This window comes from Mucilaginibacter sp., from assembly GCF_965277465.1.
Classification (GTDB): Bacteria; Bacteroidota; Bacteroidia; order Sphingobacteriales; family Sphingobacteriaceae; genus Mucilaginibacter.
In genome coordinates, this window is record NZ_CBDICW010000001.1 from 2072859 (window position 1) to 2188201 (window position 115343).

General features: G+C 40.7%; 109 protein-coding genes, 1 tRNA gene and 1 riboswitch (2 of these 111 cut by a window edge). Of the genes, 74 read left to right on the forward strand and 36 right to left on the reverse strand.

The features are described from left to right. Both ACQY4U_RS09430 and ACQY4U_RS09435 read left to right on the forward strand, forming a co-directional pair. Window positions 1-499 carry the final stretch of an oligosaccharide flippase family protein gene (locus tag ACQY4U_RS09430; RefSeq protein WP_428329139.1) on the forward strand. Its footprint begins 926 nt before the window's first position, so 499 of the gene's 1425 nt are visible here — the last part of the coding sequence; its start codon lies beyond the left edge, outside the window; it ends in the stop codon at window positions 497-499. Beyond that, window positions 496-1698 carry a glycosyltransferase family 4 protein gene (locus ACQY4U_RS09435; RefSeq protein WP_428329140.1) on the forward strand — a complete coding sequence of 401 codons (1203 nt, stop codon included), beginning with the start codon at window positions 496-498 and terminating at the stop codon, window positions 1696-1698. The genes ACQY4U_RS09430 and ACQY4U_RS09435 overlap by 4 nt, the downstream gene beginning before the upstream one ends. Window positions 1699-2087: 389 nt before the next feature. Here ACQY4U_RS09435 and ACQY4U_RS09440 read toward each other — a convergent pair whose 3' ends face one another. Together ACQY4U_RS09440 and ACQY4U_RS09445 are read right to left on the reverse strand one after the other, a co-directional pair. Continuing rightward, window positions 2088-3296: a DUF2252 domain-containing protein gene (locus tag ACQY4U_RS09440; protein WP_428329141.1), complete on the reverse strand. Its 1209-nt coding sequence runs from the start codon at window positions 3294-3296 to the stop codon at window positions 2088-2090. Window positions 3297-3457: 161 nt separating this feature from the next. Further along, window positions 3458-3865, reverse strand: a complete 408-nt coding sequence (locus tag ACQY4U_RS09445; RefSeq protein WP_428329142.1) for a response regulator — start codon at window positions 3863-3865, stop codon at window positions 3458-3460. A 246-nt stretch (window positions 3866-4111) separates the two neighbouring features. Between ACQY4U_RS09445 and ACQY4U_RS09450 the strand changes: the two genes are divergently transcribed. Beyond that, window positions 4112-5245, forward strand: a complete 1134-nt coding sequence (locus ACQY4U_RS09450) for an NHL repeat-containing protein (RefSeq protein WP_428329144.1) — start codon at window positions 4112-4114, stop codon at window positions 5243-5245. A 194-nt stretch (window positions 5246-5439) separates the two neighbouring features. Here the strand turns inward: ACQY4U_RS09450 and ACQY4U_RS09455 are convergent, their stop codons facing one another. Further along, entirely contained in the window at window positions 5440-5979 is a 540-nt protein-coding gene (locus tag ACQY4U_RS09455) for a hypothetical protein (protein WP_428329145.1), read from the reverse strand. A gap of 223 nt (window positions 5980-6202) precedes the next feature. Here ACQY4U_RS09455 and ACQY4U_RS09460 point away from each other — a divergent pair, with 223 nt between their 5' ends. Further along, complete coding sequence (locus ACQY4U_RS09460; protein WP_428329146.1) at window positions 6203-10156, forward strand: Pls/PosA family non-ribosomal peptide synthetase; 3954 nt, start codon at window positions 6203-6205, stop codon at window positions 10154-10156. Between the two features lie 263 nt (window positions 10157-10419). Next, window positions 10420-10522: riboswitch (SAM riboswitch) on the forward strand. A gap of 266 nt (window positions 10523-10788) precedes the next feature. Here ACQY4U_RS09460 and ACQY4U_RS09465 read toward each other — a convergent pair. The 3 genes from ACQY4U_RS09465 to ACQY4U_RS09475 all read right to left on the reverse strand — a co-directional run bounded on the left by ACQY4U_RS09465 (window position 10789) and on the right by ACQY4U_RS09475 (window position 13332). Continuing rightward, window positions 10789-11634 (reverse strand): transglutaminase-like domain-containing protein, encoded by an 846-nt coding sequence (locus tag ACQY4U_RS09465; protein WP_428329147.1) that lies wholly within the window; start codon window positions 11632-11634, stop codon window positions 10789-10791. 124 nt (window positions 11635-11758) lie between these two features. Then, window positions 11759-12478, reverse strand: coding sequence for a peptidase (locus ACQY4U_RS09470; RefSeq protein ID WP_428329148.1), 720 nt, complete (start codon window positions 12476-12478; stop codon window positions 11759-11761). Window positions 12479-12588: 110 nt separating this feature from the next. Beyond that, window positions 12589-13332 carry a YdcF family protein gene (locus ACQY4U_RS09475; RefSeq protein WP_428329149.1) on the reverse strand — a complete coding sequence of 248 codons (744 nt, stop codon included), beginning with the start codon at window positions 13330-13332 and terminating at the stop codon, window positions 12589-12591. Between the two features lie 110 nt (window positions 13333-13442). Here ACQY4U_RS09475 and ACQY4U_RS09480 point away from each other — a divergent pair, with 110 nt between their 5' ends. The 3 genes from ACQY4U_RS09480 (at window position 13443) to ACQY4U_RS09490 (ending at window position 14878) form a co-directional block, all read left to right on the forward strand. Further along, window positions 13443-13994, forward strand: a complete 552-nt coding sequence (locus ACQY4U_RS09480; RefSeq protein ID WP_428329150.1) for an RNA polymerase sigma factor — start codon at window positions 13443-13445, stop codon at window positions 13992-13994. Window positions 13995-14032: 38 nt separating this feature from the next. Continuing rightward, window positions 14033-14332, forward strand: coding sequence for a hypothetical protein (locus tag ACQY4U_RS09485; RefSeq protein WP_428329151.1), 300 nt, complete (start codon window positions 14033-14035; stop codon window positions 14330-14332). A 123-nt stretch (window positions 14333-14455) separates the two neighbouring features. Next, on the forward strand, window positions 14456-14878 hold the full coding sequence (locus tag ACQY4U_RS09490) for an Hsp20/alpha crystallin family protein (RefSeq protein WP_428329152.1): 423 nt from the start codon (window positions 14456-14458) through the stop codon (window positions 14876-14878). Window positions 14879-15182: 304 nt separating this feature from the next. Here the strand turns inward: ACQY4U_RS09490 and ACQY4U_RS09495 are convergent, their stop codons facing one another. Genes ACQY4U_RS09495 through ACQY4U_RS09505 form a run of 3 tightly spaced genes read right to left on the reverse strand, consistent with a single transcriptional unit; the run spans window position 15183 to window position 19064 of the window. Further along, window positions 15183-16244, reverse strand: coding sequence for a hypothetical protein (locus ACQY4U_RS09495; RefSeq protein ID WP_428329153.1), 1062 nt, complete (start codon window positions 16242-16244; stop codon window positions 15183-15185). A gap of 7 nt (window positions 16245-16251) precedes the next feature. After that, window positions 16252-18705 carry a M56 family metallopeptidase gene (locus ACQY4U_RS09500; protein ID WP_428329154.1) on the reverse strand — a complete coding sequence of 818 codons (2454 nt, stop codon included), beginning with the start codon at window positions 18703-18705 and terminating at the stop codon, window positions 16252-16254. After that, window positions 18702-19064: a BlaI/MecI/CopY family transcriptional regulator gene (locus ACQY4U_RS09505; protein WP_428329155.1), complete on the reverse strand. Its 363-nt coding sequence runs from the start codon at window positions 19062-19064 to the stop codon at window positions 18702-18704. Before ACQY4U_RS09505 ends, ACQY4U_RS09500 begins: the two co-directional genes overlap by 4 nt. A gap of 396 nt (window positions 19065-19460) precedes the next feature. Between ACQY4U_RS09505 and ACQY4U_RS09510 the strand changes: the two genes are divergently transcribed. The 5 genes from ACQY4U_RS09510 (at window position 19461) to ACQY4U_RS09530 (ending at window position 27458) form a co-directional block, all read left to right on the forward strand. Next, on the forward strand, window positions 19461-21818 hold the full coding sequence (locus ACQY4U_RS09510; protein WP_428329156.1) for an ABC transporter permease: 2358 nt from the start codon (window positions 19461-19463) through the stop codon (window positions 21816-21818). Between the two features lie 206 nt (window positions 21819-22024). Then, window positions 22025-23290, forward strand: coding sequence for a BamA/TamA family outer membrane protein (locus ACQY4U_RS09515; RefSeq protein ID WP_428329157.1), 1266 nt, complete (start codon window positions 22025-22027; stop codon window positions 23288-23290). Between the two features lie 308 nt (window positions 23291-23598). Next, window positions 23599-25188 carry a flavin monoamine oxidase family protein gene (locus ACQY4U_RS09520; protein WP_428329158.1) on the forward strand — a complete coding sequence of 530 codons (1590 nt, stop codon included), beginning with the start codon at window positions 23599-23601 and terminating at the stop codon, window positions 25186-25188. A gap of 28 nt (window positions 25189-25216) precedes the next feature. Next, window positions 25217-26389, forward strand: a complete 1173-nt coding sequence (locus tag ACQY4U_RS09525; RefSeq protein ID WP_428329159.1) for a pyridoxal phosphate-dependent aminotransferase — start codon at window positions 25217-25219, stop codon at window positions 26387-26389. Between the two features lie 70 nt (window positions 26390-26459). Continuing rightward, entirely contained in the window at window positions 26460-27458 is a 999-nt protein-coding gene (locus tag ACQY4U_RS09530) for a Hint domain-containing protein (RefSeq protein ID WP_428329160.1), read from the forward strand. Window positions 27459-27685: 227 nt separating this feature from the next. Here ACQY4U_RS09530 and ACQY4U_RS09535 read toward each other — a convergent pair whose 3' ends face one another. Then, on the reverse strand, window positions 27686-29158 hold the full coding sequence (locus ACQY4U_RS09535) for an alpha/beta hydrolase-fold protein (RefSeq protein ID WP_428329161.1): 1473 nt from the start codon (window positions 29156-29158) through the stop codon (window positions 27686-27688). A 171-nt stretch (window positions 29159-29329) separates the two neighbouring features. On the opposite strand from ACQY4U_RS09535, the gene ACQY4U_RS09540 reads away from it, so the two are divergent. Then, window positions 29330-29401: transfer RNA gene (locus ACQY4U_RS09540), tRNA-Arg, on the forward strand. 43 nt (window positions 29402-29444) lie between these two features. Here the strand turns inward: ACQY4U_RS09540 and ACQY4U_RS09545 are convergent. Next, entirely contained in the window at window positions 29445-30353 is a 909-nt protein-coding gene (locus ACQY4U_RS09545; RefSeq protein WP_428329162.1) for an AraC family transcriptional regulator, read from the reverse strand. A gap of 95 nt (window positions 30354-30448) precedes the next feature. Here ACQY4U_RS09545 and ACQY4U_RS09550 point away from each other — a divergent pair, with 95 nt between their 5' ends. Together ACQY4U_RS09550 and ACQY4U_RS09555 are read left to right on the forward strand one after the other, a co-directional pair. Next, window positions 30449-30814: a SnoaL-like domain-containing protein gene (locus ACQY4U_RS09550; RefSeq protein WP_428329163.1), complete on the forward strand. Its 366-nt coding sequence runs from the start codon at window positions 30449-30451 to the stop codon at window positions 30812-30814. Between the two features lie 372 nt (window positions 30815-31186). Further along, complete coding sequence (locus tag ACQY4U_RS09555) at window positions 31187-31894, forward strand: hypothetical protein (protein ID WP_428329164.1); 708 nt, start codon at window positions 31187-31189, stop codon at window positions 31892-31894. Between the two features lie 173 nt (window positions 31895-32067). Here the strand turns inward: ACQY4U_RS09555 and ACQY4U_RS09560 are convergent, their stop codons facing one another. From ACQY4U_RS09560 to ACQY4U_RS09570, 3 genes are all read right to left on the reverse strand, one after another. Then, window positions 32068-32754 carry a 3-keto-disaccharide hydrolase gene (locus tag ACQY4U_RS09560; RefSeq protein WP_428329165.1) on the reverse strand — a complete coding sequence of 229 codons (687 nt, stop codon included), beginning with the start codon at window positions 32752-32754 and terminating at the stop codon, window positions 32068-32070. Between the two features lie 232 nt (window positions 32755-32986). Next, a complete protein-coding gene (locus ACQY4U_RS09565; protein WP_428329166.1) occupies window positions 32987-35683 on the reverse strand; it encodes a glycoside hydrolase family 2 protein in 2697 nt (898 codons plus the stop codon). Between the two features lie 68 nt (window positions 35684-35751). Next, a complete protein-coding gene (locus tag ACQY4U_RS09570; RefSeq protein ID WP_428329167.1) occupies window positions 35752-36480 on the reverse strand; it encodes a GntR family transcriptional regulator in 729 nt (242 codons plus the stop codon). 264 nt (window positions 36481-36744) lie between these two features. Between ACQY4U_RS09570 and ACQY4U_RS09575 the strand changes: the two genes are divergently transcribed. The 5 genes from ACQY4U_RS09575 to ACQY4U_RS09595 are packed head-to-tail and all read left to right on the forward strand — an operon-like array spanning window position 36745 to window position 44837. Further along, a complete protein-coding gene (locus tag ACQY4U_RS09575) occupies window positions 36745-38562 on the forward strand; it encodes a class I mannose-6-phosphate isomerase (RefSeq protein ID WP_428329168.1) in 1818 nt (605 codons plus the stop codon). Window positions 38563-38566: 4 nt separating this feature from the next. Further along, window positions 38567-39991 carry a sugar porter family MFS transporter gene (locus ACQY4U_RS09580; RefSeq protein WP_428329169.1) on the forward strand — a complete coding sequence of 475 codons (1425 nt, stop codon included), beginning with the start codon at window positions 38567-38569 and terminating at the stop codon, window positions 39989-39991. 22 nt (window positions 39992-40013) lie between these two features. After that, the gene (locus ACQY4U_RS09585; RefSeq protein ID WP_428329170.1) at window positions 40014-41210 is read left to right on the forward strand and encodes a glycoside hydrolase family 76 protein; all 1197 of its coding nucleotides are present in this window, start codon (window positions 40014-40016) and stop codon (window positions 41208-41210) included. 45 nt (window positions 41211-41255) lie between these two features. Further along, window positions 41256-43610: a GH92 family glycosyl hydrolase gene (locus ACQY4U_RS09590; RefSeq protein ID WP_428329171.1), complete on the forward strand. Its 2355-nt coding sequence runs from the start codon at window positions 41256-41258 to the stop codon at window positions 43608-43610. A 24-nt stretch (window positions 43611-43634) separates the two neighbouring features. Then, window positions 43635-44837 (forward strand): glycoside hydrolase family 76 protein, encoded by a 1203-nt coding sequence (locus ACQY4U_RS09595; protein ID WP_428329172.1) that lies wholly within the window; start codon window positions 43635-43637, stop codon window positions 44835-44837. 107 nt (window positions 44838-44944) lie between these two features. Here ACQY4U_RS09595 and ychF read toward each other — a convergent pair whose 3' ends face one another. Further along, entirely contained in the window at window positions 44945-46048 is a 1104-nt protein-coding gene (gene ychF / locus ACQY4U_RS09600; protein ID WP_428329173.1) for a redox-regulated ATPase YchF, read from the reverse strand. 215 nt (window positions 46049-46263) lie between these two features. Here ychF and mgtE point away from each other — a divergent pair, with 215 nt between their 5' ends. Further along, complete coding sequence (mgtE, locus tag ACQY4U_RS09605; RefSeq protein WP_428329174.1) at window positions 46264-47706, forward strand: magnesium transporter; 1443 nt, start codon at window positions 46264-46266, stop codon at window positions 47704-47706. 95 nt (window positions 47707-47801) lie between these two features. Continuing rightward, entirely contained in the window at window positions 47802-48281 is a 480-nt protein-coding gene (locus tag ACQY4U_RS09610; protein WP_428329175.1) for a hypothetical protein, read from the forward strand. Window positions 48282-48372: 91 nt separating this feature from the next. On the opposite strand, the gene ACQY4U_RS09615 is transcribed toward ACQY4U_RS09610, so the two are convergent. Together ACQY4U_RS09615 and ACQY4U_RS09620 are read right to left on the reverse strand one after the other, a co-directional pair. Continuing rightward, entirely contained in the window at window positions 48373-48702 is a 330-nt protein-coding gene (locus tag ACQY4U_RS09615) for a DUF3276 family protein (protein ID WP_428329176.1), read from the reverse strand. Window positions 48703-48819: 117 nt separating this feature from the next. Then, window positions 48820-50607: an ABC transporter ATP-binding protein gene (locus ACQY4U_RS09620; protein WP_428329177.1), complete on the reverse strand. Its 1788-nt coding sequence runs from the start codon at window positions 50605-50607 to the stop codon at window positions 48820-48822. 288 nt (window positions 50608-50895) lie between these two features. Between ACQY4U_RS09620 and ACQY4U_RS09625 the strand changes: the two genes are divergently transcribed. The 9 genes from ACQY4U_RS09625 to ACQY4U_RS09665 all read left to right on the forward strand — a co-directional run bounded on the left by ACQY4U_RS09625 (window position 50896) and on the right by ACQY4U_RS09665 (window position 57056). Continuing rightward, window positions 50896-51981 (forward strand): Glu/Leu/Phe/Val family dehydrogenase, encoded by a 1086-nt coding sequence (locus ACQY4U_RS09625; RefSeq protein ID WP_428329178.1) that lies wholly within the window; start codon window positions 50896-50898, stop codon window positions 51979-51981. 36 nt (window positions 51982-52017) lie between these two features. After that, a complete protein-coding gene (gene nusB, locus ACQY4U_RS09630) occupies window positions 52018-52965 on the forward strand; it encodes a transcription antitermination factor NusB (RefSeq protein WP_428329179.1) in 948 nt (315 codons plus the stop codon). 5 nt (window positions 52966-52970) lie between these two features. Then, a complete protein-coding gene (locus ACQY4U_RS09635) occupies window positions 52971-53402 on the forward strand; it encodes a DUF1573 domain-containing protein (RefSeq protein ID WP_428329180.1) in 432 nt (143 codons plus the stop codon). 18 nt (window positions 53403-53420) lie between these two features. After that, window positions 53421-53744: a preprotein translocase subunit YajC gene (gene yajC, locus ACQY4U_RS09640; RefSeq protein WP_428329181.1), complete on the forward strand. Its 324-nt coding sequence runs from the start codon at window positions 53421-53423 to the stop codon at window positions 53742-53744. 86 nt (window positions 53745-53830) lie between these two features. Further along, on the forward strand, window positions 53831-54778 hold the full coding sequence (locus ACQY4U_RS09645) for a CdaR family protein (protein ID WP_428329182.1): 948 nt from the start codon (window positions 53831-53833) through the stop codon (window positions 54776-54778). Continuing rightward, on the forward strand, window positions 54778-55371 hold the full coding sequence (coaE, locus tag ACQY4U_RS09650) for a dephospho-CoA kinase (RefSeq protein ID WP_428329183.1): 594 nt from the start codon (window positions 54778-54780) through the stop codon (window positions 55369-55371). Before ACQY4U_RS09645 ends, coaE begins: the two co-directional genes overlap by 1 nt. 103 nt (window positions 55372-55474) lie before the next feature. Next, window positions 55475-56416, forward strand: a complete 942-nt coding sequence (locus ACQY4U_RS09655) for an exonuclease (RefSeq protein WP_428329184.1) — start codon at window positions 55475-55477, stop codon at window positions 56414-56416. Next, entirely contained in the window at window positions 56416-56574 is a 159-nt protein-coding gene (locus tag ACQY4U_RS09660; RefSeq protein WP_428329185.1) for a DUF5522 domain-containing protein, read from the forward strand. The genes ACQY4U_RS09655 and ACQY4U_RS09660 overlap by 1 nt, the downstream gene beginning before the upstream one ends. Before the next feature lie 32 nt (window positions 56575-56606). Then, window positions 56607-57056 (forward strand): MarR family winged helix-turn-helix transcriptional regulator, encoded by a 450-nt coding sequence (locus tag ACQY4U_RS09665; RefSeq protein ID WP_428329186.1) that lies wholly within the window; start codon window positions 56607-56609, stop codon window positions 57054-57056. Between the two features lie 29 nt (window positions 57057-57085). Here the strand turns inward: ACQY4U_RS09665 and ACQY4U_RS09670 are convergent, their stop codons facing one another. Together ACQY4U_RS09670 and ACQY4U_RS09675 are read right to left on the reverse strand one after the other, a co-directional pair. Beyond that, window positions 57086-57613, reverse strand: coding sequence for a phosphatase PAP2 family protein (locus ACQY4U_RS09670; protein ID WP_428329187.1), 528 nt, complete (start codon window positions 57611-57613; stop codon window positions 57086-57088). 49 nt (window positions 57614-57662) lie between these two features. Then, window positions 57663-58400, reverse strand: a complete 738-nt coding sequence (locus tag ACQY4U_RS09675; protein WP_428329188.1) for an SAM-dependent methyltransferase — start codon at window positions 58398-58400, stop codon at window positions 57663-57665. 112 nt (window positions 58401-58512) lie between these two features. Between ACQY4U_RS09675 and glmM the strand changes: the two genes are divergently transcribed. The 4 genes from glmM to ACQY4U_RS09695 all read left to right on the forward strand — a co-directional run bounded on the left by glmM (window position 58513) and on the right by ACQY4U_RS09695 (window position 62349). Further along, window positions 58513-59901, forward strand: coding sequence for a phosphoglucosamine mutase (glmM, locus tag ACQY4U_RS09680; protein WP_428329189.1), 1389 nt, complete (start codon window positions 58513-58515; stop codon window positions 59899-59901). Window positions 59902-59958: 57 nt separating this feature from the next. After that, entirely contained in the window at window positions 59959-61095 is a 1137-nt protein-coding gene (locus ACQY4U_RS09685) for a cysteine desulfurase family protein (RefSeq protein ID WP_428329190.1), read from the forward strand. Between the two features lie 625 nt (window positions 61096-61720). After that, window positions 61721-62020, forward strand: a complete 300-nt coding sequence (locus ACQY4U_RS09690; protein WP_428329191.1) for a hypothetical protein — start codon at window positions 61721-61723, stop codon at window positions 62018-62020. A gap of 98 nt (window positions 62021-62118) precedes the next feature. Further along, on the forward strand, window positions 62119-62349 hold the full coding sequence (locus ACQY4U_RS09695; protein WP_428329192.1) for a hypothetical protein: 231 nt from the start codon (window positions 62119-62121) through the stop codon (window positions 62347-62349). Window positions 62350-62411: 62 nt separating this feature from the next. Here the strand turns inward: ACQY4U_RS09695 and accD are convergent, their stop codons facing one another. Then, on the reverse strand, window positions 62412-63257 hold the full coding sequence (gene accD, locus ACQY4U_RS09700; protein ID WP_428329193.1) for an acetyl-CoA carboxylase, carboxyltransferase subunit beta: 846 nt from the start codon (window positions 63255-63257) through the stop codon (window positions 62412-62414). A gap of 322 nt (window positions 63258-63579) precedes the next feature. Between accD and fbaA the strand changes: the two genes are divergently transcribed. The 5 genes from fbaA (at window position 63580) to ACQY4U_RS09725 (ending at window position 67424) form a co-directional block, all read left to right on the forward strand. Further along, window positions 63580-64659 carry a class II fructose-bisphosphate aldolase gene (gene fbaA / locus ACQY4U_RS09705; protein WP_428329194.1) on the forward strand — a complete coding sequence of 360 codons (1080 nt, stop codon included), beginning with the start codon at window positions 63580-63582 and terminating at the stop codon, window positions 64657-64659. Between the two features lie 103 nt (window positions 64660-64762). After that, window positions 64763-65230, forward strand: coding sequence for a low affinity iron permease family protein (locus ACQY4U_RS09710; RefSeq protein ID WP_428329195.1), 468 nt, complete (start codon window positions 64763-64765; stop codon window positions 65228-65230). Further along, the gene (locus ACQY4U_RS09715) at window positions 65227-65655 is read left to right on the forward strand and encodes a GNAT family N-acetyltransferase (protein WP_428329196.1); all 429 of its coding nucleotides are present in this window, start codon (window positions 65227-65229) and stop codon (window positions 65653-65655) included. The genes ACQY4U_RS09710 and ACQY4U_RS09715 overlap by 4 nt, the downstream gene beginning before the upstream one ends. 184 nt (window positions 65656-65839) lie before the next feature. Next, the gene (locus ACQY4U_RS09720) at window positions 65840-66892 is read left to right on the forward strand and encodes a type III polyketide synthase (RefSeq protein WP_428329197.1); all 1053 of its coding nucleotides are present in this window, start codon (window positions 65840-65842) and stop codon (window positions 66890-66892) included. Window positions 66893-66923: 31 nt separating this feature from the next. Beyond that, on the forward strand, window positions 66924-67424 hold the full coding sequence (locus ACQY4U_RS09725; RefSeq protein WP_428329198.1) for an isoprenylcysteine carboxyl methyltransferase family protein: 501 nt from the start codon (window positions 66924-66926) through the stop codon (window positions 67422-67424). A 55-nt stretch (window positions 67425-67479) separates the two neighbouring features. Here the strand turns inward: ACQY4U_RS09725 and ACQY4U_RS09730 are convergent, their stop codons facing one another. Next, the gene (locus ACQY4U_RS09730) at window positions 67480-68883 is read right to left on the reverse strand and encodes an alpha-L-fucosidase (RefSeq protein ID WP_428329199.1); all 1404 of its coding nucleotides are present in this window, start codon (window positions 68881-68883) and stop codon (window positions 67480-67482) included. Window positions 68884-68988: 105 nt separating this feature from the next. Here ACQY4U_RS09730 and ACQY4U_RS09735 point away from each other — a divergent pair, with 105 nt between their 5' ends. The 6 genes from ACQY4U_RS09735 to araD all read left to right on the forward strand — a co-directional run bounded on the left by ACQY4U_RS09735 (window position 68989) and on the right by araD (window position 75719). Next, window positions 68989-69510, forward strand: coding sequence for a hypothetical protein (locus ACQY4U_RS09735; protein WP_428329200.1), 522 nt, complete (start codon window positions 68989-68991; stop codon window positions 69508-69510). A gap of 339 nt (window positions 69511-69849) precedes the next feature. Next, window positions 69850-71160: an aspartate kinase gene (locus tag ACQY4U_RS09740; protein WP_428329201.1), complete on the forward strand. Its 1311-nt coding sequence runs from the start codon at window positions 69850-69852 to the stop codon at window positions 71158-71160. A gap of 195 nt (window positions 71161-71355) precedes the next feature. Then, window positions 71356-72510, forward strand: coding sequence for a diaminopimelate decarboxylase (gene lysA / locus ACQY4U_RS09745; RefSeq protein WP_428329202.1), 1155 nt, complete (start codon window positions 71356-71358; stop codon window positions 72508-72510). Window positions 72511-72519: 9 nt separating this feature from the next. Further along, window positions 72520-73236: an SDR family NAD(P)-dependent oxidoreductase gene (locus ACQY4U_RS09750; RefSeq protein ID WP_428329203.1), complete on the forward strand. Its 717-nt coding sequence runs from the start codon at window positions 72520-72522 to the stop codon at window positions 73234-73236. Between the two features lie 99 nt (window positions 73237-73335). Beyond that, the gene (locus ACQY4U_RS09755; RefSeq protein WP_428329204.1) at window positions 73336-75018 is read left to right on the forward strand and encodes a ribulokinase; all 1683 of its coding nucleotides are present in this window, start codon (window positions 73336-73338) and stop codon (window positions 75016-75018) included. Between the two features lie 2 nt (window positions 75019-75020). After that, on the forward strand, window positions 75021-75719 hold the full coding sequence (gene araD / locus ACQY4U_RS09760) for an L-ribulose-5-phosphate 4-epimerase AraD (protein ID WP_428329205.1): 699 nt from the start codon (window positions 75021-75023) through the stop codon (window positions 75717-75719). A 14-nt stretch (window positions 75720-75733) separates the two neighbouring features. Here araD and ACQY4U_RS09765 read toward each other — a convergent pair whose 3' ends face one another. Continuing rightward, on the reverse strand, window positions 75734-76387 hold the full coding sequence (locus ACQY4U_RS09765; RefSeq protein WP_428329206.1) for an HAD family hydrolase: 654 nt from the start codon (window positions 76385-76387) through the stop codon (window positions 75734-75736). 597 nt (window positions 76388-76984) lie between these two features. On the opposite strand from ACQY4U_RS09765, the gene ACQY4U_RS09770 reads away from it, so the two are divergent. The 3 genes from ACQY4U_RS09770 to ACQY4U_RS09780 all read left to right on the forward strand — a co-directional run bounded on the left by ACQY4U_RS09770 (window position 76985) and on the right by ACQY4U_RS09780 (window position 79016). Next, window positions 76985-78121: a GAF domain-containing protein gene (locus ACQY4U_RS09770; RefSeq protein ID WP_428329207.1), complete on the forward strand. Its 1137-nt coding sequence runs from the start codon at window positions 76985-76987 to the stop codon at window positions 78119-78121. Between the two features lie 162 nt (window positions 78122-78283). After that, on the forward strand, window positions 78284-78478 hold the full coding sequence (locus tag ACQY4U_RS09775; protein WP_091380246.1) for a cold-shock protein: 195 nt from the start codon (window positions 78284-78286) through the stop codon (window positions 78476-78478). 151 nt (window positions 78479-78629) lie between these two features. Then, complete coding sequence (locus ACQY4U_RS09780; RefSeq protein WP_428329208.1) at window positions 78630-79016, forward strand: YtxH domain-containing protein; 387 nt, start codon at window positions 78630-78632, stop codon at window positions 79014-79016. A gap of 106 nt (window positions 79017-79122) precedes the next feature. On the opposite strand, the gene ACQY4U_RS09785 is transcribed toward ACQY4U_RS09780, so the two are convergent. Continuing rightward, on the reverse strand, window positions 79123-81000 hold the full coding sequence (locus ACQY4U_RS09785; protein WP_428329209.1) for a M1 family metallopeptidase: 1878 nt from the start codon (window positions 80998-81000) through the stop codon (window positions 79123-79125). 303 nt (window positions 81001-81303) lie between these two features. On the opposite strand from ACQY4U_RS09785, the gene ACQY4U_RS09790 reads away from it, so the two are divergent. Further along, the gene (locus ACQY4U_RS09790; RefSeq protein ID WP_428329210.1) at window positions 81304-82251 is read left to right on the forward strand and encodes a Smr/MutS family protein; all 948 of its coding nucleotides are present in this window, start codon (window positions 81304-81306) and stop codon (window positions 82249-82251) included. A 296-nt stretch (window positions 82252-82547) separates the two neighbouring features. Here ACQY4U_RS09790 and ACQY4U_RS09795 read toward each other — a convergent pair whose 3' ends face one another. From ACQY4U_RS09795 to ACQY4U_RS09805, 3 genes are all read right to left on the reverse strand, one after another. Beyond that, the gene (locus ACQY4U_RS09795) at window positions 82548-83876 is read right to left on the reverse strand and encodes a DUF3472 domain-containing protein (RefSeq protein ID WP_428329211.1); all 1329 of its coding nucleotides are present in this window, start codon (window positions 83874-83876) and stop codon (window positions 82548-82550) included. Further along, window positions 83863-84969, reverse strand: a complete 1107-nt coding sequence (locus ACQY4U_RS09800; protein WP_428329212.1) for a phosphotransferase enzyme family protein — start codon at window positions 84967-84969, stop codon at window positions 83863-83865. Before ACQY4U_RS09800 ends, ACQY4U_RS09795 begins: the two co-directional genes overlap by 14 nt. A gap of 103 nt (window positions 84970-85072) precedes the next feature. Further along, a complete protein-coding gene (locus ACQY4U_RS09805; protein ID WP_428329213.1) occupies window positions 85073-85258 on the reverse strand; it encodes a hypothetical protein in 186 nt (61 codons plus the stop codon). Window positions 85259-85444: 186 nt separating this feature from the next. Here ACQY4U_RS09805 and ACQY4U_RS09810 point away from each other — a divergent pair, with 186 nt between their 5' ends. From ACQY4U_RS09810 to ACQY4U_RS09855, 10 genes are all read left to right on the forward strand, one after another. Next, complete coding sequence (locus tag ACQY4U_RS09810; protein WP_428329214.1) at window positions 85445-85984, forward strand: carboxymuconolactone decarboxylase family protein; 540 nt, start codon at window positions 85445-85447, stop codon at window positions 85982-85984. Window positions 85985-86169: 185 nt separating this feature from the next. Continuing rightward, entirely contained in the window at window positions 86170-86586 is a 417-nt protein-coding gene (locus ACQY4U_RS09815; RefSeq protein WP_428329215.1) for a DUF1348 family protein, read from the forward strand. A 30-nt stretch (window positions 86587-86616) separates the two neighbouring features. Beyond that, window positions 86617-87501 (forward strand): helix-turn-helix domain-containing protein, encoded by an 885-nt coding sequence (locus ACQY4U_RS09820; protein ID WP_428329216.1) that lies wholly within the window; start codon window positions 86617-86619, stop codon window positions 87499-87501. A 78-nt stretch (window positions 87502-87579) separates the two neighbouring features. Then, window positions 87580-90177, forward strand: a complete 2598-nt coding sequence (locus tag ACQY4U_RS09825; RefSeq protein WP_428329217.1) for a DUF3857 domain-containing protein — start codon at window positions 87580-87582, stop codon at window positions 90175-90177. An 89-nt stretch (window positions 90178-90266) separates the two neighbouring features. Continuing rightward, window positions 90267-91070, forward strand: coding sequence for a polysaccharide deacetylase family protein (locus ACQY4U_RS09830; RefSeq protein ID WP_428329218.1), 804 nt, complete (start codon window positions 90267-90269; stop codon window positions 91068-91070). Between the two features lie 4 nt (window positions 91071-91074). Beyond that, complete coding sequence (locus ACQY4U_RS09835; RefSeq protein ID WP_428329219.1) at window positions 91075-91614, forward strand: dual specificity protein phosphatase family protein; 540 nt, start codon at window positions 91075-91077, stop codon at window positions 91612-91614. A 44-nt stretch (window positions 91615-91658) separates the two neighbouring features. After that, on the forward strand, window positions 91659-92711 hold the full coding sequence (locus ACQY4U_RS09840) for an acyltransferase (RefSeq protein ID WP_428329220.1): 1053 nt from the start codon (window positions 91659-91661) through the stop codon (window positions 92709-92711). Between the two features lie 146 nt (window positions 92712-92857). After that, window positions 92858-94483: an ArnT family glycosyltransferase gene (locus ACQY4U_RS09845; RefSeq protein WP_428329221.1), complete on the forward strand. Its 1626-nt coding sequence runs from the start codon at window positions 92858-92860 to the stop codon at window positions 94481-94483. A 104-nt stretch (window positions 94484-94587) separates the two neighbouring features. Then, window positions 94588-96309, forward strand: a complete 1722-nt coding sequence (locus ACQY4U_RS09850) for a beta-N-acetylhexosaminidase (protein WP_428329222.1) — start codon at window positions 94588-94590, stop codon at window positions 96307-96309. Between the two features lie 43 nt (window positions 96310-96352). Then, entirely contained in the window at window positions 96353-96580 is a 228-nt protein-coding gene (locus ACQY4U_RS09855; protein ID WP_428329223.1) for a hypothetical protein, read from the forward strand. An 8-nt stretch (window positions 96581-96588) separates the two neighbouring features. Here the strand turns inward: ACQY4U_RS09855 and ACQY4U_RS09860 are convergent, their stop codons facing one another. Both ACQY4U_RS09860 and ACQY4U_RS09865 read right to left on the reverse strand, forming a co-directional pair. Continuing rightward, the gene (locus ACQY4U_RS09860) at window positions 96589-97140 is read right to left on the reverse strand and encodes a ferritin (RefSeq protein WP_428329224.1); all 552 of its coding nucleotides are present in this window, start codon (window positions 97138-97140) and stop codon (window positions 96589-96591) included. Between the two features lie 178 nt (window positions 97141-97318). Then, complete coding sequence (locus ACQY4U_RS09865; protein WP_428329225.1) at window positions 97319-97660, reverse strand: hypothetical protein; 342 nt, start codon at window positions 97658-97660, stop codon at window positions 97319-97321. Window positions 97661-97895: 235 nt separating this feature from the next. Between ACQY4U_RS09865 and ACQY4U_RS09870 the strand changes: the two genes are divergently transcribed. Beyond that, on the forward strand, window positions 97896-98279 hold the full coding sequence (locus tag ACQY4U_RS09870) for a VOC family protein (protein WP_428329226.1): 384 nt from the start codon (window positions 97896-97898) through the stop codon (window positions 98277-98279). Window positions 98280-98283: 4 nt separating this feature from the next. Here ACQY4U_RS09870 and ACQY4U_RS09875 read toward each other — a convergent pair whose 3' ends face one another. Then, window positions 98284-98589, reverse strand: a complete 306-nt coding sequence (locus ACQY4U_RS09875; protein WP_428329227.1) for a hypothetical protein — start codon at window positions 98587-98589, stop codon at window positions 98284-98286. Window positions 98590-98762: 173 nt separating this feature from the next. On the opposite strand from ACQY4U_RS09875, the gene ACQY4U_RS09880 reads away from it, so the two are divergent. From ACQY4U_RS09880 to ACQY4U_RS09890, 3 genes are all read left to right on the forward strand, one after another. After that, complete coding sequence (locus ACQY4U_RS09880) at window positions 98763-99506, forward strand: class I SAM-dependent methyltransferase (RefSeq protein ID WP_428329739.1); 744 nt, start codon at window positions 98763-98765, stop codon at window positions 99504-99506. A gap of 64 nt (window positions 99507-99570) precedes the next feature. Next, window positions 99571-100449: a helix-turn-helix domain-containing protein gene (locus ACQY4U_RS09885; protein WP_428329228.1), complete on the forward strand. Its 879-nt coding sequence runs from the start codon at window positions 99571-99573 to the stop codon at window positions 100447-100449. A gap of 107 nt (window positions 100450-100556) precedes the next feature. Next, window positions 100557-101600 (forward strand): NAD(P)-dependent alcohol dehydrogenase, encoded by a 1044-nt coding sequence (locus ACQY4U_RS09890; protein WP_428329229.1) that lies wholly within the window; start codon window positions 100557-100559, stop codon window positions 101598-101600. A 37-nt stretch (window positions 101601-101637) separates the two neighbouring features. Here the strand turns inward: ACQY4U_RS09890 and ACQY4U_RS09895 are convergent, their stop codons facing one another. The 5 genes from ACQY4U_RS09895 to ACQY4U_RS09915 all read right to left on the reverse strand — a co-directional run bounded on the left by ACQY4U_RS09895 (window position 101638) and on the right by ACQY4U_RS09915 (window position 105072). Then, window positions 101638-102396 carry a copper homeostasis protein CutC gene (locus ACQY4U_RS09895; protein ID WP_428329230.1) on the reverse strand — a complete coding sequence of 253 codons (759 nt, stop codon included), beginning with the start codon at window positions 102394-102396 and terminating at the stop codon, window positions 101638-101640. Between the two features lie 112 nt (window positions 102397-102508). Beyond that, window positions 102509-103516 carry a N(4)-(beta-N-acetylglucosaminyl)-L-asparaginase gene (locus ACQY4U_RS09900; protein ID WP_428329231.1) on the reverse strand — a complete coding sequence of 336 codons (1008 nt, stop codon included), beginning with the start codon at window positions 103514-103516 and terminating at the stop codon, window positions 102509-102511. 85 nt (window positions 103517-103601) lie between these two features. Further along, window positions 103602-104120 (reverse strand): DUF4199 domain-containing protein, encoded by a 519-nt coding sequence (locus ACQY4U_RS09905; RefSeq protein WP_428329232.1) that lies wholly within the window; start codon window positions 104118-104120, stop codon window positions 103602-103604. A gap of 97 nt (window positions 104121-104217) precedes the next feature. Beyond that, window positions 104218-104640, reverse strand: coding sequence for a response regulator transcription factor (locus ACQY4U_RS09910; protein WP_428329233.1), 423 nt, complete (start codon window positions 104638-104640; stop codon window positions 104218-104220). A gap of 9 nt (window positions 104641-104649) precedes the next feature. Continuing rightward, window positions 104650-105072, reverse strand: a complete 423-nt coding sequence (locus tag ACQY4U_RS09915) for a DUF2007 domain-containing protein (protein WP_428329234.1) — start codon at window positions 105070-105072, stop codon at window positions 104650-104652. 58 nt (window positions 105073-105130) lie between these two features. On the opposite strand from ACQY4U_RS09915, the gene ACQY4U_RS09920 reads away from it, so the two are divergent. From ACQY4U_RS09920 to ACQY4U_RS09935, 4 genes are all read left to right on the forward strand, one after another. After that, a complete protein-coding gene (locus ACQY4U_RS09920; protein ID WP_428329235.1) occupies window positions 105131-106093 on the forward strand; it encodes a helix-turn-helix transcriptional regulator in 963 nt (320 codons plus the stop codon). 55 nt (window positions 106094-106148) lie between these two features. Next, a complete protein-coding gene (locus ACQY4U_RS09925; protein WP_428329236.1) occupies window positions 106149-106565 on the forward strand; it encodes an EVE domain-containing protein in 417 nt (138 codons plus the stop codon). A gap of 101 nt (window positions 106566-106666) precedes the next feature. Then, window positions 106667-107092, forward strand: coding sequence for an SRPBCC family protein (locus ACQY4U_RS09930; protein WP_428329237.1), 426 nt, complete (start codon window positions 106667-106669; stop codon window positions 107090-107092). Between the two features lie 78 nt (window positions 107093-107170). Beyond that, window positions 107171-107638 (forward strand): GyrI-like domain-containing protein, encoded by a 468-nt coding sequence (locus ACQY4U_RS09935; protein WP_428329238.1) that lies wholly within the window; start codon window positions 107171-107173, stop codon window positions 107636-107638. A 79-nt stretch (window positions 107639-107717) separates the two neighbouring features. Here the strand turns inward: ACQY4U_RS09935 and ACQY4U_RS09940 are convergent, their stop codons facing one another. Next, a complete protein-coding gene (locus ACQY4U_RS09940; protein ID WP_428329239.1) occupies window positions 107718-109052 on the reverse strand; it encodes a dihydroorotase in 1335 nt (444 codons plus the stop codon). 292 nt (window positions 109053-109344) lie between these two features. Here ACQY4U_RS09940 and ACQY4U_RS09945 point away from each other — a divergent pair, with 292 nt between their 5' ends. The 3 genes from ACQY4U_RS09945 (at window position 109345) to ACQY4U_RS09955 (ending at window position 111931) form a co-directional block, all read left to right on the forward strand. Then, entirely contained in the window at window positions 109345-109947 is a 603-nt protein-coding gene (locus ACQY4U_RS09945) for a GIN domain-containing protein (RefSeq protein ID WP_428329240.1), read from the forward strand. 213 nt (window positions 109948-110160) lie between these two features. Then, complete coding sequence (locus tag ACQY4U_RS09950; protein WP_428329241.1) at window positions 110161-111069, forward strand: helix-turn-helix domain-containing protein; 909 nt, start codon at window positions 110161-110163, stop codon at window positions 111067-111069. A 97-nt stretch (window positions 111070-111166) separates the two neighbouring features. Beyond that, window positions 111167-111931 (forward strand): SDR family oxidoreductase, encoded by a 765-nt coding sequence (locus ACQY4U_RS09955; protein ID WP_428329242.1) that lies wholly within the window; start codon window positions 111167-111169, stop codon window positions 111929-111931. A gap of 113 nt (window positions 111932-112044) precedes the next feature. Here ACQY4U_RS09955 and ACQY4U_RS09960 read toward each other — a convergent pair whose 3' ends face one another. Then, entirely contained in the window at window positions 112045-112563 is a 519-nt protein-coding gene (locus ACQY4U_RS09960) for a DUF892 family protein (protein WP_428329243.1), read from the reverse strand. Between the two features lie 312 nt (window positions 112564-112875). On the opposite strand from ACQY4U_RS09960, the gene ACQY4U_RS09965 reads away from it, so the two are divergent. From ACQY4U_RS09965 to tig, 3 genes are all read left to right on the forward strand, one after another. Continuing rightward, a complete protein-coding gene (locus ACQY4U_RS09965) occupies window positions 112876-113493 on the forward strand; it encodes a GIN domain-containing protein (protein WP_428329244.1) in 618 nt (205 codons plus the stop codon). A gap of 119 nt (window positions 113494-113612) precedes the next feature. After that, window positions 113613-114338: a head GIN domain-containing protein gene (locus ACQY4U_RS09970; protein ID WP_428329245.1), complete on the forward strand. Its 726-nt coding sequence runs from the start codon at window positions 113613-113615 to the stop codon at window positions 114336-114338. Between the two features lie 201 nt (window positions 114339-114539). Further along, window positions 114540-115343, forward strand: the 5' portion of a protein-coding gene (tig, locus tag ACQY4U_RS09975; RefSeq protein ID WP_428329246.1) for a trigger factor. Its footprint extends 546 nt past the window's final position; 804 of the gene's 1350 nt are visible here — the first part of the coding sequence; the start codon lies at window positions 114540-114542; its stop codon lies off the right edge, out of view.

Consider the following 115343-nt stretch of genomic DNA (forward strand, 5'->3'; position numbering starts at 1 on the left):
TTTATGGGTACCACTTATAAGTATGATCACCAAAGGCAAATATGGTGATTCAAACGCTGTGCAGTTTTTAATCTTATCCTTATGTATCCCTTTGCAGTTTTTTATAAACCTGCTGTGGACGCTTAGTTTCGGCGGTAAAAAGTACAAGCAGGTAACTTCCATAACTATTATTTGCGCCGCCACTAATATTGTTTTAAACCTGTTACTGATCCACCAATTTAAAGGTTTAGGTGCTGCGGCTGCATTTTTTATCACTACCGTGTTGCAGGGCGGTTTATATTACAGGCTGGTTAATAAACAGGTCATGAACATAGCTTTAAAGCCGATAGTGATCTTTATGTTATCGGCAATAGTTATATATGTGAGTGCTACGAATATTCCGGTTAATTTCCTGTTACAGCTGCTGATTGCTGTTGCCTTATATGTTGGTTTTGCCTTTGCCTCCAAACAGATGACCAGACAGCATCTTTTAAACTTTAAGCATTTTTTAAGCCGATGAATATTTTATACCTGTGCGATGAATATCCGCCCGGCGAGCATGGCGGCATAGGTACTGCCGTGCAATTGCTTGCCCGCGAAATGGTTAAACAGGGGCACAAGGTAATAGTAGCGGGTTTATACATACCCGGGTACGGCGGCGAAGATGAGTTTGACGACGAAGGGGTGAAAGTTTACCGTTTCCGCATGGGAATGAATGCCAAATGGTTCGGAAATAAACGATCAGTAATAAGGCGGATAGGCAGCCGGATTTTAAAAGATACCGGTATAATACAGCGTAACATTACACACAGCCTTGCCATTTATAAAACAGCGCTTAAAAAACTGATTGATGGACACAACATTGCTGTTGTTGAAATGCCCGACTATAATGATTATATCAGGTTTTGCAATTCATTCGTCCCATTTCCTGAACTGCCAGTGCCTGTGATAGTGAAAATGAACGGAACGCTTACCTATTTTGCGCAGGAAGCTAATAAACATGTACCTGCTACTGTTTTAAAAATGGAGCAGGCTATTTTAAACCAGGCTTCGGCAGTTGCGGCTGCCAGCAGGTACTCGGCAGATAAAAGTGCAGCCTGCCTGTCATACACAAAACCAATTGAGATTTTATATAATGGTATCGATACAGCTATAAGAGATCCTGATATTCACCGAAACCCGGAACAAGTAATTTTTACCGGGTCGCTTGTTGCTAAAAAAGGCGTTTACCAATTAGCAAAAGCCTGGAATTTAGTTAATGCGCAAATACCTAATGCCCGTTTACTGATATTAGGTAAAGGCCCGCAGCAAAAAGTGGCAGACCTGTTAAATGAGCATGCTAAAGGCACCGTAACGTTTATGGGGCATGTTGATAAAACTACGTTATACAGCTATTTATTTGCTTCGGCAATAAGTGTGTTCCCATCCTATGCCGAAGCCTTTGCACTGGCGCCTTTGGAGGCCATGGCTTGCGGAACAGCAGTTATTAATTCTAACCGCACATCTGGTCCGGAATTGATTGATGATAATATTAACGGGCTGCTTATTGATCCGGATAATATAGAACAGATTGCAGCTGCTATTTTATCACTGCTTAATGATAACGCAACTTTTAACCGGTTGGCTAAAGCTGGGAATAATAGTGTAAAGGAGCGTTTTGAGATCAGTAAAATTGCAAAGCAGCATTTAGATTTTTATAAAAAGGTTATTGATATTTAAAATGTATTGTTTTTCAAAAGCACGGCCCCGTGCGATTCCTTCCCTAGGGAAGGGGAGGTAGGGGTTCTATTGAATATAATTTGTGGTAAATGAAAGGCACCGTCCCGCTCATAGCCGCGGAGGCTTAGTTACTTTCCCTTAGATGGAAAGTAACCAAAAATCAAGTCAGAAAAAAGCTTCCCCGCTGCAGGCCATGCTCCCAGGCCCGCTTTTCTGACAGGCCTTTGCCCGCTTTTGATTTGTATTTTTTTAAGGGGACGGCCTGAGCGATTCCTTCCCTGGGGAAGGAGAGGTAGGGGTTTATTAAACATGCTCTTCATGTCCTCTCCTTTGGAGAGGATTTAGGTGAGGCTTTTTGGTTACTTTTGAAGCCCCAAAATAACAATCCATTACTTCTCTTTAAATACTCCTTTTTTATAATCCTTTAAAAACTGTGCATAATCGCGTTTTACTTTTTGCGCATATTTTTGGGTATAATCTAATAAGGGTGCCTGCCATTCGGTCGATTCGCCAAAAGCTATCAGGTCATCAATTATGGATGAACCCTGCATACCGCCGCTTCGCAATTCAGACGATGCTGTTAGCGCTGCCATATCATCAATTACCTGGTAAATATCCCGGTAGTCATCTTTCAATAATTTGAATTTGATGGTATCTTTTACCGGTTGCAGCTCCTGGATCACATACGATTCTTCACGGAAAACAGTAGTACTTAACAAGGATGCCGATACATTTTGCATACGCTGCTGTACTTTAATAATCCGCTCGGCCTCAGTTGGCCAATCTAACTGCTGCACGTTTACATAAGGCAGTACAGACGATGCTCTCGACTGCTTCATATCTACAAACAGGTATTTATTTTTGGTATTGGTGCTCTTCAGCAAAAACAGGTAACGCTTTACACCTATACTGCCCGTACCTGCTAAGCGGAATATTACACCTTTAACTTTATAATTATAAGGGCCATCATTACTGGTAGCTATCCATTCGTTTACGTGAGCTTTTAACTCTTGCCTCAATTTTTTATTCAGCTTAAAGTGCCGCTCATTTTCTAACGAGAGCATGATCTTATGCTTTTTGCTTACGGTGCGTTTTTTAATCACATCCTTTTCAGTGCTTTTATCGGCAGAAGTTAAAAAAGCACAAACAATACCCTTCGCAGTACGCGGTTCAATGCTGATGGCCTTACCTTTTGCCAGCGTTGCCGCATAAGTTTTTAAATAAAGCTGCGCCATTTTAAAAGCTTTTACGGGCTCAATTTCAAGCGCATCAAAAGCAATAAAAATACTGGTAAGCATACGCGTTAGCTCGTAACTTGCCGGGGCGAGTATGCTTTCGTCAAAATCGTTCAGGTCAAAATAAACCAGCTTATTATCGCCTTTGTAGCTACCAAAATTTTCAATATGCAGATCGCCGCAGATCCAGGCGAGTGGCGATTGCGGCAACGTTTTTACACTGGCAAGGTCTTCATAAAATAAATGACAGGTGCCCCGGTAAAATCGGAAAGCATTTTCGGTCATTGCCTCATATTTTAGCTGCACCATTTCGGGCAGCAGGGGTTTATTAAAGGCTTTTAACCTATCTGAAAGTTTTGACATGTAATAAAGGTTGAATAAAGTTGCAGATTATTAACAAATATAATGGTATTTGTTTGCAGCGAATTCATATGAAAAGAAGAGTATTGCCAATAGAAAAATAAACGCTTTTATATCAGCATTCGGCAGCCATGATTAACATGCGTTGTAATTGAGTTCGGGAGCTACCCTTCATATAAGTTTTCGGCCATGTCTGATATGGCCATGTAATTTTCTTTATATAAAGGCTTTGAGAAAAATTCTTTCACAAAGCTGTATTCCCTGGCTCTTATTTTATCGCTTGTAAAAACAGATGCAGTTACTATATATACCACAATGTCTTTGCATAGTGTACTGTTAATATCGTTCATAACCTCCAAAACCTTCCAGCCATTAATAATTGGCATAGTCAGATCTAAAAATATAACATCAGGTAAAGCAGGATGATCATTTTTATTCTCCTGTAAAAAATCAAGAAGAAGCTTGCCATTTTTAAAGTAAGATGTTTTTTTAAAAACAGGATAATTTACCAGATTGAGTTTTATAATAAATTGATCTAACAGGTCGTCGTCAACAACAAAAAGGTTACACATACACAAGGTAATTTAGCCCTTACTACAAACGAAAAGTATTTTTGTTTCATTTTAGGATTATTACGTAACTTATGGTTAAGTAACGGGGCTAATATTGCTTATTGTTTTCGGTATGGATGACAATTAGTATTTACTGATGTTAAATACTAATTTTAAAACTTCAATAATTGCTTGCTGCCGCTAATGAAAATATCCCCCTTTAAAAATATATTTAATATCTTTTTGTTGGTACTGATTACCGGCTTAATGGCTGCTTGCAACAAAGCGCATATAAAACCCAATACTTTATCTGATAGTACCATTGCCAAAAACGATAGTATTGCAAAGGCTGATACACTGCCATCTTTTAACAGCCCTACGGGCCTGGCTATTGATGCTGCGGGCAACCTGTACGTGGCCGACTATGGCAATAACCTGATCCGCAAGATTGCGGCTGGTGGTGTGGTAAGTACTTTTGCAGGCAGTGGCACAGAGGGTTCTATAAATGCTTTGGGTGTTTTAGCGTCGTTTACCAGGCCAATGGGTATTGCTGTTGATGCATCAGGTAATTTATACGTGGCTGATTCGGGAAATGAGCTGATCCGTAAAATTAATTCGGCGGGCTTGGTGAGCACCCTCGCCGGGAGCGATTCCACAGGCTCTGCAAACGGGGCATCGCTGGCTGCTACTTTCTTTTCACCGTCGGGTGTTGCTGTTGATGCTTCTGGGAATGTTTATGTGGCAGATGCCGGGAATAACCAGATCCGTAAAATAACAACAGGCGGTACGGTAAGCACCTTAGCCGGGCTTGATACCTTAGGTATGCCTGCCATTATTAACCCAACAGGCGTAGCAGTTGATAATAGCGGCAATATTTTAGTAGCAAATTATTTAAATAACAATATATTATTGGTGAACAGCGCAGGTTCTGTAAGCCTGTTTGCCGGTACGGGACAAGGCTCTGCCAATGGGCCAGCAGCTTCGGCTTCGTTTTATTTACCTAACAGCGTGGCTGTTGATGCTGCCGGGAATGTTTATGTTGCCGATGGCGTAAATAACCTGATCCGCAAGATCAGTACTCCCCGCAATGTTACCACACTGGCTGGTAACGGCAGCGCAGGCGCGGTTGACAGTACCGGCGTAGCAGCCTCATTTAATGGCCCTGCCGGGTTAGCTGTTGATGTCGCAGGTAATGTATATGTAGCCGACTCCAACAATAACCTGATCCGCAAGATAACGCCAGCCGGGGTAGTTACCACCATTGCCGGAAGCGGGCAACAGGGGGCAAAAAATGGAATAGCAATCGCGCATAGTAATACTAAAGGACTAAAAGCTTTACCGAAAAACAGGGTGCAGGTTATTTATAAGACAGTAAGGAGGGGATCAGCCATTAGTCATTAGTTGGGGGTATAATTCGCCACACGGAAAATGCCTGGCAAACTAGTTTATCTGGCCGAACGCACCGTAGGTGTACAATATCGGTAGAAAAATATTATCCAATAGATCCTGCATGCAGTAGGTATACTACCTATCTGAGCGACATTCACCTTTATAAATATTGTTTCTTTTAAAATTCAAATTAAAAAAAACTTCGCCTAAAAAATATTTTTCAATCCGTCAATTATGCTTTCAAAAAACGTTGGGATGCTTAAGCCGTTGTGATAATTGAAATACATAAAAATGCCAAATATAATGATCGCAACAATTATAAACCGCTTAAACATATAGGCCAGTAAAAACAAGCCGCAGGGAATAGCCAGCAACAAGATCCAACTTATATGGAAGGGCGAAAGCTTCTCGTCGTGCTTATAAATATAATAGAGTATACCGTGGGAGCCGCTGTCGTTCTGGTGCTTGGCGTATAAAAAGGTCGATTTATTAATTTTATGCCTGTAAAATGCGGTGCCTTTATCAAAGTTCAGCGCTTCCTCAAAACCATTCATGGTAAAGGTAAAAACCCCGCTAACGTTTTCCTGTATATTACCCAGGGTATCGGTAGCAACTATGGCCACTTCGTTTTTGGCAAAGGGGTTTTCTTTAACAACAAAATGATTTATGGCCATTGCAGGCCCATCTGCCATTGCAAAGTTTGCTGAAACAAATACAAGGCAAAGTATTAATAATATTTTTTTCATTTGGTATAATGATGCTTTAAGCCCGGTTAAAAATAGACATTAAAGTTGATTGGCTAAACTGTTGCTGCTGTTTTAACAAAAAATCAGGTTGAAAATTAATATCTGCAGCAACTAAACTAATTTGGAATTATATATCTAACATCACAAAACAATTTGTACCATTGGGTGTAATATTCCCGGCTACTACAACGGCCTGAAACCTGCACTAAAGTGTATTTTTTTTATGAATGAATTAAGTATCGTTTTGGGCGATGTGCGCCCGGATTTGATAAAAGACGAAACCTTGCCGGATTTATTCCGGAGATCAGCGCAGGAACATGCAGGTAAAACGGCCCTCATTTTTCACGACGAATCATTAACCTACGCAGAGCTTGATCAATGGAGCGATGCTGTGGCAGCCTATCTTACAAAAAAGGGTATCGGCCGCAATGATAATGTAGGCGTTTGGTGGCAGCGTGGCCTTGAACTGCATACCATAATATTAGGCATAGTAAAAGCCGGTGCCGCTTATGTACCGGTTGACCGCGAGATCCCCGCCGAACGTGTTGAAGTTATTTTGCAGGAAGTTGGCGCCGCAGCATGTTTCAGTATGCAGCCATTGAATGTTGAGTGCCCAATGCTGGTAGCCCCACCAAGGCCATCTATAAATGGGTTTAAATTATCTGCTTCTGAAAATATAGGATCATATGGTCCTTTACCGGCTGACCGGGCTTATGTTTTATATACATCGGGCAGTACGGGCAAGCCAAAAGGCATACCTATAAGCCATGCACAGATTTGCCATTTGGTACGATCAGAGCAGAGTGTGATCGGTATTAAAGCCAGCGATAAGGTTTACCAGGGGTTCTCCGTATCGTTTGATATGTGGTGTGAAGAAACCTGGATCAGCTATTTTGTGGGGGCTACCTTATGGGTTGCAGATAATACCACCTCAAAAGCGATAGACGAACTTTCAGATACCCTGCGTAAAGAAAATATAACCATCCTGCATGCTGTGCCCAGCCTGTTGGCGGTTATGGAAGATAGCCTGCCGGCCATAAGATTGGTAAATGCCGGGGGCGAGGCCTGTACCCCACAGGTATTGGCCAAATGGTCAAAATCGGGCATGCAGTTTTTTAACAGCTACGGCCCTACCGAAACTACGGTTACCGCTACTATGGCCTCATTAGGCCCAACTGATCATATTGTAATAGGGCAGCCATTGCCTAACTATAATTTAGCAGTTGTTGACGATGCTCTGAACCTGGTACCCATTGGTGAAGCAGGCGAGCTGGTGATAACCGGCCCTGGCGTATCCAATGGTTATGTTAAACTGCCACAGCTTACCAAAGAGAAATTTGTAGCCAAACCGGCCTCATTAAATATTTTACCCGGTGATACCGTTTACCGCACCGGCGACATTGCCATTATTAATAAAGATGGCAGTGTGGATATGCAGGGCCGTATTGACGACCAGATTAAGCTGCGCGGTTACCGCATTGAGTTAGGAGAGATAGAAGTAAAAATAAATGAAATAGCAGGTGTACGCTCAGCCGCGGTTGCTGTGAAAAAAGATAACAGCGGGCAGGAGCATTTGGTAGGCTATGTAGTAACCGAAGGTTTGGCCTGTATTGATGAAGGTGTATTCAGGGTGGAGCTTTCAAAAACTTTACCATCGTACATGGTGCCATCAACCATTATGGTGCTGCCCGAGATGCCGAGGATGCCCAGCGGAAAAATAAACCGTAAAGCATTGCCAGTACCACCCATATTAATGGCTGATACAGGCGGCTCCATAACACTTGATTTGAATGCCCCGGTGGCCGACAGGATCCTTTCGGTATTGAACAGGATCTTTCCTAATAGAAATATCGATCCCTCGATGGATTTCTTTACTGATCTGGGGGGGCATTCACTATTAGCCGCTGGCTTTGTATCGCAACTAAGGCGCGATGCGGGTTTGCCAAATGCATCCTTAAAAGATGTTTACATCAACAGGCCGGTAAGTAAGCTGATTGATGTTTGGAGCACACAGCAGGAAGCCAAAGTAAAACCGAAACGCATCTTTAATAAAATTCCAGCTGTAAGGCATATAACCTGTTGGGCAGCGCAAACTGTTGCCTTATTAATTATTTATGGCTTGTTTGCTTTCCAGATATTTATCCCTTATCTGGGCTATTATTATGTAGACCAGGTTACCAGTAGTATAGCCTATTCTATACTTACTTCCTTATTGCTGTTCTCACTCATTCCGCCAATATTTACAGCTATTTGTATCGGCACAAAATGGATGGTGATAGGTAAAATGAAGGAGGGTGATTACCCGCTTTGGGGCACGTACTATTTCAGGTGGTGGTTTGTAAAAACCATGCAGCGCCTTTTACCTGCACAGTTTCTAAACGGTACGCCACTATACCCCGTTTACCTGCGCTGGTTAGGGATGAAAATATCCCCGGATGCACAGATGAGCGATTTCGCTTTTGGTGCCGAAGATCTGATCACCATTGGCAGCGATGTAAGCATCAGCTCACAAACCAATTTAAACAATGCTTTTGTTGAAGATGGGATGCTTAAGCTGCGAAAAATAACCCTTGGCGAACATGCTTATATCGGGAGCAGTGCCATTATTTCTGGCGATGCACACATGGAGGCCTGGGCCGAACTGCAGGATCTGAGCTTTTTACAACCCGGCAAAATTATTAAAGAGGGCGAAGTTTGGCAGGGTAGCCCCGCTCAGTTTAAAGAGAAAAAGAATATCGAGGATTTGCCGCAGCCGCTTGTAATATCTACCTACACCAGGCGCAAGTATAAAATCATATTTTCGCTTTCAATAGCCATATTCCCTTTTATAATCCTGTTGCCATTGCTGCCAACTATTATTGCTATCAACAAATTGGATAATGCTGCCGACGATTATGACTTTTCGTACATGATCATCGCCCCGGTATTGGCATTGATCTATATATTGCTTTTTGCAGGCGAAACCATTGTTTTAACCAGGTTGTTACAACGCAAGGTGGCACCGGGTAAATATTCGGTTTATTCTATGTTTTATGTGCGTAAGTGGTTTGCCGATCAGCTGATGTCATTAAGCCTCATTGTTTTACACCCCATTTATGCTACGGTATATGTAGCCAGCTTTTTCAGGGCCTTGGGGGCAAAAATTGGCAAGGATACCGAGATATCTACCGCCAGCAGTGTAACGCATCCGCTATTGGAAATTGGCGATGGTGCGTTTGTTGCCGATGCAGTTACCTTGGGCGAAGCCGATGTACGCGGCCAGCAGCTGATACTGAGTAAAACCATTATTGAAAGCAATAGCTTTGTGGGCAATAGCGCCCTTATCCCGCAGGGGTATCACCTAAAGGGTAATATGCTGATAGGGGTACTATCTACCCCGCCTGATGAGGCGCAATTAGCTGCAAATGATGCACGGGATTGGTTTGGTTCGCCGGCTATACCATTGCCGCGCAGGCAGGAGAGTAACCCTTTCCCGGCTGAGTTGACCATCCATCCTAAAACATCGCGTAAAATAGCCCGTGGTTTTGTGGAGTTTATCCGGATCATTTTGCCCGAAAGTGCCATTATCTGTTGCTCAATCCTGTTTATTGCCTATGGGCACGACCTGGTAACGCAGGAACCTTTATGGAAGATCATCCTGTATTTCCCATTTTATTACCTGTTTTATATGGGGATCCCTGCATTTTTGCTTACCGTATTTTTAAAATGGGTATTTATTGGCAAGTACAAACCCAAACAAAGGCCAATGTGGAGCTGGAATGTTTGGCGCAGCGAGGCCATCACTTCAACTTATGAGGCCTTATCTATCCCGTTTTTACTGGAGTATTTACAAGGTACACCCTGGCTGCCGCTAATGATGCGCCTGCTTGGCGTAAAAATTGGCAAACGTGTATTTATGAATACCACCGATATTACCGAATTTGATATGGTTACCATCTGTGATGATGCCGCCCTCAACGCGGATTGCGGCCCGCAGACCCACTTATTTGAGGATAGGGTAATGAAGGTTGGCTCGGTTAAAATAGGGGCAAGGACAAGCATTGGCGCTGGTACCATTATTTTATATGACAGCGAATTAGGTGATGATACCAATATTGAAGCATTATCATTAGTAATGAAAGGTGAACGCCTTTCTCCCGGAACCGACTGGACTGGTAGCCCGGTTAAACCGGCTTAGGGCAGTCATCAGTGATTCGTCAATTTATTTTTTGTGAGAGGTGCAATATTTGCGCCTCTCATTTTTTGTGGCGTGATGAAACATAGGTGCGAAGGCCTCTGTGCTCATCTTTTGAGGGCCTTTGGGTGGCAGTCATTTAACTATTTTAATTTTATTTCTCTAATTAACAGCTAATTACAAAAGTCCGGTAATATATTCTACTAAATCTATAGGATTTATATAATTAATCTATATCTTTGTATCAACAAATCGTTCTTTATACGCTCTTATCAAGAAAGACCGAGGGAAAAGGCCCTTTGACGTCTTAGCAACCTATACAACGTATAAGGTGCTAACTCCTTCTCCATTTATGGAGATAGATAGGTTATCCCGCCCCTCCGGTTCATCGATAAGTGATTAAGTAGTTTTTATTATAAAGTCGCGTGACCGAGAGGATAGGCTGGAGTCTGCAAAACCCCATACGGCAGTTCGAATCTGCCCGCGACGTCTATTATTTGACTGACCTCGAATATATTTTAGCTTTAAGTCCTGAGTCTGTAATCCTAAGCCTTCATTTTTATGAATGAAACTTTTGATTTAATACTTTGGGCTTTTGGCGCTTGTATTAAAGCCTATTTTATTAACGCCGATCCTTACAAATAGGATAATCCCTGCAAATGCGATTGCTCATAGTAAAAAGGTACAAATCCCTCATCGGCTAACTCACAACTTACCTGCATTGAGGTAAAGCTCACATTACCGAAAATATTGGCAATAGCTGTATCGGCAGCGTCGCGGCCTGAAGCTATTTTTACAAGCCCGTTTAGCGGTACTAGCCTTGTGGCATCAAACAAAACCCAGTCGTTACCAATATAAGCCTCAAAGCAGGCATGAAAATCGGCAGGTACTAAGTGATAGGCATAGCCCGTAAAGTAGCGTGCAGGTATAGTTAAGGCGCGGCAAAGTGCTATCCCTAAGTGTGCAAAATCCCGGCAAACACCTGCCTGCTCGGTAACGGTATCAAATGCCGAAGTTTGCGAATTGGTTGATCCGCTCAGGTACTGTACGTTTGTATGGATCCAGTTGGTTAGGGTTGATACCTTTTCAAAAGGATTTTCGATGTGGCCAAAAAGATTATTAGCTAAGCGGTAAAGCTTGTCCGACTGGCAATAACGGCTGGGGTAGAGGTACGGGAAAACCGAATGATCCATCAGTGCTACCGGAATTTCATCTATTTTAGTGAAATCCTTTATCGCACAAAAATTATCAATAGTGGCTTTATATACCACTTTTATTGAAGTCCCGTTTTCAACCTCAAACCTTACTACCCGGTTCTCATTTTGGGCCGATACCAGTTCTTCTACTTTTATATAGGGTTCTATATTGAATGATTCGCTGATAACTGCCTGGTGTGGTGTCCGTAGTGCATGGATGTTTAATATAATAGTACCAGCCGACCGGGCAGTATATTCCATCTCTGTAAAGACATCAAATTTCATGAGTATGCAGTGTTTTTAATAAATGTGCGACCAAAATCTTTATAAATATGCTATGGTCAGCAGCATATTAATTGTTATTTGGAATGGTAGAAAGATTGAGTAAAACCTTCAATATATTGTAGTCTTAATCCATCTTGTCAAAGGCAGAATCCATCCAATCTTCTGATATATGCCCCAATGCGGCCTTTAATTCTTCGGCCCATTGGGTCGATATATATTCCAGATCCTTTTTTTCGTACCGTTTTTCAATAATATGAAAGCTATCCTTACGGTATAGGGCTACATCAATAGGGAAATCAACATTGTTTGAACTTACCCTGGTTGAATCAAAGGATAAAAAACCCGTTTTTAGGGATAGCTTTAAACTTGAATTTTCATCCAATATACGGTTCAAAATAGCCTTCCCATGCCCCGAGTTACCAATAATTACATACGGTGCGCCTGAGCCAAGCTCAACCCAGTTACCTTCGGGATATAGCAGGAATAATTTATGTTCCTCATCATCCTTAAGCTGCCCGCCAATAATGGTGTTAAGGTCAAATTTAAAACCGGCCTTTTCCAAAGCTGTTTTATCTTCAAGTGCAACTCTTTTCACCTGCTCGCCAAAGGCATTAACTGCCTTGTATAATTTATTGAACTCGGTAGTTTCCATCAGCTCAGTAAAATAAACAAGTGCCTTATCACGTACACTCCTTAATCCACTGGTCATAATAAAAAGAGAAAACTTATCTTTTTGTTCTATAGTTATTTTCTTTTTTATGGTGGTATCAGTTCCGGATGTTATACGGGTATCGGCAATGGCTAACAAGCCCTCTTTAACCTTTATTCCTAAGCAATAAGTCATTTTATAATGGTGAGTATGTTATAAATTTTGGAGCAGCCAAAATACCTAAATAAAGCAGAAGTTGAAATATAGTTGAAAACAAGGAGCCTGCTGCTATTAAAATAAACTTGTTATCTAAGATGATTAACTATTTCGCCAACAATTTCTTTTGTATACATGTTCCAAAGTTCAAGCGGCGCAGCATCAGGAATAAATTGGGTAATGGCAAATTTACCGTTCCCGGCAAAATAGTTGCAGGGGTAGGGTGTAACGTCCATTTGGGCCCGTTTAAAAATACCAAGCGAACGGCGCATGTGAAAGCCCGATGTAACCAGCAGATAAGGGCCGGCAAGATGTTTTTTCTCTAATATCACTTTTGAAAATGCGGCGTTTTCGAGTGTGTTACGGCTTTTGTTTTCAACCACAATACAGCTATCTGGTATATGCATTGCTCTTAGCTGGCCATAAACCCAATCGCTTTCGGCAAAATTATCAGGGTAAAAGGTGCCATTGCCACCTGATATTAATAAATGCGATACTTTACCTGTTTGCAACAATTTAAGCCCTTGTATAAACCTATCGGCCGATGTATTAAAAAAGCCTTTGCCGTTGGCATCCTCGCCTGCAAACCCGCCTAATACAATAGCGCAGCTATACTGGCTGGCTTTTAATGGCACAGGGTAAATGTCCCAGTTGCGGGCAAATACATTTAATATAAAAGGGTTGGAGAATATGAGCAGCAATATTGCAGAAATAATTAAACAGCGATGTTTCAACCGTGTGTTTTTGATCACCAGTCCGGCTATAAAAAAAGCTACTATCCACGTAAATGGCAATATAAAGATGAGCAGCACCTTTGAAAAGATAAAAAACATACCAGTTAACTATTTGCAATAAAAATAGCTTTTTTAACGCTTTGTTAGCCTACTTAAAGTAAAATCAGTTCTCAATCGTCTTTATTAGTAAATAAGGAAGTGTATAACGAATGACTGATAAGTCTGATAAAAATATAATAAAAGCAATAAGCGACTATGGGAAGAGCCTTTTTAACTTTATACGTGGAAGGGTAACTACCGAAGCCGACGCAGAAGATATTTTGCAGGATGTTTGGTACCAGCTAAGCAATATAAATGATACTGATGATATTGACCAGTTGCGTGGCTGGTTGTTTAAGGTGGCCCGCAATAAAATTATAGATAAAAGCCGTAAAAAAAAGGAAGACCTGATTGATGACCTGGTTTACCAGGATGATGAGGACGAATATAATTTTGCCGAGCTGTTAATACTTGACGACAGTGACCCAGAATCCGAGTATATAAAGGATCTGTTTTGGCAGGAACTTTTTACCGCTCTTGATGAACTGCCCGAAAACCAGAAGCAGGTATTTATTTGGAACGAGTTGGAAGATAAAACCCTGCAGCAAATTGCTGATGAAACCGGCGAAAAGCTAAAGACCATTATATCAAGAAAGGGTTATGCTGTAAAATATTTGCGCCGCCGCCTTGAATATTTATATAATGAGTTTTTAGATTATTAATATCAATAGATTTGTACAGGATCATATAACCCTGTACAATGAAACGCAAGCTGTTATTTGCAATATTTTTTATAATGGCCATACTGTTGCTCAGCGCTGCATTAATGCTGTTGTGGAATTACCTGCTGCCACAGATAGCGCATTTACCACGCATTACCTACTGGCAGGCGCTTGGGTTGCTGGTATTGTGCCGCATCCTTTTCGGGCGATTTCGTTTCGGTAATTTATTTGGTGGCCGGCCGGGAGGTGAGCCTAATCTTTTGGGAACTAACGAGCGCAATAAATCTGCCTTTAAAGAAGAGTGGCGTAAAAGATGCGAAATGCGTAAACAGCATTAAGCATATAGTTTTTCTGGTTGAGATCTCTATCTTAAAAAAATTAAATTCTTTTAAAGTAATTTTCTTAGGCATCCGTCTTCATCAGTAGAAAGGCATTAAAGCCCGACTTTAAAAAAAGACAAAATGTTTAGAGAACATAATTCAGCAAGAGGCGCACGAGGTTGCGGCCCTGCACACGGAAAACACGGCCATTTCAGAGGAGAGCACTTTCACAGGCCAAAATACAGTTTGCCAATAAATATTGCAGACAATGAAACCAATTTTGAGGTTTATGTATATGCACTTGGTTACGTTAAGGAAAATATCAAGATCTCGGTTCAGGATGATGTGTTGTACATAAGTGGTACCCGCACCGTTGATGAAGAGAACCTGCCAAACTTCAGCAAGCAGGAATACCCGATCCGCTCATTTGAAAGAATGCTGAGCCTTAACGGCCAGGTTGATGCTGCCAATATCACAGCAAAACAGAACGATGGTGTATTGATCATCACCCTGCCAAAAAATGCCGATGCAACAAAACCATCGCAGGAAATTAAGGTAAATTAATAATCCTATTATCCCCTCGTCATTACGAGGCACGAAGCAATCACTAACTACACAGAGCCGCTTTGCAGGTTTGAGCCTTTCAATTCGCTCTGATTTTAGTAGGGGATTGCTTCGTCGTTCCTTCTCGCAAGGAAGAGGTTGGGCAATAATCCTATCTCTCCACGCGTCATTGCGACGAAGGAAGCAATCACTAACTATACAGAGGCGCTTTGCAGGTTTGAGCCTTTCAATTCACTCTGATTAGTAGGGGATTGCTTTGTCGTTCCTCCTTGCAAGGACGAGGTGGATTAGGATATAGTCAACATTAAAACCCGGTATCCCTCAGTTTAATATAATCGTCAAGCGTACGGATATTGCTTAGGTTTTTGCTTTTTACCTTTTGGATATAGGCAACACTAACACCATGATCTTTTAACTCCTGTGCTTCATCGAGCGATAAGTTTTTAAAGCCCAGCGCCTGTATCCCCTTTATAAAATCGGGGTTAACACCATGATCGCGCAGATCCTGCGCACGGTCAAGGCTCACATCTTTATATCCCATTTGCTGTAAACTGTTAATATATGCAGGGCTTACGCCATGATCGCGAAGCTCTGTTGCTTTATCAAGCGGGATATTCTTATAACCTATTTTAATAAATGCATTAATAAAATCCGGGCTCACCCCATGATCGCGCAGCTCCAGTACGTTATCCAGCGGGATCTTCGTATAACCTACCTGTTGAAAGCTATTTACAAATGCTGCATTTACACCATGCTCGTGCAGTTCAATAATTTTAGCTAAAGGCTGATGCCCGTAACCTTGGGCCTTAAAAAGGTCAAAATATTCAGCCAATGTTTTGTGGCTCAGATCCTGCCGGGCAAGATCCATAAATTCATCATTAGTGATGCTGGCGTAACCATTGTTTTTCAGGTAGTCGAAATAGCCATGGTTAATGTCGGTAAGAATAACATCCACTATTAACTCCTCATCAAGCCCTTTAAAGCCTTTATCTGCCAGGTAGTTTTTAAACGCTGCATTTACCTCAACCTTATATGTTCCATGGCCCCAATGGTTATCAAAAATTCCGTTTAGTGATAGCTTCCCTGCTTCACGGTTAATGGTAACTGTTCCGGCTTTGCCAACGGGGGGCAGGGTGCCTAATTCTGCCAGCATGAAAGTTCTGCCGGTATTCCAATCCCCGCCTGCAAAGTTAATATGTACCTGGGTGCCATTAATAACGGCATCCCATGAACCGGGCCTTCGGCTGTTGCCCCAATCATCATTTTCCCTAATTTCTTTTGCCGCTTTCTGCTGCGAAAATGTGCTGCCTGCAAATACTATGGTGAGCACAACAAGGGCTAAACTGCCTATAAATATCTTTTTCATATTGGTATTAGTTGAAAGCATTTTTTAGCTGGATGTATTTGCGTAATTCTTTTGAGTTAAAGCCTTTGCCGCGCATTTCGGTAACGTAGGCCGGCGTAACACCTGTTGCCTTTAAGGATGATAGCTCACTCAGTGGTATGTCATCAAAACCAAGGTCTTTAAATCCTTTTACATAGCCTGAAGTTATCCCTAATGCTTTTAATGATGTTAATGAACTAACCGGGATGTTTTTGTAGCCAACCGCTTCAAAGCTTTTAACATACTCGTCGTTAACGCCTAATGCTTTTAACGAGCTCAGCTGGTTAACGCTCAAATCTTTATAGCCAATGGCATCAAAGCCTTTTATATAATCGGGGGTAATACTTAATGCTTTAAGAGTTGTAAGGTTATTGACGCTCAGGTTTTTGTAGCCAATATCTTCAAAGCCCTTTATAAAGCCGGCATTAATATCCAATGATTTTAGGGAGGTAAGGTTGTTGGCCGTAAGGTCATGATAGCCAAGCGACTGGTAGCCTTTTATAAACTCGGGCGTAACGTTGAGAGATTTAAAGGTTACCAGGTTGCGCATCGTAAGATCATTATAGCCAATGCTTTTAAAACCCTTCACAAAATCGGGAGTTATGCCCATTGATTTCATGGTGGTTAATTCGCGGTAAGGAATGTTCTTATAACCAATGGCCGCGAATGATTGTACATAAGCCGAATCAATATCCATTGCCTTAAAGCTTGATAGCTCATTAGCCGATGGTAATTTATTACTTTCGGAACCGTAATCATCCTTTAGTTTGGCTTTTTTAATGCCGTTTATATAATCGCCGGTTATGTGCTGCGCCTTAAAGCTGATGAGTTGGTTAAAGGTAAGATCGGTGTACCCAGCCTTGCGGATGTCGCTTACATAAGCACCATCAATATGCAATGCCTTGCCCGATACCAATTGATTTGGGGTTAGATCATTAAAGCCGTTCTTTTTCCACATTTGTATATAGGGTTCATCCACCTTAAGTGCTGCCATTGAGATCAGTTGATTGCGGGTAAGTCCGTTAAAACCATTCCTTTTCAACATAGCTACATAGTCTTTTTTTATGTCGATCATAAAGAAAGAGAACTGATCACGATCCCTTAGGTCGGTTATCCCTTCTTTGCTTAAAAAGGCAGCAAAATCTTTATCAGGTGTAAATTTATAATGACCGTAGCCTTCATCACCATCAAATTTGCCGTTAAATACAACTGTTCCGGCTTCTCTTTTCAACGAAAACTCTCCTTTTTGATCTTTGGGCAAGGATGGGAAATCACTTAACGGAAAGGTTGAACTGCTTGACCAGTTGTGCTCATTATTATCATCGCTGCTTTTAAATTCAATATCTACTTTATCAGCTTTTATGGTAGCAAACCAGTCACCTTCGGTACGGTCATCATCGCTCCATTTAGCTTGCTGATCAACATTTGTTTTGGTTTTAACCTTTGCTTTCGCGGTGGTTTGTGCCAGTGCTGCAGGGTCATTGAGTGCGCATGCCAGTACGCCTAATAGTGGCACCAGGAAAAAATACTTCCACATAATGTGGATGTTTGATTTTTTAGCGTTCATCATAACAATTCGTTTTTTTAAGAGTGATTGGTTGTAGTTTGTAGTAATCCCTAATGATAAATGAGGAGCCGATACCTTTAAAAGGCTCATTTGGTAGCTTTGCTTTTCAACTTCTTTATGCTCCAATACGGCATCGTCGGTTAAAAACTCTAAGTTGTTTTCCAGCTCGGTACGGTAAAGCCAGGCAAAGGGGTTAAACCATTGCAGTACCAAAACAAGCTCGGCAATTAAAATATCAAGGCTGTGGCCCTGTTGTATATGTACCTTTTCGTGCAGTAATATTTGGCTGTAGGTTTCCCAGTCGTATTTTTCAGGGTTAATAAAAATATTATTGCCAAAAGAGCATGGGGCCTTATCGCCGGTAAGTTCAATAATGCGGAAACGGCCATCCTTAATAACAGGCTTGGTATAGGCCTGGTAAAGCAGTACAACAAGTTGTAACAACAGGTTTAAGCCAAACGCAGCAACCCCCATCCAGTATAAATAAAACCCCCATTTAATAGCTTGCTGCATTACGGGTACATTTTGCACAGTTGCCGCAACCTTATCTTTTAATATTGATGAGGGGGCAATTATAACTGTTTTTGCTTCGGGCTTTACGGCTTTAATATTACTTAAAGCCTCATTTTGCTGTTGTGCTGCAATGGTATTATCAATAGCTATGGGCTGCTGTATAACGGCTTCAACTGATTTGGGGCTGTCCCTGAAAGTCCACTTCTGGGGTATGCGGATAAGTGGCAGCGCAAATGAAAGCGCCAGGCAAAAAACCAATACTACCCGGTTAAGGCGGTAAAAGGTTTCCCTTTGCAAAAGCACTTTATAAAACAATAAACAAACTGAAATTAGCAAGGCAACATGTAAAATGTAGGGTATCATTTTTTTTGTGATTTAATGAGGTTTACTATTTCGTTTAATTCCTCGTCTGATATTTTTTGCTCTTTGGCGAAAAATGCCAGCATGCTTGGATAGGAGTTATCAAAGTATTGGCTCACAATATCCTTCATGGCATGCTTTTGATATTCGTCTTTTGATATGACTGCCGAATAGCGGAAAATGTTGCCAATTATTTCATGTCCTAAAAATCCTTTATCCTCTAATATCTTTACCAAAGTAGCAATGGTATTATAGTGCGGCTTCGGATCGGGCATTTCCTGGATGATCTCCTTTATAAAAGCATTTTCCAACTGCCATACAGCCTGCATTATTTGTTCTTCCCTTTTAGCCAGTTTTTGCATCTCGATTTAATTTTTTATAAAAGTGATACTAATTTTTTAGTATTGCAACTAATTGATTAGTAGTGCTACTAATTTATTAGTAATAATTATTTAAGTTGTTGATTTACAGACATAAAAAATAATACATCAGATCCAAATAATACATAGCTAATGATGGCTTAATTGCTCATCAGCTTTATTGGTGAAATATCACGTAAGGGTAATAACCGTCCGCAAGCGGACAATAACTATAATGTATCCGAACGTAAATAAAATTGTTATTGATCTTAAATAATTAATAATCAACTTGTTATAAAAACGGCATAATCTTGGTTAAGGTAGGTTGAAGCCAAAGGTATAAAGCACGAATCCCCAATAGGCAATACCAAATGACTACACAGTATCAATAATTAAGATATGTTAAGAAACTATATAAAAACAGCGTGGCGTAATTTGTTAAAGAACAAGTTTTACTCCATCATTAACATTGCAGGTTTAACAGCCGGGTTGGCTATTGGCATCCTGATATTGCTTTGGGTACAGGACGAGCTGAGTTTTGATAGCTTCCACAAAAAGGCAGCAGATATTTACCGGGTCGAAATTTTTGGAGGAACAGGAGCAAGCCGCCAGATCTGGTCAGAAGAAGTAGCCCCCATCGGGCCGTTGGCCAAACAGCAGTTGCCTGCGGTTAAAGAGCAGGTACGCCTAACCTTTAATTATTTTTATTCGCAGTATAAGTATAACGATAAGGTTTTTGCCGGTCAGAATGTGTTTTTTGCCGATCCTTCGTTTTTTACGATGTTTGATTTCCCCGTGGTTGAGGGTAATGTTTCACATCCTTTTACGGATGATAATTCGGTAGTAATCACCAAAAAAACAGCTAAAAAATACTTTGGCGATGATAACCCGATAGGCAAGGTGATAGTTGCCGATAACAGGGCAAACTTTACCGTAAGTGGTGTTATAAATGATTTCCCGGCAAACTCCAACTTTAATATGGATATGATAATGCCAATGAGTTATCATATCAAAAAAATGCTTACCGATAATGTAGATCTGAACAGCGATTTCTCAAATTTTAGTTATGAAACATATTTCTTATTAAAACCGGGTACATCCTTAATTACCCTTAAAACACAGCTCTTCAATATCCACATCAGCCATAAAAAAGATGATACCGATGTTGAGTACTTGTTGCTCCCGCTTGCAAAACAGCACCTTTACAATGCAGATGGCAGTAATAAAGGCATAGAAACAGTAAGGATATTTATAGTGATTGCAGTGCTGATATTAGTAATTGCCTGTATTAACTATGTAAACTTGTCAACAGCACGTTCCATGCTGCGCTCAAAAGAGATCAGCATGCGTAAAATTGTGGGGGCGGCCAAAATACAGCTGTTTATGCAGTTTATTGTGGAAACTGCCCTGCTGTTTTTAATAGCAACCTTATTTGCTATGGGGCTTATTTACTTTTTGGTGCCGGTGTTTAACCAATTATCGGGCAAGCAATTGGTGCTCGATTTTGCTAATTACCACATGTGGTGGGTAATATTATTGGCTATTACCGGTACTTTGGCTGCATCAAGCATTTACCCGGCCATGTTGTTATCATCATTTGAGCCACTAAAGGCTTTAAAAGGCAAAATATCAGCAGGTATTGGCGATGTTGCTTTCCGTAAAATATTGGTTGTTATACAATTTACCTTTTCGGTAGTGCTGATTATCGGTACCATGGTTATTACCAGCCAGCTAAATTTCATCAGATCGAAACAGTTGGGGTATGATAAGAGCCATGTATTTGCATTCTGGATGCGCGATATGAGCAAGCAATATGATGCTGTAAAAGCCGAATTATTAAAACAGCCAGGTGTAGTGGCCGTAACACGATCGAACGCAAACATTGTTAGGATAGGCGGCCTGTCTGGCGATAATGAATGGGATGGCAAAGGCGCACACCAAACCTTTATTGTGCACCCAATGAATATTGATAAGGATTTTATGCCCTTCTTTAAAATGAAGTTGGTACAGGGTGCCGGCTTTACGGGTGCCGTATCAGACACTGCGCATTATATTTTAAATGAGGCAGCAATAAAAGAGATCGGCATAAAAAACCCGATAGGGAAGTGGTTCAGGATGTGGAAAATTAAGGGGACTATTATTGGTGTGGTAAAAGATTTTCATTTTGCATCGATGAAAGAAAAAATTGGTCCGGCAGTTTTTTATTATAACCCAGCCCGCATGGAATCAATGTATATAAAAACCGATGGCCGCAATGCTCCTAAAGCCATCAGTGCAGCACATGATCAATTTAAACAATACAATGGTCAGTATCCGTTTGATTATGCTTTTTTGGATGATGTATTTAACAAACTTTACATGGGCGAGCAAAGGGAAGGCACATTGTTCAATTACTTTGCAGGCATAGCCATCTTTATTTCATGCCTGGGTTTGTTAGGACTTGCCGCCTTTACCGCGCAGGTACGTACCCGCGAGATTGGGGTACGTAAAGTATTAGGCGCCAGTATTGGCCGTATTATAGGTTTACTTGCGCAGGATTTTATAAAGTTAGTGTTGATTGCCATTGTTATAGCTGTACCGTTAGCTTGGTATGCCATGAATAAATGGCTGCAGGCTTTTGCTTACCGTATTGATATTAGTGTTTGGATATTTGTTTTGGCTGGTTTAATGGCTATAGTGGTTGCCTTTGTTACCATTAGCTTTCAATCAGTTAAAGCAGCGCTGGCAAACCCGGTAAAAAGTTTACGAAGCGAATAAGTTTACAGTTAATGGCGGGCATCCGGTATTTTTAGTTTTGCCGTTTGCCCGCAAATAACTGACATAGCCCCGTCATAACTCGTCACAATAAAAAAATCTATGCTTCATTTGTAACAGATTGATTACTTTCGGCCCAGTTAAAAGTCGTGGTAAAGAAACCCGGTTTATCTGCCTGAATTTTATTCCTGGTTGTTTTGATTGATTAAATGAGGTTATTTTTAAAAACAAGTATATTTTTTGTTACCCAATTATTTGCAACGCAGCTTTTTGCGCAGCAAAATAATTCTGTTCCATTAAGAAGGATTCCCGTAAAAATTAACGGTATCACGCAGGATTCTGTTAAAAGGGATACTATTGTTAATAATCCCAATCAAAAGGATATTTCGGATGTAATAGCAAGCGTGCTTCATCACCGTACCGTAAGCACCAAAGTAGACTCAATTACCTCAAAACCTATTATTTCAATTGCCCCGGCTATTGGCTATACGCTGGTATCAAAATTAGCCATCGTACTATCGGGCAATGCAGCATTCAGAACCGGGCCCAACTCACGAATTTCGACCATTATTGCCAGTACATCCTATACGCAGAACAAACAGTTTACCCTGCCCATACAAACAAGCATCTGGAGTAAAGACAATCGTTACAACTTTGTTGGCGAATACCAGTTTTATAAATATCCTCAAAATACTTATGGCTTAGGCAGTAACTCCAATATCAAGGATCTTGATCCGATGGATTACTCTTATTTTAAATTTTATCAAACCGTTTTAAGGCATATTACAGGTAATTTATACGCTGGTATCGGTTATATTATTGATACCCACTGGAACGTATCAGACAATGGGGATGAAGATGGCACCCAGTCTGATTATTCACGTTATGGCAAACAAACGCACTCGGTAGCATCGGGCCTAACTTTTAATACTTTGTTTGATGCGCGCGATAACAACATCAACCCATCAAAAGGAAGTTATGCTGCCTTACAATACCGCGATAACTATTCGTTTTTAGGAAGTACCAACCCATCGCGCACGTTGATAGTGGATGTTCGTAAATACCTTAAGTTTCCGGAGGGCAGCGATAACGTACTGGCTTTGTGGAGCTACAACTGGTTTGTTTTAAGCGGGCGACCGGCTTATCTTGATTTGCCGAGTACGCAGTGGGATTCCAATTCGGCAACAGGGCGTGGCTACATCCAGGGGCGTTTCCGTGGCGCGCAAATGGTATATCTTGAAGGCGAATACAGGTTTCATCTTACCGAAAATGGCTTGTTAGGCGGTGTTGTTTTCCTTAACGGCGAATCATTTTCATCTGCACCAGGTTCGCCGCTTCAACGTATTCAGCCAGGTTATGGTCCGGGTTTGCGTATCAAGCTAAATAAAACTTCAAATACCAATATAACTGTTGATTATGGCTTTGGCAATCAAGGCTCAAACGGGCTGTTTATTGATGTTGGCGAAGCTTTTTAAGCATGTCGTTTATAAATGTAGCGTGGGCTTTGCGCATTTACCAATTGATCTTTTTCAAAAAAACTTCTATTAAAAAAGCAGAAACAGCGTTTTTTACCTGCTGCAATCTTTGCCATAACCGGTAAAAATTTTTGATTCTGTAAATACCTCATCAATATTGCCCATATTTTATCGAAACAGTAAAAATTAAGGCGTTATATTATCTAATATTACAATTAGTTTAAACTTTTGTTAAAAAATATATAAATTAGGCTATTGATAATTGCAAGTTATCAATAGCTATTAACTGATCTTATTTTTTACCATAATTGGAAACTATTACACGCAGAAACTTTTTAAGTAAAGGGGCTATGCTTGCAGGTGGGGCTTACCCTGCAATGATGGCTTTAGGCATGCTTCGTGCTGCCCCGGCCCATGCCTTTAATTTAAACGGTAGCGGCAATGGTAAGCAGGTAATTATTTTGGGCGGTGGTTTAGCCGGTATGACCTGTGCTTATGAGCTTGCCAAACTGGGCTACAAGTGTACCATACTCGAAGCCCGCGAGCGTGCAGGCGGCCGATGCTGGAGCGTGCGCAACGGCAGTACCAATACCGAAATTGATAAGCCAACCTTAACCGCAAAGTTTGACGAAGGGCAATATTTTAATGCCGGTCCGTCGCGCATCCCGCATCATCACGAATTAACCCTGCATTACTGTAAAGAATTAGGCGTGCCCCTGCAGGTTTACAATAACGTTAACGAAGGCGCTTATTATTATGCCGAAGGTAATGGCCCTTTATCAAACAAAAAGATAAAAGCCCGCGAAATACATAACGATGTGCGCGGTTATATGACCGAACTGCTTGCCAAAAGTATTGACCACTCGGCACTGGATACTACGCTTACCAAAGAAGATAACGAAAAGATAATTGAATACCTGATGGCCGAAGGTGGCCTTGACCCTGATAAGCTTTATAAGGCATCGGCGCGAAGGGGATATACCGAATCGCCGGGGGCGGGGGATAAGCCGGGTAAAATAGCCGATCCGCATAAACTGGCTGATATTATTAACTCGGGCCTGATGGACCCCGATTTTTATAATGTGGCCGAATATACTTACGAGTTGCAGATGACTATGTTCCAGGCTATTGGCGGCATGGATCAGATTGCTAAGGCACTGCAAAAAAAGGTTGAGCCCATGTTAAAGTTAGGTGCCGAAGTAACCAACATTACTAACCTGCCCGAAGGCGTAAAAATTACTTATAAAGATATACAGGGCGAGCATATACTTACCGGCGACCTTTGCATCTGTACGCTACCGCTGCCGGTGCTAAGCAATGTAAGCAATAATTTTTCGGGCGATGTAAGCCGGGCTATCGACTATATCAGCTATATGCAAACGGGTAAGATAGGTTTGCAGTTTAAACGCAGGTTTTGGGAAGAGGATGACCATATTTATGGAGGTATTACCCACACTAACAATGATTTAACGCAAATTTTTTATCCATCTTATGATTATTTAGGAAAAAAAGGTATATTGTTGGGGTATTACAATTTTAATGAAAAAGCACTGCGTACCGGCGAGTTAAGTTATGCCGACCGCGAAAAGCTGGCACTGCAAAAAGGCAGGCTGATACACCCGCAATACGATACTGAATTTGAAGGATCGTTTTCGGTAAGCTGGCACAAAACAAAATATAATTTAGGCGGATGGGGGCTATACACCAGCGAAACCCGCAAAAACCAGTACCCCATATTGCTTAAGCCCGATAAGAACATATACTTTGCGGGGGAGCATTTAACCTACTTAAATGCATGGATGGCCGGAGCGTTCGAATCGGCAAGGAGCGTGGTAACAGCTATACATGGCCGGGTAACAGACCAACGGATCAGTTACCCCGCTACAACTAAAGGATAAACTACTTAACACTAAAAAATTAACCGATATGGCAAATTCAATTAACCGCAGAAACTGGATAAAATCCAGCGCTATGATGGCCGGGGGACTGGCTTTTTTTACGGGTAACATCAGCAAGCTTGCTGCAATGCCCGTTTTAAAAACTTTAAAAGCTACTACCAAACGCATCACCGACGAAACCGTTATTATGGATGCACTCCCGGTGATGAAGGCACGACTGCTGGCTAATGAAAATCCATTCGGTCCATCGCCGGCGGCAAAAAAAGCAATGGCTGATGCTTTGGATACCAGTTTCCAGTATCCTTTTATGCTAACCTCGCAGCTTTCGGGTAAAATTGCTGCTTACGAGGGCATCCACCAAAGCAATATCATGATGAATGCCGGGTCGTCGCCCTTGTTACAGGCTGCTGCTATCCATTACAGCAAAGGCGGTAAAAGTATCATCACCGGTGATCCATCCTACGATGACCTGCCAACACATGCCACAATGAATGGTGCTGTGTGGGTAAAAGTACCGCTTACAAAAGATTATAAGCTGGACTTAGACGCTATGGAAGCCAAGGTTGATGACAATACTGGCCTGGTATATATCTGTAACCCTAATAACCCAACCGGTACCATATTAGATACCGAAAAATTAAAAGGTTTTTGTGAGCGCGTATCAAAAAAGACAATGGTTTTTGTTGATGAAGCTTATATTGATTATCTGCCCGATCCGCAGGCTTCAACTATGATAGGTTGTGTAAAAGCCGGGCAAAATATTATTGTGGCGCGTACCTTCTCTAAACTATATGGTTTTGCTGGCTTACGCTGCGGTTATATTGTAGCCCAGCCTGCAACTATAGGCATCTTCTCAAAATATACCGAAGGCTCGTTCAATATGTCGGCGGTTACGGTTGCTGCCGCTATTGCAGGTTACCGCGAAACCGACTTTTTACAGGAAGCACTTAAAAAGACCGTGGCATCGCGCGATTTTCTTTATGCTACGCTGAAAAAGGAAGGGTATGATTATATCCCGTCATCAGCAAACTTTGTAATGTTTCCGCTAAAAATGGACGGACAGCAGTTTGTGAGCGAGATGATGAAGCGCGGCGTAGGGATCCGTAACTGGAAATTTAACGGGCAGGACTGGTGCCGTGTAAGCATAGGCCGCATGGACGAAATGCAAGCCTTTGCCGATGCCTTTAAACAACTATCGTAAATAAAATAAATACAGCACAACCCGGTATGCGCAACATACCGGGTTGTTTTTTACCCAAATAAATTATACCATGCGCAACTTACTATTTACTATTTGCATACTTTTTATTGCCATTACCTCAAAGGCCCAGCAGGCAACGGTTAACCCGCGCCCGCTTACTTTGGATGAATATAATAAAGCCTTAACCTATACCATTGCCGATTTGGATAAGGATACCTACGTTAAGTTTGATAACGCCTACGTGCTTGACCGGTACGAGAGCCGTAAACCCTATTTTATTACAGGCGGCGATGGCTTAAAAAAACGCATCGATCTTTACAAACTGATAGCCAAGGCCGGGATGCAGGAAATTGGCCTGATGGTATTTTACACCAGCGAAACCGGTAAAAAATACCAGGCCTTAGTACCCGATTTTACGGCTGATGCTAAAGTATGGGCAAAGTATTTTCAGGATATTGATGATATAAATAAGGTTGAAAAGAACTTTGTGCTGAAATTATCTTACATCCTGTCGAAAGAAATGAGCTTTCAGCAATATAAAGTATTGAATAATGGTAAGGACATGAAGGAAGAAGCGGCCACTTATGGCAACGACATCTGTTTTCCAGGTGATGAAGAGGTGACTATGAGCAACGGCGCCAAAAAGCTTTTAAAAGATGTAAAAACCGGCGATGAAGTGATCACCATTAATCCTGCTACCAACAAAGCATCGGCAATTAAAGTAAAGGAGCTTACCGTACATGCTGCTAAAAACTATGCAATAACCGAATTGGTGCTGGTATCAGCAATTGAAAAAAATACAGCTAACGGCCTAAACATTGATTTAAGTACTAAAATATTAAAGGCCACACCAAACCACCCTATGCTTACCAAACAAGGCAGCTTTAAAATGGGCCAAATTGCAGTAGGCCAGCAGGTATTATGTTTAAATGATGCCAATGGCAAATACGAGGCCTACACCGTACTGAAAAAGACAGAGCATGGCCAAGGTGTACAAAACGTTTATAACATTGTAGCCGACAGCGGAAGCACCCTCTTGCTTAACGGTGTAATGGTGATGCAGAAATAAAAATAGTATTAAAGTATAAAATCAAAAAGAGTAACACAGAACAATATTTTTCAACCGACAATCTCCGTGTTTCTTCGTGCCTTTCTTAGTGTGCTCTGTGGTTGATTTTACCACGGAGCTCACTAAGACTAAGACGCAGAGATCTCAAAGACAATATTATTTGGCCAACTCTTACTGCAATCGACTTTTGATATAGCCTCTTTTTATCGGATGAATTTTTTAAACTGCTACTTCTTATTGTTTTTGGCTAACCACTCAGCATACTTTTGTTTCAGGAAGTTGTTGCCATCTTTCTGGTATTCGGGGCTTGAAACCGTGAAATGATCGCCAATGTAATAAGCAAACTGAAAGGTTGAGTTTAATTTCTTCATTTCGCCATCTAATAAAACCACTGCATAGTTGAGCAGGAAATTATCCTGGTTACCAACCGAGATCCGCAGCTTGCCATCTAAATCAGGTTTTATCTGTTCCCAGTTGGTCCTTAAATATAGCGAAATATCATAGTTTTTCCAGTGAACAAAAACGGCGGGGTCAATATCGCCGGTGGTTCTGCTGCAAATGTTTTGCGGTAAGCCATCACTTCCTTTGGCACTAAAAACAGCATTGAACGAATGCATTTGCTCACCGCGGTAAACGGCTGCCTCCATACCGTAAATGGTTTTCATGCTGATAACCGGAAAAAAGCCGGCAATTGTTGCAACGGCGTTTAAAGTGCTGTCTTTAGCATAAAACATATTTTTGGCAGTATACAGATCAATCTTTTGGAAACTCCTGAAATCAACCGGATCCGGCGAACTCGACCAGCAGCCATCAAATACTTTTGGATAATGTGTTTGCAGCCAGGCAACTGTCCAGCCGCCGCTGCTGTGGCCGGTCAATAATTTGGCGCCGTTACAGCGGTATTGTTTTTCCAGTTGGGGGATAAATTCTGTTGTTAAGGCATCACCCCAGGGGCCGTTATTATCGCTGTTGGCATAAACGCAATGGCCTAAAGGGCAGTTACCATCCAGATAAACAGTTATAGCAGGGATAGTATCAATAGGACTGCCCGGTTTATTTGAACCCGAGTAACGGTGATAATCGCCGCCATACCCCGAAACTTTGAACAACACCGGGAACTTTCTGTTGGGCTCGGTATAATACTCTTTTGGAAGTATCACCGCGGCATCAACAGTCACTGCTTTGTTGTTAAACTTGCTGAGCAGGGCCGATGGTACTTTTAATTCTTTTACAAAATCGGTTTCTTTAAACCCAGGCAGGGCGGGAATAACCTGGTCTGCCAATATGTGGTAAGTAGTTTTTGTATCCTTGGTAATATTAACTATAGCAGGCTCGCTGTACATATTGCCCGGGCTTTCGGCAATGGAACGGCCGCCCATATTTTTATCCCAAACAATTTGGGCGTAGTACTGGCCGCGTTCAATGTCTGATAGCGCAGTTGGGTAACTGGTGGCCTTATCATCTATTTTAATAATGGTTGAAGGTTTTACGTTTTTTACGTAGACAGAAAAGCATGGAAAGTTTTCAAAACCTACCATCCCCTTTTTTGGTATTTTATTATCTTTTGACAGGTAAAGTACAACGTATCCTGTAAAGTTTTCGTTAGAGGCAGCAGGGGCGTAGCTTACCTGGAACTGCTGGGCAAATCCAGTAAAAACAATTGATGAGACCAGTAAAATGCTGAGTATTATTTTTTTCATTGGGGCATTTGATTTGGATAAAGTTAGGAGAAAAAAATTAAATCATTATTCATAAAAAGCAGTGATATGGTAAAGGCTTCATTTGCTTGCGGCTGCAATTTTACCATTCGTATTGCTAATTAGAATTACAAAGGATAGGTAAAGGCATTTTTATATATTTGCATCAATATTGCTCCCGTAGTTCAACGGATAGAATTATGGTTTCCGGTACCATCGATATGAGTTCGAATCTCGTCGGGAGCACAAAGCGGGACATGGCCAATTTAAGGCAGGTTGTTCCGCTTTTTTATTTTTTACTTCTTCTATACGCTGCAGGAGTAAGCCCTGTTTTTGATTTAAAGATCCGGTTAAAAGCCGCTTCCGACTGATAACCCACATTTGCTGCAATTTGGGATATATTGAAGTTATCCATTATTAACAACTTCTCGGCCTGCCTGATGCGCCAGTTAGTGAGATAACTCAGCGGTGTTTCGTGTACTAATTTTTTAAAGTGATTAAAAAATACAGAGCGTGACATGCCAGCCGCCGATGCCAGCGATTCCAAAGTCCAGTTGGTTTGTGGTGCTTCCTGCATTAGCTTTAGCGCCTTGCTGATCCTTGGGTCGTTTAATGCGGAAAGAAAACCACTTTCGGGATCAGCCTGTTCTAAATAAGCCCTGATGATATTAACAAACATAATTTCCGACAAACACTTAAGCATTACGCTGCTTCCTGGTCTTTCGTTATTAAGCTCTTCCAGCATTAATTGTGTAACCTGCTTTAGTAATAGCTGGTTTTCTGTTACGTATTGCCTGATATGAATAATGGATGGCAAATCTTTTAAAAAAGGGTGTAGAGATTGGTAATCAAATTCAAAATGGCCCGCTATCAGCGTAGTTACAGCGCCGTCGCTATTAAAAACAGGGATGCCTTCCCTGCGGGCCTTAACAAATTCGGGTGAAGGTATGCGTAAACTTGTGGATCTATCTGCTATCCAATGTGCGCTGCCATGAGGCACAAATACCAAATCGCCTTCCGCCATTTCTATGATACGGCCATCGGGTGAGCCAACAGTACAGCTTCCGCTCACCAACCGCCAAAATTGCGAATTTTCGTCTTTAACAATATCCAATCCCCATGGGGCTGCAAGTGGGAATTTACTGTAAACCACACACTTAAGCCTAGTTGCCTCTAATACTGTACTTAATGCATCCATTTATAAATTTGATACGATTAAGCAAATATATGATACTTTTTAATGCTTTAAGTGTTAATTCGAAAGATAATTTTGTATTATTAAATATTAAAAATATGACAACTCAGGAATTAGCTAATCGTTATTATGATCTTTTTGAAAAAAGGCAAGTGGCCGAAATTTATCAGCAGCTTTATAGTGCCGACATTGTTTGTACCGAACCAGAGCATGCTTTGGCAATGGGTGTGCCTACCGTAACCAAGGGCATTGAAGCAGTTTTAGCAAAATCAAAAGCCAGGCAGGAAATTATAGCAGAAGTACATAGTTTTTTTAGCAGTGAACCGGTGGTTGGCGGCAGTTATTTTAGCGTAGCCATGGGCAGGGATATGACCTTAAAAAATGGACAACGATTGCAATTAGCAGAAATTGCAGTTTTTGGCGTAAAGGACGACAAGATCATATCCGAAACCTTTTTTTATTGATACCAGTTGACAATTTTACGGATAACAGGTTAAGAAATCAGCCAGCTTATTAAGTTCCTCTTAAAAAAGAGTACGAAAAGTATTGTCGGAAGCACTGCAAGGGATTCGCAAGTAGCGAATCCCTTGCAGTGCTTCCTATCTTATAAAACTAAATGAGCTTAGAAATGGATTGTATTAAAGCTTTTGCAAAAGCTATTACATTTTGTACTTTTAAGTAATATGCGCATTTTCATAAAGTTGATATTTACTGTATCATTTTTTATTCTAACTTTCATAAATGCAAAGGCCAGTCCCCAAGCACCAGACTATTTGATCACGGGTAAAGACACCATATCAATTTTCTTTTTACCACTAAATCATTTAGACTCATTAATGCAAAAGGAGTTTTGTAAAAATCTAAACATCGATGGTTCTGATTCACGGTTATCCTTTAATTTATGGAGGGGTTACCAGGCATACTGGCAGATTATTGATAAACAACTTTACCTTGTGGGCATTAAGGGCTATGCAAATAGCAATGAGATACTAAAAAGGACATTTCCAAATCATTATTACAATGGAAAGGTTTTGGCATATTGGTTTTCCTCATATCTTGCCTTAGCGAAAGACAAAATGTTAAAATGGGATGGGGTTTTCAGCAGGACATATTTTAAAGAAGAAATTTTTAATTTCAAAAATGGAAATCTGGTGGGAAAAAGAATTGTAAATAATTATATACCTGTTAAAAATGGAATTTCTCGTTTAGATAGTAATCGAAAACATATAACAGATACATTATTTAAATTAGTCAAAAAATTTAATTGGAAAAAACTATCTGACTGCGGTTGTGATGATAAATATTTAATTTCTATAAATGAAAAAGGTAAAGTCAGCAATGTTGAATTAATGCCTAACACAAATAATAAAGATACCGCTCAAATAGAGATTGATGATCATAAAAAGTGCATAGAAAAGTTCAAAAGAAAATTTAAAAAATTGCAATTTGATATTATAAGATGGCACGGTCAACCTTACGTAGAAAAATATTACTTAGAACTTTTTTACAATGTTGAAGGCAAACTAGAAAATTGGACGCGCTAAAAAAAGGATGAGTTATATTATTTCCCCCATTGACCAATTTCTTTAATCATACATAAATTGGTTCAAAAAGTGTATTGTCGCAAGCAAAAAGCGGGACTACGCCAACTGAAGGCAATTATCCCGCTTTTTTATTTTTTAACTAACCAAGTAAAAGGTTATTGACCTATCATCAATTACAACTGCTTGATCCTAATGTTTTTTAACCAAACCTTTTGTCCGTGATGCTGGAACATAATATGTCCGCTGGTTGATTTTGCGAAATTAGGGTTGGTTCTGTATTTACTTTTGGCTATCAGATCATTCAATTCTGTAGAGCCAATTTCATATTCAACCACCTTTTTACCGTTCAGCCATTGTTCTACATGGCCATGATTAACTAATAAACGTGCAGTATTAAACTCACCAACCGGCTTAAGCTGTTTATTAACCGGGGTGATCAGGTCATACAATGACCCTGCTGAACGCCGGGGCTCATGATCATTAAAATCAATATCATCCAATAGCTGGAACTCGAAATTATCCAGCCAGTTGGGGCTATTGCCGTTACCCGACTCGTGACTTGAATTTTCCTGCACGTTATAAAATATACCGCTGTTTCCCGCTTTTGAAACGGCCCACTCCAAAGTAAGGTCGAAATTGGTGTAGGTGCCCTTACTCACAAGGTCAACGTTTGGTACATCTGTTTGAGCTACCAGGGCACCATCTTCAATTTTCCAGGCATTTGGAAAAGTATCCATTTTATAGCCCCGTAATTGGTTTATTGATTTACCATCAAACAAATAATGCCATTTATGGTCGTTTTGGGCATATAAATTCACGCTGATGGTAATTAGCGTTATTAAAAGCAGATTTTTTTTCATTGCCGGAAGTTTAAGATTATAAAACGGTTTATTTTCAAATCTAAAGAAAAAAACAAAAGCATAAGGTTTGCAACTGAAAAGCGCTGTGCTTCTTTGCGCTCTTTGTGGTAAAATTAACCGCAAAAAGCGCAAAGTTTAAGACACGGAGCGCATAGACAAGTATTATTTGGCAACTTTTTAATGAAATTGACTTTTGATACAGCCTCTTCCTTTTTAATATTTTGCGCAACAACTATTTAATAGCTATCGTCCGTTCCTTTAAATTCCAGCCACTGATGCTTACTGCGGGTGTTTGTTTGTATTTTTCAGGATCGTAATTTAAGGTGATTGTTTTTTGTGTGCCAGGTAATATTGATACATAGTTATCACTGTAAAAAACAGGGAGAAGGCGTTCGCCCCCCTGCTGGTTAACTAACGATAAACGGTTAAAAAATGCAAGCGGCGCATTAGCCGGGTTAGTTAGGGTAACCTCAACTTTTCCGGGTGATACCTGCCTGGCCTCAATATCAACCTGCGCTTGTGCCATTTTCTGTAAGCCGGAGTATTCGCCTTTTTCATCGGGCAGCCAATACAGGTTATTGCTCAGTATGTTCTTTTGCAGATCAAGCAGTTGCATGGATAAAAACACGCCTTCTTTTTTTGCCAGCCGGCTAACATCATCTTTTAAGGGTACAAAACCCTTTACCGATGTGGGCAGCATCTCTTCAAAAACCTGGGTTAGCACGGTTTCTTTGCCTTGCATATCGTAAGTTTTCACAATCAGCATCATATCGCGTTTGGTTTCAAAGGTGTTGTTAACAATGGTAACCATACCGTTAAGCGGATTGTACATTACGTGTAAAGGCTCGCTGCCGCTGTGCAAGCCATATAAACATGCATTGGGGTCAAGGTAATAATCATACATCTGTCCGCGCATGGCTGTCCAGGGGTTTTGTGTTTTCCAGATGATCACACCTGTGTACCAATCCCACATGTGGGCGCTAAAGCCTTCCATCAAGGCGCGGTACTGGTTGTAATTTACTAACTGTGCTTTGTCGGCAAAGTCTTTAACACTGCTTGCTTTTCCGTAAGGCTCAATGGCGGCATCATAGCCAATGTATTTATGATAATCCCAAACCGAATCAGCCTTTGTTTTATTTTTTTCTTTAGAAAACTCCGGCACTACCAGATTTTTTGTAGGGATAAAACGCTTTAAAGATTCAATATCATTTATACCAACCGATCCAATCTCAGAATTAAACGGAAAAGTACGCTGCTTCCAGAACAAGGAATCGGGCTGAATGCCGTAGGGCCCGTCGCCATTGCCGCCAAGCGTATTGAGCGACATTTTATCAGAGTTGGAATACTCCACAAACCAGCGGGTACCATCTAATTTAGGCAGGATAGAATCCCTTACAGGTAACAGAATATCCTGTGGCGGGGTTATCTCATTACCCCCGCACCATATAGCCAGCGAGGGGTGGTTACGTACCATCTTTACCTGGTCGGCCAATGATTCAAGGTATAATTTATGATCGTCCGGATACTTGCGGCGGGTCCATTGGTCGTCTTTTTTCATGGGGTCTTCCCAGCGGCCATTTGCATCGCCCGATACCCAGAAGTCCTGGAAAACCAGCAGGCCATATTTGTCGCAGGCGTTATAAAACTCGGGCCGCTCCACCAATGCACCGCCCCAAACCCTTATCAGGTTCAAATTCATGTTCCGGTGAAAACGCACTTCGGCATCATACCGCGCATCCAAAAAACGAAGCATGGCATCAGATATGATCCAGTTGCCGCCCTTAATAAATATCTTTTGGCCGTTAACTGCAATCTGCCTGCTATGGGTTTGTTCGTTCCAGCTGGTTTCAATCTGCCTTACACCAACATTAACATCCTGCTGGTCTGATAGCTTACCGGCTGTTGTAAACTGAATACTGCTTTTATAAAGGTACTGCCCTCCATAACCATTAGGCCACCAAAGTTTTGGATTAGTGAGTAAAAGATCTTTTAACGCAACTTCTGTATTTGACCGTGGGGCAATAATTACACTTTTAACCACCTTTTGGCCGCCAATAGTAAATTGTAAAACCCCGCTAACTGCTTTATCTGTGGGGTTTGATAGCGTGGTTGATGCCTTAATAGTAGCAGGCTGCTGTACGCCGTTTACCTGCCTAATGCCCGGCACCAGTGTAATTACATGCGGATCAGTAATGGCAATGGCCCCGGTGGTTTCAAGGGTTACTTTATCCCAGATGCCGGTGTTCCTGTCGCGCATAGGTTGTATCCAGTCCCAGCCAGCGGTGTATTGCAAGCCTACATTTTTTGCTATCTGCCCATCGCCGCCCTGTCCGCCATTAGGGTTACCAACCGGGTTGGGCGGGTAAACCAAAACAGCCAGCCTGTTATTGCCATTTTTGCTGAGTAAAGCGGTAATGTTATATCGCTGCCTTAAAAACATGCCATAGTGTGTTTGGGCATTTACTTTTTTACCGTTAAGATAAAGCTCGCAGCTGTAGTTTACGCCTCTTAAATTTAGATATACCTGCTTGCCGGTTTGTATGGGCTGGTTAAAATCTTTAACAAACCAATAGGTATAATAATCGCGGCCGGTATCATAAATATCTTTAATATGGGCATTGTTCATCCCCCAAAAAGGATCAGGGATCTGTTTGTTATTGAGTAAAGTAGTTAAAACAGTACCCGGAACGGTAGCATTTAACCAGTTAATAACAGGGAAGTTTATTTTGGAAACCTGTATGCCATCAGCATGAACATCCGCTAACTTTTCGCATTTCCAGCCCTCGTTCAGCTCAATTGTGCTTTGAGCTTTTGTGCTGATATTCAGCAATAAAAGAAGAAGGAGGAAAGCCGTAGCTGATAAATAAATTCTTTTTGCGGATAACCTTTTATAGGTTATGGTTTTGTTAAATGGAGCATTAGCAAACATATCCCTAAGGTATAACAAATATAAATTTACCTATAATGCTATCTTATTTTTTATACAAAAACTGGTTATTACCTTGAACTTTCAACGGTATAAACAAAGCTATCGGCCTTGTAATAGCCAATATTGTATTCAATGGGCCGCTCGCCCTGGTCAAAAACAAAACGCTTGCGAAACAATACCGGGTTGCCCACTGCAATTTTAAGTTTACCAGCAATAAAGGCATCGGCAGCTTTGGCACTTATTTCTTCTTTCGATAGCGTGGCAACTATGGAGTGTTCAGTTTCAAGCAGTTCGTATAGCGGTTTTTTAAAATCTTCCTCGCCGGTTAAGCCAACGCGGGGGTGAAAGTAGGAGGCGAAATAAACAAAGGGCTCATCCGGTTTACCTCTAACCCTTTCCATTTTTAATATTTTACGGTCTGTTTTTATCTCGAAAAAGTTAGCAAGGGTTTCATCAGGAAATACCCAGGTAACGTGCAGTTCAAAGTTTTTAATGGGGATGCCGCGCAGTTTCATTTCCTGCGAGAAGCTGAGCCAGTTATTTGATTTGGAGCTAACGGCTTGCGGGGCAACCTTAGTGCCGGTTCTTTTTTTGCGGACTAACAAGCCCTCAAAAACTAATTTATTAATAGCCTGCCTTAACGTGGTGCGTGATATGGCTAATTGTTTGGCAAGCTCAACCTCGTTTGGAAATATTTTGCCATTCTGATATTCTTCCTCTTCAATCAGTTTTCTTAAAAGCGATTCGGCCTGTGCATGGAGTGGGATAGGGCTTTTATGATCGATAGAATACTTCATAGCAATTGTTAATATACAATAGTAAGCATTTTGATTATTAGTTATATTGTTTGTACATAGTTTAGGCTTTAAAATCAATTAAAAGCCTTGTTTAGCTATCAGCGATAATTATTTCGATAAATAAATTGGAATTTTGAAATTATTTATATGTTTGTACATAATAACATATAAACCGTTATACATCAAACTTCCTGAAAAAATTAATTACTGAAAAGGCATTTTTATGTATCAATTAATATGTATGTACATTACTACAATTAAAATATGAGTTTAAATAATACTTCTGATCCAATCATTGTAAAAAAAAACGAAGAGGAAATACTTCGTAAAACATCGCAGTACCTGATGCCTGTTCGCCTGGATAATTATGTAGTGAAGGAGGGTGAATATGATATTTACCCCGTTTGCACATTAGGAAACGATCAGATTTTTAACGGTTACAGTTCGCTTGCCGAATGGATCATCCAACAAAAAACGGTAGTTATTGATGGTTATGGCGGTGTTTTCTGGAACTCGATACAACAGGCCCTAACTACGGAGATAAGCAAAGCAGGCCTTAGCATTAACTGGGTAAATGCCGCTACTTACTTAAAAACCGAAACCGAAATTAATGCACTGGTTAAACCTTTTTTAGGCGAACCAGACGCCGTTTGGGGAACACGCTGTACTTTACAGCTGAAAGATCTGTTTAATAATGATGCCTTTGCGGCGCAATTGCCAAAGGCTGATTATGATATAAATATTGTTATAGGTACAGGCGCGGCACTTGCCAGCTGGTATGCCCCGCTGATCTATATCGATCTGCCAAAAAACGAGATCCAGTTCAGGATGCGGGCAGGTTCAATTGGTAATTTGGGCAGTACTGCCATTACTGAGCCATTCGCTATGTATAAAAGATTTTATTTTGTGGATTGGGTGCTGCTTAATCAGCATAAAAAAGCAATCCTTAATAAAATAAAAGTATTAGCTGATGGCCAGTGGATAAATGATATTAACTGGATGCATGGCAGTGATTTTATAGCAGCACTTAATCAATTAAGCCATTCAACTATCCGTGTTCGGCCCTGGTTTGAGCCGGGTGCATGGGGCGGGCAGTGGATAAAGCAGCACATCCCTAACGTAAACCCCGATGTGGTGAACTACGCATGGTCGTTTGAGCTGATAGTGCCCGAGAATGGATTGATCTTTCAAAGTAACGGTTACCTGCTCGAAGCATCATTTGATTTTTTGATGTTCAGTAACAGGCAGCAAGTATTGGGCGAACATGCTGATAAATTTGGCGATGAATTTCCAATCCGGTTTGATTTTTTAGATACTTTCGCCGGCGGCAACCTGTCTATCCAATGCCACCCGCGGCTAAAATATATCCAGCAAAATTTTGGAGAAACCATTACGCAGGACGAAACCTATTATATACTTGACTGTGCCGAAGGGGCAAACGTATACCTCGGTTTTCAGGAAAATATTAACCCTGCTGAGTTTAAAGATGCTTTACTGAAAAGCCAGCGTGAGGGTACTGAAATTGAGATTGAAGATTATGTACAATCGCACACCGCAAAAAAGCACGATCTGTTCCTGATCCCTAACGGCACGGTACATAGCGCCGGCGCAAATAATATGGTGCTTGAAATTAGCGCCACGCCCTACATTTTTACCTTTAAAATGTACGATTGGGTACGGCTTGACCTGGAAGGCAAACCACGCCCAATAAATATTGAACATGCCTTTAATAACCTTGATTTTGAGCGCAAGGGTAAGCTGGTACAGGAAACCCTTATTTCAAAACCCTTAGTAATTGAAAAAGGCAGTGATTATGAATTGATCCATCTGCCTACCCATGCCGATCATTTTTACGATGTGCACCGCATTGATTTTGAAACAGATATTACAATTGATAATAACAACCGTTGCCATATACTGATGCTGGTGGAAGGTGAATCCGTATGGGTTGAAACAACCGGCGGTACTAAACAAAAATATGCCTATGCCGAAACATTTGTAATCCCGGCGGCGGCAAAAGGTTACAAGCTTAGCAATTTGGGTGGGGGTAAAGCAAGGGTTATCAAAGCATTTTTAAAATAACAAAATGAAGATTGTAACAACAGATACACAACAACATAGCAGTACTTACCTTTACTTAGTATGCCTTGTGGCAGCATTAGGCGGGTTTTTATTTGGGTTTGATACCGCCGTTATATCGGGCACGGTAAGCCTGGTAAAACACGATTTTAACCTTGATGCCCTGCACGAAGGCTGGTTTGTGAGCTGTGCATTGCTGGGTTGTATAATTGGTGTAAGCATTTCGGGCAAACTGAGCGATAAATATGGCCGTAAGCTGGTGCTCATCCTTTCCGCAGTGTTGTTCCTGATATCAGCATTGGGTTGTATGTATTCGGGTTCATTTACAGCGCTTATAATCTTCAGGCTTATTGGTGGTTTGGGTATCGGGGTGGCTTCAATGGTATCTCCGCTTTATATTTCTGAGTTTTCGCCCTCACGTTTCAGGGGGATGATGGTTTCATTATACCAATTAGCATTAACTGTTGGTATTGTACTGGCCTACTTTACAAATGCCTATTTAGCTAACCATGCCGGCGATACCTTTAGCAGTGAAGCAACCCATAAGATTTTTTCGGCAGAAGTATGGCGCGCCATGCTTGGTTTAGGTGCTTTACCTGCAGCCATTTTCCTGGTATCTTTATTTATGGTTCCCGAATCGCCGAGGTGGCTGCTTTTAAAAGGGCAGGAAAAAAAAGCAACCGATATATTGGTTAAGATTGATGGCCTTGATGCCGCCCAAAATGAGATCGCCTCTTTCAAATCATCGGCTAACGAGGCTGGTTCCGACTCATTAAAAGAATTATTTAAACCCGTGTACCGCAAGGCCCTATGGATAGGTTTACTATTACCTTTTCTGTCGCAGGTATGCGGTATCAATGCCGTTATCTATTATGGCCCCCGTATATTAGAACAGGCAGGCTTTACGCTAAACAATGCTCTCGGTGGGCAGGTAACCATTGGTTTGGTAAATGTAGTATTTACCTTTGTGGCCATTTTTACTATTGACAGGTGGGGGCGCCGGCCGCTTTTATTTGTCGGCATAGGTGGCGCAGTATTTTCGCTGATCATCATCGGCGCTTTGTTTGCCGCAGGCTTAACCTCCGGCCCCTGGATCCTGATCTTTATTTTAGCTTTTATTGCCTGTTTTGCTTTTTCGTTCGGCCCGGTTTGCTGGGTGGTAATAGGCGAAATATTCCCTAATGCCATTCGTGGTAAAGCAATGGCGCTGGCCACGCTCTCGTTATGGATAGGTAACTTTTTAGTTGGGCAGCTAACCCCTGCAATGTTAGAAGGCTTAGGCTCGTCATACACCTTCTGGATCTTTGCCATCTGCTGCTCACCCGCACTGTGGCTCACCTGGAAGCTGATTCCCGAAACCAAAGGCCGGTCGCTCGAAAACATTGAAGCGTACTGGAAACAAAGCTTTAACAAAACATTAAAAAGGCAGTAATAACATCATCAAACCAATTATTATGAAAAATATTTTATACGGATGGCTGGCTGTTTTAATAGTTTTAGCAACATCGTGCAGTAAACAAAAAGTATCGCCGCAGGGCAGTGGCGGCACTACCAAAGCTGATACTTCGCCAATAGTTTCGGCCTACCTGACAAAAGCGGTGCAAACCTATACTTTTAGCACGAACAACCTGCTAACCTCTTACAATAGCTATCGGGCAAATACTACCAATAATGCCAATACGGCTTACGAATGGTATAACGCCAGTCAGATCTATGCCGATGCAGCAATGGTAGCAGCAGGCAATGCATCCTACACCACCCGGATGAACAATACCTATAACTGGCTAGGCAACCTTTGGGATAAAAACGATGTTAACGGCGGCTATTTTGCCTTTGCCAATTTAGATGGCAGCGGTTCATCGGGCACAAAATATGTTGATGATAACTCCTTAACCGGTATTGCTTACCTTGAGGCTTATGATGTAACCACCGGGTCAACACAGGCAGCATACCTTGCCTCAGCCCAGGCTTGCGCAAACTGGCTTATAAAAAGTGGCCTGTGGGATACCACCTTCGGTGGTGGTTTTTGGTGGAACACCGATAAACCCAATAAGCCTACCCAATCAAACGGGTTAGCCTTGCAGTTGTTTCTGCGTTTGTATAAAATTACGGGTCAGGCTATTTATCACGATTGGGCCGTTAATATCAATACCTGGTTAAATACCAAAATGTACAGCAATACCAATGGCCTTTATATTTGGCAAATTGAAAGCAGCGGCAAAGTTGACACCCAAAACTTTACCTATGATAATGCCATTATGGTAGAGGCCGACTTGTTATACAGTACCATTATGGGCGATAACAGTTACTTGGCAAAAGCGCAGGCATTGGGTACGGCAATGATAACCACCTTGTGGAACCCATCGCACAATGTATTTATTTTTAACACGACTGATATTAGGGTAAACCCCTGTTATTGTGGTTGGGCATCGCAGGCAATGATCAGGCTTTATGAGGCTGATAAAAATTCAAGCTGGCTTACTTATGCCAAGGGGAATATTGATGCTATAAATGTGGTGCTGCGCGATGCCAATAGTAACGGCTATTACCAATATGCAGGCTTGGATGGTGCCGGGCGCTATACTAATTTAGAGGGTGTTGACCAGGCCTGGATGCAAAGGGTACAGGTGCTGCTCGCAAAGTATAAGTAATATAGTTAACCGTAATTGATAATACTTTTGTTTAAAATTAGCTTAATGAAAATAAAATTTAGTCTAAAGGTTATAACGGCTGCTTTACTGTTGTCATCAACAGTATCACAGGCACAAAACCTGTTAAAATACGTCGACCCTAATATAGGCACGGCTCATAGCCGGTGGTTTTTCTATACACCTGCCGCAGTGCCGGGTGGTATGGCCAAGCTGGCACCATCAACCAACGGGCATTACGGCAATGCCCAGGGATGGGAAGCCGTAGGGTACGATACCCGCCAAAACTCTATCGAAGGGTTTGTACATTTCCACGAGTGGCAGGTAGGGGGCGTTAGCTTTATGCCTACAACAGGCCCGCTGCTGGTTAAACCCGGCGCTTTGGATACACCTAACAGTGGCTACCGCTCAGCGTTTGATCGTAAAAATCAAATAGCCCAGCCGGGTTATTATAAAGTACTGCTTGATAAATATAACATTACAGCCGAGCTTACCGCTACCAAGCGGGTTGGTTTCCATAGGTATACTTTTCCGCAAAATGAGCACGCGCATATTATTCTGGATATTGGCAATGTACAGGGCGAAAGTGGCGCCGTTACCGATGCCGGTATTAAGATGTTAGATGATACACATTTTGAAGGCTTTGTGATCACTTATCCCAAATATGTTGCCCAGTACGATCCACAAGGAAAGGTAGCCATGTATTTTTATGGCGAGATCAGCAAAAAACCTGAAACTGTGGGTTCGTTTAACGCGGCAGGCATCACCCCAAACTCAGCATCGGCAAATGGAAAAGGTGCAGGGTTGTTTTTAAACTACAAAACTACAAAGGATGAATCTATCGAGATAAAAGTAGGGCTTTCTTACACCTCAACAGCCAATGCCAAAGCAAACCTCGTTGCCGAAGCAAACGGGCTTACCTTTAACCAGGCAAAAATAAATGCCCAAAAAACATGGCAGCAGGAATTGGGTAAACTTACCGTGCATGGTAAGGACGATACCGCCAAAATTAAGTTTTATACAGGATTGTTCCATGCCTTGTTAGGCCGGGGAGTAGCGAGTGATGTTAATGGCGCATATCCTATACATGGCGGCAAAATTGGGCAGTTACCGCTGGATGCCAAGGGTAAGCTAAGCTATAATTTTATTAATACCGATGCCATTTGGGGAGCATACTGGGATTTAACCCAGCTATGGTCATTATCATATCCTGAATGGTACGAAGATTTTGTACACACCCAATTACAGATCTATAAAGATAAAGGCTGGTTTGGCGATGGCATTGCCAATAGCGAATATGTATCGGGCGTGGGTACAAACTTTGTGGGCCTTACTGTGGCTGCTGCATACCAGTCGGGTATCCGTAATTACGATATTAACCTGGCTTACCAGGCAGTGAAAGGTAATGAACTGGGTTTTAAGAACCGGAAACCCGGATCAGGTAAAATGGATACCAAGGCATTTTTGCAATATGGTTATTCGCCATTTATTGAGGCCGATAAAACAGATTCCACAGGTGCGCATTTCTCAGCTTCGCATACACTCGAATACAGTTTCAGCGCCTTTGCCGCAGCGCAGATGGCAAAGAATTTAGGTAAAACTGCCGATTATAAAAAATTCATTAAATACTCAAACGGCTGGCGTTACTTATATAACCCGGCTAATAAACTGCTGCAGCCCAAACGTGCCGACGGTACTTTTATTGATAAGTTTGATCCTTATGCCCCATGGCGTGGTTACCAGGAAGGTAATGCCATGCAGTACACTTTTTACGTGCCGCAAAACCCCAATGCGCTGATCTCAACCTTAGGTAAGGATTACTTTAACACCAACCTGAACGATATTTTTGAAAAATCAGAGAAAGACGGCTTTGGTGGCGGGAAAACGATCAATGCCTTTGCGGGTATCACCTCTATTTATAATCACGGGAACGAGCCAAGTTTACACATCAGTTGGTTGTTTAATTTTTCGGGCAAGCCATGGTTAACCCAAAAGTGGACGAGGCTGATCTGCGATGAATTTTATGGAATAGAACCTATTCACGGTTATGGCTACGGGCAGGATGAGGATCAGGGGCAGTTAGGTTCATGGTATGTGATGACGGCTTTGGGCATATTTGATGTAAAGGGCTTTACCGATGCCAAACCAATTGTAGAATTGAGCAGCCCCGTATTTGATAAGGCCACCATTACTTTGGGCGATGGTAAAAAGCTGGTTATCGAGGCTAAGAACAATTCAAAAACCAATCTTTATATCCAGTCGGTAGTATTTAATGGCAAACCATTGGCTAACTGCTGGCTTTATCGGTCTGAACTAATGAAAGGTGGTAAAATTGTATTTATAATGGGTAGTAAACCCAATAAAGCCTGGGGTATACAAACACCGCCGCCATCGGTACAGTAATAATTAATATAAATATTAACACTTATGTACTTTGGTTCAGTCAACATAAAAACTGTCTTATTAATTGCCGTTTGGCTATTAATCGGTACTGTGGTATCGGCACAAAAAAAATCGGTAATATACCTGCAACGGGCCGAAAAAATGTATAGCCTTATATGGAAAAATTATAGGGTGCCAGCATACAGCTGCCTGTTTGCTGAGAACTATCCAACTGATAAAAAAGATTCGCTCGATTATTTTCAGGGTGCAAAAGTAAAACCAAAGGCCATTAGTTTTTTATGGCCGTTCTCGGGTGTTTTTTCGGCTACTAATGTATTGCTACAATTACCAGCTACCCGCAAAAAATACCTGCCCTATCTGGATAGCATGGTAACCGGGATAGAAAAATATCGCGATACCATCCGCAAGCCAACAGGTTACCAGGCGTACCCATCCATGTTTGAAAAAGACGACAGGTATTATGACGATAACGGCCTTGTAGGTATTGAATACATGGAAGCTTATTTTAACACTAAAAACCCGGTATACCTTACAAGAGCCAAAACGGTATTTAAATTTATCATCAGCGGATGGGATGAGCAATTAGGCGGAGGCATTTTTTGGCTCGAAGGACATAAAGATCAAAAGCCGGCATGCAGCAACGGGATGGCTTTGTTAGTGGCGCTTAAGCTGTATAAAGCAACCAAAGACCCATATTACCTTAAATGGGGCACCCGGTTTTACAACTGGATGCAAGCCAACTTAAGCAACCCCGATGGTGTTTTTTATAACGATAAAAAAACAGCTGATGGCAGTGTTAACAAAACCTATTGGACCTATAACTCGGGCTCCATATTAGAAGCCTCGGTACTTTTATACCAGTTTACAAAAGATGTTAAATATTTAGCGGAGGCAAAGCATATTGCAAATGGTACGTACCAGCATTTTAAAAACGAAAAGCACGATGCGCATCTAAATATGCGTATTGATGAGCCATGGTTTGTTGCCGTATTGGTAAGGGGATATGCAGCTTTATATGCTGTAGACGGCAATTACAATTACATAGAGGCCATTAGTAAAGACCTGGACTATGCCTGGGATAATACGCGCGACCAGTATGGCTTTGTAACCAAAAGCTTTACGCCAAACCCGGCCGAAATGCAAAAACCAAAATGGTTATTAGTAGAAGCCTCCATTGCCGAAATGTACGCAAGGCTGAGCCAGTTAGAGCGGAGCAGGAATAATTAGGAAACTTTTAATAAGCTACAGGGGTATAGTTGAGCCAGTATAAATTGGGCTGGTTTTAGTATCTGCGTTCCGGGATGAGATCCGGAACGCAGTTTTTTTTGGTTAACTTATACGTTAAACCTGAAGTGCATAATGTCGCCATCCTGCACTATATATGTTTTACCTTCAACGCTCATCTTACCGTTTTCTTTAATCACAGTTTCTGATCCGTTGAACTTTACAAAATCATCATACTTAATAACTTCGGCACGGATAAACCCTTTCTCAAAATCAGTATGGATAACACCGGCTGCCTGTGGCGCTGTAAAGCCTTTGGTAATGGTCCAGGCACGTACTTCCTGTACACCGGCGGTAAAGTAGGTAGCCAGGTTAAGCAGGGTATAAGCAGCTTTAATTAGTTTATTAACGCCCGATTCTGTTAAGCCCAGATCATCTAAAAACATCTGGCGCTCCTCGTAAGTTTCCAACTGTGAAATTTCCGATTCAATCTGTGCCGATATGATCAGCACCTCGGCATTTTCTTCCTTAACGGCAGCTTTTACCTGATCAACATAAGCATTTCCTTTATTTACAGAAGCTTCATCAACGTTACAAACATACATTACTGGTTTAGCAGTAAGCAGCCATATATCGGCAATGTATTCTTTATCTTCCTCTTCAACCGGTGCCGTACGGGCGGATTTGCCTGCAAGCAAGTGGTTTTTATAAACAGTAAGTACATCAAAAGCTTTTTTAGCTTCTTTGTCGCCACCTGTTTTAGCCATTTTTTCAATTTTCGAGATCTTTTTTTCTATCGAATCCAGATCCTTTAACTGCAGCTCGGTATCAATGATCTCTTTATCACGGATCGGGTCAACCGAACCATCAACGTGGATCACGTTATCATCATCAAAACAACGTAAAACGTGTATAATAGCATTGGTAGACCGTATATTGGCTAAAAACTGGTTACCCAAACCTTCGCCCTTGCTGGCGCCTTTAACCAAACCTGCTATATCAACAATTTCAATAACGTTTGGCACCACATTTTTTGGCACCACTATTTCGGTAAGTTTTGTTAAGCGCTCATCGGGCACAGTTATTACGCCCACATTAGGCTCTATTGTACAGAACGGAAAGTTAGCAGCCTGTGCCTTAGCATTTGATAAGCAATTAAAAAGTGTTGATTTCCCTACGTTTGGCAAACCCACAATACCACATTGTAAACCCATTTTATAAGTTAATTAAGTTGAATGGTTGACGGCCCTCCGGGTTGCAAAAGAGAGTAAGCTTTAAAACTTAACCTAATATGCCAACCCAATTAACCAGCCCCCAAAAAGTCAGCAAAGATAACAGAAAAAATTGCCTATAATTTGAAAAAATAAACGACTTTTGCCCGCGTTACCAGTTAGGCAAACAGAAGGTTAAATATGTAAAAACGGAATTTATGGAAGAGATGGTTGAGCAAGTAGAACTGCTGATTGAGCAGAAAGATTATATAAAGCTACAGGAATATTTGAACAGCCTAAATATATCAGACGTTGAGGAGCTGATAGATGATCTTCCGGAACATGGCCCTTTATTTATTGAAACCTTATCGCTTAACCGTGCGGTAAATGTATTCCGTATCCTTGATTTCCCTACGCAGGAGCGGATCATCAAAAAACTTTCGGGACAAAGAGTGGCCGGTTTGATAAACGAACTGCCACCGGATGACCGTACCTCGCTGTTTAGCGAACTGCATGGCGATGCCGTACAGAAACTGATCCAGCACCTCTCGCCCGAAGATCGTAAAGAAGCCTTGCAACTGCTTGGCTACGAAGAGGATAGCATAGGCCGCTTAATGACCCCTGATTATATTGCCGTTAAAAAAAACTGGGATGTTAAACGTGTGCTTGCCCACATCCGTGAGTATGGTAAAAACTCCGAAACTATTGACGTTATATATGTTTTGGGTGATAAGGGTGTTTTATTGGATGATATCAGGATCCGCGAGATCTTGCTGGTTGACCCGGAAACCAAAATAAGCCAGCTGATGGATGGCCGCCTGATTGCATTAAAGGCATCAGACCCGCAGCAGGAAGCGATCAACATTTTCAGGATGAATAACAGGGTAGCCCTGCCGGTTACCGATGATGCCGATATTTTATTAGGTATTGTTACTGTTGATGATATTTTGTGGATAGCCAACGAGGAGTATACCGAAGATATTCAAAAAATTGGTGGTACCGAAGCTTTGGACGAGCCTTACCTTGACATTAACCTGTTTAAATTAGTAAAAAAACGTGTTGGCTGGCTTATCGTTTTGTTTTTGGGCGAAATGCTTACCGCCACGGCTATGGGTTATTTTGGCGATGAGATTGGTGTTGTGGTAGCACTTGCCTTCTTCTTGCCGCTCATTATATCAAGCGGTGGCAACAGCGGTTCGCAGGCATCAACGTTAATTATACAGGCTATGGCCCTGGGCGAAGTTACCGTTGCCGATTGGTGGCGTGTTATGCGCCGCGAATTACTTTCAGGCTTAATGCTTGGCCTAATTTTAGGAGTAATTGGCTTTTTCAGGATAACTATATGGAGCGCATTCAGCACCGTTTACGGGCCACATTGGCTGCAAATAGCATTTACGGTAGGCTTCGCGCTGATAGGAGTGGTACTTTGGGGTTCACTGGCAGGTTCAATGCTGCCGCTGGTGCTTAAAAAATTAGGGGCCGATCCTGCAACATCATCCGCGCCATTTGTGGCTACTTTGGTTGATGTAACCGGGCTGATCATCTACTTCAGCATTGCATCGCTGGTTATGCACGATATTCTGCATCCACCAGCTGCAACAGCGCATCATGCCGTTTTAATACAGCATATTTGGCCCCGGCTGATAAATTATAGTTGTTAAAAGCGCTTTGGCCGGTACCGAAAATATTTTTCCATTTTAATTGGATAGTTTTTAAGATTTTATAAATTTAGGGAAACTAAATCTTAAAAATTATAATGGAAACAACAGACACGCTTGATGTACAACCCAGTGCCGAACCAGGCATCGTTTTAACTTTTGAAGCACAAACCTACTTGCGCGAATCGGGCAAATGGGCAACATTTTTAGGCATATTGGGCTTTATATTTTGCGGCCTTATTTTAATCGGTGCACTTTTTGCAGGGGCAATTTTTTCAAAACTTGCCGCAATATCTCCAAATCCAAGTGCAGTAATGCTGCAAGGCATGGGTGGCTTTATTTCAGTTTTTTATATCCTGCTTGATTTGGTGTATTTCTTTTTTGCGCTTTACCTATACCAGTTTGGGATTAAGATAAAACAAGGGATAGTGTTTGCCGATCAGTTTCATTTAACGGCTGCGCTGGGTAAACTTAAATCATTTTTTAAATATTGGGGTATCCTTACAATAATTATACTGTCGCTATATGCATTAATATTAGTTGTATTTTTTGGAGTAATAGCAGCTATGCACAGATAATTGGAAGATATAAAACGTTATATAAACAGAAAACCCTGCTTCATTAAAGCAGGGTTTTCTGTTTATATATGAGTTTAGTTTTGTTTCTGAATTATATTTCGAAAGAGAAGTCTTCGTCAGCGGTTTTAGCAACTTCGGTTGATTCGCTGTACTCGTAGCGTTTTTCAACAACGTCCTGGTTTGATTTTATGTAGTCAATGGTGTCTTTTAAACCTTCGGCGAATTTTTCAAAATCCTCCTTATATAAAAAGATCTTGTGTTTAATAAAAACTCCGTCTTCCAAGCGCTTTTTGCTTTCGGTAATCGTAACATAATAATCGTTTGACCGTGTTGCTTTTACATCAAAAAAATATGTTCTCTTCCCGGCTCTCACCTTCTTCGAAAATACCTCTTCACGCTCTCTGTTTTCAAAATCTCCCATAATTTATTTTATTGTAATTGTTTTGGCTGGCATAAATATAAATAATTTTTCAAACAGCAAGTATTAATTCAGATATTATTGAATTTTTAGCCGTTTATTTCATTATTTTATCACTCATTAGGCACTTTCTTCTTCTTCAAGCAGTTGTTTTTCGTATAATTCAAAGTAGGTGCCTTTTTGCTGCATCAGGTTGGTATGATTTCCCTGCTCAATAATTTCGCCATTATCCATCACTAAAATCTTATCGGCATTTTTTATGGTTGATATGCGGTGCGCAATAATAATGCTGGTTTTACCCTGCATATTTTTACCCAGGTTATTCAATATTTCTTCCTCGGTACGGGTGTCAACTGCCGAAAGGCAATCATCAAAAATAAGGATTTGCGGATGCTTAACAATTGCCCGTGCAATGGATACCCGCTGCTTTTGCCCGCCCGATAAGGTTATTCCACGTTCACCAATCAGGGTTTCAAAGCCCTTATCAAGCTCCATTATATTTTGATAAACAGCGGCATCCTTTGCAGCCTGGCTTACTTTTTCCATATCCAGCACATCGGCACTAAAGGCAATATTATTGGCAATAGTATCTGAAAATAAAAACACCTCCTGCGGTACAAAACCAATTTGTGCACGGTAGCTTTCAAGGTTAAGCTGCTCAATATTAGTATCATCAATTAATAAGCGGCCGCCGGTACTATCGTACATGCGCATTATTAAATTGGCTATGGTTGATTTTCCCGACCCTGTACGGCCAATAATGGCAACCATTTCACCTGGTTTTATATCAAAGGATACATTTTTTAAAGCCTGGATGCCGGTATCCGGATAAATAAATGATACATTATTGAAGGCTATATGGCCCTGTATAGCTTTTGGCGCTGTTTTGGGTGATATAATTTCGGGCTGCTGGTGTAAAAACTCATTGATCCTTTTTTGTGATGCCGCGGCCCGCTGCACCAGCGAGGTTACCCAACCCAATGATATAACCGGGAAGGTGAGCATGTTAAGGTATACAATAAACTCCGCAATGTTGCCGGCTGTAATATTGCCTTTCATTACCTCAATACCACCAACATACATGGTAATAACGTTGCTAAGGCCAACCAATAAAAGCATTAAAGGATAAAACATAGCCTGCACTTTAACTAATTCCATCGAGTGCATTTTGTAGTTTTCACTCTCGGCAGCAAAGCTGTCAGTCACATGTTTTTCACGCACGTATGATTTGATGACCCTGATACCCGAAAAGTTTTCCTGCACAAAGCTGGATAGGGCCGAAAGGCGCTGCTGTATTTTTTCGCTGCGGTAGTTTATTATATTATTTACATAATATATAATAATAGCTAATATGGGTAACGGTAATACCGAAAATATAGCCAGCCTAACGTTAACGGTAACCATAACATATATTACCATAATAAAAAGCACCACCGTATTTATGGTATACATAATGCCTGGGCCAAGGTACATGCGCACGCGGCTAACATCTTCGGTTACGCGGTTCATCAGGTCGCCAGTGTTATGTCGGCGGTAAAAGGCAAGTGATAAAAGCTGGTAATGGTTATAGATCTCGTTCTTTAGATCGTACTCAATATGGCGCGACATTAAAATAATGGTTTGCCGCATAAAAAACAGGAACAAACCCCTTAATAAGGATAATACCAACACCAATATGCCAAACAGCAGCAGGCTCGACCCGAATATTTCATAAACAACGGCCTGCCTGTTGAAACTTGAAAATAGCTGATAAACGCCAATATTCTCGGTAACCAGATCAAATGCATAGCGGATAACCTGTGCCGGCAGCACGCCAAAAATGTTTGATATAATAACAAACAGCACACCGGGGATAAGCCGCCAGCGATATTTATAGAAAAATTTATTGAGGTATGCGAGGTCTTTCATATAGCGGGAGTCCGAAAGTCCGGATGTCGGAAAGTCCGAAAGCTCAAAAGTAAGTTAATGAAATTGATTTTTCAATAGTGGTATTAAAGTGGACATGCGTATAGCTTTAACAGGTGTTATCCTTTTAAAATAATGGCTTATTTATGACGCTAATCCTCATTTTTGATGCCCTGGATGGTTATTCCAACCATTTTTATACTATTTTACAGTCAATAAAAACTTTGTGGCTATAAAAAAAACATCTACTTTTGTCGAAGCCGAAAAACACAGTTTATATTAACAACCCCGATGCCTAATCCACAGCCCAACGAATCGATATTTAGCCATTTAGAGGCTTTTGGGCATAAGAAAGTTGTTTTTTGCAGCGACCCCGATACCGGATTAAAAGCAATCATCGCAATTCATGATACTACATTAGGCCCTGCTTTAGGTGGTACCCGTATGTGGGCTTATAAAACGGAAACCGATGCTTTGAATGATGTGTTGCGCTTATCAAAAAGCATGACCTATAAGGCTGCCATTACCGGTTTAAATTTAGGTGGGGGCAAGGCTGTGATCATAGGTGATTCGCGCAAGGATAAAACAGAGGCATTGCTGCGCAAATTTGGCCGTTTTATAAAAAACCTGAATGGCGAATTTATTACTGCCGAAGATGTAGGTACCAATCCGCGCGATATGGAATACATCAGGATGGAAACGCAGCATGTTACCGGCGTGCCCGAAAGTATAGGCGGCAGCGGCGATCCGGGACCTATTGCTGCCCTTGGTGTTTTTATGGGAATAAAGGCATCCGTAAAAGAACTTTATGGTAACGATAGCCTTACCGGTAAAACAATAATAGTACAGGGCATAGGACACGTAGGCGAGCATTTGGTGAAATTGCTGCGCGACGAAAATGCAAAGGTTTACGCCAGCGATATTAATGAGGAACGCTTGGGCCAGGTATCAAAAAAATACGGAGCCGAAGCTATATCAAATAACAGCATTTTTGATATTCATGCTGATATTTATGCACCGTGTGCATTAGGTGCTACCATAAATACGCAAACTATAAAAAAATTAAAGTGTGCTATAATTGCAGGCTCGGCAAATAATCAGTTAGAAGATGAGGTACTGCACGGCCAAATGCTGTTAGATAAAGGCATCTTGTTTGCGCCTGATTACGTAATAAACGCAGGTGGCATTATAAATTGCTATTCGGAACTGATGGGTTTCAGTAAAAAACGCAGCATGCAGTTAACCGAAAATATTTACGAGGCCACACGCACAGTTTTAAAACTTTCGAAAGCCGAAAGCATATCAACCATTGAGGCGGCCAATAAAATAGCCGAAAAACGAATTTCAGATATCAAAAAAGTTAAATCATCATATTAAATTAATCGGGAGTAATCCCAAAATCGTTCTTATTTAATGTTAAATCGCAGACACCTAAGGGTAAAAGTTTTACAGTCGTTATACGCTTATCACCAATCAAACAGCGGCGACATCAGGCAGCATGAAAAACACCTGTTGCACAGTATTGACCAGGTTTACGAGATGTATATCTGGATGCTGTCATTAATCTCAGAGATTTCGAGCTACGCTGAAATTGACGCGCTTGAAAGAGCCAACAAACATTTACCCACTGCTGATGACCTGAATGCCAATGTTAAAATATTAAGCAACAGGTTTATCCTCTCTCTCCACGACAATAAAGAATTTTTAGTAGGATTAAAAAAATATAAGATAGCCTGGGATTTTGAACCCGAACTTATAAAATCTTTATTCACTCTTCTTAAAAATGCTCCTGAATACTTAGAGTATATTCAAAAAACGGATGATACGATCCAGACTGATAAAGACATTATCAAATTCATTTTCAAAAAGGTGATCCTGAAATCATCATTAGCCGAGCAGGTTTTTGAAGATAAGTTTATTTACTGGCCGGTGGATAAGGACGTTTTGCAGGCTTTGATAGCCAAAACATTCAAGAACTTTGCCAGCGATAACTACCAGGAAAACAAACTGGCAGAAATAACCGGCAACTGGGAAGAAGACAGGGAATTTATTGTGAACCTGTTTGAAAAATGCATCCGTTATGATAGTGATTACCAGGAACTGATTACCCAAAAAACACAGAACTGGGAGCCGGATCGTATTGCAATGATGGATACCTTACTGATGAAAATGGCTATTGCTGAGTTTTTAAACTTCAATTCAATACCTGTTAAAGTAACCATTAATGAGTACTTAGAGATCTCGAAGGAGTTTAGTACGCCAAAAAGTAATTCGTTTATAAACGGTATATTAGACAAGATTTTGATAGACCTGAAAGGGCAGAATAAAATTAAAAAAATAGGCAGAGGATTAATAGAATAGTAACAATGAAGAAACTGTTTTTAAGCTTAATAGCAGCAGGTATGTTATTTACGGCCTGCAAACAATCAACCCAAAGCGGCGCTGATGCAACCGCCAGTACCACTACAGCCACGGCAGAAAATGCACCTGTAATGAAGTTTGAAAAAGACACGCACGATTTTGGGAAGATCAAGGCCGGTGATAAAGTTATCTATGATTTTAAATTTACAAATACAGGTAAATCACCATTAATTATTACTGATGCAATAGCTACTTGCGGCTGTACCAAGCCCGAATGGCCAAAAACACCCATTAAACCCGGCGAAAGCGGCGCTATACACGTTACTTTTAACAGTGCCGCTAAAATGGGTTTGCAGGATAAACAAATTACCGTTACCGCCAATACCAATCCGGCTCAAAACAGGGTACACTTAATTGGTGAGGTAGCATTGAAATAAAAATTATATAAATTAGAAATGATAACAGCAATTTTATTACAAGCCGCTTCAGGTTTTGGAACACAGCAAATAATTACTTTCGGTTTAATAGCCGTTGTGTTTTATTTCTTTATGATCAGGCCGCAGGTTAAAAAACAAAAAGACCAGAAAAAATACGTTACCGAACTAAAGAAAGGTGATAGAGTAGTTACTACAGCAGGTATCCACGGCAGGATAATTGACGTAAACGACGCTACTTTTTTAGTAGAAGTTGATAACGGAAAAATACGTTTTGATAAATCAGCAATATCGTTAGAAGCATCAAAAGCTTTAAATACACCGGCTCCGGCTGCTAAAGTATAATTAAGGCCTAAAGGCGAAAGGTAAAAGGCAAAAGGTTGTAAATTCTTACCTTTATCTTTTTACCTTTTGCCTTTTACCTTTTTAATATGGCAATAATAAAATTATCTGCTACTGAACGAAGACGACTATCAGCATTTTTTACATGCCTGGTGCTTGCCGTTGGTGCGTGGGTATTTACCGTATTGTCAAATTCTTACAACTACACGGTAAAAGAGGTGCTTAATTTCAGAAACACGCCTCAAAAAAGAGCTTTCCATTCCCTGCAATCAGATACGGTTAATGCTACGGTTAGCGGCAATGGCTGGCAAATGCTTTTCTCAAAAGTAAACAGGGATGTAAACGTAGTTTCGGTAGACCTGCGTTCGCTCGAGTACAAAAGCTATGTAGTGCTCAGTTCACAGCTGGAGCAAATCAACACTAAAAAGGAGATAGGTCAGCAAATTACCGCCTTTAATCCCGATACCCTTTACTTTGATTTTTCGAACCGGAAGGTTAAAAGGATCCCTATTCAGCTAAATACCGATATAAGATATAAGCAGCAGTTTGCCCAGGCAAATAATATAATGCTTAACCCGGCTTATGTAATTGTGAACGGCCCGGCAAGCGTTATTGATAGCATAAAATCGTGGCCATCAGATACGCTTAAGTTAGATAGTGTTGGTGAGCCTGTAAGCACCCGCCTTAATTTACAGGCTGTAAAAGAAGGTAACCTGAGCGTGTTCCCTAAAAATGTGCAGGTATCCATCCCGGTTGATGAGTTTACCGAAAAGGTGCTGGAGATCCCGGTAAAGCTGATCAATAACCATAACTACGATGATGTAAAAATTTTCCCGCAAAAGGTTAAGGTTACTTTTACGATATCATTAAGCAGGTATGCGCAAACAGACGAAGACTTTTTTGAGGCTACAGCCGACCTTGACCTATGGCGGAAAAAGGGATATAAGGTATTGCCGGTAATTATTTCCAAACAGCCCGCTTACAGCAAAATAGTAAAGATTGAGCCACAGAATATTGATTTTATCGTAAAAAAATAATGTTAAAAATAGGCTTAACCGGTAATATAGGCAGTGGTAAAACTACCGTTAGCAAGGTGTTTGAAATATTAGGCATCCCGGTTTTTTATGCCGATGATGCTGCAAAACAGGTAATGGTGACCGATCCGATCCTCATCAGCGATATAAAAGCAACCTTTGGCAATATCGCTTATTTTGAAGATGGTACTTTAAACCGCAAACATATTGCAGCCATTGTTTTTAATGATAAGGAGCAATTAAGCAAATTGAACGCTATAGTGCACCCGGCTACCTTCAGGGCGTTTGATGATTGGCTTAAGCATATTAAGGATGCACCGTATGTAATAAAGGAAGCTGCCATTTTATTTGAGAGCGATTCTTATAAATTATGCGATTACTCGGTAATGATACATGCGGCTAAAGAAACCCGTTTTAAGCGTGTGGCACAAAGGGACATGCTATCGCGGGAAGAATTTGAAAGCCGGGATTCCAAACAATTCTCCGAAGAAAAAAAATCGGCCCTGGCTGATTATATAATCAAAAATGACGATGTGCAATTAGTAATACCACAGGTATTGAAATTGCATAAGGTGTTTTTGTCATTAGGTCATTAATCGTCTTTAAATCATTTGGTTCTGGGAGGTTACGTTTTAAAAATCTAAACCCCTGTAAATAATTATGATAATGACGGATGACCAATGGCTCAATGACTAAAAAATGAACATAAAAGAAGATTTTATCTGTTTTGATGCCAATGGCCTCTATTGTAAATACGGCAATTTTTATTTAGACCCTAAATTGCCGGTGCCGCTATCGGTTGTAACCCATGCCCATGCAGACCATGCGATAAGCGGCAATAACGAGATTTTTTGTACCGAGGCAACCCATGCCTTTATGAAGTTGCGCTATGGCAAAAATGCGGGTAAGGTATTTAATATAATTACCTATAATGCGCCGTTTACCATTGGTGATGTGTTAATAACCTTCGTTTCTGCAGGTCACATGCTGGGCTCAGCACAAATATTAATGGAGTACGAGGGTGTTAAATACCTTTACACCGGCGATTATAAAATACAGGCCGATGGCACCTGCGAGCCGATTGAATGGGTAAAGGCGGATGTGTTGATAACCGAAAGTACGTTTGCCGACCCTGCCGTTCAGCACCCCGACCCGGTTGCCGAAATAAAAAAGCTGAACGATATAAAATCAAATATCCTGCTTGGTGCTTACGGTTTAGGGAAAAGCCAGCGGCTTATTCGGATGATCAATGAATATGCGCCGCAAAAAAAGATCCTGGTACATCACCGGATAATGCCCATTAATGTTATTTACGAAAAAATGGGTTATCCGCCAGGTAAGTACCAGATGTACGGGCGCAAATTAATGAAGGAGCAGGACGAGTTTGTATACATAGTGCCGCCATTTACGTTTGATAGTTATATTAAGGCAACAGGCGTTAAACGCTTATTTGCATCGGGGTGGAAAAATTTGCAGGTAAATAACCAGGATACCCTTTTTATATCCGATCATGTAGATTGGCATGATATTTTACAGGCGGTAGCAGCAGTTGAACCCAGGCAAATCTGGACACTGCATGGCAATGGTACCCATTTGAAAAAACACTTTGGGAATGATATTTTTGTAAAAATTTTGAATTAATGGAGCAGGAGCATATTGATTATTACATTAATGCCGATGGTAACCTTGTTTTTACAAAAGAATATCACCTTAAAAGAGGATATTGCTGTAAAAATAAGTGCCTTAACTGCCCCTGGGACTATGGAAAACCCAAAGAGGGTAAGGATGTTAAGAAATAATTAAGGATATTTGCATTTTAGGGGTAACAACTATGCGCATAGACGAAGAAATACAAAGCAGCAATTTTGAGGACAATTATCATAAAGCGGTTATTAATATTTCCTATACCTATAGCTGGATAAACAATGCTTCGCGCTCACACTTTGAAAAGCATAACATTACACTGCAGCAGTTTAATATTTTAAGAATTTTACGGGGGCAGTATCCTAAACCTGCTACTGTAAACTTATTAAAGGAGCGGATGATTGATAAAATGTCTGATGCATCACGAATTGTTGACCGCCTGGTGCAAAAGGGACTGGTATCGCGCTGTACCAATAATAAAGACCGCCGTGCTGTTGATATCCGCATCAGCGAAGAGGGGATCAATATCCTATCCATAATGGATGAAGAATTTAAAACCCGCGATTTTTTAAAGGATAACCTTACCGAAGAAGAAGCCGGCCAGCTAAGTGATCTGTTAGATAAGTTACGGGGTTAAGATCCTGATTATTTATTTGACTGGGTTTTCTATTTAGAAACAGGTATGCCGCCAAACCCAGCCGGCAGTTTTGAAAATATCCAGGCAAACAACCAGCCTACCAACATCCCGTAAATAGCACCGCAAAAAACATCAATAGGGTAGTGTACACCCACATATACCTGTGCAAAGCAAATGGTGCCTGCCCATACTATACCCCAAAGCCATATCCAGCGCCATTTTTTATAAAATAACATGATCATAAAAAATGCCATCGCGAAATGATCGGTAGCATGGGTAGATGGAAAGCTATAACCGGTTCCGCAGCCAACCCGGGCAATATCTGTTTGCGAAACCATAGCATCACGACAGGGCCTAACGCGTTTAACTAAAGGTTTTATAATGCTTGCACTGGTAAAATCGGCAAAGCCTGCAGCAAGCGCCATCATTAAAATAATAATTAATCCCTGTTTTTTAAACTTATAAACACAGAAAGCTATAATGAACAGGTATAACGGGATCCAGAATTTTGGGTTACGCAGGTAAGGCATTATCCAGTCAAAAAAAGGATTAGCCATATCATGGTTAATGAAATAGAATAAATGCCGGTCGAGTTGTAAAAGTTGGTCAGGCATTGTTTTTTTTACAGATAAAAATTAATCGGTCGCTATTATTGATGTCAAACTGCTCCAGGCTATAACTTCCAAAAGTGTCAGTTATTTCAAAATCGCTTGCATAAAAAAAACGTTCAAAATCAGTCATGGTAAAAGCACTTACCATTTCATTAAAAGTATAGTTTTCGCCTTTATCTTCAAAAGCGATGGTCTTAATTATTTTTTGTTTCTTAATCTCCTTGTGAATATTAAAATCAATCCCATTAACCGTTTTTATACTATCGGGCACTAATGTATCAATTACTTTGCGGCTGTTAAAAAAATCAAGCACCAACAGGCCACCGGGTTTTAATGCTTTATTGAAGGCCTTTAAAGCATCAATATGCTCGTAGTCGGTTTCAAAATAACCAAAGCTGGTAAACAGGTTAAAGGCAACATCAAAGTAATTGCGGTAAAAAAGCTGGCGCATATCGTGCACATAAAAATGTAACGACTCGCTTTCAAATTGCCTGGCATACTGAATATTAGCTATTGAAAGGTCAATGCCGGTAACATTATACCCGTTTTTATTAAGGTATATGGCATGCCTTCCGCGGCCGCAGGCAATATCTAATAGTTTGGAGCCAGATTGTTGCGGCAGATAGGAGCACAGGTTGTTGATAAAATGCCGGGCTTCCTCATCGTTGCGTTTATTGTAAAGCAAATGATAGTAAGGAGAATTAAACCAGGTATGAAACCACTGTAGGGGCATAGCATTTTTATAGCGGAGCAAATATAGCTAATAAATGCAGCCTTAAAACAATACGATTTATCTGCTGCTTCGGTTAAATATTTTTATTTTTGCAACTCAAAACGTTTACACTTTGACATTAATAAAATCTATCTCAGGAATAAGGGGTACCATCGGCGGTACAGTGGGCGAGGGCTTAACCCCTTTGGATATTGTGAAATTTACCGCGGCTTACGGCACCTGGGCTGTTAACAAAAGCGGTATTAAAAAAATTGTTTTAGGGCGCGATGCCCGCATTTCAGGCAGTATGGTAAATAGCCTGGTTATTGGTACGCTGCAAGGCCTGGGTATTGATGTGGTTGATTTAGGCTTATCAACCACCCCAACAGTTGAAATTGCCGTGCCGCTTGAAAAAGCAGCCGGAGGTATTATTTTAACTGCCAGCCATAATCCAAAACAGTGGAATGCGCTTAAACTACTCAATGCCGATGGCGAATTTATTAACGATGCCGATGGTAAAGAGGTATTGGAGATTGCCGAAAACAGTGATTTTAAATTTGCCGATGTAAATGACCTGGGCAAGGTAAGCAGTGATAATAATTACCTGCAACAACATATTGACCAGATACTGGCCCTGCCATTGGTTGATGTTGATGCCATTACCAAGGCTGATTTTAAAGTAGTTATTGATTGCGTTAACTCAACAGGGGGCATATTTGTGCCGGCTTTGTTAAGAGCCCTGGGGGTTAATACCGTGCACGAATTATATTGCGAGCCTGATGGTAACTTTCCGCATAACCCGGAGCCGTTGCCTGAAAACCTTACCGCACTTTCAAAAGAAGTATTGAGCAAAAGGGCCGATTTAGGTATTGCCGTTGACCCGGATGTTGACCGCCTTTGCTTTGTTTGTGAGGATGGTAATATGTTTGGTGAAGAATATACGCTGGTAGCCGTTGCCGATTATGTTTTAAAGAACACTAAAGGTAACACGGTATCAAACCTGTCATCAACCCGCGCCCTGCGCGATGTTACCGAAAAAGCAGGTGGCGAATATCATGCTGCTGCGGTAGGTGAGGTAAACGTGGTAAATAAAATGAAAGCTGTAAATGCCGTAATTGGCGGCGAAGGTAATGGTGGGGTAATTTACCCTGAATTACATTATGGCCGTGATGCTTTGGTGGGCATTGCCTTGTTTTTAACACATTTAGCTAAGTATGGCAAATCGGTTTCAACTTTACGCAGCTCATACCCAAGTTATTTTATCTCAAAAAATAAAATAACCCTAACACCCGAAATGGACATTGATGCCTTATTACTTAAGGTTGAAGAGAAATACCAAAAACAGCCCCACAGCACAATTGACGGCTTAAAAATAGAATTTGACAAAGAATGGGTACATTTGCGCAAGTCAAATACCGAGCCCATTATTCGTATTTACTCAGAGGGTAATTCAGAAACGGTTGCTAATAATTTAGCCAATAAAATAATTGCCGATATAAAAGAGATTTTACAATTGAATTAATAGAGAGCCCTGAAAATCAGATTATTAATTCAAATCAATATTTAATACTACTACAACATGCGTGTTTATTTAGATAATGCAGCCACAACACCGCTTGACCCGGAGATAACGAAAGAGATGATCAAGGTGATGGAAACCACCTACGGTAATCCATCATCTATACATGCACATGGACGTGAGGCACGCACCGTGATTGAAAAATCGCGTAAAACTATCGCCAATTTGCTGGGTACATCACCTGCCGAAATATTCTTTACTTCAAGTGGTACCGAGGCCGATAATATGGCTATCAGGTGCGGCATTATCGATCACAATATAACACATGCCATTACCAGCTGTATTGAACACCACGCAGTTATCCATACCTTTGAAGCCCTTGAAAAAGCCGGTGTTATTAAACTGAGCTTTGTTAATGTGGATGCAAAGGGTAATATTGATTACGATCACCTGGAAACACTTTTAAAAGAAAACGAACGCAGCTTTGTATCTATAATGCATGCCAATAATGAAATTGGTACACTATCAGACATGGAACGCGTTGGCGATCTTTGCGAAGCTTATAATGCCATTTACCATTGCGATACGGTGCAAACAATGGGGCATTACAAGCACGACCTGAGTAAGCTTAAGGCTCACTTTGTAGTATGCTCGGCACATAAGCTGCATGGCCCTAAGGGTGTGGGCTTTTTACACATCAGTCACCGTATAAAAATTAAGCCTTTAATTTATGGCGGTGCGCAGGAGCGTAACATGCGCGGCGGTACCGAAAATATATATGGTATTGTTGGCCTTGCCAAAGCTTTAGAGCTGGCTTATGCCGAAATGGAGCAGCACCAGGAGCATATTCAAGGACTAAAATCATACATGAGGGATCAGCTGATAGAAAGCATTCCGGGTATTGCTTTTAATGGCGAAACCGATGCTGATAAAAGCTTGTATACCGTACTTAATGTTCAGTTCCCTGAAATGGAAATGGCTGATATGCTGTTGTTTAGCCTAGATATTGCAGGCATCTCAGCATCGGGCGGCAGCGCATGCAGTTCAGGTACTGATATAGGTTCGCATGTGCTTACGGCTATTGGCTCAAGTGCTACACGGCCATCAGTAAGGTTCTCCTTTTCAAAATATACCACTAAAGAAGAAATTGACTATACCATTGCCAAAGTGCGCGAACTTTGCCCGGTTAATGCATAACCACTTCATTAATATAAAGAACGAAGAAGCAATCCCCTACTTTGCAGATTAATCCTGCTTAGCGGCTCTGTAAGTCGGGGATTGCTTCGCTATTGCTCGCGATGACGCTTTCTTTATCGGCCAGAGGCCTGTACATATTCGTCACTCGCCTTGAGGCGAGCGACTGCGAGGTAGCCACCTCGTCATTGCGATGAGGAACGAAGAAGCAATCACCTACTTTGCAGATCAACCCTGCTTAGCGGCTCTGTAAGTCGGGGATTGCTTCGCTATGGCTCGCAATGACGCTTTCTCTATCGGCCAGAGGCCTGTACATATTCGTCACTCGCCTTGAGGCGAGCGAATGCGAGGTTGCCACCACGTCATTGCGATGAGGAACGAAGAAGCAATCACCTACTTTGCAGATCAACCCTGCTTAGCGGAAGCCCCAATCCCAAGTTCACAGATAAACATTATTGGCTCTAAAAAAGGGCAACTATAAATCCAAATGTCCTTTTTTAAAGATTTACCTCTACGCATAAGCTGCTTACTAATCCCCTATAACCCGCTATATCTGAAATTTTTTTAATACGATACAGGTTTTATTGGCACGGAAATTGGCTTTATTTAATTATAAATTAATAATCCTATGAATTCTAATAATCAAAATCCCGGAAAACAACAGGAAAGACCCGGACAAGGACGTCCGAATGAAATTCCTGAAAAAAGAGAATCAGAACAGGAAAAATCTGGTTACCCGCACGAAACAGAGCAGGAACAACAGCAAGGTGGCAACGATGCTTCATACAGTGAGCAGGAGGATGTTACCCCACCAAATCACCACGAATTTCCATCAGTAGGCAACGCAAAAACTGATTTTGTTAGCCGTAAGCAAGGCCGTACCACAGGCCGCATGTTGGGACATGAGCCAGGTACCGAAGGCATATAAATGCAGATACTTTCCGATTTAATATCGGTAATTTAAAAGAAAGGCCATCAAATACTGGTGGTCTTTCTTGTTCACAATATCTACTAAACAATACGATCATGGAAAATACAGAAAAAGAACCCCTTACACAAAGGGAAAAAGATAGGGACAATGCTACCAAGCAGACTTATAATTCTGAAAAAAGCACTGCTCCTGAAATAAACAGGGGTGATGCCAAATCAAAAACATATATGGGCAAAGGCGAAAGTAAAAATAACGGCCCTAATTACGACGAAAAGAGTGAGGGTGTTGAAGGCGATAGCGGCCAAAACGCCGGTGTATTTAAATAGTATAAAACAAAGAAGGCTACCATAACAGGTAGCCTTCTTTGTTTTTTTTATATGATATATTTTTAGTTGGCCATCATCTTTAAAAATGAGGATAGTTTTTCTTTCATCTCTCTGCGGTCAACAATAAAGTCAAGGAAACCGTGCTCCTGTACAAACTCTGCAGTTTGGAAACCTTTAGGTAAATCTTTTTTAATGGTTTCTTTAATAACCCTTGGTCCGGCAAAGCCAATTAATGAACCCGGTTCAGCAATATTAACATCACCTAACATAGCATACGATGCGGTTACCCCACCTGTGGTAGGATCGGTAAGTAATGATATATAAGGTATTTTAGCCTGTGATAATAAAGCCAGCTTAGCTGATGTTTTGGCCATCTGCATTAACGAAAAAGCAGCTTCCATCATGCGTGCACCGCCAGATTTAGAGATCATCAGGAAAGGAATTTTATTGGCAATGCTGTAGTCAATTGAGCGGGCAATCTTTTCGCCAACTACTGATCCCATTGAGCCGCCTATAAAGTTAAAATCCATACAGGCAATAACAATTGGCTGGCCGCCTATGTTACCTGTACCTGCACGTATAGCATCTTTTAATCCCGTTTTGGCCATTGTTTCCTTTAGCCTGTCGGTGTATTTTTTTGAATCCTCAAAATGCAGCGGATCGCCCGAATGCAGATCAGCGAATAATTCGGTAAACTCATTATTATCAAAAAGAATAGAAAAATATTCTTTTGAACCTATGCGCAGGTGGTAACCGCAGTAATGACAAACATATTGATTTTCAACCTGCTCAGAATAATGAAGCGGTTTTTTACATTCAGGGCATTTATTCCAGATTCCATCAGGGGCTTCTTTCTTCTCTTCGGTGGTCGTAATTATCCCTTTAATTTCCCGTTTAAACCAAGCCATATCTATATCTAACTCTTTCAATTGGATACAAAGAAACGAAAAAATATTTTAGATATACGATAATTGATTTTGCTTATAAAACCAGTTATTGCAAAAACGAATATTCAACCGCCTGCAGCTGTATTGATTTGTTAATAATGAAGGTATCTGCCATTATAAAAATAAAAATTTGAGAGGCTTTTATAAGCTTGTTTTTAATATAAATGCAATTAAATAAGGCTTGATTAGTAAATTGAAAATTATTTGGCCAAAACCTTTAATAACAAGATATTTATAACTGAAACCGAGAATTTTTATAACTTCGAGGCCCAATTAAAAGTCAATGGATTTAAAAAATTATAAGGGCGTTCTGCACGGAGATCAGGTGCAGGAGCTATTTGAGGCCGCAAAAAAGCATCAGTTTGCTTTGCCAGCTGTAAATGTTATTGGTACTAATACAATCAATGCAGTTATGGAAACGGCAAAAGCGGTAAACTCTCCGGTAATTATTCAATTATCAAATGGAGGTGCACAGTTTTATGCAGGTAAATCATTAGATAACTCAAAATTACAGGCTTGCATCCTGGGTGCTGTTTCTGCTGCAAAACACGTTCATTTATTAGCAGAGCACTACGGTATTGCAGTTATACTACATACTGACCATGCATCCATGAAGTTTTTACCATGGATTGATGGTTTGTTAGATCATGGTGAAAAATTCTTTGCCGAAACAGGTACACCATTATTTTCATCACACATGCTTGACCTTTCTGAAGAGTCATTGCACGAAAACATTGAGATCTCTGCCAAATACTTAGTCCGTATGGCTAAAATGGGTATGACCTTAGAGATTGAATTAGGTGTTACAGGTGGCGAAGAAGATGGTGTTGACAACTCAGACGTTGACAGTTCACGTTTATATACCCAACCCGAAGATGTTGCTTACTCGTACGAAGAACTTTCAAAAGTAAGTCATCGTTTTACAGTTGCGGCTGCATTTGGTAACGTACACGGTGTTTATAAACCGGGTAACGTTAAATTACAACCGGTTATATTGCATAACTCACAGGAGTATGTAAAGGCTCATTTTAACCTTACTGACGAAAAACCTATCAACTTTGTATTCCACGGTGGATCAGGTTCAAGCCAGGAAGAGATCCGCGAGGCTATCTCTTACGGTGCTATAAAAATGAATATTGATACCGATATGCAATGGGCATACTGGGAAGGTATTAAAGATTACTACAAATCAAAAGAAGCTTACTTACAGCACCAGATCGGTAATCCTGAAGGTGAAGATTCTCCAAATAAAAAATACTACGATCCGCGCGTATGGTTACGGAAGGGCGAAGAAACTTTTGTTAAAAGGCTTACCGCTGCATTCGGCGATTTAAATTGCCTTGATGTAAACAGCAAATTATAAAATTAGCGGTACCATTATTTGGTGCCCGTTTCTATAATATTAAAAAAGCGCCGGTGTTTAAACATTGGCGCTTTTTTTTAGTTATGTATTTAAAAACAGATATATGGCTAAGAAAAAGAACTTATTCGAACGTTTCTCAAACTGGGCAACTAATGCTACCGGCAGTTCGGCAGCTTTTATTATAGCAACGGCAATAATTATAATATGGGGTGTTACAGGGCCTGTTTTTCAGTATTCAAATACCTGGCAGCTTATAATTAACACGGGTACAACCATAGTTACCTTTTTAATGGTATTCCTGATCCAAAAATCACAGAACAAGGATTCAAAAGCAGTACATCTTAAACTGAACGAATTGATAGCTTCGCACCAGGGTACCAGCAACCGCATGGTAAATATTGAAGATCTTACCGAAAAAGAACTTGACCAGTTACATAAATTTTACGTGCAATTAAGTAAATTGGCCGGGCAGGAAGAGGATTTAACCTGCACGCATTCTATCGATGCAGCGCATGAAAACAATACCAATAAACAAAAAAGCTTTAAGCAAAGAACCTCTTATAAAAAATGAGCCTGACAATAAAAGTAACACAAGTAAATGATGCCGCCGATTTGGAAAAAGTATTTGCCGTACGCCGTGAAGTATTTGTTGACGAACAAAATTGCCCGCCCGAACTGGAATGGGAATTTGAAGATGAGTCTGTACATTTTTTAGCTACAGTGGATGGTGAACCTGCGGGTGCATGCCGGTGGCGCAAAACCGAAAAAGGCTATAAGCTGGAACGTTTTGCCGTACTTCAAAAATTTAGGGGCAAAGGTATAGGGCAGGCACTGGTAAAAACTGTTTTAGAAGATTTACCTGCCGATGCCGGTTATGTTTATATGCATGCACAGTTACAGGCCATCCCACTATATGAAAAGTTTAATTTCGAAAAAACAGGCCCTCAGTTTGAAGAGGCTGGGATACTGCACTATAAGATGGTACTAAAGCCTTAGTTGTCAACTGTTTGCTATATATTTTAATAGTATTTGTTTTGCTATAATGTACATGAATGTTATCGGATATATAAATTAGTCCAATTTTGTATTAATATTCACTTGCATAGTGTGATTACAAACTATTTTTATAAACTTAGACAACTGGCATATTAATGGCTACGTAAATACAAATAAACTTTTTATGCCCTATATAGCAGCAGCAAGCAAAATTGATCTACCTTATAAAACCGAACAGCAAAAAGTAAAAGAACAGGCCCTGGAGATGTTTTCAGTGAGTTTTCCTGAAGCTAACCGCTTGATTTTTGCTTTTGATAATACAGAAATTCTATTTCGTAACTTTTGTAAACCACTCACTTATTATGCTAAACCAAACACTTTTGAAGAGCGTAACAATGAGTACCTAAAAATAGCGCTCGAATATTCCGTACAGGCTATTGAAGCTTGTATTGCTAAAGCCGGTATTGATAAGTTGGCTATAACAGATATTTTATTTGTATCAACAACTGGTTTGGCAACCCCCAGTATGGATGCGCTGATCATCAATAAAATGCGGTTAAACCCTCATATAAACCGTACACCGGTTTGGGGTTTGGGTTGTGGCGGTGGAGTATCCGGCATGGCAAAGGCCAATACAATTGCAAAAGCTAATGCAGATGCGGTTGTGCTGTTAGTAGCCGTTGAGCTTTGTTCATTAACGCTTATAAAAAGCGATTACAGTAAAAGTAATTTTATAGGCTCCAGCTTGTTTTCTGATGGGATAGCGGCCTGTATTATAAAGGGTGATAATAACAAAGCCACCAGTAAGGTTGATTATATAGCTTCATCGAGCAAGTTGTATTATGATTCATTAGAGGTAATGGGCTGGGATTTTCAAGATACCGGGTTTAAAGTGCTATTCTCAAAAGATATCCCGACATTTATAAATGAGAATGTGCATACTGATATAACCGAGTTTTTAGCTAAACACCAGTTAAAGTTAAGCGACATCAAGAATTTTGTTTTTCATCCTGGCGGTAAAAAAGTATTGGATGCTTACCAGAACGCTTTAGGCGTTGAAGGCGACTTTTTACAGAAAACCCGCGAAGTAATGAATAGCTATGGCAATATGTCGAGTGCTACTGTGCTTTACGTATTGGAAAAATTTATGAGCGAAGGTTTTGAAGATGGTTACGCCTTAATGATGGCAATGGGCCCAGGGTTTTCGAGCGAGATGGTTTTGCTTAAAATAAGTTAATTTTTTAATAAAACTGCCACCAATCAAATCAATGTATTTCACCATATTCATCTCTTTCCTGATCCTTCAAAGGCTTTCAGAATTGTATATAGCCCGAGGTAATGAAAAGTGGCTGCTGAGCCAGGGTGCTATTCAATACGGGCAAAGCCATTACCCTTATATGATAGCCATGCATACATTGTTTTTGGTATCCATAATAGCAGAGTATGTATTAAGGGGCGGCACACCTATCAGCTGGACTTTTTTAGTGATATTTTTAGTGGTGCTCTCATTTAAGTTTTGGGCATTATCCTCTTTAGGTAAATATTGGAACACCAAGATCTACCGGGTTCCAGGTGTATATCCTGTAAAAAAAGGGCCTTATAAGTTTTTAAAGCACCCTAATTATATGGAAGTAGTTTGCGAAATAGCTTTTATTCCGCTGGTATTCCATTTGTATTATACGGCAGTCATATTTACTGTTTTAAATGCAGCCATGCTCACTGTGCGTATCCGTGTAGAAAATAAGGTTTGGGCAAGGGTAAGGGATTAGTATTAAAGTGAAAAAGATCAGCGTATAAAACCTGATCTTTTTCTTGAATATTTAATTATCGCCTTTCGTCATAAACACCAAATTCAGCAATTGAAGCCTGCCTGGCCGATTTATCTATCCATATCCTTACTTTACTTCCCCATACCCTGTCAAAGCGGTTTATCTTTACCGATTTACCGTTTTCGCCATTAAAAATTGTTTTCCATTCGCCATTGGCATAATACTCCAGGCGGTAATTGGTAATATTCGCTTTCTCTTCGGCAACGCTGATGGTATTGAATGATCTGTCACGGTCAAAATCAATTTCATACCAGGGCTTGTCAACTGTTGGGTTTGAGATCCACGATGAAGTAAAATCATCATCATTGGCCTGATCCATTATGTTACTATCATCGCTCCAGCTGGCGCTCGACGGTTGTTTTTTAGCAATGTTTGATGATACAATAGGCGCATCAAGCACAGGCAATTTTTTAACCGGCCCTTCATTGTGCCATAGCTTGCCAATCTCCTTTAAGGCAGCTAAGGCATTATCGTCAAATAAACCATCGCGGTTGGGCGCCACGTTCAGGATAAAGTTACAGTCAACGTTGTTTAGCGGGATAAGGGTTTCATTAACTAACTTTGCAGGGTCTTTAACCGCAGTAGTAGGGAAATTGGTTTTCCAAAACCAGTTTTGCTGTAAAGGCAAACAAGCCAAAGCAGGCATGTGGTTGCTCTCTTTTGATACCCGCTGCCCGGCACCCATTTCGTAAGTTTTTATATCTGTATAAAAAAGCCCTTCTGCCGGATATTTGGCTCCATTTAAATCCATAATTACACAGTTTGGCTGCAGTGTTTTTACAAGGTGATAAATATCATCAAACGGAATATCATCATAAGATATACGCGACCACGGGGCATCCCATCCGTCAATTATCAAAGCTGATATTTCGCCATATTTGGTTAACAGCTCGGTTATCTGTGCCTTAACCATAGCGATGTGCTTTGGTGTGATCATATTAGGGCGAAGCCTGTGGTGCGTATCTAAAATAGAATAATATAACATCACCTTTAAGCCATTGGCTCTGAATGCATCGGTAAACTCTTTTACCACATCTCTTTTTAAGGGGCTGTTCATTACATTATAATCAGTTGTTTTGGTATCCCATACACAAAAACCGCTGTGATGCTTGGTAGTTAAACACCCATAGGTCATGTTGGCTGATTTTGCCGCTTTAGCCCACTGGTCGCAATTTAATTTAGTAGGATTAAACAAAGTTGGCGAAGCATCCGGATCAGGCCAGTCCTGATTCATATAGGTGGGCATATTAAAGTGGATGAACATACCAAAACGAAGGTCTACAAATTGTTGTTGCAGCTCGGCAAGGGGCAATTTCTTTGATGTGCCTTGGGCTTTAACAACAGCCGAAAAGTGTGCGATAGCAAGGATGAGGATAAAAAAGGTGAGTTTTTTGTTCATATTCCAAAGCTATAAAATTTCATAAAGTGCATGTCAGAGATAAATATTATTTTCGATCAATAAATTGTAAGCAAAACCTTAATATTGTACTCACCCTAAATTATAATGAGCAATTTCTTTTCAAAATTTAATGTCAGGCTGCTGGTTATACATTTTGCAGCCTTTTGGCTTTTTGTATATGCATTTCAAACCTTGTCGTTTTTGTACGACTATAAGTTTCTCTTCGTTTTACCGCCTGTAAGCCGGAACAATGAAGCTGCAAGGTTTAGCAGCGATATGAACGTGATCAACGAATCTGGTTTTATAGGCCTTATAATAGCCTATGTTATATCTTGGCGCATATCACTTAACCGCAACTGGTTCTGGGCAAATTCAGTATTGATATTTTTAGCCGTATATGGCTTAAAGCGGATGGGTTTATTAGGCTGGGGCGTATTACAAAATGTGTTTCTTGCGCCGGGCCACTTGTTTACAGTAAACAGCGTTGCATCGTTTATAACCAATGGTGTTTTTATGCTTGCTTTAGGATCACTTTTGCTGTTTTTAAATAGCATTAAGCAATTTATTGATAAGGGAAATGCTGCTGATAAAAAGGTTTATCCTGTTGGCAAAGCCAGGTCAAATTAAAATTTTGCATCACAATTTTATCTGATACTCATTTATTCTATGGGTTAGTTTTAAAAGCACAGGCCAGTGCGATTCCTTCCCTGGGGAAGGTGGAGATAGGGGTTTATCCACCATGCTATTCAAGTCCTCTCCTTTGGAGAGGATTTAGGTGAGGCTTTTTATCCTCTCCTAATAAATCATCAACCAATCAATCTTATCATATTTTGTAATTGTACTCACGCCTATCAATCAAATTTTATTTTACTCATCTTTAGCTATAAGCAGTTTAAAATCCTATTTTTAGCGCCTCAAAATTGGTGCAATTCCATCAAATTATTTAAGGGTTAAAGGAAGCGAAAAATGAAGGTTTTAAAATTTGGCGGTACCTCTGTTGGTAGTCCCGAAAGGATGAAAAAACTGCTTGATATCATTGATCCTGCCGAGCGGCAGATTGTGGTGTTATCGGCTGTATCCGGCACAACAAATAATTTGGTGGAGATAGGGCAAGCCTACCTGGCAGGCGATAAACCAAAGGCTGCAAACCTGATTGCCGTATTACAGAGCAAGTACGAAGCTTTTATAAACGAATTATTTGCCACCCCCGAATACCTTAAACAGGGTAAAGAGGTTATTGATTACCATTTTGCTTTGTTAAGTAACCTGGCCAATAATATGCTTACATCGGTAGAAGAAAAAATCATACTGGCCCAGGGCGAATTGCTTTCAACTACTTTATACCACGTTTATTTAAAAGAGATTGGGATACCATCGGTATTATTGCCCGCGCTCGATTTTATGAAAATTGATGGCGATAATGAGCCCATTGTTGATTATATAACAGCCAACATTACCCCGGTGCTTAACAAGCACCCCGAAAATAACCTGTTTATTACACAGGGCTATATTTGCCGCAACAGTTTTGGTGAGATTGATAACCTGCGCCGTGGCGGCAGTGATTATACGGCCTCATTAATTGGAGCAGGTATCCGTAGTGAGGAGGTTCAGATTTGGACGGATATTGACGGTATGCACAATAATGATCCACGGATTGTAAAAGGCACCAAGCCTATTGCACAGCTATCCTTTGATGAGGCTGCCGAGCTGGCTTATTTTGGTGCCAAGATACTGCACCCGCAAAGCGTGTTCCCGGCACAAAAATATAAGATCCCGGTACGCTTGCTGAACACGATGGATCCGAAGGCGCAGGGTACACTGATCACCAATACCAGCGAAAAGGATAAGATCAAATCCATTGCTGCAAAAGATGGTATTACTGCTATCAAGATCCAGTCAAGCAGGATGCTGCTGGCTCATGGTTTTTTGCGCCGCGTGTTCGAGGTATTTGAACGGTATAAAACATCAATAGATATGATCACCACATCAGAAGTGGCCGTATCTTTAACCATTGACGATACCACTTATTTAAGTGAGATCACTAAAGAGCTTTTAGGTTTTGGTTCGGTTGATATTGATGAAGATCAAACCATAATTTGCGTTGTTGGTGATTTTGGTGCCGAAAAGCATGGTTATGCGGCGCGCGTTTTAGAGGCTGTAAAACATATCCCTATCCGCATGATCTCCTATGGTGGGAGTGATCACAATATGTCAATCCTTATAAAAACGGATGATAAAACGGAAATTTTGAGAAGCCTGCATAACAGACTGTTCTGATTTGAGATTTTGAGAGGTAACGCAATAACGCTATTATAAAGTGCCTGCGTAGTAAATAGTAAAGGCAATTAAAAAGGTCATAAAGCCTGTAAGTACAAACTCTATTTTATCTATCTTTTTTTCTTTGAAGCAGGTATAAGTAAATATTAAGGGGTAACCCAAACAACAAATTAAAATAGCAATAATCATCATACAATGTTTAACAAAGCTAATATAAGCAAATTCAATAATTTAGATACGCCTTTTTACTATTACGATATGCAGGTGCTGCACAATACTTTAAGTGCCTGCCGCACCGCCTCATCAAAGTATGGTTTTCACGTGCATTATGCCATGAAGGCTAACTTTAACCCTAAGGTTTTGGATATGATCCAGTCTTTCGGTTTTGGTGCCGATTGTGTGAGCGGTAACGAAGTAAAGGCAGCTATTGAACATGATTTTGGTAAGGAGAAAATTGTATTTGCAGGGGTAGGTAAATCAGATAAAGAAATAAACTTTGCCCTTGATGCCGATATTTTTTGCTTTAATGCCGAATCGGTACAGGAATTAGAAGTGATCAATGAGCTGGCCAAGGCAAAAAATAAAATAGCTAAAATTGCTATCCGTATTAACCCTAATGTTGATGCGCATACCCATCATTTTATAACTACCGGGCTGGATGAAAATAAATTCGGTATCAATACCTGGCAGCTGCCTGAAATTGCAGAAACCCTGCGTAAATGTGCTAACCTACAATTTTTAGGCATCCATTTTCATATCGGCTCGCAAATAACAGATATGGAGGTTTATAAAAACCTTTGTACCCGTATCAATGAAATTCAGGATTGGTTTGAAGATAAAGGCTTCACGGTAAAGATCCTGAACGCCGGTGGTGGCCTGGGTATTGATTATTATAATCCCGAAGGTAACATCAGTGATTTTGAAAGCTATTTTAAAGTATTTAAAAGCTTTTTAAATGTAAAACCCGGCCAGGAGGTTCACTTTGAACTGGGCAGGGCATTGGTTGGGCAATGTGCCTCATTAATTTCAAGGGTGTTGTACGTAAAGAACGGGCAGAAAAAGAACTTTTTAGTTTTAGATGCCGGGATGACAGAACTGATACGCCCGATGCTGTACCAGGCCCATCACCTGATTGAAAATATATCGCAGGAGAAAACGCCTGATTCTATAAAATACGACGTAGTAGGCCCGATATGCGAAAGCACTGATTGCTTTCAAAAAGATGTATCACTGCCGCAATCCTACCGTGGCGATCTTATTGCGGTACATTCAGCAGGTGCCTATGGCGAAGTAATGGCATCGGGATATAACCTTCGGGATAGGGTAGGCAGTATTTATTCGGAAGATTAATCAGCAAAAATGAAAAGAGCAATAGTTGTTGGCGCTACATCCGGTATTGGCAGGCAATTGGCTATTACTTTGGCTGCAAATGGTTATAAGGTCGGTATTACCGGCAGGCGCGAAGGCTTATTAATAAAGCTTCAGGCAACCAGACCGGATAGCTTTATTGTTTCGGCTTTTGATATAACGGATATAGATGCCGTTCCGCAAAAGCTGAGGCAGCTAACGGATGAATTAGGTGGCCTTGATCTGCTGGTATTAAGCTCCGGAACCGGAAAGATCAACCCTGTGCTGGATACGGTTATCGAAAATCAGATCAACAGTCTTAACGTTTCCGGGTTTACCGCTGTAGCTAACTGGACCTTTAACCTGTTTCAAAAACAAGGTTGGGGGCATTTTGCAGCCATTACTTCTATTGCCGGGATCCGTGGGAGCAGGCAGGCTCCTGCATATTTTGCTTCAAAAGCATACCAGATCCATTATTTAGAAAGCCTGAGGCAAAAAGCTACGAATTTAAAGCTCCCCATTTATGTTACCGATATACGTCCCGGTTTTGTTGATACTGATATGGCTGCCGGCGAAAACTTGTTTTGGGTAGCATCTGTTGAGAAAGCAACCAGCCAAATTTACAGCGCCCTGCAAAACAAGCGCGACGTGGTTTATATTACCAAACGCTGGCGCATTATTGCATTTTTATTCAGGCTGATTCCTAAAGCTTTACACAAGCGCATGTAAGTGTGCAAATTGTAAAATAAACAATTAACTTATTTTTTTCCTGCTGGCAATTGCTTAATTTACACTACCTATTAGTGTTTATAAACCAATTTTACCGTGATGGATCAGGAACTTTTTGTTATTGGTGTTGATTATGGCACCGACTCTGTACGGTCGGTTATTGTTGATACCCGTAATGGCCGGGAGCTGGCATCGTCAGTTTTTCATTACCCGCGCTGGAAAGAGGGTTTGTACTGCAACGCCGCGCAAAACCAGTTCAGGCAGCACCCGCTCGATTATATTGAGGGGCTTGATTTCACTATAAAAGATTGTATTAAAAAAGCAGGTGGGGCACATGTGGCAAGCCGCGTGGTTGCTATTTCGGTAGATACTACGGGCTCAACACCTGTGGCGGTAAATGAGCATGGCACACCATTGGCCTTAACTCCCGGTTTTGAAAATGACCCAAATGCAATGTTTGTTTTGTGGAAGGATCATACAGCCGTTAAAGAAGCAGCTGCCATTAATACACATGCTACAAAGTTTGCTGTTAATTACCTTCAATATGTGGGCGGTATTTATTCGTCCGAATGGTTTTGGGCAAAGCTGCTGCATATTTTAAAGGCTGATGAAAAGGTAAGGCAAGCTTGCTACTCGTGGGTAGAGCATTGCGACTGGATCCCGTTTTTATTGAGCGGTGGTAAGCATATTAAGGATATGAAACGCAGCCGCTGTGCGGCAGGTCATAAAGCATTATGGTCTGCAGAATATGGCGGCTTACCACCCGATGATTTTTTCTCATCGCTTGATGCTGTTTTAACAGGCTTTACCCAAAGTTTATATACCGAAACTTATACCGCTGATGAAGTTGCCGGAACATTGAGCGATGACTGGGCCATCCGTTTGGGCCTGAGCACGCATGTAGTAATAGGCGTTGGCGCTTTTGATGCCCACATGGGAGCCGTAGGCGGGCAGATTGAAACTTATTACCTGAGCAAGGTAATGGGAACTTCCACCTGCGATATGCTGGTGGCACCTGCTGCAGATATACAAGGAAAATTAATTAAGGGTATCTGCGGGCAGGTTGACGGGTCAGTGATTCCAGGTATGACGGGCTTAGAGGCCGGGCAGTCTGCCTTTGGCGATACTTATGCCTGGTTCAAAAATCTCATCTCCTGGCCATTAAATGAGCTTTTGGTGCAATCATCCCTTATTGACGAAAAAACAGCCGAAGCTTTAGTGGAAGAAATTTCTGCCAAAATAATTCCTGAATTGAGCAGGCAGGCAGCCTTATTGCCATTGGACGAGGGCGCAGAACTATCGGCTGACTGGCTGAATGGCCGCCGTACGCCCGATGCCAACCAGCTTTTAAAAGCCGGGATAACGGGCCTTAGTCTGGGCAGTGATGCCCCGCGGATCTTCCGTGCATTAGCTGAAGGCACCTGCTTTGGCGCTAAAAGCATAGTTGATCGTTTCATCAGCGAAGGCGTACCTGTAAAAGGGGTGATAGGGATAGGCGGCGTAGCTAAAAAGTCGCCATATATTATGCAGCTGATGGCTGATGTTTTGCAGATGCCGATTCGCATCCATCAGTTTGAGCATACCTGTGCCCTTGGTGCGGCTATGTTTGCGGCAACAGCCGCCGGCATTTACCCAAATGTACAACAGGCAATGGCTGCAATGGGCGGTGGTTTTGATCAGGAGTATCAACCAGATACCACAAAGGCCGATTTTTACCAGCAACGTTATCAGCAGTATAAAGCCTTAGGAACATTTATTGAGCAGCAAACACAAAACCAATAACCATGAGTAAATATCAGCACATTAAGGAGCTTGCTTTTAAAGCCAATATTGAACTGCCTAAGTTAGGGCTGGTACTTTATACCTTTGGTAACGTAAGCGCTGCCAACAGGGATTTAGGGGTATTTGCCATAAAACCCAGTGGCGTACCTTATAATGAGCTGTGGCCCGAAAAAATGGTAGTAGTTGATTTTGACGGCCAGCTGGTTGAAGGCGATCTCCGCCCATCGTCGGATACTAAAACACATGCTGTGCTCTATAAAGAAATGGAAGGGATAGGCGGCATTTGCCATACCCATTCTACCTATGCAACGGCCTGGGCGCAGGCCCAGCGCTGTATCCCTATTTATGGAACAACCCACGCCGATCACAAAACAGTTGATGTTCCCTGCGCTGCACCTATGCACGATGATCAGATAAAGGGCGATTATGAATATGAAACCGGTTACCAGATCATTGCCTGCCTTAAAGAAAAAGGCTTAAGCTATAAAGAGGTTGAAATGATATTGGTAGGCAGCCACGCCCCATTTACCTGGGGTAAAACTGCCGATAAAGCAGTTTATAACAGCGCCGTACTGGAGTCCATAGCCAGAATGGCACTGCTTACCGAGCAGATAAACCCCAGCGTTAAAAGATTAAAAGACTCCCTGATAAAAAAACACTACGACCGTAAACATGGCCCCGGTTCATATTATGGGCAATAGTTATTGGCTATTGATTAAGCTAACAGGCCTTTCATGAAATCCCCGGTAAAGTCATTGGCAAAGTGTATTACATTTTTAAGATAATTAAACTCTTCGGGTATGTGAGTAGTAGTGATCACTACGGCTTCCATACCTGCGTTGGCTGCTGCTTCGGCACCTTTGGGTACATCTTCAAACACAATGCAATCTGTTGGTTCCACTTTTAAAATTTGAGCAACCTTTAAATAAGTTTCCGGGTGTGGCTTGCTTAATACTACATCGTCCGCACTTACTATGGTTTTAAAATAATGCCTTATGTTAAGGTTGTCCAGTACAAAATCAATATTAAAAGGGATAGCTGCCGAACCAATTGCCATTGGGATGCCTTTTTGATAAGCTGCTTCTAAAAACTCATTCAAACCAGGTAATAATTTAAGGTAAGGCAAAAACTCCTGCTGGTATCTTTTTTCTTTTTCTAACGATAAGTGTTCCATTTCGGCAACGGTAAAACGGTCGGGCCCAAACATGCGTACCAATACTTCGGGGTTTTTACCATACATCTGTGGTTTTACTTCATCCCAGGTAAAGTTTGCACCCAGGTCGTTATTAAAAAGGTATTGCCATGCTTTGGTATGATAGGTCATATCATCAATCATGGTGCCGTTAAGGTCAAAAATAAAGGCTTTCATTTATCCGTAGTATATTATTGCCTGCTAAAGCAGCAGGCGTGTTTCGGGCAAAAATACATTTAAATAAAATCGCGCGGTAATAAATCTGAAATGTCGGGTTCATCGTATTTATATAAAACAGACTGACAACAAAGGTTTTAATAATCAGGCCGATAGGCAGGTTGAAAATATTTGAGGTATTGCTGAAAGATCGAGGATGTTGCGATGGAGTGATCTGTGAGGTCGATGTGAATTCAGCGAAGCCCGTTTAGCATTGCTAAAGGGCTTTTTTACTGTTTTGATGTCTGTTAAAAAAAGATTACCGATGAAAACGAACAAGCGCTATCCCCTCACAAAAATCAATAACTCCAACAATTGGTTGTTGAAGCGCGTACCCCAATTGTTTTTTAAATTTTTTTCTGTCGAGCATTTTGAAAAGTATTGTACAATGCTTTATGCTTTTGTATAATAAATAGTGCTTTTGGTATTATAATACAGCAAGATATTATAACAAAAAATAATTTATATCGTAGAAGTATTGATTTTGATAAATAGTATCAGGATAGAATTAATAATTCAGCTATAAATTTAATCTACAGCTTATACCAAAAGTTATACATGGACTACGAAATAAAAAGGTTGGAAGCTGTTAACAGATTTAAACACCTCGAAGACAATATTACCAAAGAACTGAATGATATTGTACGGCTTGCCGCGCAAATATGTAATACACCCGTAGGCCTGGTAACCTTGCTTGATGAAGATACACAATGGTTTAAGGCCAGCTTTGGTATTGATATAACTACAACCAGCCGCGAAGTAGCCTTTTGCAACCATACCATTAAGCAGGATAAAATATTGATTATTACTGATACTGAAAATGATGAACGCAGTAAAGATAACCCGCTTGTTTATGGTGATACCAATATTAAATTTTATGCAGGCAGTAAATTGGCCACAAATGATGGTTTTGCCATAGGCAGTTTATGTGTAATTGATTTTGAGCCTAAAACATTAAATGAGCAGCAGCAAAATGCGCTAACCATACTATCAAAACAGGTAATTAACCTGATGGAGCTTCATTGGAGCCTGCAATCGCTGGCCAAACAGCATCAAACAACCCACGAGCAAAAAATATCAATTCAGGAATCAGAAATAAAGCTGAAAGCCATTTTTGATAGTTCAAAAGATACCCATATTTTGGTTGACCGTAAGTTGCAGATATTGGCTTTTAATAAATCGGCAGCCGTTTTTATAAGTGCGCTGTTCAGAAAGATACTTACCAACGGCGATAATATTTTAGATTATACCGAGCCGCAGCTGCATAAGCAGTTCACAAAATACCTTTCCCTGGCCTTATCAGGCCGGTCGGCCAAGCGGGAGTGGATAATGATGGCCGGTACAGCGCATGAATGCTGGAAAGAAACCTCTTTCATCCCGGTAAAAAATAACAATGGCGAAGTTTTGGGCGTTGCCTTAAACTCTACTGATATTACTACCCGCAAGCGTCACGAAAAATTGATCAGCATACAAAATGAAGCCTTAACCCGAATTGCAATTATCCAGTCGCACGAGTTAAGGCGGCCGGTTGCTTCATTATTGGGGATCATTGACCTTATGAAAATTGATGCGATAGATTTTGGATACTTTAATATATTGGAAGTGACCGTTAATGAGCTGGATCAAAAAATACGCGGAATTGTAAAAGATTCAGAAGATACCATACAAGGCAGCCATCTTTCAATAGTGGCATAAATCTGTATAAACAAGGTTTCAACAGTTAAATGGCTAAAAAGCAAACGCTGCGGAATTGTATTGATAATCAGTATTTTAATTATGCTTTTGTGTAATTAGTTATTAAATACTTGCTTTATATTGATTATTATGCCTACCTTGCCACCTTTAATAAATAAAATAATGCAAAAAGAAGGAACAGTAAAATTTTTCAATGAAACAAAAGGTTTTGGTTTTATTACACCAAGCAATGGTGGCCAGGACGTATTTGTTCATTCAACAGGCCTAATCGATGAAATCCGTGAGAATGATAAAGTAGAGTTTGAAGTAGAAAACGGAAGAAAAGGTTTAAACGCGGTAAATGTAAAAGTTATTTAATTATAATATAATCATTAAACGTATCAGGCATTCACTATCAAGTGGATGCCTTTTTTTATGGAAAAAAGGTTTGTAATTTAAATATCTTCAAACAAAAGGCTGGCATTGTTATTGTAACTGTATATTCATCTAAATAATTAAAATTAAGGATATGAAAGATCAGACAAGAGTTATAGCTGCACTTTTAATAGGCGCGGCAGCTGGTGCGGCATTAGGTTTATTGCTTGCTCCTGAAAAAGGCGAAACAGTTAGAGATGGTATTGCCGATTATATTAATGATTTAGTTGATGCCGCTAAAGATAAAGCGCAATCAGCATCGGGTAACTTAAAGGAATATAGCAATAATGCATATGATAAGGCCCGTGCAAAATTTAACGGTGTTGCCGATTTGGTAACTGATTATGCAGCTTCTGCTATTGATACAGCACAGGCAAAAGCAAATGATTTGAAAGACAATGCGCAAAGCAAGTTTGAAGAAGCTAAAACAAAAGTTAAAAACGGATCAAATGATTTGAACCATTCGGTTCAAAATTCATAAGTCATCCTAACTTATAAAAACAAAAGGCCAGCTATAACAGCTGGCCTTTTGTTTTTATATACGTATGTTAAACATACACTACGTTAGTGTATCAATTACAACACAATTATTTTGCAGTCCATTTATTGTTGCTGGTATCGGCATCAATAAATATACCACCATCAAGCACTACTGATGTGATGGTTTTTGTGGTTTTTACAATAACCGTAATTTCTTTTTGGTTATACTGCCAAACTATAGGTGTTTGATGAAATGCTTCTGTTGTACCATCGCTATAAGTTACCTTGGCATCAAACGGAACAGCAAAGCCACCAATGTTTTGGATAGATAGGGCATAACCACCGTTTGATTTTACTACACTTTTTAAATTAAGATCAATATAATAATTGGTAAAGAACCAGTTGGTGAAAAACCAGTTCAGGTTTTTGCCCGATGCACTGTTCATTGAGTTAAAATAATCCCACGGAATAGGGTGTTTACCATGCCAGTTGTTCATGTAGCTATGCAATGCTTTTTTAAACATTTCATCGCCAAGCATATCTTTTAAGGCAAAATAGCTCAATGATGGTTTACCATAAGAGTTATTTCCGTAACCGCCTCTTAATTCGCTTGATGGGGTGATAATTGGCAGATCTTCGGCAGTTGCTGCATCGTGGATCCAACCATTGATCCTGAACTGTTTGTAAAGCGTTTCCATTTTTTCTTTACCAACTTCGGCAGTGCCTATCAATAATTCAAATGTAGTTGCCCAACCTTCGTCCATAAAAGCATAACGGCTTTCATTTATACCCATATAGAAAGGGAAGTAGGTATGCGCTATTTCATGGTCCTGAACAAATTGCGAGAAGGCAAGGTCGTCCGTATGGCTATCATTAACCATCATCGGATATTCCATATCAGCAAAACCCTGGAACGAGGTCATTTTAGGGAAAGGGTATGGAACACCTGGCCAGTTATGTGATAACCAGCTTAAAGAGTTACGGCCATATTGAACCATGTGATGGAAATCGTTAGAGTTATCCAAAAATGCAGATTGCATGCTTGCGCGGCGTTGTGTAGCATCATCAACTACGGTACTTGCAGCATCCCAGTCGTAATGGTCGCTGATCCCTACAGCCATATCGCTGATATCGTTAGCGGTCCATGTCCAGGTATTGGTTGCATTTTGAGCGGTAATGTTCTTTTGTGCCAGGTCTTCTTTAGTAGCAATATGGATAGTTGAATCGCTGGTCATTGATTGCTCAAGTCTTTTAGCATATTCGGGTTGTAAAACCTCTTTTGGGTTTTGTAATGTTCCGGTAGCCCAAACAATATAGTTTTTGGGGGTGGTAACATTTAGGGTATAATCGTTAAAGTCGTTATAAAATTCCTGTGCATCTAAAAATGGAAGTGTATCCCATCCGTTATAGTCGTCATAAACAGACACGCGCGGGTAAAAGTAAGCCAGGTAATAGGTGGTTGAATCAATCATACCCTCGCGGCCGCTTTCTTTTGATATTTCAAAATGCCAGGTAATATTAAGCTTTACCGAATCGTGCGGCATTAATGGCTTAGGCAGGCTCACAAACTGATTGGTACCTGCTGCCTGTTTATTATTCCAGCTTTTTTTGGTGCCGTTTACAAATATCGAATCAACCTGTACGCCGGGAGTTAAATAATCATCGCCGGTTGGGCCAAACCTTGCAGCGCCCGGGCGGTGAACGTTTAATATCAGTTTCATATTCAGCCTTTTTAAAGTATCGGGGCTGTTGTTAAAATAAACAATCTGCTCAACACCCTTTACGGTACGGTCTGGCGGTAAGGCTGTAATTGAGATGGTATACTTGCCATGATTTTGCCAGTAGTTTTTACCGGGCTTACCATCTAACGATCGGGTGTCCTTTTTATACGCACGCTGAATATCGCGGGGCATATACAGGTTTTGTGCCTGCGCCTGCACTAAAACCAGGCAGCAAAAGGCACCAAAAATAATTGATTTAAACATTAGGGTCAGTTTTTGTTTGTGAAATTGATTGTGATAAAGCCAATGGCGTAAAATTAATTAGAATTTTCAGTATTGTATGACACAAAGAATAGGTATGATGTTACAATTTTTTTAATTTTTACGTAAATTCTATTTGCAGTACGATAAATATTTTTTTACTTTGCACCAGTTATTTTAATAGGGGTATTAAATAACTAATTTCTAAACCATCTGCCTTTGGGCGGGTGGTTTTTTTTTGCCCCGGATAATCATTCTCACCATTCTTAGGGCTAACTTGCAGGCTTTAATCAGAGTAATACTATAATGAAATATAAATTAGGCGATTTTGTGCGTTTTGTGGACGAGAAAATGGAGGGCTTTGTAACCCGCATTATTGATGAGCAAATGATAGGTGTTACCGGCGAGGATGATTTTGAGATCCCGGTATTGGCAAGTAAGGTTACCACCGTACACGGTTATGATGCGCAGGGCAAAGAAAAAAGCAGTACCGTAACTGATGAACCGGTTATTGCCGGGGAGTTTAAGACCAAAGGTGTTTACTTAGGCGTGGTTAGTGATCCTAAAGCTAACTCTGTAGTTCATTTCCACTTGGTAAATGAAACCTCGTTCCAGTTGCTGGCATCTTTAACTATCGAAAAACTTCAGGTTTTTAAGGGTGAATTTGCGGGGATAGTTGCGCCGCAATCGGCAGTTAAAATATATTCGGCACAATTGGCTGATCTGCAGCTTTGGCCAAAGTTCATTTTTAATGCTGTATATCATACCAAGCAGAATACAGTGCCAAACAAACCCTTAATTGTTGAAGAAAAATTTAAGGCGAAGGATTTCGCGGGTGCTAAGAAACAGATAGCCTTATTAAACCAGGCTGGGTGGTTGATTCAGTTAGATGAGCCCGAACTAATAATTGATGCCCAAAAGCTGAAGGAAAGTTTTTTTAAAACATCCGAAGAAAAAGCCATTGTTGACAAACCAACTAACGAGGTAGACCTGCACATTGAAAAGCTGCGCAACGATCACCAGTTTTTTAACAGTGGCGAGATATTGAACATTCAGCTGGAGCATTTTCATAAAACGCTTGATGCTGCTATTGTACACCAGTTGCCGGAGATTATATTTATCCATGGATCGGGCAATGGCACTTTGAGGCACGAGATCCATAAGATATTAGCCAAGCACCAAAAAATACAAACCTTTATGGATGCCCGTAAAGAAAAGTTTGGTTACGGTGCAACCAAGGTAATGTTGAAATAGGGTAGTGTATAGGTAGAAGTAGGCGCCTTACTCCGTGCCTCGTTGCGAGGTACGAAGCAATCCCGAACTTTACAGGGTAAATAGAAGGTGATGAACTTTCATAATCGCCCTGTGTATAGGTGATTGCTTCGTCGTTCCTCCCCGCAAGGACGAGGTAGTAGTTAAGGATGCCACCCTCCGCGCGTCATTGCGAGGTACGAAGCAATCCCGAACTTTACAGGGTAAATAGAAAGGTGATGAACTTGAATAATCACCCTGTATATATGTAGACATAATACATTGTGTCTTTAACCTTGTTACGGCAGCTTACTCAAATCCACATCTGGGGATTTGCCTGTTAATGGGCGTTCAAATATGGTGTTCCGCTTGGTGTAATTATTAAAAAAGCCGCAGTTTTTAAGGTAGAAAGCACCATTCATTATACCACCGGCATAATCCATTCTGTAGCCTTTAGCGCCGGTATTGTCAATAGTAAAACGGGCCTTGTTAAGTTCGGTCCATTTGCCGCTGCTATCAGCCACCCATTGGTTATTAAACATAACCTTGCGGGTTATGGTTCCCTGTTCCGGTTCAAAATTTTCTAAAAACGAATGCAGGTGCTGTAAATACGTATTGGTTTGCGGGCGGCTAAAGCTGGCTATTAGCTGCCATTGGTTTAACACAGGTGCAAAAAACCAGGTGGTGTAAACCGTATGGTTATTGCCATCGGGTTTTACATGCAGCAAAAAACTGTAAGTGTTTCCGGCTTTCCAGTTATACAGCATATAGCTTTGGCCGCCCGAGCCTTCGTTACCAAATTCGCCGGTATGTACATTAGTCCCTTTTTTCAGCATGGCTATTTTTTGATCTTCGGGAATTTGTCCAGGGTTATCAGTTTTAAAAGGGCTCCATACCGAAAACAGGATATGCCTTTCGGTAGGCGAGTTAACCTGCATGCCAAAATAACCCTCCCCAAAGCCATCGGCCATAAAATAGGAGCCTAATACATCGTTACCAACAGGTACAGTAACTTCATTATAAAACCACTCGGCATTCATTTTATCAGGTAATACATATCCTAAATGAACCGATGGGCCTCTTCGTCCCCAGTAAAAAAACTGGCCCTCGTTGTTTTTTACATAAGCTGTTTTAGCATCAATTGCAGTGCCTGATAATTTTATACTGCTGATATCAGCATAAGTATTCCCGGTTTTACTAATGCCTTTTATTTGTATAGCAATGTACCCGGTATCCGTCGCCAAAAATTCACCATCATAATGATCGCTAAAATTATTGCCGCTAACAGCAATAGTTTTAGTCGCCTTTAATGCCGATACAGCTATAGTGCTTTTACCATCGGTTTTTAGATTTAGCCAAAGCTTTATTTTGCCTTTGCTGGCAACCCTAACGTAAGCCGTAAAGCTCACTTGCTTATCAGTCCAGTTAACAATGCCTTTTTCATTGATGTCGCCGCCTGTGGTGTCTTTTGCTACGCGCCATGCATTACCACCAAGCGGAATGGTTATCAGACTGTCAGTAACTGTTGCTTTTATGCCGTTATATTTATTGCTGGCAGCAAAGCCAATTATGCTAAAACCGGGTATGGCAAAAAACAGGATACAAATAAAGGCTTTATTGAATTTCATTTTTATAAGTGCTTATAATGATATCGTTCAGGGTTGTTTTAGCTTCTTCCAGTTTTTTTAATAACTGAAATTGTGCCCTTGCACGTTGCAGGTTATGCTGTGGCGAATAGATCTTATAGTAAATATCACCCTCCAGATAGTCTGTCAAAAACCTTACAAACTGCATATAAGGTAACAGCAACACCCCCTCAATCAGCGAATGTACCTCAGTTTCGGTTAGCAGGCCAACTGTTTGCTGTAAATATCCTTTTACATAAGCGCTAAACAGCGGTATGTTAAGGCTTATGTTATCTATATCGGCTTCATCCTCTGGCGAGTTATTAATAATGGTACGTATGGCATCCCCAAAATCATAGGCAAGGTAGCCGGGCATTACGGTATCCAGGTCAATAACGCATTGGGCATGGTCATTTTCATCAAGCAATACATTGTTAAATTTGGTATCGTTGTGCGTTATGCGCAGCGGTAATTCTCCTTCGCGACCCATTTTTAATATGCGGCCCATTTGTGTTCTTCTCTGGTTGATAAACGCTATTTCGGCAGAAACTTCAGGCAGTCGTTTTACGCTATCTGCCGCTATTGCTTTATCCAGGTTTTGCAGCCGGTATTCAATATTTAAAAAACCTGGGATAGTTTCAACCATCAATGCCGGATCTAAATCGGCCAGTAAAGACTGGAAGCGCCCAAAAGCCTTACCACCCTCATAAGCTTGTTTTTCTGTTGATACCTGGTCGTAACTCCTGGTGTCGTTCAAAAAATTAAAAACACGCCAGTAATTGCCTTCATCATCCTTAATATAATAAGCTCCCGTATTAGTTTTAATAAGGGTTAATACTTGTTTATCCGGGTTTGATGCAGTGATAGCAAGGAGTTTTTTGCGCAGGTGCTGCGTAACTAAAACCAGGTTGTTCATTAAACCGGGTACATCCTTAAATACAAAGTGATTGATGCGTTGTAGTAAATAGGTATTGCCGCTGTTTGTGGTAATGCGATAAGTATCATTTATATGCCCCGAACCAAATGGCAGGGCCGAAATTATTTGCCCGCTGATTTGAAATTTAGAAAGTAAATGGGCAATGGTCAGGTCTGTCAACTTAGGTCAATTGTTTTTTGTAGGGTAAATATCCCTGATTAAAAACAAAAAACCCAACGAAGGTTGGGCTTTATTTAAAAAATGAAATGTTTGATACCGGGCCTTACTTCTCCAGTATAAAAGTAATGTTAGTCCAGTTTGGGGCGGCGGTAGGGCTGTGCATGGTTTGTTTTATTACCCAGCCTTCGTCAAGGTATCTGTTCACAGCGCCAATCTCATAAGCCGAATGGCGGTTTGTTACCGATTGCTCATAAACATTAATATTTACGGTTATTACTTTTTGTGCCATGTTATATTGGTTTTTATCAAATATAACTTTATAAGTAAATAAAGGCATTAATGTTTTAAAAACAGGGGCACCCTATCTCCTTTGCCGGAAAAATTGTCCATCAACTTGCGTGCTTCATCCATGTTATCCGCTATGCCAACTGTGCAAATTTGTATTGTCAATAACGACGAACAAAAACATAACAAAATGACACGTTTAAAAGCAATAAGCCCTGAAGAAGCTACCGGAAAAACAAAAGAACTTTTTACCGCCATACAAGGTAAATTAGGCATGGTGCCAAATATGATGCGTACAATGGGTAATTCACCGGCTTTATTAGAAGGTTACTTAACCTTTAGCGGTGCGCTGGCACATGGCGCTTTGGGTGCAAAAACCGGCGAGTTACTGGCACTCGCTATCTCATCAAATAATAACTGTGATTATTGTGTGGCAGCACATTCATTTATTGGCGAAAAACTGGTTCATATTGATTCATCGGCCTTAAAAAATGCACGTAGTGGTGCGGCTGCCGATATTAAAACTGCTGCTATTTTAAAATTTGCTGCTCAATTGCTTGCTAAAAAAGGAATGGTTAGTGATGAGGATGTTAATGCCGTTAAAAATGCAGGTGCTACCGAAGGCGAAATTGCTGAAATAGTAGGCCACGTAGCATTAAATATTTTAACTAATTACTTTAATAACACAGCAAATACGGTTGTTGATTTCCCTGCGGTTGAAGCTAATTAATTTCATTTGATGCTGAAAAGATAAAAAAGAAGAAATCTTATACAAAAGATACAGATAAATATAAAAGGTATAAGTTTTCTTCTTGTTACCAGCAGTAGCATTGGTTTTAAGTCAGGTTTTATTAATCTATAGCATTGGCATCAAACAATATTTTAATTTTATCAAAGATTTCATCATTTTAAATTATGGAAAATAAACGATACCCGCTGCCGCCTTTTAATATGGAAACAGCGCTACAAAAAGTACAGGCCGCTGAGGATGCCTGGAATACCCGCGACCCTGAAAAGGTTTGTTTAGCCTATACCATTGATACCGAATGGCGCAACCGTACTGATTTTATTAATGGCCGCGAAGAAGTAAAACAGTTTTTAAAAGCAAAATGGGAAAAGGAACTCGATTATAAGTTAAAGAAAGAGCTTTGGGGTTTCCGCGAAAACAGGATGGCGGTAACATTTCAATATGAGTGGCACGATGATGAGGGGCAGTGGTACCGCAGCTACGGGAACGAATTATGGGAGTTTGATGAAAATGGCTACATGCAAAAAAGAATAGCCAGTATTAATGATATGCCTATTAATGAGGCCGACCGTAAATTGCTTTAACACAATGCCCAGGCACGCAACCCTTTACAAATGATTAATATACAAACAGCTTTTACGTTAATAAATCCGCAAAACGGAAACCTGGGGTTTAAACTATTTTGGTTTGACGATGATAGTTATTTTGACCATTTGCAGCGGCATAATTATTATACCCTTGTTTGGGTAACCAAAGGCAGGGGTAAACTGAAAACTAATTTTGGCGAATACGACTTTGAAGAAAATACGCTGCTTACGTTCTCGCTTTATCAGCCGTATATGATAACTACCGATACCGGAATTGAAGGTGTGGTTTTAAATTTTCACCCCGACTTTTTTTGTATCTATAAGCACCATAAGGAGGTTGCCTGCAATGGCATTTTGTTCAATAATATTTACCAGCCACCATTTATTAGTGTTGACAAAAAGGCTGATGCTACCTTTAGGATGCTGATTGAGCAAATAAAGGCCGAAATGCAAAATCCTGTGCTTGCACAGTATGAGTTGTTGGTATCGTACCTTAAAATATTTTTAATAACGGCAGCAAGGTTAAAAACAGGGCAGCATCCGCAGATAGAAAAAAGCACTGCCGAGCAGCCTTTTATCCTGCAAAACTTAAAGGATGCCATTGAAGAGCATTTTAAACAAAAACATTCGGCAAGTGAATATGCCAGTATGCTAAATATTTCGGCAAAGGCTTTGGCTAAATTAGCTAAAACACATTTCAACAAAACCATAACCGATATGATTGCTGAAAGGATAGTGATTGAAGCCAAACGCGAACTTTACCTAACCAATAAACCGGTAAAAGAGATAGCGTTTGAGCTTGGGTACGATGATGAATATTATTTCAGCAGGTTTTTTAAAAATAATGCAGATGTATCGCCGCAAGTTTTTCGCGAAACTGTAGGCTTTGGAAAAGCGGAGGTGGGCTTATAGCTAAAAGTATATATAGCGCATTATAAATTTAAAATAATCAGTAAAAATCCATCTGCTTTAGTTATTTTCATAACCTGTATGCAAAAATGTTTTTACAGGGTTGCTAAATTTATCCTGAACCTTATAATTATTGTTTTAAGTTTTACCGCCGCACATGCTGCGCAGCCGGTTGTACATCTATCGCCCAAGCCAAGCTGGCTCAGCATTTGTAAGCCGTACGATAAAAAGCCCGCATTACGCACCGTTGAGGACGGTTACTTTTTTGCTTTGATTGAACACCAGGTTGAGGTTGAAAAACAGGCAGACTACCACCACATCATTCGCGAAATTGTTTCAGAAACAGGGATTCAGAACGGATCAGAAATTTCCGTGAGTTTTGACCCGGCTTTTGAAAAATTAGATTTTCATTCAGTTACAGTATGGCGCGATGGCAAATCGCAAAACCGTTTAAAGGTATCGGCGTTTAAAGTGCTGGCTGATGAAAAGGACCTTTCAAACTTCATTTACCAGGGTACTTACTCCGCCCTTTGTATTTTAGATGATATCCGCAAAGGCGATAGGATTGAATATTCATATACCATAACGGGTCGTAATCCTATCTTCAACAATAAGTTTTGCGGTTTTCTTTACCTGCAAAGCTACCAAACCGTTGCACACCAATACGCTGCACTTATTGTTTCGGCACAGCATAAGCTGAATATGAAGGCATTTAATGAGCTTTCAAAGCCAAGCATAACTGATGTTGGCGGATCAAAAAAATACGAGTGGGAAGACTTCCAGATAAAGCCTGCGCTGTATGATGAAAACGAACCCGGCTGGTACGATGCCCGTGCCTATGTGCAGGTAAGTGATTACAATAGTTGGGCCGAGGTTAATGATTGGGCACAAAGCATCAACCCGGCCAAAACAGATATAAAAGGCGAATTAGCCGAACGCATTGCAAAGCTAAAATTGGATGCTGGGAACGATAAGGAAAAGTATTTTAGAAATGCAGTTAAAACCGTGCAGGACGAAGTGCGGTACATGGGCATTGAGATAGGGCAGTACTCGCACAGGGCCAATAATCCCGAAAAGGTATTTACCCAGCGTTATGGCGATTGTAAGGATAAATCATTGCTGTTGGTTTCTATGCTCAGGGCCAATGGTATTGATGCCAATATGGTGCTGGTAAATTCAAACGGTGGCGATATTGGAACATTCATACCCGCTAACAATGTTTTTGACCATGCTGTTGTTGTTGCACAAGTAAATGGCAAGCCGGTTTGGGTTGATGCCACCATCAGCTATCAGCGCGGAGCGGGTACAGCTATTTATTTCCCCAACTATGGCAAGGGGCTGGTGCTTAAACCGGGTAACAATGCATTAGCAGTTATTCCGGATAGTAAGACCGGTAAAATAGTTTGCGAAGATAAATTCACCATAAAGGATGAGAAATCGCCGGTTAAATTTGAGGTAAAAACAACCTATACATTAAATCAGGCCGATAAGATCAGGTATAGGTTAGCCTCTGCAGGGATGGCCGAAACAGAAAAAAATTACCTCAAGTATTATTCAGGTATCTATAATAAAATAGAATCAAAAGATTCGGTTGTGGTTATTGATAATGAGGATAAGAATGAGCTGACAACCATTGAAAAATATGAGATCACAGACTATTTTAAAAAAGACTCTGTATCGGGCAAGTACGAGGCCGGCTTTTACGCCAACGGCATAAAAGAGCAATTGCCCGATATAACTAACCAAACTAAAACGCCCATATCTGTAAATTATCCTTTTAATGAGGATTATACGGTTAAAGTGATCCTGAAATCAGGATGGGATATACCCGATGCCCATAATTCAATTTCAAGGGATGCTTACCGCTTTTCATCGGCTTATTCAGCATCGGGTAATACTCTTACCCTTAATTATCAGTTTGCTTATTTAAAAGGCGTTATCCCCGTTAATAAGCTTGCTGAATTTAAAAAAGATATTAAAGAGCTTTCAGACAATGCCCTTTCTTATTCTATCAGCTATAGTCCGGGTGGCTCATCAAGCAATAATACCGATGTAAACCAGTGGATGCTTAACATGGTGCTTTTAATAGTGCTGTTACTTGGTTTTGTGGGGTACCGTATTTATCACCAGCAAACACCGCCTTTAGTTTTTACCTATGGTAATTCATTTATATCGGTTGGGGGCTGGTTAATATTGGTTGCTATTGGCCTTTTTGTAACACCTGTAACTGTTATTATGGCATTTGTAAATACCCGGTATTTACAAGTATCTGTGTGGGATAACCTTGGCGCCTATCGTTATGGCAACTCCCTAAAGGCGCAGGTTATATTTGAGGTTGCAGGCGAAACAGTATTAATGTGTTATGCTGTTTTTTGTTTGATACTGCTACTAAACCGGAGAGATATATTGCCTAAATACATTATTGGCTATTTTATATTTGCCACTTCTTTTTTTGTGGCTGATTATGCTTTTGTGGCTTCGGTAAGCCACCTTAAGGTGCCTGATTCATACATTACAACAATTACAAGGTCATTTATAATTGGGGTAGTGTGGATCTCGTACTTCAAAAAATCAACCCGGGTTAAGCAAACCTTTCTTGTTCCTTACCCGGCATACAATTACACCTATCAGCAGCCCGATACCATCATAAGCGATGAGCAGCAACAATTAAAAGATTAATGCGTGTTATGCCGCAACGTTGTAAAGCTGGATTATTATTATCTATATTAGATAAACAACAATGGCCTGTACAACCTGCCTACTAAATAATGGAAAGACTAATTAAAGGGTTCATCTTCTTTTTTTTATTGTTAAGCCATAGTGTTAATGCGCAGCAAAAAATAACCTGGCCCCATCATAAAAAAGCAGTTATAGTACTTACTTATGATGATGCCTTAGCTTCGCAGTTAAAAACAGCTATCCCGCAATTAGATGCCGCACATTTTAAAGGCACATTTTTTTTAACCGGCATGAGCCGCGATGCTATCCCTAAATGGCGGGCTGTTAGTAAAAACGGGCACGAGTTAGCAAACCATACCTTATATCATCCTTGCTTAAGTGCCACCATGCCCGATAACCCGGTGAATGATTCGCAGCACTATACCATTTATGGTATCCTGCGCGAAATTGATGCGCAAAATAATTTTCTGTACGCAATAGATGGTAAAACTACCCGTACTTATGCCTACCCATGTACCGAAACAGCGGTAGGTGGCCGCAGTTATGTTGATTCGCTCAGGCGATCGGGGATGATTAAATATGCCCGCATAGGCGGCGATATGGATGCCATTATAACCGACTTTAAAAAACTTGATCTGCTGTTGGTGCCATCATACGGATTGGATGAAAATGCATCGGGAGCCAAACTCATTGCCTTTGTAAAAAAGGCAGAGCAAAGTGCCGGCATGGGCATTTTTATGTTTCATGGTATTGGCGGCGACTATATCACCACACCTTCGGCATCTCACCAGGAATTAATAAATTATCTCAAAAAACATAAAAAAACTATTTGGGTAGCTACCTTTCAGCAGGCTATGGATTATGTTAAAAGCAAACAGACTGAATTAAAATAAACGGATGCTGAAAAAAATTAAAAGCCTTTTAACAGGTGCCGGTTTAGTACTTGATTATATGTATGATAATGTGCACCGGGTTATTACAGGTATGCCGCGCCTAAGCCGCAGCCAGATAACGGCACATCTTTTTTTAGGTAGTCAGTATAACTTACAAGGGCTTAAAAAATTAAAGGCACTCGGCGTTACTGCCATTGTAAATATGCGTACCCATAACGATTATAGCGATGCCATACACGCAGGCATTAAATACCTGCACCTGCCAACTGTTGACAATACCCCGCCACCTATGGATGTATTGATAAAAGGCGCTAACCTTATTGATGAGGAAATAAAAAACGGTGGTTCGGTGTATGTTCATTGCAGGCAGGGTTTGGGGCGTGGGCCAACTATGGCAATGGCCTATTTAATAAAAACGGGCCTAACTTTTAGTGGTGCTTATGCTATGATAAAGCGGGTACGAAAATTTATAAACCCGACCAAAGGGCAAGTAGAAAGGCTCAAGGAATTAGAGATATATTACAGTAAGCCTGCCGGTTTATAAAATCCCGAAATAAAATACCCTATTTTTAAAGATCTTTACCGCTGATGATGCCCGCTGCCAAACCCGCAAATATTGATTGGATAAGTAACCTGCGCCTAATAGCCCTATATGCGGTGATTATTCTGCACAGCACATCGCCTTTATTAATGGGTTATGGCCGCGTACCTATGGCAGACTGGTGGACGGCCGATTTTTTTAACGCATTGGTTCGTTTCGCTGTTCCCGTTTTTGTGATGATAACCGGGGCTCTGTTACTGCACAGGGAATATGAAATAGGTGGGTTTTTAAAAAAACGGCTGAGCAGGGTAGTGGTACCCTTTTTGTTCTGGAGTTTGGTTTACGTGTGGTATTCGTGGTATATAGAAGAAATTACCTTTGGTGCCGATGCCTGGCTTAATATAAAAATAGTACTGCATTTACTCAAAGTAGGCAGCTCATACCATTTATGGTATGTATATATGCTGATAGGGCTTTACTTTTTTATCCCCATTATTGGCAAATTTGTAAGAAATGCTACCCCAATCGAGATATTGTACTTTTTAATAGTATGGTTTGCTGTAATGCTCATCACCCAGCCATATTTATCACGATATAACCCGGCGGTTGATATGCATTATTTTGCGGGCTATGTGGGCTACCTGGTGTTAGGGCATTATTTGGCATTTACCGATTTTAAGGTGAAACACCTGCGGATCTGGATGCTTGCCTTGTTTGTTCTCAGCATAGTGTTTATTGCTATCGGTACCTATTTAATTATTCCATATCCTAAATTACCGGGTACTATGTTTTATGAGCCGGTAAACCCGGCAGTTTTAACGCTATCGGCAAGCGTTTTTATTATTGCTAAGCTAACCGTGCCTAAAGTTTCTCCGTTAGTTATCCGTATCCGGGATTTTGTTGGCGGATATAATTATGGCATCTACCTGGGTCATGCATTGCTATTATATTTTTTGGATGATCCTTTTGGTATCAGCTATAAACTATGCGCACCCATTATTGCTATCCCGTTAACAGCGTTCATCTGTTTTATTTTAACCTTACTGTTAGTTTGGATAATAAATAAGATACCATTTTTGGGGAAATGGGTGGCGGGCTAAGCGGCGAATTGGCGGTTAAAACATGTCTAAGAAACTATGCTACCTCCTTTAAATCGCCTGGCTTTAATATCCCAAAATAAAACAACTGATAATTCGTATTTTTTTTAAGAGATTTGTGCCCTTGCAAATTCTGCTCATTTTATCTGATGAAGAAACTAACTGAAAGCAATGCGGCCTCCTCCGCAGCCATACTGATCTTTATAACATTTGTAATCCGATGCTTTATAGCGGCTTATACCGGTCTTGGTATTGGTGAGTCTTATTACTTCAGGGGCGCACTGCATTTAGATCTCAGTTATTTTGATCAGCCGCCATTGTTTTTCTGGCTGGGCGGTTTGGGTATAAAATTATTCGGGCTCAATAATTTCGGTATAAGGTTCCCATCGGTGTTGTTATTTGCAGGTACCAGCTGGTTGTTGTTTTTAATTACCCGTAAATTGTTCAATGCAAAATCAGGCTTTTGGGCGGTAACCATTATGAATTTGAGCGCGGTATTTACCGTTGCCATAGCCTGCTGGTTTCAGCCGGATGCACCTTTGCTGTTTTTCTGGTTGTTAGCCACCTATTTTATTGTAGAGCTGATGGTTGGCCCTGGGAGTCAAACATCCGAAGCTACCCGCAATAGCCGCCGGGCCTATTTGCTGTGGTTGGCCGTAGGTATCAGTATGGGTTTAGCTACGTTGAGTAAGTACCACGTGCTGTTTTTGTTTGCAGGTGTATTTATGTATGTGGGCACTAATAAAAGCCAGCGCCATTGGTTAAGGCACCCCGGCCCGTATATTGCTATACTGATTGTGTTTATTATGGCATTGCCTATTTTATGGTGGAACTATAATAACGGCTGGGTATCTTTCATTTTCCAGGGATCAAGGGCAGGGGTAAAGAACGAGCATTTCCAGTTGCATATTGACTGGTTTTTACGCAGTATTTTAGGGCAATCGCTGTGGTTATTACCCTGGATATGGGTACCTACAATAAGGCAATTATTTAAATCATACAAACTGCGTTCGCAGCTGTTAGCTTACAGCTTTAGCTTCTGGATGTCTATACTACCTATCGTTTTCTTCACGGTGGTTACCCTTTGGGCCGATCTGCAATACCATTTTCACTGGCAGGCACCCGGTTACATGATGCTGTTTATCCCGCTGGGCTTTGCTATAGATAAAGGGTTAAACAGTGATATTAAAACCATGCGCTTTAACCGCAGGTGGCTTAATTTTTCTATATGTTTTACCATTATTACCATTGGCGTGCTAAGCATGCACATGGTAACAGGTTTTTGGCAGTGGTACGGCCCTAAATGGGTAGTGAGCTTTCATGGCGATAAAAATGACCCAACCATACAAGGGGTTGACTATACCGATATTAAAACCCGCTTTGAAAAAGAGGGTTGGTTAAATGACCCTAAGATATTTACCGGCAGCCCGCGCTGGTGGCTGATGGGTAAGGTTGACTGGGCACTCAAGGGCAAAAAAGACATTGTAGTTTTTAATGCCGACCCGCGTAATCTTGCTTTTTTGGTTGACCCTACAAAGCTGATTGGAAAAGATGCCGTTGTAATTGGCGATCAGCACCAGATATATGTTGATGCTGATACCAAGCCGTTTTTTGACAGCGTAACTCAACTGCCCGATATTCCTATCGTTCGTAACGGGCGGATTGAATACAGTTTACAGGTTTACTATTGTAAAAACTTCCATATCCCAACCGAAAAAAGGATGGATCTGCCGGTATACAGGCAACTGATAGGCTTACCACCATTTGGAAAATAAGACTTTAGTATTTTAAAGAATAATATTTCATTTTTATTAAAAGTTATAACACTAATTAGGGGTTGTAACTTTTAATAATTGTCTGTTTGATATATATTCGTGCAATGAAATTTTCTTTTTTTGCCCTGTTTCTCTTTCTTTCCTCATTTCTATCGGCACAAAATGTTAATATAATTCCGCTCCCAAAATCGTTTGTAAAAGCTGACGGACAGTTTCAACTCAACAGCCATACGGTTATCGGTATAAATGATAACTCCTTATTGCCACAGGCCAATTACCTGCAAACCGAATTATTAAAGGCAAAGGGTTTAGCTATCCCCGTTGATCAGAACGAAGTTAAAGCCTCTATCGATCTGCAATTGGTTAGAGGTAATCAACCCGCCGAGGCTTACACCCTAAAGATAGAACCACAAAAGATCACTATCACTGCATCAGGCAATGCGGGTGTTTTTTATGGGATAGTTTCGTTGCTGCAAATCATTAAAACAGAACCAGCTCCGGATTTTGTGAATCTTAATGCAGGCCTAATTACCGATGCACCAAGGTATAAATGGAGGGGGTTTATGCTGGATGAATCGCGCCATTTTTTTGGTAAACAAAAAGTAAAGCAACTGCTCGACTGGATGGCTTTTTATAAGCTGAATAAATTTCACTGGCATTTAACAGATGTACAGGGCTGGCGCATCGAAATAAAAAAATACCCTAAACTAACTTCCGTAGGTGGCGTTGGAAATTATTCGGATACATTGGCTGAAGCCAAATATTATACACAAGAAGATATTAAGGAGATAGTTGATTACGCACAAGACAGGTTTATAACAGTTATACCTGAAATCGATATGCCCGGCCATGCAACCGCAGCCAACAAGGCTTATCCCGAATACAGCGGAGGAAGCATCAATAAATTCCCGAATTTTACCTTTAATCCATCAAACGAAAAAACATACCAATACTTAGCTGACATATTGAAAGAAACCAATGCTTTATTTCCATCGCACATGATCCACCTTGGTGGTGATGAGGTGGCATTGGGGATGCAGGCCTGGGCCGGCAGACCAGCTATTATGGAGATGATGGCGAAAAATAAATTCACTTCACTAACCGACCTGGAGCATTACTTTTTTAAGCGCATGGCCGATACAGTTGTAAGTTTAAACAGTAAAATACTTTGCTGGGACGAAGCAACAGAAACCGACCTGCCAGCCGATAAAACCATTGTATTTTGGTGGCGGCAAAACATACCATCGCAATTAAAGCTTGCGCTGCAAAAAAAATACCAGGTGGTGCTTTGCCCAAGGCTGCCCATGTATTTTGATTTTGTGCAAGATAAAAGCCACGTATCGGGCCGTAAATGGAATGGAGTATTCAATAGCCTAAGTGCTGTTTACAACTTTCCGTATAAACAATTCCCGGCTGATGAGTTGGCATCCGATCAGATAATTGGTGTACAGGCAAACCTTTGGACAGAAACGGTAGGCTCAGAAAAGCGGCTCGATTATATGATCTTCCCGAGGATGGCGGCACTTTCTGAAACAGCATGGACAGATTCTGCCTCAAAAAATGAAACTGATTTTAATGAAAGGCTTAAAACAAACCTTAAGCTTTATGATAATGCCGGGATCTATTATTATGACCCCTATGATCCTTCGTTACATCCGGAAGCGATTGACTTTGCACCACGTATTGTTAAGCCAATGGTAAGAGAAAGGCATCGTCATCATGGGCGCAGATCAGGTGCACGCGGGCACCATGCAGGTAAGCATGGTCATTCAAAAAGCAGTGCTAAACATCACACTACTAAAAAAGGAAAGAAGCGTAAAAAATAAGGTGAAGTGGATTTACTGAATACTAAAGTTTAATTTTACGCCGATGAAGAACGATCCGTTAAGTCTTCCACTTTTTGAAATGCGGCTGGAGGAGATCCATCGTGCCGACCCGTGGCTGCGTTATGAAATAACTATTCGTGAATTTATTGCCCTGTTTCCCATCCGTTATAAAAACGGGATGCCCATGAAACCTGAGCACCCCGCAGTTTTCGGTGTTGACCGGGAAGTGTTTTTAAAAGTATTGGTGGCGTTTAGCCAGTGCTTTAATTAATTTAGTAATTACGGATTGGTAACGCTGGTGTCCTGTGCCAATGTTGCATCATCAGGTGTGGTAGCAAGGTCCTTATCTAAATTATATAAGGCATCATCATTAGCATTTGGTCCGCCGGCAATTTTAACCTTATCCAGCATATCAATTGCCATCGTTTCTTCTTCTGTTTGTTCTTTTACAAACCACTGCATAAAATTCCAGGTTGCCCAGTCTTTTTCCTGCATGCTCATCTCCACGATTTTATAAATAGCGGTGGTATTCTCCACCTCTGATTTAAATACCTTTTCAAAGCAATCATTAACATTTATAGGGTCGGGACCTGGTTCAGGTATGGCGGTTACCACAACCTTTGCGCCGCGCTTTAAAATGTATTCTAAAAACTTCATCATGTGGTTACGCTCCTCGTTTGAGTGGCGGAAAAGGAAATTAGAAATACCACCGTAGCCTTTATCGCTGGCCCAGGCGCCGTATGAAAGATAGATCTGCGCATTATGAGCTTCATTGGTCATCTGATCATTTAAAGCTTTTGCAAGTGTGTCCGAAAGTCTGTTAGTATCCATTGATAGTTTATTTAAAAGCTAAACTATCGGTAAGCTAAAATGTTTAAAATATCTTAGGGCGAAAATCAAGCTATCAACAAATATCCCAGAGCACAAAAAAAACACCATTAAGCTATAAGCAGCCCTATGGTGTTTTATACATATAACGCAAACTGTTTAGCAGCAGCGCATAGCAGGGCTATTTATAAGCCGAAACGTACGTGGTTTTTATACTCAGGATGAAAGATTTACCAACGCTGATCTTTACACTTTTATCCTGAAGCATTGCTTTTATAGCCTCATCAGCTTTTAAAGCTTCAAAAAGATCGCGTGCAACGGCCGAACCGCTGATGTTGTTGGTCACCTTGCCGTTTTCCATCACTATATTAAAGGTATAACCAGATTTTCCGCGGTCGCCAGCAGATTCAAAATCAGTTATATTTAATTTAAACTGCTGTTCTTCGTTAAAACTTTTTTTAAGGTGTAAACGAATTACGGGGATGTACCTTTTCCAGGTAGTTAAATATTTTCTTTCTTCCATGTGAGCCGCTAAAGGTATGATAAATTGCACAGCATTGTGTTAATTAAGAAGCATAAAAGCTTAAATGTCTTATATTTAGGCAGATAGTGTTTAGTGTGTTGTGTATACTGGCATCATTTATGCTCCTTAATGGTATGTATGGCCTTACTGTAGTCGTCTTAACTATGTAAGTTTTGATAATAGTTCAATTATATACATATTGACCTTCGGCCTGATTAAACCTAAATAAAATACCATGTTTAAAAATACAAAAGCATTGAGCGGTTTTGCAGTGAACGATATGCAAAAGGCAAAAGAGTTTTATAATGGAAAGCTGGGCATTGAGATTTCTGAAAATGATATGGGGATAATGACCTTGCACATCAGTGGTGGAACACAAATAATTGTTTATCCAAAACCCAATCATGAGCCTGCTACGTTTACTATCCTGAATTTTCCGGTTAGCGATGTTGACGAGGTGGTTGATGAGCTTATTGGTTTGGGTATTGTTTTTGAACAATACAGTGAGCCAATAAAAACCGACGAAAAAGGTATTTTACGCGGCAACGGTTATGGGCCTGATATTGCCTGGTTCAGGGATCCTGCCGGTAATATATTATCGGTTTTAAAGCAAATGTAAGCGGCTACCTTTTTATCACCTGCCCCACAAAAAGTAGTGTTTTTGTTTGGGGGATAATAATGTGGATTTCGCGCATGCCATATTCGCGGTCAAAGGGTTCTCGTACCCTTATGTTTTCAAGCTTGTTTTTAATACCATCCCATAAACCATCAATATCATCAACCTCTAAATAAAATTCCATTTCGCCAATATCAGTACCGGCCGGTAAAATATGTATGGTCAGGTTATCCTTGTATACTATGGCATAGTTGCTATCTCCCATCATCAGCGAAAAATTAAAAAGATCTTTAAAAAAATCCACCGTTGCCATAACGTTATAAGATGGGAGCATGGGGCTTATGTGCAGGGCCTTATACATAAATGAGTATCTGGATTTTTAACAACTAATTAACTACATTGCTATATAAAGGTATATAATTAATGGAAACCGTTTACAATACCATAGGTAAAGGATATAACACTACCCGAAAGGCCGATACTTAAATAACCAGTAAGTTATATGATCTTATGGCTGTTAAACCTGATAAATCATACCTTGATATTGGTTGCGGAACCGGAAATTATACCATAGCACTTGCAAATAAGGGAGCCGACCTTACAGGCGTTGAGCCATCTGCTTCAATGCTGGATATTGCCCGCAAGCATAAGGGAAATTTAAAATGGCTGCAAGGCTATGCAGAACAGATCCCTGCGGATGATAATAGTTTTGATGGGGTTATAGCTACCCTTACTATTCACCATTGGCGTAATTTAAACCTTGCTTTAAAAGAGATTAACAGGGTAATCAAGCCCGGTGGAACGGTAGTTTTCTTTACTGCCACCCCTTTGCAAATGCAAGGTTATTGGCTTAACTATTATTTCCCCGAAATGATGAAGGCCTCAATACTTCAAATGCCATCGCTGGCTGCAATTGAATCATTGCTTGACAATAATGAGTTTACTGATACAGCAACAGAAAAGTATTTTATTCAGGATGATTTGCAGGATTGCTTTTTGTATGCAGGTAAAAATAAGCCACAAATGTATTTAGATGATGATGTAAGAAAAGGCATTTCATCCTTTGCGGCAATAGCTAATGCTGATGAAGTTGACAGCGGTTTGTTGAAATTAAGCGCAGATATTGAAAGCGGAGCTTTTAATCCGGTAAAGGACAGCTACAAAAATGATAACGGTGATTATTTGTTTATTTCAGCAAAAAAGATTGAGCCAAATAGTCAATATAAATGACCTTTAAAGTATAGTTTAATCAGCTAATATTACTCAACTTAGCAATTAAATTAAGTATTGCTGAATGAAGGCTATAAAAGTACCCAATGAATTAACCTGCGCACCTTATTATCAGCGTGAATTGAAGTTGAATGGGGTAAGTCTTGTTGAATCTTGCACGCTTACGCACCGTACCGAAGGTAGTATGTATTTGGGCGAGCACATGCTGTTGGTAGTGCTTGAGGGCACTAACACCATAACACATGGTAAAAATACCTACGTGGTTAACAAGCACGAAATGGTATTGCTTAAAAAGGCCGTACAGGTAAGTTATGATAAATGCGGAAACCCCGGCAATAACTATGTGTATGACAGTATGCTGTTTTTTATAAAGGATGAGTTTTTAAAAGAGTTTATAAAAATGACCAAAATTGAATCGGTTAATTGTGCCGAAGCGGTTTTAGTATCTGTTAAACCGGTAAAGGAGCGCCTGCTTAAATTTTTTGAATCGTTAAAGCCATACTTTAATGAGCCCGAAAATATTGATGCCGGCTTAATACGTTTAAAAATGCTGGAGCTATTGTATGACCTTGCCAGTACCGATAAAAATCTTTTTCAGCAAATATTACAGTTAAAGCAGCCTGTATATTCGGATATTACCCATATAGTTGAAGAAAACTATGCCAATCCTATAACGCTTACAGATATGGCCTATTTATCAGGTAGAAGCCTGTCAAGCTTTAAGCGCGATTTTCAGGCCATTTACCAGGTGTCGCCCGCAAAGTGGATCAGGGAAAAGCGATTGGCAAAAGCAAGACAGTTATTACAAACCAATTTACCTGTTAAAGATGTTTGCTACTCCTTAGGTTTTGAGAGCGTGGCACATTTTTCAAGACTGTTTAAAGAATATTTTGGTCATACCCCATCAGAAACTAAAAGCAGGGTAGTGGTTTTAGTGGATTAATTGGGCCGATAAGTCAAGTAAATTGACCCAAATAGATAAACGGCTTTTATATAGAAACCGCATCTTTGTTTAAACAAGACAAATACATTTACACTAAAGAAAACAATATGATACCTGTAAAAGGCTACGCTGCACAAAGCGAAACAACAGATTTGGCTCCCTGGGATTTTGAAAGACGTGAGGTTGGACCGCATGATGTACAATTTGATATTTTATTTTGTGGTGTTTGCCACTCTGATCTTCACCAGATCAAGAACGACTGGTTCCCGGGTATATTCCCGATGGTGCCAGGACATGAGATTGTTGGCCGTGTAGTTAAGGTAGGCGACAATGTAAAGAACTTTAAAGTAGGTGATTTAGCCGGAACAGGCTGCCTGGTAGATTCGTGCCGTGTGTGCGAAAACTGTAAGCAAGACCTGGAACAATACTGTTTAAACGGCAGCTCACAAACCTACAATGGCCTGGAGCAGGATCATAAAACACCTACTTACGGCGGTTACTCAAACTCCATCGTAGTTAACGAGGATTTTGTATTGCACGTATCAGATAAATTGAACCTTGCTGCAGTTGCGCCGTTATTATGCGCAGGTATCACTACCTATTCGCCTTTAAGGCACTGGAAAGTTGGCAAGGGCCATAAATTAGCGGTGCTTGGTTTAGGTGGTTTAGGCCACATGGCGGTTAAGTTCGGTGTTGCCTTTGGAGCCGAAGTAACGGTATTAAGTACTTCGCCTAAAAAAGAAGAAGACGCTAAAAAATTAGGCGCGCATCATTTTGTGGTTACTACCGATCCGGACCAGGTAAAAGCAGCTAAAAATACCTTCGATTTTATATTGGATACGGTATCGGCAGAGCATGATTTTAATATGTACCTATCTTTATTGCGTACAAACGGTGTGCATATCTGCGTAGGTGTTCCACCAAAACCGGCTGAGATTGCTGCATTCAGTTTGTTAGGCGGCAGAAAAAGCCTTGCAGGTTCAGGTATAGGCGGCATAGCCGAAACTCAGGAAATGCTTGACTATTGTGCAGAACACAACATCGTATCAGACATTGAAATGATTGATATTAAAGATATTCACGCATCATATGCCCGTATGGAAAAAGGTGATGTACGGTACCGTTTTGTAATTGATATGGCTACGTTATAATTTAAAAAAACAAAACTAAACTAATGGCCAATTCCGCTTAAATGGAGTTGGCCATTTTTATAATGTTTGCAACGCGAACTTTATCAGTAACATCATTGCTGTATTCATCACCAATAGTATCACCCATAATGATATGGTCGTTTTTATATTTCATTTTGCTGGCTACATGTACCCGTGCTGATGAATGCACCTCGGTAGCCCCGGTAAAATGAACCAGGTCCGCAACATTGTTTTCGGTAACGCCGCTGCCGGGCATAATGGTTATGCGGCCATCGGCTTTCTCAATTAAACGTGCAATATTGGTTGAGCCCTCCATCGCCGTGCTTTTACCGCCCGACGTCAGGATCCGCTCGCAGCCCATATCAATTATCTTTTCAAGGGCTACAAACATATCGGCACACATATCAAAAGCCCGGTGAAAAGTAACACCCAGACCCCACTGTTTAGCCATGCTGGCCAGCTGGCGACAGCGGTCAATATCTATGGTGCCGTCATCTTTTAAAATGCCTATCACAATGCCATCGCAGCCCGCTTCAATGCAGTAACGCACATCGGCCTTCATTATATCAAATTCAAGGTCGGTATATAAAAAGTCGCCGCCGCGTGGCCTTATCAACACATACAATTTAATATGGAGCAGCCTGCGGGCTATCAGTATTTCGCCGTATGATGGGGTGGTGCCGCCTTCAAACAAATTTTCGCACAGTTCCACGCGCGCGGCACCGCCGTCCTGCGCTGCTATGGCAGAGGTAGCCGAATTTGCACATACTTCGAGTATTACAACAGGAACGCTCATGTTTTTATAGATAGATATTAAAAAGATCAACAAGCAGCTTGTAACTACCTGTTAACCTTTATTATACGAATGATAAATAAAATAGTTTGATTGAATTTAGTGCAGATTAGGCTTAATAAAAACTTTTTCCCGGAACAAGGAGATCCTGTTTCTCCGCATTGCAAACCGCAAAAGAAAAGCCCTTTTGAATGGCATAAGCACCATACTGACCTTTTTTATTAATGGCTAAAAAGCCAACTTGTATCTCTTTGGCTGTTTCAGGTTTCTTTTTGATGATGCGCCTTACCGCTTCCTTGCAGGCATCCTCAGGTAAATAGCCCTGGCGCATCAGCTCTACCACTAAAAAGCTGCCCACGTTACGGATCACTTCTTCGCCTACACCGGTTGATGTAGCGCCGCCTACTTCATTATCTACATAAAGGCCTGCGCCAATTATGGGGCTGTCGCCAACGCGGCCACGCAGTTTAAACGCCATGCCGCTGGTAGTACATGCGCCGCTTATATTTCCTTTTGCATCCAGCGCCAGCATGCCAATAGTATCGTGGTTATATTGATTGCCGGGGGCATGTTGTTTGTTTTCGATATTTAAAACAGGCGAGTACTTGGCAGTTTTTAACCATTCTTTCCATGCTTTTTCTGATTCGGGGGTCAGGAGTTTTTCTCTTTTAAAACCCTGTTCAACGGCAAACTGGGTAGCGCCCTCACCAACTAACATAACGTGCGGGGTTTTTTCCATTACCAAACGTGCAACAGATATAGGGTGGGCAATATCCTCAATGGCAGCAACGGAGCCGCAATTGCCAAACTCATCCATGATACAGGCATCAAGGCTCACGTGGCCGTCCCTGTCGGGGTAACCGGCGCGGCCAACGGTATGGTTGTTCATGTCGGCTTCAGGAATGCGTACACCGGCCTCAACGGCATCAAGCGCACGGCCGCCTTTTTCTAAAGTTTTCCAGGCTTCTTTGTTGGCGGCAATCCCAAAATCCCAGGTCGAAATTACTATCGGAAATCCATCGGCAGGTTTTACGTTTATTGCTTTAGCAATTGTTGAAGTTGACAATGCTGCCAGCGAAGCACCGGCAGCCGATATTTTGATGAATTTACGGCGGTTATACATACCGCTAATATAATCAATAGGTGTATAAAATTGATTTATTGGGCTATTTATTGCTGTAATTAAATGTGTAAATTGCTAATTAGGCTCATTTTTTGGTCTTTACAAATATCCCTGCAATAAGCGAAATGATAAGCCCGGTAAAAAACTGGCCTGTAAGCGCCATTATTACCTGTGTGCCGGTACTAAATTCCCTGCTAACCATTACCAGGTGCTGGCCTATCTGCTGCTGCGATTCGCCATTGGCTATCATTGTTTTTTGAGCATCCTTTATCATAAACTCCCTGAAACCCGTGTTAATAAACTGGCAGTACAGTGCACTGAAAATGGCCACTATAATTGCAATAGTTATAGCTACTAATACCCCGGTTTTAACTGCCTGCCCATAGCTGAGCACACCTGCAAGTTTCTTTGCGTTTTGCATAGCCATATAAATACCAATAGCTTGTATAAGTACGGATATCAGCCCGCCCAGGCCCCTTATTGAACTTGCCTGCATGCCCAAGCCAAATTTGGTATTTAACCAAACCATCAGCGAGAAAAAGCCAAACAGAAAAATACTGCTTACCAGGCCTGTAATTAATCCGGTTTTTAAAGTTGATCTCATTTTATTTTTAGATTGATTTGATGCAAAACTGGTGGATATTATCATCAAAAACAAAAACGCAGCAGGTGGAAAAAGGGTGGATTTTCTTGATAAAACCTTATCCTGCTGCTTGTTTTAGCTTGGTTTGGTAAATATTAACGGCTTGCTTACGGTTACTTAGGCCCAGTTTGTTATAAATATTATTAATGTGGGTTTTAATGGTGCTAAGCTCCACATAATTAATGGCAGCAATCTCCTTATTACTTTTACCTTCAATTATCAGGTTTAGTATGGATAGTTCCTTGCTGGTAAGGTTTGCAAGCGGGTTATCGCTTGTCAAAATCTCTTTGTTTGTTTCAGATTGCCTGTACTTCGAAATAAAAAATCCAGCTATTAAAAACAGTATGGCAATAGCCGTTATATAATAATCAAACCTGAAATACTTATAAACCAGCAAAATATTTGATACCTGGAACAAAATTATAGCCAGTGCAGCTGCAATGCCAATTTTAATACCGGTTTTAAGGTTTTGATAACTCATTATGTGCTGCTATTCAAAATCCTGCTGGCAGTTATAGCAATGCCAGTTCATTTGGGTTTGAAACGGGTTTACCAGGTTTATAAACGAATCTAAAACACCTTCGTCTTTATCTTTGGCAATGTTTACCACGTTGGTTGATGAACAGTAGGGGCAAACCACGTAGGTATTGGTTTCGTTATCAATTTCAAAGTGATCCTGTTCGTGCAGGTCGCCTTCGGTGGCTAATATTTCGCGGCATTTTTCAATGTCTTTTTCAAAAACCTTAACTTTTATACCGCCTACGGCCTGGTTATAAAGCGGGTTGGCGCCTATGGTATTTTCATCGGCAATAAAACAGGGTATTCCGTTAGCTTCCAGCCGGGTGCGTACGATGTGCGCCAGCATGGGGTCGTAATAGGACTCAAATGTTACTATTTTATCATCCGTTTTCATTAATGCAAAATAAAAAATATTATCCTAACATCCCCGATTTTTCTTTAATTTGGATGATATGAACCGCATTGACAGGGTATCGGCTATTTTAATTCAGTTGCAATCGCGCAGGGTGGTTAAGGCCAGTGATATTGCCGATCGGTTCAATATAAGCCTGCGTACGGTTTACCGCGATGTAAAAACGCTGGAGGAAGCCGGTATCCCTATTATTGGCGAAGCCGGGGTTGGCTACTCCATAATGGAAGGCTACCGACTGCCCCCGGTTATGTTTACCCGCGAGGAAGCCACTGCCTTTTTAACTGCCGAAAAGTTTGTTGAGAAGATGACGGATGCTTCTACAATGGAACACCACCAGTCGGCCATGTACAAGATCAAGGCCATACTAAAAACCGCCGAAAAGAACCTGTTAGAGGATATTGATGGTAAAATAGAGGTCCTTAAAAGTCAAAGCCAGCTAAATGCCAGTAATAAGGATCATATCCAAACCCTGCTGAACAGCATTGCCCGTAAATATATTATTACCATTGATTATTTTGCCAACCACAGCCAGGAGCATACCAACAGGGATATTGAGCCTGTGGGCATCTTTTATAAAGACGGCAACTGGCACCTGATTGCTTTTTGCCTGATGCGGAATGCATACCGTGATTTTAGGGTTGACAGGATAAACGGCATAATTACCACCGACCGCCACTTTAATAACAAGCACCCTACTTTAAAAGCTTACATAAACCAGGCGGCCAAAGAGCAGGAGCTTGACCTTGTAGTTATTAAGGTGGATAACAAAATTTATAGCCACCTTGAATATCAAAAGTACTACAGTGGTTTTGTATCCGAAAAAACGATAGGTAACCAGGTAGAGATGACTTTTCTAACCACATCATTAGAGGGCTTTGCCCGCTGGTACATGATGTTTGGTGATAGTGCCGAGATCATCAGTCCGGATAGTTTAAAGGATCGGGTTAGCCAAATTGGATCGCTCATTGCTCAAAAAAATCTTCAGTTGTTAAATTCCTACTGACATAGGGTTGTCACTAACCCTTCCTTAATTTGTGTAAACAAACAAGGTTTATAAAATGCGTTACTGGGTAGTTGTTGTATCAAAAGATCATATTGCCCGTGGTGTTGCTGGAAGTTTTATGCAGGCTAATCATGGCAAGGCAGCTCCCTTAAAACGAATGGCGGTTAATGATTGGGTAGTCTTTTACTCACCCAAACAAACAATGAGTGGCAATGTGCCCTGCCAGGCATTTACAGCCATCGGGCAGGTGGCAGATGATGAGGTTTATCAGCATAAAATGAGCGACGATTTTATCCCGTATCGCCGTAATATAAATTATCATCACTGTACCGAAACACCAATTGCACCCTTAAGAAATAAGCTTGCTTTTATCACCAATAAAAGCGCATGGGGCTACCGGTTTAGGTTTGGCTTTTTTGAGATACCGGCAGCCGATTTTAATTTGATAAAAAAGGAAATGATAAGCGAATAGATGAACTCTAAACCTTTATTAGGCCATCAAAAAGAATAGGGTAGGAGTGAAGTAAAAACAATTAAACCATTATATAGATAACAAATTAACCAGTAAAATATATGAGCACATTAACCTCAAAAACCACCGTTACCTTTAAGGCACAAATTGCCGATGTATGGAAAGGATTAACAGACCCCGCCATGGTGAAGCAATACTTTTTTGGAACTGACCTTCAATCCGAATGGAAAGTTGGCAGCCCCATTATATTCAGTGGTGAATGGGATGGACATACTTACCAGGACGGAGGCGTGATCCTTGAAATTGATGCACCCCGATTATTGAAATATAGCTATTGGAGCAGCATGGCCGGTACAGAGAACAAGCCCGAAAACTATAGTAACATTACGTACGAACTAAGTGAAACGGCAGGTGTAACCACCCTTGTAATAACCCAGGATGGCGTTAAAAATCAGGAAGCGGCAGACCATTCCGAGCAAAACTGGATCTCTATTTTTGATGGATTGAAAGCTATGATAGAGAAATAGTATGTTAATGTATCTATTTAAGTGATATTTATAAATATATCATTAAAAGTATTTTATATATCAATATAACTTTTGGTAATGATAGCTAAAATAGAAATAATTGAGCAGGAAGCGATTTATATTGCCGGAATATCGGTAAGGACAACCAACAAAAACGGTCAGTCGCAAACAGACATCGGCCACTTATGGGCAAGGTTTATGAGCGAAGGTTTGGCCGGGCAGATAAAGAACAAAGTAACGGATGATATATACTGCCTGTATACTGATTATGAAACAGACCATACCGGGCCATACACAACCGTAATAGGCTGCAAGGTTGGTTCAATGGCGCAGGTTCCGGAAGGGATTATCGGGGTGACTATCCCGGCTGGTAAATACCAGGTTTATTTTTTAAATGGCAAACTACCCGAAAAGGTTTACACCGCATGGCAGCAAATATGGGTTGGTGATGCCAGCAGAAAGTACACTACCGATTATGATCAGTACCGGGTTAATGCCGAAAGCTATGAGGAAACAGAAGTAAAAATTTATGTGGCCATTAGTTGATGGTGAAATCAATATAAAAAAAGGGTAGTTCCGTAAGGGCTACCCAATCTCTTCCTTAAACCCTATTAACTTAAACGAATTATCGTATAAAGCTCAGCCTTTTACCGGCTTTGCCTTCTGTTAAACTTTCGTTGCTCCACACAAGGTTGCCTGATACAAGGGTATGTGTGATTTTTGACTGGAAAGTGGTGCCCTCAAACGGGCTCCATTTGCAATGGTACAACAGGTTGTCCTTGTTCACTTTCCAGGGTTTACTTAAGTCGGCTAATACAATGTCGGCCCAGTAACCTTCGCGTATAAAACCACGCTTTTCAATCTGGAAACAGATGGCTACGTTATGCGCCATTTTTTCCACCATTTGTTCTAAGGTTATTTTGCCCTTGTGGTAAAGCTCCAGCATGGCAGGCAGTGCGTGTTGTACCAATGGTCCGCCAGATGGTGCCTGCAGGTATGGTAAGGCTTTCTCTTCAATAGTATGTGGCGCATGGTCTGTTGCTATAACATCTATGCGGCCATCCAGTACGGCCTTTAAAATGCCATCCCTGTCTTGCTCTGTTTTTATGGCAGGGTTCCATTTAATCAGGTTGCCTTTTGTTTCGTAATCCTTATTGGTAAACCAAAGATGGTGGATGCAGGCTTCAGCAGTGATCCTTTTATCTTTTAGTGGCAGTGTATTGTCAAAAAGGTGGGTTTCTTTTTCGGTAGAGATGTGCAGAATATGCAAACGGGTATTATGCTTTTTAGCCAGGTCGACCGCCATTGATGAGGAGATGTAACAAGCCTCGGCACTGCGGATCTTTGGGTGCAGTCTTACCGGGATGTTTTCGCCAAGCAGTTGTTTGTAATGATTAAGGTTTTCCCTGATGGTCGCCTCATCTTCGCAATGTGTGGCCACTAACATTGGGGAATTAGTGAAAATATTTTCGAGCGTTGTTGGGTTATCTACCAGCATGTTTCCGGTTGATGATCCCATAAATACTTTTACACCGCAAACATTGGCAGTATCGGTGCGCAGCACTTCGTCAATATTATCATTTGAGGCACCCATATAAAAAGAGTAGTTGGCCAGTGATGTGTTGGCTGCTATCTGGTACTTATCTTCTAATAGTTGTTGAGTAAGCGTATTGGGTACAGTGTTGGGCATTTCCATAAAAGTGGTAATGCCTCCGGCCACGGCAGCTCTTGATTCTGAATAGATATTAGCCTTGTGCGTTAAGCCCGGTTCGCGGAAATGAACCTGGTCATCTATAAACCCCGGGAACAGGTGCAAGCCTTCAGCATTGATCTCCTGATCGGCCGCAAAGTTAATTTGCTGGTCTATCTTTTCAATAAAACCATCTTTTACCAAAACATCAGCAATAAACTGCTGGCCCTCATTAACTATAGTTGCCGATTTGATCAGGATTGTACTCATGCAGGCAAATATAATCGTAAAGTATTAAAGTAAATAAAACCATAAACATTGTAATGTTTATGTTATGCATGCATAGTTTTTTTAAATAGGCGCAAAAAGGGTTAAAACTGGGTGTAATTATTACACTATGATGAGAATTTTCACCGATAAAAACCACACCTTTGCCGACGAAAATAGGGGGTACATCGAATAACTAATTTTTTTTGTAACGTTTTAAATTCGGTGTCGTCTTATGGTTGTATTTAAAAAGAAATAAAAAATACAAATAATTGAAAATCAAAATATTAATATCATGAAATCTAAAGTTTTATCATTGATCACCGTACTTGTTATAGTATTAGCATCAACAAAATTAACATCTGCTGCCAACTTAAATAATTCAGCCTACACCATATTAAATGACATCAGTGCCATCAACAAAATCGAATTACACGGTAACGTTGAACTCTACATTTCTGATGCTTCATCAGATCAGGTAAAGGTTTACAACCAGTATTATGCCGAGAGTGCTTTGGTACAAAGCAAAAATGGTGTACTGCGCATTTCATCTTACAAAAACGAAAAATTAGTAGTTTGGGTAAGTGCAAATGATTTACGTGCCATATCAGCTTATGACAACTCTGAAGTAAAATCATTCGGCAGCCTTTCAAAAATTGAATTCAATGTTGACCTGCACGATAATGCATCGGCTAAGTTGGATCTGGATGCTTACAGTGCCAACGTAACCGTTGCCGACCATGCAAAAGTTAACCTGAGCGGTAACGCTACCGAGTTTAGCTTAAACCACAATGTATCAGCAAGTGTAAACAGCTTTAACTTTGCTGCTGCGCACTACACCGAAAATAAAACCAACTTCCCTGTAACTATCAAGGAAGATGAAATGGCCGGTATCTAAGCCTAATTTTAAAATCAACATATATTTTACAAAGCCATCTGTTTAAACGGGTGGCTTTTTTTTGTGGGATAAGGTTTTACTTAAATCAGTTTCCTGCCTTTTTTAATTTTCGCTTTATTGCGGGGATAGTTATAAGCAAAAGCATACTATTGCAATTAAAATTAAGTTAGCTACCTTTGTTAATAATTTGAATTTTGCAAATAAATACCGCAAATGGAAACTACCACACTCGAAGAATTTTATAAGCAAACGGCAGCTTTTATCCCCGAAGGAATAAACAAGGAGATTGGCCATTTTAATGTTTTTAAAACGGATGATTTTACTGCCCAATACAAAAAGAAACCGGGAACAATGCCCTATAACAGGCGGGCTTACTATAAAATAAGCCTGATACGCGGCCATAATAAAGCCGAATATGCCGATAAGGTTATTGATATTGAAAAAAATGCCCTGCTGTTTGCCACACCCAAAATTCCGTATAACTATGTCCCGCAGGATGAAAACCAGGCGGGGTACTTTTGCATTTTTACAGATGAATTTTTGATCCATGCAAAAAGCGGTGTGGTGCTTGATGATCTGCCCATCTTTCAACCGGGAGGTTACCCCGTATTTCAGCTAACAGATGAGGAAGCCGAAGAGCTTAACTATATTTTCAGCAAGATGTACAAGGAGTTATCGTCTGATTATACCTTTAAGTATGATCTGCTGCGTAATTATGTGTTGGAGCTGATCCATTATGGTCAAAAATTGCAGCCTGCTACTGCGCTTTATCCATTGCACAATGCATCGGCGCGGGTATCATCTCTGTTTATTGAATTGCTGGAGCGCCAGTTTCCTATCGAATCGCCAAACCAAAAACTGCTGATGCGTACCGCAAAGGATTATGCAGACCGCCTTGCCGTACACGTAAACCACCTGAATAAGGTGCTGAAAGAAAACACTGGTAAAACCACTACAGATATTATCAGCAGCAGGATTGTACAGGAGGCTAAAATATTGCTGAAACAAACCGACTGGAATATTTCGGAGATCTCGTATAGTCTTGGTTTTGAGCAGGTGGCCCATTTTTCAAACTTTTTCAGGAAACAAACGGCTTTTACCCCTATGGCATTCCGGTCGTAATAACTGATATTTGATTTTTGCAACTATTGGATTGATGTTTGCAAACTCGCCCAAAACAATCAGCCCTACCTTTGTTTTATCAAAACAATAAAACAAAATGGAACCAAACAATAAAATAGCTTTAGTAACCGGCGGCAGCCGTGGCCTGGGCAAAAACATGGCATTAAGCATTGCCAAAAAGGGTATTAACGTTATTATTACCTATAACAGTAAAAAAGACGAAGCGCTGGCTGTTGTTGCCGAGATACAAAAAGAAGGCGTTAAAGCCGCGGCCCTGCAACTTAACACAGGCGAGATTAAAACTTTCGATGCATTTTTTGAGCAGATAAAAGCTGTATTGAAGGATACATTTAATGCCGGTCACTTTGATTTTTTAATTAATAATGCAGGTATAGGTATCAATGCTCCGTTTGCCGAAACAAGTGAGGATGCTTTTGATACCCTGATGAACATTCACTTTAAAGGGGTGTTTTTCCTGACTCAAAAGGCTCTGCCGCTCATTAACGATGGCGGTCGCATTATTAACCTGTCAACAGGGCTGGCACGTTTTTCGGCACCAGGCTATGCGGCTTACGCCTCCATGAAAGGCGCTATTGAAACCTTAACCAAATACCAGGCTAAAGAATTAGGCGCACGGGGCATTGCTGTAAATGTAGTTGCACCAGGCGCTATTGAAACCGATTTTGGCGGCGGCGCAGTGCGCGACAATCAACACTACAATGATTATGTGAAATCGGTTACGGCTTTGGGCCGCGCAGGTTTGCCTGATGATATTGGCGGCGTGGTTGCCTTTTTATGTACCGAAGATGCCCGCTGGATCAATGCACAGCGCATTGAAGTATCAGGCGGCATGAATTTGTAAAAATGCTAAATGCTCCGTCGTCATTTCTAAAATAGGGAAAATGATTACGGAGCATTTATAATAAACAGACAGTTTCTCATTTTGCCGGTTAAAAGTGTTTAAAAAGTTAGCCCTTAACTGGTAACATATTTGGCGGTTATCATCAGCAATAGCATCCGGTCATCCTTAGCTTCGTCAATGTTTTCCTTTAATAATTGTAAAATCTCGTCATTTTTAATTTTTACCGCCATCATTTGCAGTACCTGGAACGATGCTACCTCAATGCTTTCCATATTTTGCAGGTAAAAAAGGATGGCCATATCCCTTAATGCGGTATCACCTTTTTGATCGTTAATAGCAGTAAAGGCTTCTTCAATCATCCCGGCAAGTCCGCCGCAGCCTGTAATCGAGTTTTGCGCGCCTAATATGGTGTAAATCTCATCCATACGGACGATCTGTTTTTTTACATCCTCAATGGTTTCTAAAATGGCAAGGTTCAGATCTGAAAAATGCGCTTCGTTGGCAATTTCGGGGAAACGTTCAACCATGTGCTTTTTGGCGCAATAGATCTTATCCAGATTGTCTGTAAAAAATTTACGTAAACGATTGTCTCCTAAATGTATCGTCCGGGAACGATCGGGCAGTTGTTCCATCTAATTTAATTAATTATTAAAAGCTATCGCTAAATGCAGAAAGCTTAACGTATCAGCAAATATCTATACTCCATACAGTTGTGAAGTGCTTTTTGTTTTAATCTGCATATATATAGTATCGACTTACAAAGGTGATAAAAAATCAAAAAATCTTCCGCATTTCACCGACATATTTACCTGCCTTACCGGGAAAAACCGCCTCCACACCTAATAGGGGCCATATTGCTGTAACGTTTGCCACCCGGGGTCGTCATATTGGTGTATTTAAAATTTAGAAAATATAATTACTTAACAATCAAAAATATAATCATCATGAAAACTCAAATCATAACATTATTCACTGCCTTAGTATTAGGTTTAGGAGTAGCAAACACAACTTATGCAGCCACTGCAAAAAACACAACCGAAAATGTTACTGTTTTAAATGACATCACTGCAATCAGCAAAATAGAAGTTTACGGAAACGTTGAGCTTTACGTATCTGACGGTTCAAAAGACCAGGTAAAAGTTTACAATAAATATTATACAGAAGGCGCTTTGGTACAAAGCAAAAACGGCGTATTACGCATATCATCATACAAAGCCGAAAAATTGGTAGTTTGGGTTACCGCTAACGACTTGCGTGCCATCTCTGCCTTTGATAATTCAGTAGTAAAATCATTCGGTAACCTTTCAAAAATTGAATTTGAGGTTGATCTGCACAACAATGCCACTGCAAAATTAGATTTGGATGCCTACAGCGCTAACGTAACCGTAAGCGATCAGGCCAAAGCAAACCTAAGCGGTACAGCAAGCGAGTTTGATTTGAAATGCAACAACGCCGGTAATGTTGATCAGAATAACTTAATTACCAAACACGCTTCAAAAACAGTACTTAACACAACAGCATCTGTAAAAAGGTCAGAAATTGATGAACTGGCTGATCTTTAATCAACCCCGCCATTTAAAAAGGTTCAGTATATAGGCTTAGCTATCAATTAAAACAGATAGCTTTTTTTATTTTTGGTGTAACTTAAACTTATAATTGATAGTCTGAAACAATAAAAAATATGAAACGGATTCATTTACTTATAACACTAATGGCAGCAGGTGTTGCTTTTAGCAGCTTATCAGCCTGCAGATACAATAATTGCGTACAGGGTTCGGGCAACCAGGCTACCGAAACCCGTAAGGTAGCTGATTTTAAAAGGCTCGAAGTATCCGACTCTTTTAAGGTGATCATTAAACAGGATAGCTCATCAACCCTGAGCATTACAGCCGATGATAACCTGATCAAATATATCAGAACCAGCGTTAGCGGCGATAAGCTGCGCATATACATCAGGCAAAATACCTGCAACAGCGGCGAGATGATTGTTCATGTGCCCATCCGCATGCTGGAAGAAGTTAGGGCAGGCGATGCATCAGAAATTGAAGCCGATGGGAAGATTACCGTTAAGGATATGTACTTTAAACTATCTGACGCGGCCAAGGTAACTATGGCGCTTACCGCTAACCATATTATTACGCATAATAGTGATGCTACTGAGCTAAACTTAAAAGGACAGGCAACATCGCACGATATTAAAATTAGCGATGGCAGCAAGATCAATGCAGCCGATATGGTAACCAGTGATGTTACCATCCAGGCATCAGATGCGGCTTATGGCGAAGTAAATGTTTTAAATAGTTTAAACGTGCTTGCCAGCGATGGGGCCATAATAAAATACCATGGTAATGCGCCAAATGTAAATACCAAAAAATCCGATGCAGCATCGGTTGAGAAGGTTAATTAACTTTTAATACTTAAAGAAACCGGATGCTTATGCTTTGCAGCACAGGTATAATGAGCCAGACTTTTGTTTGGCTTTTTTACTTTGATGCTATACTGGCTTTTCAAACTTCCGTACTTTTTTCATACCTTTGACCCTCCAAAAGCAGGCGCTGAATTTAAACGTGTGCTTGTACATCAATTTAGATAAAATACCGGTAATAAGATGAATATTTCACAGGAAAAGATTGATAACCTGAACGCAGTTGTAAAGATCAATATCAATCCAGAAGATTATCAGCCACGTGTTGATAAGGCAATTAAGGATCAGGCTAAAAAAGCTAAAATTCCGGGATTCCGTCCGGGAATGGTGCCAGCATCACACATAAAAAGAATGTATGGAAAAAGCATTTTGGTTGATGAGATCAACAACATGCTTTCAGATACGCTGAATAAATATTTGGAAGAAGAGCAGATGGAGGTTTTAGGCCAGCCATTGCCAAAGGTTGATAACGCTAAAGAATATAACTGGGATTTTGCCGATAACTTTGAGTTTAACTACGAAGTTGGTTTGGCCCCTGAGTTTAATGTTGAGTTTTCGGCAGCTGATAAATTAACTCAGTACGTTATTAAAGTTGATGACGAAACTTTGGCCGCCCGTATCAAAAATATCCGCAGAGGTTATGGCAAAATGACAAATCCTGACGTATCGGCAGATGATGATGTGCTTTATTCTGAATTAACGCAGCTTTCGCCAGATGGTTCTGTTTTTGAGGATGGCATTAGCAACACAGCATCAGTTCGTTTAGATCAGATCAAGGATGAAGCCATAAAAGCATCATTAATTGGTTTAAAAAAGGATGATGTAGTAACGCTTGATATTCAGAAAGCTTTTGGTAACGATGCAGCTAAGGTTGCAGGGTTATTAAAAATTGATGAAGAAACAGCAGCAGATTTAAAATCTAATTTCCGCCTTACCGTTAAAAATGTTAACCGTTTAGAGGAAAGTGATTTAAACCAGGAGTTCTTT

Bases quoted from the DNA above. Each gene is read 5' to 3' on its own strand.
- ACQY4U_RS09860 (WP_428329224.1), bottom strand. From the start codon at position 97,140: ATGGATACTAACAGACTTTCGGACACACTTGCAAAAGCTTTAAATGAT.
- ACQY4U_RS09765 (WP_428329206.1), bottom strand. From the start codon at position 76,387: ATGAAAGCCTTTATTTTTGACCTTAACGGCACCATGATTGATGATATG.
- ACQY4U_RS09740 (WP_428329201.1), top strand. From the start codon at position 69,850: ATGAAGGTTTTAAAATTTGGCGGTACCTCTGTTGGTAGTCCCGAAAGG.
- ACQY4U_RS09525 (WP_428329159.1), top strand. From the start codon at position 25,217: ATGGCAAATTCAATTAACCGCAGAAACTGGATAAAATCCAGCGCTATG.
- ACQY4U_RS09575 (WP_428329168.1), top strand. From the start codon at position 36,745: ATGAGTTTAAATAATACTTCTGATCCAATCATTGTAAAAAAAAACGAA.
- ACQY4U_RS09750 (WP_428329203.1), top strand. From the start codon at position 72,520: ATGAAAAGAGCAATAGTTGTTGGCGCTACATCCGGTATTGGCAGGCAA.
- ACQY4U_RS09830 (WP_428329218.1), top strand. From the start codon at position 90,267: ATGGAAAGACTAATTAAAGGGTTCATCTTCTTTTTTTTATTGTTAAGC.
- ACQY4U_RS09905 (WP_428329232.1), bottom strand. From the start codon at position 104,120: ATGAGATCAACTTTAAAAACCGGATTAATTACAGGCCTGGTAAGCAGT.
- ACQY4U_RS09770 (WP_428329207.1), top strand. From the start codon at position 76,985: ATGGACTACGAAATAAAAAGGTTGGAAGCTGTTAACAGATTTAAACAC.
- ACQY4U_RS09715 (WP_428329196.1), top strand. From the start codon at position 65,227: ATGAGCCTGACAATAAAAGTAACACAAGTAAATGATGCCGCCGATTTG.
- ACQY4U_RS09595 (WP_428329172.1), top strand. From the start codon at position 43,635: ATGTACTTTGGTTCAGTCAACATAAAAACTGTCTTATTAATTGCCGTT.
- ACQY4U_RS09495 (WP_428329153.1), bottom strand. From the start codon at position 16,244: ATGAAAAAGATATTTATAGGCAGTTTAGCCCTTGTTGTGCTCACCATA.
- ACQY4U_RS09970 (WP_428329245.1), top strand. From the start codon at position 113,613: ATGAAACGGATTCATTTACTTATAACACTAATGGCAGCAGGTGTTGCT.
- ACQY4U_RS09675 (WP_428329188.1), bottom strand. From the start codon at position 58,400: ATGCCCCTACAGTGGTTTCATACCTGGTTTAATTCTCCTTACTATCAT.
- ACQY4U_RS09870 (WP_428329226.1), top strand. From the start codon at position 97,896: ATGTTTAAAAATACAAAAGCATTGAGCGGTTTTGCAGTGAACGATATG.
- ACQY4U_RS09815 (WP_428329215.1), top strand. From the start codon at position 86,170: ATGGAAAATAAACGATACCCGCTGCCGCCTTTTAATATGGAAACAGCG.
- ACQY4U_RS09580 (WP_428329169.1), top strand. From the start codon at position 38,567: ATGAAGATTGTAACAACAGATACACAACAACATAGCAGTACTTACCTT.
- ACQY4U_RS09535 (WP_428329161.1), bottom strand. From the start codon at position 29,158: ATGAAAAAAATAATACTCAGCATTTTACTGGTCTCATCAATTGTTTTT.
- ACQY4U_RS09435 (WP_428329140.1), top strand. From the start codon at position 496: ATGAATATTTTATACCTGTGCGATGAATATCCGCCCGGCGAGCATGGC.
- ACQY4U_RS09935 (WP_428329238.1), top strand. From the start codon at position 107,171: ATGATAGCTAAAATAGAAATAATTGAGCAGGAAGCGATTTATATTGCC.
- ACQY4U_RS09790 (WP_428329210.1), top strand. From the start codon at position 81,304: ATGAAATATAAATTAGGCGATTTTGTGCGTTTTGTGGACGAGAAAATG.
- ACQY4U_RS09925 (WP_428329236.1), top strand. From the start codon at position 106,149: ATGCGTTACTGGGTAGTTGTTGTATCAAAAGATCATATTGCCCGTGGT.
- ACQY4U_RS09665 (WP_428329186.1), top strand. From the start codon at position 56,607: ATGCGCATAGACGAAGAAATACAAAGCAGCAATTTTGAGGACAATTAT.
- ACQY4U_RS09485 (WP_428329151.1), top strand. From the start codon at position 14,033: ATGAAACGCAAGCTGTTATTTGCAATATTTTTTATAATGGCCATACTG.
- ACQY4U_RS09955 (WP_428329242.1), top strand. From the start codon at position 111,167: ATGGAACCAAACAATAAAATAGCTTTAGTAACCGGCGGCAGCCGTGGC.
- ACQY4U_RS09835 (WP_428329219.1), top strand. From the start codon at position 91,075: ATGCTGAAAAAAATTAAAAGCCTTTTAACAGGTGCCGGTTTAGTACTT.
- ACQY4U_RS09590 (WP_428329171.1), top strand. From the start codon at position 41,256: ATGAAAATAAAATTTAGTCTAAAGGTTATAACGGCTGCTTTACTGTTG.
- ACQY4U_RS09950 (WP_428329241.1), top strand. From the start codon at position 110,161: ATGGAAACTACCACACTCGAAGAATTTTATAAGCAAACGGCAGCTTTT.
- ACQY4U_RS09775 (WP_091380246.1), top strand. From the start codon at position 78,284: ATGCAAAAAGAAGGAACAGTAAAATTTTTCAATGAAACAAAAGGTTTT.
- ACQY4U_RS09470 (WP_428329148.1), bottom strand. From the start codon at position 12,478: ATGACTTATTGCTTAGGAATAAAGGTTAAAGAGGGCTTGTTAGCCATT.
- ACQY4U_RS09475 (WP_428329149.1), bottom strand. From the start codon at position 13,332: ATGTTTTTTATCTTTTCAAAGGTGCTGCTCATCTTTATATTGCCATTT.
- ACQY4U_RS09465 (WP_428329147.1), bottom strand. From the start codon at position 11,634: ATGAAATTTGATGTCTTTACAGAGATGGAATATACTGCCCGGTCGGCT.
- ACQY4U_RS09725 (WP_428329198.1), top strand. From the start codon at position 66,924: ATGTATTTCACCATATTCATCTCTTTCCTGATCCTTCAAAGGCTTTCA.
- ACQY4U_RS09865 (WP_428329225.1), bottom strand. From the start codon at position 97,660: ATGGAAGAAAGAAAATATTTAACTACCTGGAAAAGGTACATCCCCGTA.
- ACQY4U_RS09695 (WP_428329192.1), top strand. From the start codon at position 62,119: ATGGAAAATACAGAAAAAGAACCCCTTACACAAAGGGAAAAAGATAGG.
- ACQY4U_RS09945 (WP_428329240.1), top strand. From the start codon at position 109,345: ATGAAATCTAAAGTTTTATCATTGATCACCGTACTTGTTATAGTATTA.
- ACQY4U_RS09720 (WP_428329197.1), top strand. From the start codon at position 65,840: ATGCCCTATATAGCAGCAGCAAGCAAAATTGATCTACCTTATAAAACC.
- ACQY4U_RS09620 (WP_428329177.1), bottom strand. From the start codon at position 50,607: ATGAAAGACCTCGCATACCTCAATAAATTTTTCTATAAATATCGCTGG.
- ACQY4U_RS09735 (WP_428329200.1), top strand. From the start codon at position 68,989: ATGAGCAATTTCTTTTCAAAATTTAATGTCAGGCTGCTGGTTATACAT.
- coaE (WP_428329183.1), top strand. From the start codon at position 54,778: ATGTTAAAAATAGGCTTAACCGGTAATATAGGCAGTGGTAAAACTACC.
- ACQY4U_RS09610 (WP_428329175.1), top strand. From the start codon at position 47,802: ATGGAAACAACAGACACGCTTGATGTACAACCCAGTGCCGAACCAGGC.
- ACQY4U_RS09550 (WP_428329163.1), top strand. From the start codon at position 30,449: ATGACAACTCAGGAATTAGCTAATCGTTATTATGATCTTTTTGAAAAA.
- ACQY4U_RS09895 (WP_428329230.1), bottom strand. From the start codon at position 102,396: ATGAGCGTTCCTGTTGTAATACTCGAAGTATGTGCAAATTCGGCTACC.
- ACQY4U_RS09875 (WP_428329227.1), bottom strand. From the start codon at position 98,589: ATGGCAACGGTGGATTTTTTTAAAGATCTTTTTAATTTTTCGCTGATG.
- ACQY4U_RS09910 (WP_428329233.1), bottom strand. From the start codon at position 104,640: ATGAGTTATCAAAACCTTAAAACCGGTATTAAAATTGGCATTGCAGCT.
- ACQY4U_RS09805 (WP_428329213.1), bottom strand. From the start codon at position 85,258: ATGGCACAAAAAGTAATAACCGTAAATATTAATGTTTATGAGCAATCG.
- ACQY4U_RS09515 (WP_428329157.1), top strand. From the start codon at position 22,025: ATGAGGTTATTTTTAAAAACAAGTATATTTTTTGTTACCCAATTATTT.
- ACQY4U_RS09450 (WP_428329144.1), top strand. From the start codon at position 4,112: ATGGCTGCTTGCAACAAAGCGCATATAAAACCCAATACTTTATCTGAT.
- ACQY4U_RS09585 (WP_428329170.1), top strand. From the start codon at position 40,014: ATGAAAAATATTTTATACGGATGGCTGGCTGTTTTAATAGTTTTAGCA.
- ACQY4U_RS09530 (WP_428329160.1), top strand. From the start codon at position 26,460: ATGCGCAACTTACTATTTACTATTTGCATACTTTTTATTGCCATTACC.
- ACQY4U_RS09560 (WP_428329165.1), bottom strand. From the start codon at position 32,754: ATGAAAAAAAATCTGCTTTTAATAACGCTAATTACCATCAGCGTGAAT.
- ACQY4U_RS09615 (WP_428329176.1), bottom strand. From the start codon at position 48,702: ATGGGAGATTTTGAAAACAGAGAGCGTGAAGAGGTATTTTCGAAGAAG.
- ACQY4U_RS09855 (WP_428329223.1), top strand. From the start codon at position 96,353: ATGAAGAACGATCCGTTAAGTCTTCCACTTTTTGAAATGCGGCTGGAG.
- lysA (WP_428329202.1), top strand. From the start codon at position 71,356: ATGTTTAACAAAGCTAATATAAGCAAATTCAATAATTTAGATACGCCT.
- fbaA (WP_428329194.1), top strand. From the start codon at position 63,580: ATGGATTTAAAAAATTATAAGGGCGTTCTGCACGGAGATCAGGTGCAG.
- ACQY4U_RS09445 (WP_428329142.1), bottom strand. From the start codon at position 3,865: ATGTGTAACCTTTTTGTTGTTGACGACGACCTGTTAGATCAATTTATT.
- nusB (WP_428329179.1), top strand. From the start codon at position 52,018: ATGTTAAATCGCAGACACCTAAGGGTAAAAGTTTTACAGTCGTTATAC.
- ACQY4U_RS09845 (WP_428329221.1), top strand. From the start codon at position 92,858: ATGAAGAAACTAACTGAAAGCAATGCGGCCTCCTCCGCAGCCATACTG.
- ACQY4U_RS09555 (WP_428329164.1), top strand. From the start codon at position 31,187: ATGCAAAAGGAGTTTTGTAAAAATCTAAACATCGATGGTTCTGATTCA.
- ACQY4U_RS09755 (WP_428329204.1), top strand. From the start codon at position 73,336: ATGGATCAGGAACTTTTTGTTATTGGTGTTGATTATGGCACCGACTCT.
- ACQY4U_RS09570 (WP_428329167.1), bottom strand. From the start codon at position 36,480: ATGAAGTATTCTATCGATCATAAAAGCCCTATCCCACTCCATGCACAG.
- yajC (WP_428329181.1), top strand. From the start codon at position 53,421: ATGATAACAGCAATTTTATTACAAGCCGCTTCAGGTTTTGGAACACAG.
- ACQY4U_RS09920 (WP_428329235.1), top strand. From the start codon at position 105,131: ATGAACCGCATTGACAGGGTATCGGCTATTTTAATTCAGTTGCAATCG.
- ACQY4U_RS09890 (WP_428329229.1), top strand. From the start codon at position 100,557: ATGATACCTGTAAAAGGCTACGCTGCACAAAGCGAAACAACAGATTTG.
- ACQY4U_RS09545 (WP_428329162.1), bottom strand. From the start codon at position 30,353: ATGGATGCATTAAGTACAGTATTAGAGGCAACTAGGCTTAAGTGTGTG.
- ACQY4U_RS09490 (WP_428329152.1), top strand. From the start codon at position 14,456: ATGTTTAGAGAACATAATTCAGCAAGAGGCGCACGAGGTTGCGGCCCT.
- ACQY4U_RS09710 (WP_428329195.1), top strand. From the start codon at position 64,763: ATGGCTAAGAAAAAGAACTTATTCGAACGTTTCTCAAACTGGGCAACT.
- ychF (WP_428329173.1), bottom strand. From the start codon at position 46,048: ATGGGTTTACAATGTGGTATTGTGGGTTTGCCAAACGTAGGGAAATCA.
- ACQY4U_RS09940 (WP_428329239.1), bottom strand. From the start codon at position 109,052: ATGAGTACAATCCTGATCAAATCGGCAACTATAGTTAATGAGGGCCAG.
- ACQY4U_RS09645 (WP_428329182.1), top strand. From the start codon at position 53,831: ATGGCAATAATAAAATTATCTGCTACTGAACGAAGACGACTATCAGCA.
- ACQY4U_RS09455 (WP_428329145.1), bottom strand. From the start codon at position 5,979: ATGAAAAAAATATTATTAATACTTTGCCTTGTATTTGTTTCAGCAAAC.
- ACQY4U_RS09850 (WP_428329222.1), top strand. From the start codon at position 94,588: ATGAAATTTTCTTTTTTTGCCCTGTTTCTCTTTCTTTCCTCATTTCTA.
- ACQY4U_RS09885 (WP_428329228.1), top strand. From the start codon at position 99,571: ATGAAGGCTATAAAAGTACCCAATGAATTAACCTGCGCACCTTATTAT.
- ACQY4U_RS09900 (WP_428329231.1), bottom strand. From the start codon at position 103,516: ATGTATAACCGCCGTAAATTCATCAAAATATCGGCTGCCGGTGCTTCG.
- ACQY4U_RS09505 (WP_428329155.1), bottom strand. From the start codon at position 19,064: ATGCAAAAACTGGCTAAAAGGGAAGAACAAATAATGCAGGCTGTATGG.
- ACQY4U_RS09655 (WP_428329184.1), top strand. From the start codon at position 55,475: ATGAACATAAAAGAAGATTTTATCTGTTTTGATGCCAATGGCCTCTAT.
- ACQY4U_RS09930 (WP_428329237.1), top strand. From the start codon at position 106,667: ATGAGCACATTAACCTCAAAAACCACCGTTACCTTTAAGGCACAAATT.
- ACQY4U_RS09625 (WP_428329178.1), top strand. From the start codon at position 50,896: ATGCCTAATCCACAGCCCAACGAATCGATATTTAGCCATTTAGAGGCT.
- ACQY4U_RS09500 (WP_428329154.1), bottom strand. From the start codon at position 18,705: ATGATACCCTACATTTTACATGTTGCCTTGCTAATTTCAGTTTGTTTA.
- ACQY4U_RS09565 (WP_428329166.1), bottom strand. From the start codon at position 35,683: ATGTTTGCTAATGCTCCATTTAACAAAACCATAACCTATAAAAGGTTA.
- mgtE (WP_428329174.1), top strand. From the start codon at position 46,264: ATGGAAGAGATGGTTGAGCAAGTAGAACTGCTGATTGAGCAGAAAGAT.
- ACQY4U_RS09840 (WP_428329220.1), top strand. From the start codon at position 91,659: ATGATGCCCGCTGCCAAACCCGCAAATATTGATTGGATAAGTAACCTG.
- ACQY4U_RS09795 (WP_428329211.1), bottom strand. From the start codon at position 83,876: ATGAAATTCAATAAAGCCTTTATTTGTATCCTGTTTTTTGCCATACCC.
- ACQY4U_RS09965 (WP_428329244.1), top strand. From the start codon at position 112,876: ATGAAAACTCAAATCATAACATTATTCACTGCCTTAGTATTAGGTTTA.
- ACQY4U_RS09785 (WP_428329209.1), bottom strand. From the start codon at position 81,000: ATGTTTAAATCAATTATTTTTGGTGCCTTTTGCTGCCTGGTTTTAGTG.
- ACQY4U_RS09685 (WP_428329190.1), top strand. From the start codon at position 59,959: ATGCGTGTTTATTTAGATAATGCAGCCACAACACCGCTTGACCCGGAG.
- ACQY4U_RS09690 (WP_428329191.1), top strand. From the start codon at position 61,721: ATGAATTCTAATAATCAAAATCCCGGAAAACAACAGGAAAGACCCGGA.
- ACQY4U_RS09635 (WP_428329180.1), top strand. From the start codon at position 52,971: ATGAAGAAACTGTTTTTAAGCTTAATAGCAGCAGGTATGTTATTTACG.
- ACQY4U_RS09825 (WP_428329217.1), top strand. From the start codon at position 87,580: ATGCAAAAATGTTTTTACAGGGTTGCTAAATTTATCCTGAACCTTATA.
- ACQY4U_RS09460 (WP_428329146.1), top strand. From the start codon at position 6,203: ATGAATGAATTAAGTATCGTTTTGGGCGATGTGCGCCCGGATTTGATA.
- ACQY4U_RS09780 (WP_428329208.1), top strand. From the start codon at position 78,630: ATGAAAGATCAGACAAGAGTTATAGCTGCACTTTTAATAGGCGCGGCA.
- ACQY4U_RS09480 (WP_428329150.1), top strand. From the start codon at position 13,443: ATGACTGATAAGTCTGATAAAAATATAATAAAAGCAATAAGCGACTAT.
- ACQY4U_RS09660 (WP_428329185.1), top strand. From the start codon at position 56,416: ATGGAGCAGGAGCATATTGATTATTACATTAATGCCGATGGTAACCTT.
- accD (WP_428329193.1), bottom strand. From the start codon at position 63,257: ATGGCTTGGTTTAAACGGGAAATTAAAGGGATAATTACGACCACCGAA.
- ACQY4U_RS09730 (WP_428329199.1), bottom strand. From the start codon at position 68,883: ATGAACAAAAAACTCACCTTTTTTATCCTCATCCTTGCTATCGCACAC.
- ACQY4U_RS09915 (WP_428329234.1), bottom strand. From the start codon at position 105,072: ATGAAAACGGATGATAAAATAGTAACATTTGAGTCCTATTACGACCCC.
- ACQY4U_RS09670 (WP_428329187.1), bottom strand. From the start codon at position 57,613: ATGGCTAATCCTTTTTTTGACTGGATAATGCCTTACCTGCGTAACCCA.
- ACQY4U_RS09510 (WP_428329156.1), top strand. From the start codon at position 19,461: ATGTTAAGAAACTATATAAAAACAGCGTGGCGTAATTTGTTAAAGAAC.
- ACQY4U_RS09820 (WP_428329216.1), top strand. From the start codon at position 86,617: ATGATTAATATACAAACAGCTTTTACGTTAATAAATCCGCAAAACGGA.
- araD (WP_428329205.1), top strand. From the start codon at position 75,021: ATGAGTAAATATCAGCACATTAAGGAGCTTGCTTTTAAAGCCAATATT.
- ACQY4U_RS09440 (WP_428329141.1), bottom strand. From the start codon at position 3,296: ATGTCAAAACTTTCAGATAGGTTAAAAGCCTTTAATAAACCCCTGCTG.
- ACQY4U_RS09810 (WP_428329214.1), top strand. From the start codon at position 85,445: ATGACACGTTTAAAAGCAATAAGCCCTGAAGAAGCTACCGGAAAAACA.
- ACQY4U_RS09960 (WP_428329243.1), bottom strand. From the start codon at position 112,563: ATGGAACAACTGCCCGATCGTTCCCGGACGATACATTTAGGAGACAAT.